This is a genomic window from Chitinophagales bacterium (assembly GCA_016787225.1).
Classification (GTDB): Bacteria; Bacteroidota; Bacteroidia; order Chitinophagales; family JADJOU01; genus CHPMRC01.
Genome location: JAEUUY010000023.1, coordinates 1 through 94,613 on the forward strand (window position 1 = coordinate 1; position 94,613 = coordinate 94,613).

Here is a 94,613-nt window from a genome sequence, read left to right on the forward strand (position 1 = left end):
CGAATTATCGAAGCCTTTTTGCATTTCAACCAAAATTTGGGAGGGGATTAAATCACCATTTTAAACATAGGCCTTGCTCACCGGAGCTATGTTAGCTCTGTTTTGTCAAAAGACGATTGTTTTCTTAAAATTTGGGTTAAATCAAGTCTGAAAATAGAATAAATTCTACCTCTAGCAGAGTATCTCAAATAGCAAACCTTCAAGGACACGGAGTCAGCTAGCACCGAGTATCATTATTACTTCTATCTATTGCTTGGCAATAAACTCCGAAAAAGAAAAAGGCAGTCCTTTCGAAAAAACTGCCTTTAGTTTAATCTAAAATGATATACTACTATTTCATCAACTGACCGAGAACAGAGCCTAGTACTTGGCTACCGAGGTCACCACCTTGCTGCTTATTGCCGCCGCCGAGTATGCCACCTAATAGTCCTCCTAGAAGACCGCCACCGCCGCCTTGGTTTCCGCCACCAGAAAGTGCACCTGATATTAATCCTCCTATGTCTATGCCATTCGACTGAGCAGCGCCTGCTTGCTTATTGAACATATTGAGTACAAAAGGTACAGCTACAGAAGCTATCGTTTGCGCTAGCTGCGGACTCAATCCACTTTTTTGAACGAGGGCATTTACCACATTGGTAGCTATACCAGAAACCAAAGGATTGTTTCCACTGGTTTGCTGTCCACTTAACATTTCAGTTATTCCTCCGAGATTTCCACCCGATATCTGACCTGCTATCGTTTCGAATATGGAAGAACCTGCTGTTTGAGCTACATTATTGACATCAAACTGGTCATTGGGTACATCTGGATTTTCTACAAATTGCTGACCCAACTGTTGCGTAGCCATTTGGATTAATTGATCTAACATAAGTTTTTATTTAAATTGTTAATGAGCAAATATACAAAATACCTATTCTTTAATGAACTTTAAAATTGATATCTGTTCTGACTTTTGATTATAAACCTCTACAAAATATATCCCCTTGTTCAGCATACTAATATCAAAATTAGAATTGTTTTTATACTGAGCTGTTAAAAGATTTTTACCACTTATATCTTTGATTTTTACCAGACAGTTGTCCGTTGAAACTCCTTCTATTTTCAAATAATCTTTAGCAGGATTGGGATAGATGAATAGTCCATTAATAGGCGAGTTTGAATGGATACTGGAATTATAGGATGTATTCACCTTGGTAAAGAATGTATAGAAACCATCAGGAGCAGAAATCGGCTTACGCATGGATTTACCATTATTGGAGGTCGCTTCGATATAGTATTCAATAGTATCTTTACCCTTGGCTGTCGGTAGGATATTACCGACAAAAAAATTCGTTAAGGTATCCTTCATAGTGGCTGATTTCCATGAGCTACTGCCTTTGGTACGATAATAGATTTTAGCTTCTTGGATGCCAGAATGATTTTTAATTTTGGCTAGTGCAGGATATCTCGATTTATAATCTTGCAGACCTGCATAAGGATAATGATTATAAATGGAGACCGGATTGTCTGCGGGAACCTCTTTGGTGACACAATGTATCGAACCACCAGAGCCATCAAGCACACGCATGTCAGCTGGTATGATTTTATACCCGGGGAAATGTTTTTGAACCTGTGCCAACGCTGAGTCATCCCATATCTTTTCACCATTATTTTCATTATGAAACATCGGTAGAACGATAACATTATTCACCACCAAACTATTGGAATAGGTTCTGGTATATTGATTATAGTCCTCTCCTGAGGTATACCAGCTACCATCGTCCTTTTTAGGAAGTGGTATCGATTTGATAAAATTCTTCTTACCTGCAGTAGGAGTATTCATCTGACTGAAATAATTGATGTTATCATTAGCTAATTGATAATCTAACCAAGTGGTATCTCCTCCATCCCTCGTAGGTATATTGGCCATTTCTACTGGCATTTTGGTATGCACTAAGGTATGGTCGTCTGCTCTCTGTAGATAAAGGTCTATGTGACCCGTGCCTCCTTCGTATTCGAAATAGGGTTTGATATGGATATCATCGGAATTAAACATATTTTTCAAGGTGTCCTCTACATTTTGCCTTGTCCATGTAGGAAAGTAATCTAGATTAGCATCTACCACCATTTCCGAGGTTAATAGTTGATTTTTTTCCGTACCATCCACTATGACATTTCCTCCTTCATAATATAACCTCGAATTATAAACAGGATAATTACCTAATTTCGTTGTCCAGAAAGCATTCATTCCGTCATCCAGTCCACGACCAGGATAGTATTTGTAATCGACCCATCCTTGTTTTTCATCATTGTCATAGTAAAATGGGATAGGACCATAATCACGCACCCAGAAGGCATTCCCTTTGCGAATCATAAATTGATAGTTGGTCAAGGGATAGCCTTTGTCTTCCATATATTTAAGAATAGCACTCGTATCTCTAGCAGCATATACATTGATATAAATAGTAGCGCCACCTTCTTGTACACCTCGTGCTATATTTTTCCAGATATCAGCACTTGGTTGCTTTCTCAAAGTATCTATCAGTGTACCTGCAGCATTGGTATATGGCCAGCTAATAATAATTCCTTTCATTTCGTCAAACTCTGCAGGAAAGCGTGCATCAGCAGGCAGAACAGTAGAGCCACGTGGCTTTAAATTTTCTTGTTTAAATGGTCGGATGGTTCTAGATTCATTTCTTTTCTTTACCTTGATTTCTGCTATTCTTTTAGCGACATCCTCTGGCACTCTCTGGTGCAATTTATTAAAATAAGCTTTATATTCTTCAAAACTCATTTGGTTTAATCGCTCATAGTGGGCTTTCGCTTCAGCTTCCTCACTATTATTTGTACCTGCTTGAGAAAATCCTGTTGTCCTCAATACAAGGAATAATAAAAGAATCGAGAATAATTTTAATTGGTTCATACTTTAAATTTGATAATTACCAAAAGTAGCTAAATTGAAGTTAATTTAGCTATATTAAATGTTAATGAGCCAAAAAATGGTATCTTTGGGCTTTTAAAAATTGATGATAAGAATATTTTTTAGCGTTTTAGCGTTTTCGTTCGTTTCGATAGTTAAAGGTCAAATGCCTACACAGCAGGTTACAGAAGCTAAGATTACCGATACATTTGCCTGGAAAGTGAACCTCTCCTTTAAAGTACCTACGACCAGTGACAGCGCTATTTTAATCATTTCTACCTCTCCTCTATCGAGTTTAACCTTAACTAATAAGTTCTATGGAGTTGGTTCACATATTACACCGGGAATCAAAGTACATCGTAAATTTTATAAAGGGTCAAACACCATTGAACACAGTATAAAAGGCTTGCTAGCTAATACTACTTATTATTTAGCATTCTATACATTCAATAATAATATGAATGGTATTTTTTACAATCAGACCAATCCTCCACGCCTAAGTTTTAAAACAAAAGGTCGCAATATAGCTAGTTACTATTCTAGTCTAGATACGAATAAAGCCACATTTTTATCTAAGTTGACTACCCTTCTGCGCAATCATAACTTTTCTTCTACTTGGTATACAGAATACACTAAAGTGGTAGATGAAGTGTATGTACAAGATACCTTCGTCAATGATTCCACAAAAAAATATATTACTTGTAGTTATTCGAATATAAAGGCAATTTATAATCCTAATACGGCCCCATCGGCTGTTTTTCCGGTGACAGGCTTCAATAGAGAGCATACCTTGCCTAAAAATTGGATGAATTTCAGAGGAATACCGAATAATGATTTAGTAGACTACGCAGAAGGAGCTGATTGGCATAATCTAACGCTTACGGACGGCAAAGTCAACGAACAACGAAGTGACTTCGTTTTTAAAATTCCATTATCGCCTTCTAGCATGGGTAATGCTCGTTTTTTTGAAAATAAATCGAAGTATAGCGATACCAATAACTGTTTCGAGCCACAGAATAGCTACAAAGGAGACGCTGCGCGCTGTATTTTTTATATGCAAACCTGTTATCACAAATTATTGGATAGTAGCTGGAGTCTCAAAAATGGTTTACGCTCTTTTGCTAAGAATCAAAGTGATGCCTTGCTAGTACAATGGGCAAAAAATGACCCACCTGATAATCAGGAAATAGCTCGACATGAATACATAGCTTCGGTTCAGGGCTCTCGTAACCCATTTATTGATTTCCCAGATTGGATAGAATGTATCAATTTCAAAGATTTATCTATCTTAAAAACCTGTCAAGGTCTAGAATTTAAGAATTCGATTAACTCACCATCCAATTCTTCATGGGATGTATGGTATTATAAGATTGTTGAAGGAAAATATGCCATAAAACTATATCACGATAAGATTTCTACTTTGAATATTTATATTTATGATTTGAACGGTAAACTCGTTAAACAAGAAAATACCTTAATTAATGAAGGTGAAAATGCCCTTCCATTAGAATTACATGGAATTTCAAAAGGACAATATATTTTAAACATAAAATCCACAGAACGAAACAAATCGTTTAGATTGTTGTTAGATTAAACAATTATTTAACCTAGAAATTCTAAAGATTAATTAATTTTGCAACTTATTAAAAATCAATAAACACAATTATTTTATGAAAAAATTAGTCATTATACTGAGTTTTATAATTTCTTTAGGTGAAATGGTGGCTCAAAACTGGAATTTTAAAAATGTACCAGCTACTGTTACTCGAAAAGAAGGTGGCTCTGAATTATTTTTCCAAGTGAGAAATTCCATGCCTATGAGTCATACTATGTGGGTACGATACACGTTAACTGGAAAAAATAGTGGAGCTGATAAGAATGTTGACTTGAATACATTTAATTTTGTAGATACTATCATATTTGGCAATAACGATACTGTAGTTACTTTAAGATTCAGACCTGTATTAGATGGTGTCACAGAAGGGAATGATACTTTTATATTGAAGCTAGTGCAAGCGTCCATGGGAACCATTGTATCTCCTGACTCTACGACAGTTATTATAACTGATAGCACAGCGGCTCCTATTACTGGTCGTCCTTTATACACTATTGGAGCTATTAGAGGAGCGAATAAAGATGGGATTCCAGATTCTATCAATAAGAGCTGCACTATTAGGGGTACGGTTTATGGTATCAATAGAAGAACTACTGGTTATCAAATGTTTATTTGTGATGGTACAGGCTGCCTAGGGATTTTTTCTAATAAAACATACGCTAACCTTCCTACAATACAAGAAGGAGACTCTTTTGAAATTTCTGGGATTATCGACCATTTCAGAGGATTAGGTCAGATAAGATTTAGCGCTACTGGAGATACCATCAGAAAGTTAGGATTTAAAACGATAAATGCGCCTATGACGGTTACCTCTCTTAATGAAAGTACCGAGTCTAAACTAGTTAAAATTGAAGGTTTATCATTGACAAGCGGAACTTGGTTAGCCGATTCTGCTTTTGACCTCACGATGAAGAATAATAGCGGTGGTACCTTTTCTGTAAGAATAGAGAACAAACCATCAACTAATTTCAGTGCAGTAGCTTCCATAAAAACAGGCGAAGTTTACACTATCACAGGTATGGGGTCCCAGTTTGATCAAGCCTCAAGCGCTCCGTATAATGTTGGCTATCAGTTGCTTCCAAGAAAATTGTCCGATATTGTAAAAACGGGTACAGGATCTATTGAGAACTTGCATTCTAATGAACTGAGCATCTTCCCCACTATAGCGAATAATACTATACATGCTTATTTTCAAGCACATAAAAATGAAACGGCTAGTATTAAAATTATTGATGTATTAGGTAAAATAGCTAAAGAGCAAACGATACAATTAAATTCTGGGGAAAACCTCATAACAATGAACGGTCTTGAAAATCTGCCTGTAGGAAATTATTTTCTAAGTTTACAGATAAATAATACACAGATTTCAAAACAGTTTTCAATAGTGCGATAGTAGATATTCACAGGTTTTAAACATAGACTTTTACTATGTGAATAAATATCGAATAAATAGACTTTTTACAGGTCATTAAATTATAGAGAAATCTAGTAATCAATTATTTGAATCACTAGATTTCTCTTTTTATTTGTTTATAATTCTAAGCATGTTTTTAACTAGATTGAAATAGTTTTGCCTAGAATAAATTAAAATTCAAATTAGGTAAAACGCGTGGGAAAGATAATAGCAATAGCCAACCAAAAAGGTGGCGTAGGTAAGACGACAACTTCTATCAATTTAGCAGCTAGTTTGGCTGCTATGGATAAGAAAACCCTTTTGATCGATGCCGATCCACAGGCCAATTCGACCTCTGGGTGTGGATTAGACCCGAAATCTATCACTAAGAGTCTTTATGAATGCATGATAGATACTGTAGATCCCAAAGAAGCTATTTTAAATACAGAGACTCCCAACCTTTTCATTCTGCCATCTCACCTAGACTTGGTGGGTGCAGAAATTGAACTTATTCAGCATGAGCATCGTGAGACTATTATGAAAGATACCCTAGCGAAAATAAAGGGAGATTATGATTATATTATTATTGACTGTTCGCCATCTCTTGGATTGATAACGGTCAATGCCTTGACAGCCTCTGATAGCGTGATTATACCCGTGCAGTGTGAGTATTTCGCCTTAGAAGGTCTAGGTAAGCTATTAAACACGATAAAAATCGTTCAAAAGCGTTTAAATCCCGAGTTAGGTATTGAAGGCTTATTACTCACTATGTATGATTCCAGATTGAGACTGAGCAATCAGGTAGTGGAAGAGGTCAAACAACACTTTGAATCCTTGGTTTTCAATACCATTATACATAGAAATTCAAAAATTAGCGAAGCTCCAAGTTTTGGCAAGCCTGTCATAGCATTTGATATAGAAAGTAAAGGATCAGTTAATTACCTGCATTTGGCTAAAGAATTGGTAGAAAATAATGAAAAGAAAACAGTAGAAAATAATTCATAATAATGGCGAAACTCAATCAAAAAAAAGAACTAGGTAAAGGTATACGAGCTTTATTAGGAGACATCAATCAGCAAATAAATGAAGATGAAGAATTGGTTTTAGATAAACCAAAAAACACCAATATTCAATTAATTAGCCTAGATAGAATAGAAGTCAATCCTTTTCAACCTCGGGTCAATTTCGACGAAGAAGCTTTAGAAGATTTGGCTAATTCTATACGTGTGCATGGCATTATTCAGCCATTAACTGTCAGAGAATTAACAGGAACTACAAAGTATCAATTAATCTCAGGTGAACGCAGGTGGAGAGCATCTCACATAGCTGGTTTGACGGAGGTTCCCGTTTATATCCGCACAGCCAATGACCAAGAGGCTCTGGAAATGGCTCTCATTGAGAATATACAGCGTGAAGAACTCAATGCCATAGAAATAGGAGTCAATTATCAACGCCTCATAGATGAATGTAAACTCAACCATGAGGAATTAGCTGATCGTGTAGGAAAAAAACGCGCCACTATTTCGAACTATATTCGCTTGCTGAAGTTACCACCAGATATCCAAGTAGCAGTGAGAGAGGATAAGATATCAATGGGGCATGCGAGAGCACTCGCTGGTGTAGAAGAAATAGATTTACAACTCGCCATATTTAAAGAGGTAATCGGTAAAAATCTTACTGTAAGACAAACCGAAAGCTTAGTAGCACAGCGAAGTAGTCAGCGCACACCGAGACCTTCTAAAGAAAAGAAAGGTCAGCCTGCCTTCGTCAAAAGATGGCAGGATGATTTATCTAGTCATTTGAGTACAAAAGTATCCATTCAACATAATGAAAAAGGCGGAGGTCAGTTGGTTCTTTCCTATGCTGATGAAAAAGATTTAGAAAGAATCATTGAGTTAATAAGCTAGACGTGCGCTTTTACTCTATTTTAATAGTCTTTTTATTTACCTATCTCTCTTTTTCTGCACAAGTAGATAGTCTGAAAGTAGTGCCAAATGATAGCTTTTTGACCAATTCTACCAAGAGGTTTAAATATAAAAAACATAGCCCCAAGGTTGCTGCTCTTTTATCTGCTGTAGCTCCAGGCGCAGGTCAGATATACAATAGAAGATATTGGAAGCTGCCTATCGTATGGGGTGGTCTTGCAGGGTTTGGATATTTATGGATTAATGAGAATAACCGCTATCAAGATGCCAAAACTTCTTTTCTCTCGCTAATAGATACCGATGTTAGTAATGATATTCCGCTTAATGGAACAACCAACTTAACAGTCGTTCAAAATACAAAGAATGTATACAGGAATCAAAGGGATATGTATTTATTGTTTGGAATCTTGTTTTATGGACTCAATATTATCGATGCTACCGTAGATGCTCATTTTATGAATTTTGACGTCAGCGATGATCTTTCTATGAGATTTAACCTAGATATGAAAAACTATGCATCGGCACCGCAAGGTGTTCCTTCTCTGACTTGTACTTTGAATTTTAAAAGATAATATAGAATGAAAATAGCCCTCATAGGATATGGGAAAATGGGAAAAGCCATAGAAGGTGTGGTAATCGAAGAAGGTCGTCATGAGATTTGTCTTAAGATAGATGATAGCAATAAAAAGGAGCTAACTATCGATCAACTAAAGCAAGTGGATGTAGCTATAGATTTTACCCAGCCTGACGCTGCCTTTGACAATGTCATGCTGTGTTTCGAAGCCAATATTCCTATCGTAGTAGGGACTACGGCATGGGCAGAAGGATTGGAAAAGGCAAAACAAATCTGCCATGAAAAAAATCAAACCTTATTCGCCTCACCGAATTTTAGTATCGGTGTCAATTTGTTTTTCCAGCTAAATAAATATTTTACCAAACTAATGCTTCCTTTTCAGGACTACAGTGTCAAAATGTCTGAAATTCACCATACGGAAAAGAAAGATGCACCAAGTGGTACTGCTGTGAAGCTGGCAAATGATATGATTGCAGTTAGCAACAATTGTTATAATTCTTGGGAATTAGACAAAGCTTCCAATTCTGGAGTCATACCTATCGAGGCTATTCGCGAAGAGCATGTTCCAGGCACACATCATGTCAGATTTGAATCTGAAATAGACTTTTTACAGATAACTCACGAGGCTAAAGGAAGAAAAGGATTTGCTGTAGGTGCGGTAAGAGCTGCAGAATTTATCTATGGTAAGAAAGGTTTTTTTACCATGGATGATATGCTACAGATTAAATAGGAGAAATCCCCCTAAGTATCTCCCCTATTTAATCGAGAAGTATAAATTTTAAGCTTGCTTCAGCATGGTATAAAGTTCATCTTTCAAATGAACTCTCTTAAGTCTTAACTGATTTAATGTTTCATCTGCAGTGGCTTCTGCTCCCGTTTCTATACGGTGTATCTCATTGTTGATCTCATGATATTCATCAAAGAGGCGACGAAAATGATTATCGCTAACTTTTAAATCATGAATTTGTTTGTCAAATTCTGGGAACTCGTGATGCAAATCGTGCTTATCCATGTTCTTCTAATTTTTAAATTGGGTTAAGAATATGAGCACAAATCTAGTTGATTCTATACAAGCAACGCGTGACCTTGGTCACAAAAAACACAATAATCTTACTTATTTTACCTCAGAATCAATTTCTCTACTTTAACTATGTCCCCTACTCTTAACTCAAGGAAATAGGTACCTCGAGGAAGGCTCTCGACTGGTATTTTCGTTTGATCGAAAAACTGTGCTATTTTTCTGCCATCGATACTCGTTATAGAAACTGAAAATTTAGAAAGGGAGTTATCAATATCAATATTTATATAATTGGAAGCTGGATTAGGGTAAAAATAATGCTCATTTTTATGGAAATCATAAATAGATACGGTAGGTTTGGTAATGTACCTGCTCAGTGTAGTATTTGTCCGGATATTTTGTGTAAAATCTAATACTATGACAGCCTGATTCGTTATAATATCATTGACAGCAAGACTTGATTTTGGTTTTAAACTAAAAATCACATAACCTCTGCTAGCACTATCATTAGACACGCTATCTGGCAGATTGATATCTTTAAATGTAAAGACCAATTCATTTCCTGCTCTAAATAAAATTTGTCCTGCATGGCTTTGTTTGATTAGTTTAAAAGAATTCATATCAAGCTTATTATCAATAATATCTGAAATGTAGACATGATTGGCTAGGCTAGTTCTATTGTTGATAAAATTAATCTGATAGATTAGCTCATCCGTTTTATTTAAAAAATCTTCATGGTTTATCTGAGATTTAATACTGACTTGCTTTTGGTTTAGTGCTAAATCCTTCTCCCCTTCTTTAAGGCAGAAATATTGACTATTATCGGTCGTATCAGTTTCTGTAATGACTTTATGCAGTCTCACAAAGAAACATAGGGTATCATTGCCTGCTAAAGAATCAAATTTTAAAGTTAAACTTGTTTTAGTTCCTGTATTTTGGATTATTTGAAGAATTGTCCCTGATTGAGTATAAGTAGCATTGGAGGAAATAGCGTCTACTTTGGTCATAGCAGGCAGGCGTACTTCATACTTTTTAATAGCTGTATCTGTAAAGTAATATCCTGCATAACTTAGATTTAAGCTTAGTTTTTTGTTATTGGCTATACTTCCAGATTTCTGAACTACCAGAATATAATTAACGGGCACAGGATCTAAGGGTAAATCCATTTTGAGTGTAGTATCTACTGAAAATGCAGGGATTGTCTTTGAGGTACTATTCGAATTACACATAATAGGTATGGCATTACTCAACGTATAGGCTTGATTTTTTTTGATAAAACTTTTATAACTACCATCCGAAAGGGTAAATAAGAAATCATAATCACCTGTTACATTATTTTTAAAATCTAATCGATGATCGGCTAATAGTTTATCGTTTGATTGATAGCTACAGTCTTTATTTCCATCGATAAATAATTTCCCGTAAACACAATTCGAAAACAGAATAGGTCTGAATATAAAGCTATCCTTTGGAGTATAGAAAAAATCAAGAAATACAATCTTAGCAGTATGCTGACCACCACTCACATATTTATGTAAAAATGAATGATATATGAATCCTGCATCAATCCCATAATTTTTTATGGTGTCTACTTGTCCATCGCCATAATGCATGATAGCTCGCATAAGCCCATAGTTTTTGAAAAAATACATTTCATAGGGAACAGATTCGCCAAAGCAATAATTTGTGTCAATCATGGCTGTAGTGAATTTTGAAATCACGACACTATCCAGCACAGGTATATCAACTTTCATATTCCCAAAGAGAGTCATTGTAAAGGCTCGGGATTTTTTATTATTAACACCACAGTTAAACAGCATTCCATCATTTTCTATGTGATAACTATTGAGGGATGGTGGGATAAAACTATAAGCGCCAGAGGAATCTGTGGTGACTATTGCATTATATACATTGGATACGCCTTTTACCTCGAAACTGGTGTTTGGAACTCTAAATTCCCATGGATCGCATATACAATTTTTATTTCTGTCAATACACATGACACCATAAACGGTATCACAGGTTTGTACTTTGATATAGACACTATCATTTAACTTGCAGCTTGCTGGCGTAGCTAGATTTGAAGCTTTATACCAGCGGCCTACTGTAGGGGCTACATCAATAATAGACGTATCTGAATTTATAGCTACTGCAGATATCAATGGACTCCATTTTGCACCTACACCTATAGTTGCATCTAGTCGAATACTTCCACTAGAACAATAATAAACGGTATCTTCGGCTAACTGCACAAAACCATTGCCAGGTAAGACAACGATCGGCATAATATGACTCACTTGAATGCCATTGGTATTCACATAATAGGCATCAAACAAGAAATTCAAACTGGGGACTTCTTTTTTCTTTCGATAGCTAAGAGTCACATAGGCTGTATCGACGTTATTTCCAGATTTAATAGTATAACTCATCTTATAGTTAGATACTATACTTGCTTCTATGACAGACAAGTCCTTGATTTTTAATGCACGATACGGCGCACCAATTGCTTTAAAGACTATCTTATTTTCTTGTGCACAGGTCCCAGCTGTATAATTATTAAATAAAGTATCTATCAAAGATAAGTTTTTAATAATTCCATCATAAACTACTGGATCTGCTGTACCATAAGCTCCTAATACGACATCTCGCATAGTATAACCGACCAATACCCTTGTATAAGAGGTACCTGCTGAATTAGGTATCGCTCTATACTCTCTCACCACATAAACCATATGGCCTAATTGATCCCTATCTGGATTAATATTTACCTGAGCTAAGGCATGATTGATGGTCATGGGTGGGGAAGTGTAAAAACATTGTGTAGCACTCAGTCCTGATTTATAACTTATGAAAGGGTTTTGCAAATTAGCGACAGATGTAGCATTAGCAGCCATCGAAGTAAAACTTGGAATGAGCTCATAAGCTAATGAATCTCTAATAACCATTTTCCCACCTATGAGGATATGCTTAGGATCATAGATATCTGTAGCCCGCATATTATATCGATTCTGCTTATTTTTATATAGCTGTATCATTTCTGGTCTAGAATGAATAGGTGAGCTATTGAGATGGTTGGTATTGACTGCTGCCTGCACAAACAATGAACTGCTAGGTTCAGAATGATTTGTAATAGCTATATCTCTACAGCAATCTACCCAGCCAAAAATAACCAATCCAATATTTTTACCTATAACGACAGTGCCCTCATAGGTGGCTTTATAATAACCTTTGACTTCTTCAGGTCCATTAGAATTGCAATAAGTTTTTTTTGATGATATAACATCAGGAGGCAAACCAATAGGCGATATTTCTTCTTTTTTGATATAAAAAACAGTCATCTTAGAAACAGAAGGAGATCCTACAATATTTATTTCTTGGGTACTTTCTATAATACCATGAGCACAAATCATATAATACTCTAGGGTTATCTTGTATCTACCTTGGTTTGTATCTATAAGCTGGTAGGTAATAGCTGCTCCTGAAAGACCAGTAGCATTCATTGTGAAATGAGTAAAACCAATAAGAAAAAGGTTTATTATGTATTTTAAATTTGTGTTTTTCATATTTTAGACATTTAGTTTAATATAGTTATTTATACAAAATTAAGCTATTTCTGACAACCTATATCAAATAGCTGCGCTATTTATATACGGTACAATTGTGAAATGTACTCATTCTTCATTCCAATAATCTATTACGATTCAATAAATAATTATTCCAACTTAGTCACATAAAAATCGAAAATCTTACCTCAGAATCAATTTCTCTACTTTAACTATGTCTCCTGCTCTTAACTCTAAGAAATAAGTGCCACGAGGAAGGCTCTCGACCGATATTTTCGTTTGATCAAAAAACTGTGCTAGTTTTCTGCCATCGATACTCGTTATAGAAACTGAAAATTTAGAAAGGGGCTGATTGGTCTCGATATTTACAAAATCAGTGGCTGGGTTTGGAGTTATGCTCATCTTAGAATTCACATCTAAGACCTGAGAAGTAGATTTTGTAAAATAGGCCGTTAGGTTTCTATTTTTATTGGATGTGAAGTAGTAGTTAGAATTAGGACCAACGATTACTCCATTATCTGTCCAGTACTTGAACTGATAGCCCTCTCTAGGTATGGCATCTACTTTTACAGGATCATCAAAGAGATATCGTCCTTGACCACGAGTAATACCCGCATTTTCAGGATGTGTGGTAATATTGACATTAAAAAAGTCATAGGAGCCAGTAGGTTTGACAAGGCGACTGATAGCGGTATTTGTTATCACAGCTTCATTCGCGTCGAAATAAATTTCTGCTGTATTTCTTATTTCCTCCCCAATTTGTAAGTCATCCTTTGGCTTGATGGTGAATATGACATAGCCTTTGCTGCCCTCTTCATCCACTGCTTTTTCAGGCAAAATAATATCTTTAAAATCAAAGCGAAGTAATCCATCATTCGTAAGACTAACAGACATAGGATGGCTGGCAGCTTTGACTTCTATCGATTCAATATTTAATCGCTTCGATAGCTGATCCAGAATATAAACATCTCTCGCTGGAGCTTTCCCTTCATTTTGGAAATTGATGGTATAAGTTATAGGATTTGTCTTATCGATGAAATCCTCCGTGTTAATACTACTGCGGATAGCAGGGATTTTATTATTGGGGTCATAGGCAACGAAAGCTCTTCTACAAACACGATAATGGTTGTCGATAGTATCTCTTTCTCCAGGGATACCTCGTAATCTAAGCGAAAAACAAAGATCATCCGTCGCGACTAAATTTCTAAATTCAACAGTGACCTTTAGTTTTATTTTTCTTGAACCTTCAAACAAATATTTGTTTCCCCCAAGCGCTGTCATAGTAATACCAGAATTCACAGACTTATATAAACATTTATCAGGCAAGGTCAATTCATAAATAAATGTATTACTTTCAAAATCATTTTGAACATTATTTATATCTGGAATAGCATCGAGATTAAGTAAATAGTCAGAAGTATTATTTACAACTGCGCGGCCCTCTGTAGAAAGTATAGCTGCATAATTATTTATAAACTGAACAGGGATTATAAAGTTATTTATCATATTACTATCAGCCAGGAAATCTATTGAATATAACGAATTGCAGATAGGAAATTTCAAACTTTCAATTCGATAGTTATCACCATATGTTAAATAAAACCTAAGTTTTCCTTGGTGATTGGTGGTCAGATAGGAAAACTTATTCGTAACAAGATTTGTTAATTTAAATCTAGTATATTTCATTCTCGGTTCGATTTCATCACTACAGTTTTTACTTATATCATTAAATGCGGCTTGATCTAAACAATAAATTTGAATAAAATCATTACTCGAAAATTCATAAATTTTATTTGAAAAATTAAAAAATTGTGCATTCACATTTCCGATTGTTTTATTTAGAAAAGTATGTGAATAATTATAGGTATATACCCCCTCTCCAAAAGGCAAAGCTTGCAAAAATTCTTTCCCATCGTTACAAATTAGTTTCATTGATAAATAGCCTAATGATTTTGTAACAGTTATCGCGAAACTTCTCGGCGAATTAATACAATGTTCAATTTTATTATTTAAAATTTGAATACTTGATTCTATAGTCGGAATAATTTTTTTTCTATCTAAAGGCACATTTAAATGATAGTTAGTATCTATATTTGGTAAATTGAAGGTGATATCTTGTTTATCTTGATTGCAACCTATAACATTCGCATTGGATAAATTATACTGAGCCCCATTTTTTACATAATAGGAGACAATTCCATCAGTATTGGTAGAGCTATTTTGCTTTTGATTGGTGGAAATATCTGTAAGAACTATACTAGACCCACTCATCGCCATGTCCCCAGTATCTAAATTGCAGTTGTCATTCATGTCTATGTAAAACTTCGCATGAAGACATGAGCCAATAGAAATCGTATTCATTGGAGTCTGATACAGAATTTTATCATCATAGCTTAAAATTTTTATTGATGCAGGAAAAACACCATTCGTATTATATGTTTTATTAAAAACGAGGTGGGTTTGCATGGGCTCTATCCCTAAAATTCGCTCTTCAAATTGTCCATTTCCATAGTCCATTTTAGCTTTGACATAACCCATGGATTTCACAAATGGTAGAACAAATTCTACATTAGCAGCTTCACCTACACAGTAATTTAAGGTCTGCGGTGTAGAAGGATATCCTACAAAACTCGGTGAATCCTTGACAGCTATACTTACTATAACAGGGCTATCTGCCAAACTCACATCGAATACATTGACTTTAGGATTGCAATTAACCACTACATTATTTACAGTTAAGGTATAGTTATTGAAAGCAGGAGGCGAAAAGCTGTAATTACCATTATTGTCTGGATAGATGGTTTGATTATAACCATTCGTTTTGCCCTTTAAATTTAGTGGTAGTTTAGCAGGGACATCTATATTGGCTTCATTCGCACAGTTATTATTTACGTCGTGATAGATATTACCTTTCACCTGATTGCAGGTTTCTAGTTTTACATAAATACTATCATTCACTCTGCATAACTCATCATGTTTTAAATTCGTAGCATATATCCAATGACTATTCAATGGCATAATATGCACCAAATTACTATCTGAACTGTTAGAGCTGACTATGGCATTATTTGATTTCCAACTCACTTTTTTTGCCAAAGGCAATGAAAGTGATGTAGTTCCAGAATTATTGCAATAAAGAAGGGTATCTTGCTCAAATCCAATGGTTGCATTGCTAAATTGCACACTGAGTGGAACATAATTTTCTACACTAATGCCTAGTGAATTGCAGTAATAAACCTTGACCTTAAACTCATATCCCAAGGTGGCGAAATTTCTATCGAATTTAAATTCTACAAAACCTGTAGTAACTCCATTCACTGTATTTACATATGATCGGAATTTATAATTTTCTATCTCTGCTTGATTGATAACGGATACATCTTTCAATTTTAAGCCGGTTGTATTGCTAGTTGAAAAGCGCATCATAATTTTATTTCCTTTTGCTCTGCAGGTTCTGACTAGGTTAGGATTCACGACATATTCTACATTTGAAGAATCAGAAATAACTCCATGACTTGTCAAACTAGTGCCATTTAACATGGTGCTAAAAACCTGATCTCTGCAAATATGCCCTACAAGCATTCTTGTATAGGACTTACCATTTGCAGTAGGAATCGCTCTATACTCTTTTATGACCATGGCCGCTGCATATTCTCCCTCAATAGTAGGATTAATTTTGGCAATTCCAGCGGTCTTATTCAAAAGAATAGCTGGATTTGAAGGCATAAATTGACTAGCAGACAATCCTGAGTTAAAGGTAACTGCAGGATTTTGTAGATTTGCCGCTTGATTTACATTCGTTGCTATAGAAGTATTTGGATTATAGAATTCATATGCAAAAGAATCTAAAACGACATAATTTCCGTTAATAAGGATATACTTTGGATCAAAACTATCTCTGACAGATAGGTCTAACCAATTCTCTTTACCTTTCCATAAATAATTGGTAGCTTCTGAGTTGAAAATGGGGGAAGAGTTGGCTACATTCGTATTGATAGCAGCTTGAACCCAAAATGTTTGAGCGCTCGGAGCTTGAATATTACTTATTACAGTTTGTCTACAACAAATATACCATCCAATAATAGCCCAACCTTTATTCTTGCCAAGGGTCACAAAACCTCTAAATATAGCTTTTTCAATACCTCTAATACCAGTAATAGGTCCATTAGGACAGTTGGAGACTGATCTAGTAGGCACATCTGGTACTTGACAAAATGGAGTCACTTCTTTCGCTGAAATTCTAGTTACAGGGATAGTGGTATTTAATGTGCTAGAAATTACAGTAAGATTATCTATACCAAAATCCACTCCACTACAGTCTCGAAATAAATGCGCTAGAATCTCATATCTGCCAATAGCCGTATCGATACAACGATAGGTTATATAGCCTCCAGCAGAATGCGTAGCCTGTGCCTGCTGAGTAAAAATATACATCGATAGTATAAAAAGAAATTTTCTAGATTGTACTAAAGCCTTCATATAGGATAATTTTATAGGTTATTCAAAATTGTTATTACAAAATTATATAAGATTTTATCAAAAAAAATTATCAAAAAAATTACTTTGTTAACAGCAATATTGGTGAAATAAACTAGGAATTGTCTATTTAGTGCTCATTAATTATATTTTTTGTTATTGCAATACAAATATTACATAACAATGAAAAATTTTGCAAGGATTGAATAAATCAATTTAAAAAAATTTTAATTTTAAAACTCTTAGTGATACATCAAACTACAACCCCTCAAATCTGCTTGATGTATTCGACCAATAATTTGAAAACGACCATCCGCTCTAAGTTCAATGAGGTCTTGGGTTTCGATAAAGGAACAAGAATCTATATTAGCTAGATCTAAAATTTTGGCTGAACCTCTTCCCTGCTCCATACAACTAAGTGGGTCATTGATATCACCTATCAATACCCTCATCCATGGTGGACAGCTAAACCATAAGTTTTCATCTGAAAATGCTTGAGAAAACAATTCACACATACCATACTCTGATATAATTTTTGAATCTGGAAAGCTAGATTTTAGTTGTTTTACTAAGTCCTGTTTGGGTAGCTCAGGACGAGAGCCTTTCATACCGCCAGTTTCGATAATGCTTAATTTTGAATTACTAATTTTGAATAAGTCGGCAAAGTCTAATAAAGCAAAAGAAATTCCGATAAGCAATACTTCATGCCCTTTTGTTAGAAGTTCGACTAATTTCTCATTAAGTTTTGACAAGTTATGCAGGTAGAAGTATTCTTCTTGTGTATTCATGGTCATCCAATGCCTAACCATTGCTACTAATGATGAATGCTGCCTTTCGAGATAATGCGGCAATAAACCTACAATAGTATATTTTTTACCACCAAAGAAATGTTTGAAGCATAGTTCAATACTTTGGTGATAGTTATCTAAGTTTTTATAATAATGTTTTGAGTTTAACTGGCCAGTGGTTCCGCTGCTTTCGAAAAAGTTTAAATCTTCGTTCGGTAAACAAGATACTTTGTGAGATTTAAAGAAACTAATAGGCAGAAAAGGAATATCCTTGATATGAGTCACTTCTTTTTTTAAAATTGCTTGGCAATATTCTGCATAGATAGGATTATTTTCACGCTGATATTCGAATATGGCTAAAGCTCTTTCTTCAAAATTATCGCGATTGATATCAGCCAATTTGACTTTCATTCTAGTACAACTTATGAAGTGTCAAATAATTATATCTACTGATTTGAGCTGGATTAGTCCCTTTCTTTCCTTCTGGAATTTTTTTCTTCTGTTTTTTATAATATTTGATAAACTCTGGGTGAAACTCTTTAGATTTATATTTCTTAAAGGTCATAGGGATTTCTTTGAAGACCTCCTCTTCCATATTAGCAAATTTGAAGGCTTCATAAAAGAGCTCAGAGCAGTAGTAAGCATCATTATTGGCGACAAAGGCGAAATCATAAGGCAGACCCAGTTTTAATTTCGCGTACTCTACAGCACGTGGTATCCAATGTAGGTAGTCTTCTTTCCATTTCCCTACAACTATTTTAGGTTTACCTTGTTTTGTTTTATACCGATATATAAAACTATCTAATGCGACAATTTTTACACCTTCAGTATTCGCCTCTATCACTTTGAGTTGGCCAGAATCTGATACTACCATAGCTATATGAGAAAAACGCTTCTTGTCATTCAACTGTGTCACGTCTTCAATAGCCTCACAAATAGCCCCACAGTCGCAGTCTTGAAAAAGTAAATCGCCTTCTTCGAAGTTAAATAGAATTTGAAATAAAATGAATAGTTTCAACTATGTGAGTTATTAATTTTGAGTTTTAAGTGTTAAGTTCACCTTTTTGTTGGTGTCAGGAAGTTCTGGGACCACCAACAAACTAAATTCTAGTCAATATCATTATATATTTCAATAGTAAGCGAAAATCAAAACTCTTATTTAATACCATACTCTCTTTTACCATAAAAGTAATTTAAAATTTATCACGAATAATTCAACCCTTAAAACTATTCTGAATCATAATATCAAAAGCTTCTTTCAAACTAAAGCCATAATGATTTAACTGTTGAGGGAAAATACTAGCTTCGGATAAGCCTGGTATCGTGTTGATTTCCATAAAATAGACTTCCTCTCCTTTTAGTAAATAATCGACACGCGCTAAGCCTCTACAGTTCATTACTCGGAAAATTTTTTCAGTCAAAGTTCTCATTTCATTTTCAACCTTGGGACTGAGATTTTCTGCTGGGGTCACCTCCTTGGATTTGCCTTCATATTTCGCAGCATAGTCAAAAAACTCCGTCTCTGGAATAATTTCAGTAATTGGCATGATGTGGAGTTTCTCACCTTCCTGCAATATGCCATGCGAAAATTCTCTACCTTCTATAAACTCTTCGATTAAAACCAAGTCATCGTGTTCTAGTGCATCCTGAATGGCTTTCTTTATTTGTGAACGTTCTTTAACTTTTGTCACACCAAAACTAGATCCAACGCTATTCGGCTTGATAAACATAGGAAAACCAAGATGTTCATATTTCGACTCATCTATAGTTTCACCTTTGGTATATATTTCAAAGGATGCCGTACGAATCCCATGGGTATTCTTTAGAATTTGCTTTGTCAGAATTTTATCCATAGTGATAGCCATAGTCCTTCCATCGCAGCCTGTATAAGGTATGCCTAACATTTCCAAATAACCTTGAATTTTGCCATCTTCTACTGGGGAACCATGTATAGCCATAAAACAAGCGTCGAAATTCACTTTTACTTCCGGAATGGTAATCGAAAAATCATTCCTATCGACCACTTCACCATCTTCACTATGCCAGATGGATTTATCGATATCGATAATAAATGCATTATACTTTTCTGGATCAAGGTTTTGCTTTACTACCTGAGCACTTTTGAGAGAAATAATACGCTCTGATTCGAAACCGCCAGCTAGAATAGCAATATTAAGCATAACCTATAAAATTAAAACTTGACATGAACTTTAACCTTTAAGGACTCTAATCCATCTCGAATCAGCCTTAATCGCTTGACTAAGTCATAGTTATTATTAATATTTACCATTGTTTGGTTTTCGATGCTATTTTCTTCAACTAAATCGCTGGAGTTTAATGTATCTTGATTCAAGTCTACTTTATTTATTCCCTGCTTTAATCGTTTTTTAGCACCTTCAATAGTATATCCTTCATCTTTTAGCATTCGCTGAATTAGTTGCAATTTTTCTAAATCATCTTTTTGGAATAGACGGTCTCCTTTTCTATTTTTTCTTACATTTAAGTGAAACTCTCCACTCCAATATCGAAGCTGAGAGGTGGAAGTTTGCATAATTTCAGCAACCTCGCCTATCGTGTAATAAAATTTACCTTCCATAAACTAATATATAATGTACAAAATTAGACACTGATTAATCATTCCATATTTAGATTGTAAACGAAACTTAAAGGTTGTATATTATATTAAACAATAACCTCAAAGCAATTGTGTCAAATCGCTGACCCCCAAATTTCTTTGTACATGAAATCCTTCTGCATACTGTACTCCAATACTTTTACCTAAAATCGCATCATGGTATCGTATGATATCTAAAAATGATTTATCAGAGATAAATGTTTCTACCTCTTTACTTTTCGGATCATAAAATTGAGAGCTGTAGGCACGTATAGCTTCAAACTTTTTATCTTCGAAATCTGAAGTATCTAAAACAAAGTCAGGTTTTTGAAACTGAAATTGAATATAATTATAGACCACAGAAGGCCTGAAATGTTCTTGCAACTTTCCTTCAAACTCAGTCTCTATTTTTATTAGACCGGATAAAAAAGCTGCTTTTTGCACAATATCTGCACCTTTCGCGTGGTCAGGATGTCGATCTTGTTTTGCATTACATATAATGATGCGCGGACGATACTTTCGAATGATCTGAATGATTTTCAAGCAATTTTCTTGATTGTCGAGCATCCATACATCAGGAAGTCCTAGATTTTCACGTACATCGATACCGAGTATGCTAGAAGCTTTCTCAGCCTCTTTTAGACGCAATTCGCCGCTCCCGCGAGAACCCATTTCTCCATGAGTCAAATCACAAATTCCAACTTTGTAACCTAATGCTTTATGCTTAAGAATAGTGCCACCTGCACTAATCTCAACATCATCAGGATGAATACCAAAAGCTAAAATATCTAAATACACTTCCTTCGTTATTGTATGCAACAAATTTAAAATATTTCAGACTATTAGAATAAAATAGATTTCATATCATAGTAAATCCACCCATACCTCAATCTTCTACATTCAGGATATGCAGCAGCCTGTGAATAAGAGGTGCGAAGAAGACTGCTGTTATACTAAGAAATGCAACACCACTGTAAAGTGCATAAAATGATGAAAACAATTTAGCATTATATGATTTCATTTCAACTACTGGCCCCATACCCGTCAATATCATACACGCCATATGAAAACTATCTAACCAAGATATGTTTGCAAAATAATGATATCCTAAGGTGCCAATCCATACAGAAATAAAAACCAATGCAAAGGCGAATAAGGCATAGCGTACGACTCGGACTAAAAACAATGACCAAGGAGCAATTTTCTCGCGATTATGTTCTAATTTCATATTATAATTTTATTATGAATTTCGATAAGCAATTTCATGATAAGTCTTACTATGAGGACCAAGAAATAACATAGAATACATTCGAATTACGGCTAATCCATCTATCACAAAAGAACTTGCAACCAATACGGCTAAAATTATTTGATTTTCATGAATATGAGAAAACATCAAATCTTCTCCTAAAAAAGTTGGAGATATCGGGAATCCGGTCAGACCAAGACAAGCCAGCAAAAAAACAATTGAAAGTATAGCGTGTTCGTAGGCATGACCATGAAATCGATCTAAGGTAATGTTCTCTCCTTTTTTTGATAAGAACATGAGGCAAAGTCCACCCACGGTAGAGGCAGCAATAACTCCGCTGATATAAATAATGATTTCATTCCATTCTAAATGCTCGTTAAAAAAAACAGCTAATGCTATCAAAATATGATTGGAGAATATTAGTAATAACGTATTAAAGGCAGTTTTCTTTTCTGAAAATGCTTTGAATGAAAATAATAAAGCTATCAATCCAAACAATTCTGGTGTGAAATGAAAATGGTAATGCAAATCTAACCAATGAGCTATGACAATGATAATAGCTAAAAAAGGAAGAATATACTTTGAATTTTTCCATGATAAAAAACTCAATTTCTTCCCAATCCATTTAATTGGTTGCCACCAATAATGATAAAGTATAGTATCTAAATTCCATTCTTTGAGACATAGAATATACATTGCATACTGCCACTTGACTGGAAAAAAACGCTCGATAGTTTTCTGATAAGGTGTGAACGTATAAAACTGCTCTCTGATTTTATAACTAACTACAGATGGACTAATAAGTAATTGATAAGTTCGTAAAATGGCGTTGCCAAAAAAATGTATTAAAGCGAGGTTATGCCAGCCCATTGCTACTTCGATAAACATTATTCCTATATGTGCAATTGAGGTGTAAGCAACTTGTGCTTTGATTGAACTTTGTACCCTAGAAATACCCGTAGCCATATAGAAGGAAAACAATCCTATTAAAACAAGAAATACTCTGATGGAAATCTGGAATTCGATCAATGGAAAGACTCGAAATAATAAATAGACACCCATATGTACTGAAAGTGAACCGTAAAATATAGCACTTGATGGAGTCGGACCTTCCATAGCTCTTGGCAACCAAAAAGAAAAAGGAAATTGAGCAGATTTGGCAGCCGCAGCTATAACTACCCCCAATGCTATAAATATACCTAAAATGGAATGCGAATGAATATGTTCACTTAGTATTTCTGCATTACTCATTTTTAGAAAAGTAACGTTTTCATGCCAAAAGTGATGACTAAGCCACATGGCTATTAAAAGTCCAACATCTCCCAAACGATATATAGTAAATACTTTTACCGCATTCTTTACAGGTAAATATCTATATCGATAAAAGGCAATTAATAAAAAAGACGATATGCCCAATACTTCCCAACCAATGAAAAGAGTTTCGAAATTACCCGCAAGAATGGTAAGATTGAATCCAAAGAAAAAAAGCAAAATGGTAAGAAAAAAACGCTTATAGCCTTCTTCCCTATGCATGTAATATTGACTAAAAATAGTTACCATCAAAGCTACAAAACTTCCAGCCATTAAAAACAAAATGGAAAATTTATCTATTAATAAATCGATGAAAAAATGATAGCTAGGGTTTTTGTAAATTGTAAGTTCCGATAAGTTTATTGTTTGGAAGTCTTGATATATCCACAGAACTAGCAGCCAAGCGGATAAGCCAAACTGCAATATAACTATTGATTTAGAAAGCAAGGCAATTCCTTTTTCACTACTTTTTGATAAGTAAATTCCAGCTAAATAACCTATTAACGGCAACAATATTATTGAAAGAACTAAGTTATGCAGCATAGTTGATATCATTTATAATTTTGACTGGAATGTTTTCATTATTAGTTTCAAATATTCTTATTAAGTCTTGACTAGAAATGCTAGGAGTTGTCATTAATTCTAAATCTAAAATAGTGAATTCCCCTTTCTGAAATCGCAGCATTTTTTTATGAGTAGGATGAAAGCAAATGAGATGGATCCATTCATTAGCAAACCACTCGTAGGTCGCTGGATTAGCTTGAATAGCGTTTAATATAATCTCAGGAAATTGTTCTACGATTATCATAAGACGTATTGGGTCATGAATTTCAATCATCTGTGCGGGCAATCCTGGTCTCAGGTCACCATCTATACCGTTGGCTACTCCGAATAGACCTATGATATTATGCGGTAGTTTACTACCTGCTCCTAATTTTTGATTGTCTGTTCTGGAAAAATAGTATTCTAAATTAATCCCTCCACAAACGGGTGCAGCAGCATTTAAAATTCCTTGAAGATAACTACCATCGCTATCTTTTCGATAATCATAGCTATTGAGAAATGCACGTCGATCCAAGAATAAACCTCTAGTCATATCCCTTCTACCCACTATACATAGAGCATTAGTAGCGTGATTATACTCTGGTCTCGGCTCAAAAAACGATACAGATCTGCGTTTAATTTTATTGTGTATTTTATCTATACTTTCAATTGTCGCTATATTTTCAAATCTACGTGAACGCTCCTTAGCATTAAGTTTCAATGCTTCTCGCATATCTTTTTTATTTGCATTATGAGAACTTCTATATGTAAAGGATAGAGAAATATCTTTATCGAAAAATTGAACTACATCTTGTGTCGTATCATGTAGTCCTCCCAAAAAAATAGTTCCCAGAGGTATATCAATACCCTTTTCCCTTAATAACTCTCTTACTTTAGGGTCATTGACCATCATCGAGAATACTCGAGCATTTACTGAGCCAGCTCTGCCACTGCAAGCTCCACATTCATAACCGGCATAGTAAGGATTATTAGTACTAGAAGAACCATGACCAATGACATAGACAATAGGTGCAAAATTCTCAGTAAGACCAATACTTTTGAGCATATTGTATACCCGAGTTGCCATTTCCTCCTTCGTAAAGCCAATATTTAATCCATTTTCTTGACTATGGTCATGGTTCTCAATAGCCAAAGGAAAATTTTTCTCCATGTGCATAAATGGATTGGAAGTAGCTGCGCTTCGCTTAGGAAATAAAACGGCAGAAACTAATTTTAATGCTGAAAAAAAGCCGATAAACTGAGATACAAACCAGCCTAAAAGGCTGTTGTGGCTATGCTCTGAAAAATGTATATCAGGTTCATGATGATGTATCGATGATTGATTTAACTTTTCAGTGACTTTTTTCTTCAGTTGACTAAGTTTTTGGTCCTTTGCTACTTCTTTAACCAAGTATTTGGGAGTCATAGGGGCTGGACATATCTTGGTATAAAATTTCCCACCTTCAGGCTGAAAAAACATATCCAAACCAAAAAAACCTGGCGTTCCATAAGTTTCACAGTCTGGTACAATGTATTCTATATGCCTTCTCCATGAACATATTCTGTCATCTATACACATGATGGTTTGAAATCGCAGATTCTTTTCATAGTGAGTCTGAGGCTTATCAATTATTCCATTTAAAACAGAGTTATAATATGTCCATTCAAAGGCTTCCTGCCATAGCCTACCAATCGTAAATACATGCGTTTGTTTTACTGATTCAAAAATCATTTTAGGAGTATAATCGATATAACCTTCCAATGGGTACCAATTTCCTTCACCAAATTTATAATCCAACGCATCAATTTCCAATAAACATTCCAAATAAATTAACTCTTTAGTGCTAATCTTTCTCTGATCAAAAAGCATGGCTGGCATTTTTTCTACTTCGGACACAAAACCGCTCCATCCCTGATGTTCAAACTGCTGATCAAAGAGATAGTTTTCATAGAAATTATAATTTTTACCAACAAGAATTTCAAGCAAATCATGAATACTAAGACTTCGACTTTTAAAAATTTCACGTGCTCTTTTTCGTCTAAAAATACTGACAAGACCATTATTTTCTATCACTGATAGAGCCTCAAGAAAAGTTTTATCTTTTATGGGGAATTTCCAGATGGCAATACCTTGATCTAAATAATTGCTCAATAATCTGAATAAGGTGGGATAAACCATAGCATCCATATCTACTCCAAGTTTAGTTCTCCAATTTTCTCTCAAATTCCCTATTCTGGAGTCAAAGTCATGTACCAGGTTAATCTCCATCATATCTTCAAATAGTGCTTTTCGTTGATTTTCGTCACTGGTAAATTCCTTTAAAACCTTATGAACAGCGTTTTCAGAAATTTCTCCATTTCTATATTTTTTTTGATATTCATCAATAGTTAAGGTAATTTTATAGCCAAAGATTTCATATGCTTGATTCAATCCCTCAAAAAATGGTAAATGCTGAAAAGCATGTAAAGAATTATGATGAATAAAATCTTTTAATGCCCACTGCGAAGGCAGATAATGCTTGATATGTTTAATGACTCTTTCTAAGTCAAAATTATTATTAACTAATATCTCTGTGTTCATTACTTTTATTTCTTATATTTAATTAAATCTAGTGTAGAATTTAGGCCAACTTGAAAGGTGTGATTGTATTCTACCTGTAAACCATTTGGACGAAACATAATCTGATTCATATACCCCATTTCTAATCTACCTATTTTTGGAATTTTGTATCCCAGTGCTAAATATGCTCTATTCTGGTCAAAAAGATTCATACCGACATGTTCACCAAAGCTAATCATAATTTCATCATAGGCTGAAACATAGAAGGATTTGTCCTCTATTTTTTTTCCATTTAAAGGGATAGAAAATCGATTGAGTAGCCTGAAACGATTGGTAAACATGGCGTCTCCGGGCTCAAAAATTACTCCAGTATTGACGGGCAATTGAGAGAAACGCTGTTCTAATCGAAAGCGACTAATCCATTCAAAAGAAGATAATTGTGTTTTAATTTGGATCTGTTCCCACAGTCTATGCTCAGGGAAAGTAGATTTTACAGCAAATTCTCCATAAGGATAGGTTTCTACAAAACAATACCCAACTGTAGCGAATACATTTGAATTTAAATGATAATTTAAACCCGTTCTTAAAAGTAATTGCTGACCTTTGGTGATGACTTCATTTCGTCTAAACTGAGCTTCGATATGTACGCCCCATTTCTCTGCAAATTTATGATCTCCAAAATACATAAACCACCCATTAAAGTTGTCGGTGGATTGACGTTGTGAGTAGGAGTATATAGAAACTAGGCCTGTTACTAATAAAATAATATACCTCATAATTTTAAGTTTTTGGTAAATAAGTGAATTCAAAAACTAAGCCATAACTATTTTTTTGTGTATTATTGGGTATTTGGATACCAAGAGATAAAGGTATTTGAGGATGCACAAAGTATTGTCCACCTAGAACACCTAATCCTATATAATTATTCCCTGAAATCCAATCTCCTACTAGGTGAATTTTATTTGATAGCTTAAAATCACAACCTGTCATCACACCGAGTCCATTATCAGCCCCTTGATAGGCTTTGTTTGCATAATATATTCCAGCTATCAAATGCAACCTTTCATTTAAAAATGAATTATTTGAATTGAAATAGATGAAATTAGTAAAAAACATATTTTTACTGTGCCTAACGAAAAAATTGCTGCCTATTTCAGCTCCAATGCCCAAATGAGTGTTTTTTGAAACTTTAAACAATTTTTGAATTGTAAACATAGAACTTGGAGAGATAGGCCCTTCGCCTAGTGTTTCATTGGTTAAAATCGACTGGTAGTTATATACAAGTCCTATAAGATTAACACCAATTTCAAATTCATGCTCAAGTCCATAACATATATTGGTGTTTGACTGCAATACGTTTCCTACATTAAATTGTTGCTGAAAAAAAAACTTATTTTTTAAGGTAATCTCACTCGAAGGCACATTAAATAAATTCTGTTGAGAAAAGCTATGCAACGAAGTCAAGCAAAAAACAGCAAATAGGCTGCTTAGTTTTAATTTCATTTGTTAATTTTCTTGATAGTTGAAAGCTCATGATTAGAAAGTTGTTTCAAATTATCTAGGCCTACAATTTCAAATTGACCGCCATTTTCCTTGTACTTTTTCTCAAAAATTTTAATATTAGATAAAGCACTATGATCAATCATTTGCACCGAAGAAACGTCCAAAGTAATTTTATTCGCTGGAGGTATAGCATCCAATTTATCCTTTAATCTTATGAAATTGGTAAACACTGCGGCTCCCTCTAATTTCAAGATATAATGTCCATCATGGAAGGATACAGATACAGGAGTAGAAAAGAAATGTTTAAATGCTACACCATGTGCGAGATGCAAAGTCATTTCTAGTGCCATTCCAGCTAAAATACCAACCAATAAATCTTCATACAAGGTAAAGAAAATAGTTGTTAAAAATATAGCTAATTGTTCCTTACCTATTTCAAGCATATGAGCAAATTCTTTAGGGTGAGCTAATTTAATACCCACAGAGATGAGCATAGCAGCCAAAGCACAATTTGGTATTAATTCTAAAAACTGAGATGCAAAAAGCACAAAAAGTAAAATGCAAAGTCCATGGAAAATATTTGCCCATCGCGTTCGCGCGCCAGCATTAACATTGGCAGTGCTTCGAGCTACTTCGGATATCATAGGAAGGCCACCTAGAAGTCCAGCAAATGTATTCCCTACACCAATAGCTACAAGTTCTTTATTGGTGTCCGATTTACGTTGATATGGATCCATCATATCTATCGCTTTAACAGTAAGAAGTGCTTCTAACGAACCTACTAATGCAAACATAATTACGTATCTGATAAAAGTTCCTGATTGCTGTAATCCAGAAAAATCTGCATTATACTTTATTGAATTGAGAAAATTACCAATGTGTAGCAAAGTAAATTCAGGTTCAGTATGACTAAAATCCATGATAAGCTCAGCAGGAATGGCAAAAATTAATACTATAAGCGGCGCAGGCAATTTGGATACAAAAGGTATATTAAAGGTATTCCAAAAAAGCATTATGATAAGACTAATAACACCTATGATAGTGGCTCGTAAATCAAATCCAGATAGAAACTGGGGAATATGGGCTATGAGATCAAAAGGTGTCATCCCCTTCATGACTTGAGGATTCTCACCTAATAATATTGGAACTTGTTTTAATATAATAATAATTCCAATAGCCGCTAACATACCATGCACTGCTGACAGAGGAAAAATTTCTGTATATTTACCTAATTTGAAAACCCCAAATAAAATTTGAATGAGACTGGCTACAACAATTGCGCCACAAGCCATGTGCCAACCAGTCTGTCCTCCCCCGAAATCTGTAACAGCACCAACCAATATGACAATGAGACCCGCTGCTGGTCCTTTTATAGTAAGATAACTGCCGCCTAATAAGCCACCAATAATGCCGCCTATAATTGCAGTTGTTAAGCCCATAATTGCTGGAAACTCTGAAGCCTTGGCTATACCTAAACTGAGAGGTAGGGCTAATAAGAATACGCTAAATCCAGCATTGAAATCTTGAAAAAAATTTTGTTTTAAACCTTGTATTCCATCGAATGGAACTGAGACATTTTTGTTCATTTTAAAAACTTTAGAGATAGAAAATTATAAAAAAATAGAAGTCAAGCTTCAAGTTTCATTTATAATTTTTTAAATTCTAAAATTCTGAATCCAAATGATTAAGGAAGTATTGTTTATAAATAAAGTGCGAGTCCTGATAATAGTATCAATACTATTGTTGAACTCGGATAGGGATTTTATAATCCAAACAGAGTTGAAGTTGCAATTAAATGGCAACCATTTTGTTTTGTTATCTTCTTCTTCTTCCCATTCCTCCAAGATATCCAAGTTAATGGGTGTTTTTTTCTCATGGGAATATTCAGATCTACAATTTTCTAGATTTAACGCCACGCCAACTGGAACAGCAAGGCTCTGTAAAATGAAAATAATGAGAAATAAAGACTGTTTTAACAAAACAATTATTTGTTTTACAAAGTTAATTCAATTTGTAGTCTATTAATTGCTAAAATTTCTAAAACTCAATTATAACGATTAATCCAGGAGAATTTTTCATTAATTATCTGAACCTTTTTTTGCTCAATGTAATCCATATAGGCTTTTGCCACCGAAGAATGTTTTTTATCTTTTAACCAAATTAGATACCACGTCGATTTGATCGGAAAACTCTTGACTGGAATCACTTTTAATAGATTATTTTCTAACTCGTTTTTTATTCCTATTAGTGGCATAATCGAATAACCCAATCCTGCTAATACAGCTTGCTTTACCGCTTCATTGCTCGTTAACTCCATTTTTTTCATAATATTAATTTCATTTTTTATCATGTAGCGTTCCATTACTTGTCGGGTACCTGAACCTTTCTCTCGATATATCATTGGTATCTGTGTGAAAATCTTTTTGTCAAATTCTTTTTTATTATTTTCAAGGTCTTCTGAGCCTACTAAAAATAATTTATTCTCCATAAGTTCTATTTTATTTAATCTCATGTTTTCTGGCAAAACACTTACTAAAGAAAAGTCCACTTCATTATTTTCTAGACTCTCTATTACTTTTGCTTTATTTGTTACATCAAGTTCCAATTGCACAGCTGTGTGAAGCTTTAGGAAATCCGTTAGAAAATACGGTGCTATATATTTACCAGTAGATACAACAGAAATTTTTAAGCGTCCTGTCAGTTTACCTTTATAATTCATTAATAAAGTGTCAATAGATTCTACATCCGCAATCACTTGATTGGCCAGTCTAGCTATTTCCATTCCAAATTCTGTAATATATATCTTTTTAAGAACGATTTCGTAGAGCGGTGTTTCTATGAGATCTTGAAAATTTTTTAACTGAATAGATACCGCTGGCTGCGTAAGATGTAACTCCTCTGCTGCCTTGGTAATGCTCAATGTCTGCGCTACTTTTAGAAAAATTCTCAACTGCTGTAAAGTATAGTTCATAAATATTATTTATATTGTAAATAGCAAAGATATATATTTATTTATGATTATTCGCTTCATATTTGCAGCAAAATTTTAATAAACAACGTATGACAAGAATAACCATAGCTAAGGGCGACGGCATAGGGCCAGAAATTATGAATGCTACCTTATCCATTCTAAAAGCCGCAGGAGCAGCCATAGAAACAGATGAAATAGAACTGGGAGAGAAACTATATCTGCAGGGTAATACCTCTGGCATTGACAATAAATCTTGGGATATTATTCGCAAGAATAAAATTTTGCTCAAGGCTCCTATTACCACTCCACAAGGAGGTGGATATAAGAGTTTGAATGTGACGATGCGAAAATTTCTAGGACTTTATGCGAATATTAGGCCTTGCTTTTCATTACACCCATTTGTAGCAACCAAACACCCAAAGCTAGATCTGGTTATCGTACGTGAAAATGAAGAGGATTTATATGCTGGTATCGAACACCAGCAGACGGATGAAGTGATACAATGCTTGAAGCTAGTCAGTCGACCAGGTTGCGAAAAAATAATTCGCTATGCCTTTGAATATGCAAAACTTTATGGACGCAAGAAGGTGACCTGCTTCTCCAAAGATAATATCATGAAGCAGACAGATGGTCTCTTTCACAAAGTATTCGACGAAATAGCAGTGGAGTATCCTAATATCGAAGCTGACCACTGGATTATCGATATAGGAGCTGCTTTATTAGCAGATTCTCCTGAAAAATTCGATGTCATCGTTACGCTAAATCTTTATGGGGATATTATCAGCGATATTGCTGCTCAGGTGGCTGGTTCCGTAGGGCTAGCTGGCTCTGCCAATATCGGCGAAGAGTGCGCATTATTTGAAGCTATTCACGGATCAGCCCCTACAATAGCAGGTCAAAATATCGCCAATCCATCGGGACTACTTCAGGCTGCTGTACAAATGCTGGCTCATATAGGTCAAGGTGAGATAGGCGAAACCATCCAAAATGCTTGGTTAAGAACGATAGAAGAGGGCTATCATACTGCGGATATTTATGAAGAAGGATTGAGCAAGGAAAAGGTTGGCACTCTTGAATTTGCCAATGCTATAATACGCCACCTCGGACAGAAGCCAAGCCAATTAACTGCCGTAAACTATGGTAAGGCATTACAACTTCAATTACCAAAATATACGCGTAAAAAGCCAAAAACTAAAACACTTGAAGGTGTTGATTTATTTATCCATTGGCCGGGAACCAATCCGAATGAATTAGCAAAAAAAATACATGAAATAGAATCAGAGCAAGTGGGTCTATCAATGATTACCAATAGAGGTATCAAAGTGTATCCAGATGGATTCCCTGAAACTTTTTGCACGGATCATTGGCGGTGTCGATTTAAACCAAAATCGAGTAATTCGTTAGACCCAAAGACCATTATCGAACTAATGAATAAAGCCCTCGAATTAAATATCGACATTATCAAGACTGAGAATCTCTATGCATTCGATGGGATCTCCTCATATTCTCTAGGTCAAGGACAATAAATTATAAAAAATGAATAGAAAAATATCTATTATCGTGCTTTATATCCTTTCAATTTGCTTTATTGTATTTTCGTTTTACTCATCTGAATGTATAAGCGGTAGTTATTGGCTCATATTATCAATAACAACTTCTCTTGTTATTTTAAAAATACTTTCAAAGAATCAAGATAATCCTCAAGCTCTTGAATAATAATGATAGGACCCAACACTTTCTTCGTCAATAGAACTGTTGTAATAGCCACGATGCATGGCAAAGAGACTGTTATAGCTCCCCTCCTAGAAAAAAGGTTGGGCGTAAAACTACGTCTGGTTGACAATATGGATACGGATATATTAGGCACATTTACAGGCGAAGTCGAGCGAAAAGATAGCCCAATAGATACCTTACGAAAAAAATGTCAAATGGCTCTAGAAATTACAGGTCTTGATTTAGCAGTTGCTAGTGAAGGTTCTTTCGGGGCTCATCCTAGTGCTTTCTTTGCTCATGCCAATGATGAACTAGTCATGCTACTCGATACAAAAAATAATCTTGAAATAGTAGCTAGAGAATTAACTACAGACACCAATTTTAATGGGGCTATAATAGAAAGTGAAAATCAATTGGTAGATTTTGCAACTAAGGCGCTTTTCCCAAGTCATAAGTTGATACTCAGAAATGGTGAAAATAAAAAAGATAAAATCATAAAGGGAATCGGTGACTGGGAAGAGTTAAAGGCTCAATATCATAAACTTCTAGAAGAATATGATAAGGTATATGCTGAGACCGATATGCGAGCTATGCATAATCCCACGCGTATGCGAGTGATAGCCAAGGCTACTAGTAACTTAATTGATAAACTTAATTCTCTGTGTCCGCAATGCCAAACACCAGGATATACCGTGACTAAAGTAATACAAGGTTTGCCCTGCGGGCTTTGTGAGCAACCCACGGCATCTACCTTGTCGCACATTCTATCATGTAGTCTTTGTAGACATAATGAAACGATTCTATATCCTAATAATAAAAAAACTGAAGATCCCATGTATTGTGACTTCTGCAATCCTTAAACATAATAAATTAAAATGAACTTAGATTTTCAAGTACTTCATAGCAATCTTACCAATCCTACATTTCTTTTTTTCCTTTTAGGTGTAGTTGCGGTGCGCATCAAGAGTGACCTAGAAATACCAGCACAGAGCATAAAATTTATTTCTCTTTACTTACTTTTTGCTATTGGATTCAAAGGGGGGCAAGAATTGTCGCATAGCACAATAAATGCTGAGGTTATATACTCGGCTCTATTTGGTGTATTCATAGCTTTGATGATACCTCTCTATACTTTTTTTATATTGAAGAAAAAACTAAGTGTAAGTGATGCAGCTGCTATTGCAGCTTCCTATGGTTCCGTGAGTGCGGTCACTTTTGTGGCAGCCGTGTCATTTCTAGAAATGCAAAAAATAACTTTCGGCGGACATATGGTAGCTATCATGGCTTTGATGGAATCGCCAGCTATTATTATTGCAGTGATACTGTTGATGAAATATGATCGTTCTAGCTCTAGAGAAGATATAAGTCTCCGAAAGCTTCTTCATCATTCTTTGACCAATGGTAGTGTTTTGTTGATATTAGGTAGTTTAGTGATAGGCACGATTGCTGATACTAAACAGGCAGAAGGTATTAAACCATTCACCACCGATATATTCAAGGGATTTTTAGTAATTTTCTTGTTAGAAATGGGGATGGTAACAGCCAAACGCTTTGGTTCATTTATGAAATATGGTTGGTTTGTAACCTTCTTCGCCATTATTATTCCAGCCTTAAATGGTTGTGCAGTGGCATGGCTGAGTCAGTATATATCGCATGATATTGGGAATCGTTTCATTTTTGCCATTCTAGCTGCCAGTGCTTCCTATATCGCTGTACCTGCTGCTATGCGACTGGCAGCGCCGAAATCTGACCCTGGTCTTTATATTCCTATGGCATTAGGACTTACCTTTCCCTTTAATATTACGATAGGTATTCCTCTCTATTATTTGATTATTTCTAACACTAATTTTTAACTAATTAACGAACACGGAATAGCCGAACACCGTTTTACAAAGTAGGCAAAATTAAACTTTTAAACAATGAAAAAGAACATCATTACAACAACATGCATGCTTTTCGGACTACTGTCTTGTGACCAAGTAAACAATGCAGCAAAAGAAGAAGTGAAATCTACCATTCAACAAACTAGTCAGGAAGTACAAAAAGTTATAGACGAACTTGGGCTAGTTTATGTAGAGGAAGGAGCGCAAGATATTATAACCTATGATGAGGTAAATGCAGCACAGCAAGCATGGTGTGATGCATTAGTCAAAATTGGTCAGATCAAAGAAGAAGGTGGAGATTATAAAGCCTTCGCTGAGCAAGTCCTTTCGGAGGCATACAATTATGATTATGGAAAAGTATTTTTCAAACCTACATTAGCTTATGGCGACCAGACCTTCAGAAATGATAAGAAAGGTGCTTTGGCCTATTTTATTGGAGGTGATCCAGCCTATCCTAATGATAAAGGTTTTGCATTAACTCCATGGGTAAAAGCCCGCTATGATAACGCTGGAGAAAAAAACGAAGGTATTCAAATCTATGGTTCCGTAGCTATTACAATGGGTAATGTATGGGTTACAGGTAAAGATGGTAAGGAGGTCATGGTGGACAAAACCTGGGTCTTCAAAAAAGGAAAAGATGGAAAACTCAGAATTATAGTTCATAAATCAGCTTTACCATTCTCGCCTTCTAAATAACTCTGACTATATTGATATAAAAGGCTATATTTTCATTTGCCACAAACAAATTAGTTTAAATAGTTATTAAAAGAATTATAATTAACTAAATTTCTTTGTGGCTTTCAATGAGATTTCTATTTTTTCTATAAGATTTCATCAATTAATTCTAAACCAAAATTTTACTATGAGCTTTCCATTTTTTTTCAATTGTCGATTTCTTTTAATAGTATTCTTAGGTATTCAATCTATGTATTTATTGTCGCAGAAAACTGATTCATCAAATTTACAAAAGGAATATAATAATTTAGAAGAAGCATTAAAAAATCCTGCAAGAGTAATTAGGCTCAACCTAAGCAATCAAAAAATAAAATTTATAGCCGACAGCACATGGGCAAAATTTAGCAATCTAGAGTATTTAAGCCTGAAAAATGATCATTTAAAGGAAGTCCCTAGTGGAATTGGAAATCTGAAAAAGCTGAAAATATTGGATTTGGGTGGTAATGATTTTAAATTTCTTCCTCCATCGTTCTCAAATCTCAAAAATCTCAACGAGATCTATCTCGACAACGATAAAAATTTAGATTTTAATCAAAGTTTTTCGATTCTCAAAGACCTACCTCAATTGAAAATTCTGCATTTAGAAAACCATAGACTTAATCGGCTTCCTCAATGTATATTATTTATGAACAATATTGAATACCTTTACCTCAATAAAAATGAGTTCAAAGAATTCCCTTCAGAATTAAAACAATTGAAGAATTTAAAACATCTAGATTTACATGATAACAAATTTCGTATCAGGCATCCAGACAATCCACAAACGGAAAGTTTTAAAATTGTTTTTTAAATTGAAAGTTTTACTACAGTTCTATTTTCAAAAAAAATATTCTTTTCTTAGTAAAAGAATTACTACAACTGTGGCTTACTTTTTTATATTCAGCAATCTTTTCAGCCAAAGTAATAGGCTGAATACTTCAGGCGAAATAGGATGGTATAATTTGTTTTCTACATTTAAGATTCATAATAAATGGAGTATTCATAGTGAGTACCAGTTTCGAAGGGATCATGTTATCACCGATTGGCAGCAAAGTTTATTGCGTATGGGTATCAATTATCATTTGAATTCAAGAGTACTTTTCAGGCTTGGTTATGCATGGATAGAAACATTTCCTTACGGAGAGATTCCTATAAATGGCATGGGTAGAGATTTTACTGAGCATCGACTTTTTCAAATGATGCAATTGACCAACAAAGAGGGACCATTTCAATTATCTCATCGATTCATGCTCGAACAAAGATGGGTAGGACGATATAGCAGCTTAGGTTTTGAACACGAAGATGAGTTTCCCTTAATGCATCGCATGCGATATATGTTCAGAGCCCAGCTTCCTCTGAAAGGCAAAGAGATGAAAAACAATACACCATATCTCGCAATGTATGATGAGATATTTATTGGATTTGGAGAAAATGTTAATGCCAATGTTTTCGATCAAAACAGACTGGGTATTTTAGCAGGCTATCAATGGAATGATAAACTGAGATTAGAAGCAGGCTACCTCAATCAAATTATTCAATTTGGTCGGCAAATCAATAACCAGTCTGTATATCAATACAATCATGGACTGATCGTAAATTTAAACCTTAATTTAGATTTAACTAACGCGTTTAAATGAAAAAAAAATTCTTACAAATCATCAAACTCATACAATGGATCTAAATGATCCTTGTAGGTCATCGTGCAGATAGGTTTGATTAGCCCATCTTCAAGGCTATATACCCAGCCATGAATATCTGGGGCTTTTCTTCCCTTCCAAGCCTTTTGAACTATACTTGTCTTGGCTAGATTCATCACTTGCTCTTCGACATTAAGTTCAATTAGCTTATCGAGTCTCTGCTCAGGTTTTGTTTGATAATCGATAGCTTCTCTATGCATTCGATAGACATCTTTTATATTTCGAATCCACTTATTAATAAGGTCAAAATTGTGTCTAGACATAGCTGCCTTGACCCCGCCACAGCCATAATGTCCGCATACGATGATGTGCTTTACTTGGAGATGATCTACCGCATATTCTAGAACAGATAGCAAATTGAGGTCGGTATGAATAACCATATTGGCTATATTTCTGTGTACAAAGATTTCTCCTGGTTGAGTTCCAGTGATTCTATCGGCTGGTACACGACTGTCGCTACAGCCTATCCAAAGAAATTCAGGCTTTTGTACATTTGATAATCTGGAAAAAAACTCTGGGTCTTCCTTGACTACAGAGCTAGCCCAGTTGGCATTGTTATCTAAGAGTTTTGAGATGCTATTCTTCTTCATTGTTTATATGGGTTTACTTTTAAATTGATATTATGAAACATGATGACTATCTTCCATGTTATAGTCCTCTCTGAAATTAAGTAATTCTACTTGAATGTTTTTGTCTTTAGAACCTATTTTGACGAAATCTTTAATAAGTTCTATAACATCAAAATCGACATAGACAGTTTCTTTAGCATCGATGGTAACTTTACTATTGATAGGTAAATGAGCGAGGGTTTGTTTAATTGCTGCCTTATTCAGAAAAGAAACCTCCTGAGCTAGATCGATTCGGATAGTTTCCCCTTCTTTATGCTTTTCACTATTGAAAAAATAGGCTAGTCTCATATTTCCTCTGAGAATAAAAAGAATACTGATAGCTAATCCTATTCCTACGCCTTTTAATAAATCTATACCTACTACTCCGATTACGGTTACTATAAATGGTATAAACTGAGACCAACCTGCCTGCCACATATGTTTGAATACCTTCGGGCTAGCCAATTTCAATCCTATCATAATCAAAATAGCTGCCAAGCACGCCATTGGGATTTTATTCAATAATGAAGGAATTAATAGTGCAGCTATAAGCAAAAATAAACCGTGAATAATAGCCGAAAGTTTGGTTCGAGCTCCGGCATTGATATTGGCGGTTGTGCGCACGATAACAGAAGTCATAGGTAAACCACCAAGCAGTCCCGATAAAATATTCCCCATTCCTTGTGCTTTCAATTCTGTATTGGCATTGGAGTAGCGCTTTAGTGGATCCATTTTATCACCAGCTTCTAGGCATAATAGTGTCTCTATACTCGCCACGGCTGCTATAGTGGCTGCCGTTACCCATACCGCTGGCTGAACAATGCTAGCAAAATTAGGCAAATGAAATTGAGACATAAACTCTGTCAAAGATGAGGAAATAGGAAGATTGACGAGATGATTTCCATCAAACAAATATGACGATCCTTGAAGTCTGAAAATTTCATTAATTACAATGCCTACAATAACAACGACCAACGCTCCAGGAATGGCCTTTATTTTTTTGAGCACAGCTATATTTTGAAATGCAACTAATATGGCAATAGAAATGACGGTGATAAGAATAATACCTGTATGAGCCATATTAAAGGAGTGAATCAACTCTCCCCAAAAACCTTGATCTGCTTTGTCCATAATATGATAGGAGAAGAAATCCCCTTCGTGCTCCGTATCATATCCTATAGCATGAGGAAGTTCTTTTTTAATAATGATAATACCGATACCCGTCAGCATGCCTTCTATGACTCCAGAAGGTATATAATTGGAGAGCATACCCGCCTTGGCATAGCCTAGAATCAACTGAAAACAGCCGGCTAGAATAATGGACAAAAGGAAGGCTTCATACCCTAGATTATTTATTGCAGCTAAGACAATGGCTATTAATCCCGCCGCAGGTCCTGAGACACTTACATTCGAATTGCTCAGAAAACCTACGACGACACCACCAATGACGCCAGTAATAATTCCTGCAAAAGGTGGTGCTCCTGATGCTACGGCTATACCTAAGCAAAGTGGCAATGCTACTAGGAATACGACTAATCCCGAGAGCGCATCAGTCTTAACTGTTGACTTAAATGATTGAATAGAGTTCATTGAAATTTTTGAATCTTAATTTTTAAAGTGACTAACTACAGTAAAGCGAAGTTGATTTATCAATCACTTGTTTCCGCTAGAAAAGATGTTTTAAGTAACATCAAACCTTCAATCTAAGATTCTGGTGGTGGACTGAATGCAAGTAAATACGGGGGTGGAAATAATCTAGTGTCGCATCGGAGTATATCATTTCGATAAATACGAGATAGAGTAATATGCGAATAATTTATTACCCGAGAAATTTTATATTCATTTTCTTCTGAAAGTTCCTTCGTTTTTTCAGATTCTTCTGCATCCGTTTCTTCAGCTATATCTATACAATACCCTGACTTAGTCTCATCCACAAATACATTTAAATTCATATTGACCATATAAAAAGCCAAATAAACCAAAATGATTCGAGTATAAAACAAGTTTATGTTTAACATAAGACAAATTTATAATATTTCCCTTATAGTGTTTAGTTTAAAATTTACTTTAATAGATTTGAGCATATCATATAATAAATTTATGCCCTCTAGCAAACCGTTAAGCTATAGAAGTATATATTTGCTGCAATGTATATATCCTATTTTTACTAATGTGTCATAAAAACCACAGCGCTGCTTTCTGCACTAGAAGGGGAAATGGGAGAAATTCAATCCAATATAGGAATTGGGAAGAAGCTACCACAAGTCGAGTTAAATAAAATAGAATAAAAAACTAAACAATGGAAGCCGAACACTAAAATATTTAAAATAAAAAGTTAAAGCTACAATTATTGGATTATTTTCAATCTTAAACAATCGCCACAAAACTAAACCTGGAGAGATCATCAATCCAGTAACAAGGGTCTATGCCATGAGCTAATTAAACCCCTCTAGTCATCAATAAGATAATTCCAGTTATAGTATTAAATGCACCTAGCGCTTTGTAACCAAAATAAGGAAAACTCCTATATCCCAAACTTCAAATTAGTACCACGGAAATAAGCAGTTTCACCAAGCTCCTCCTCTATCCTTAATAGTTGATTATACTTAGCCATTCTATCTGAGCGGGACGCAGAACCCGTCTTTATTTGACCGCAATTCAATGCTACAGCTAGGTCGGCAATAGTAGCATCTTCTGTCTCTCCGCTTCGGTGACTCATTACAGAATTGAATCGAGCATTCTGAGCCATGCGTACCGCAGCTATAGTTTCACTTAAAGTTCCTATTTGGTTTACTTTTACTAATATAGCGTTGGCAGTATTGGTGTCTATTCCTTGCTTGAGTCGCTTGACATTCGTTACGAATAAATCATCACCTACGAGCTGAATTTTTTTTCCTACCTTATCAGTCAGTGCTTTCCATCCTTTCCAGTCGTCTTCAGCCATGCCATCTTCAATACTCACTATTGGATACTTAGCACACCAGTCTGCCCAGTATGCCGCCATTTCATCGCTAGATAATTTTCGATTGTCAGATTTGTGAAACACATAAGCTTGCTCTTTTTCTTTCCACATCTCACTGCTAGCCGCATCCATCGCTATAAAAATATCTTCACCAGGTTTATATCCTGCCTTTTCTATCGATTTTAGGACGATTTCAATTGCTTCTTCATTCGATTTGATATTCGGAGCAAATCCTCCTTCATCACCTACATTAGTGCTATAGCCAGCATCTTTCAACACTTTCTTCAAAGCGTGAAAAACTTCAACTCCCATACGCAAAGAATGACTGAAGGTCTCAGCCTTAGTAGGCATAACCATAAATTCTTGAAAGTCGATAGAATTATCTGCATGAGCTCCACCATTCAAGATATTCAACATAGGAACTGGTAGTGTTCGAGCATTGACTCCACCTATATAACGATATAGTGGAAGATTAGAACTCGCTGCTGCTACTTTCGCTACTGCCATAGAAACGGCAAGCATGGCATTCGCTCCTAGTTTGGATTTATTATCAGTTCCATCGAGTTCGAGCATTATTTTATCTATCAATTCCTGCTCACGCACATCATAGCCTACCAATTCGTTGAAAATGGTTTCATTGACATTCTGAACGGCCTTGAGTACACCTTTGCCAAGATAAATACCTTTATCATCATCTCTGAGTTCTACGGCTTCATGAATGCCAGTACTAGCGCCACTCGGCACTGCTGCTCTCCCCTTGTGTCCACCTTCGGTTTCTACATCTACCTCTACGGTAGGATTTCCTCTTGAATCTAGAATTTGTCTTGCATGAATATTGACTATACTATACATGTTTGAAATTTATAAATTAAAAATTATAATTACAATGACATATCCTCTTCGTCATCGCTATATTCTTTCACATCGTCATTGGAGAAATTGAGTTTATTCTCTGACATGGTCTTAATATTGTCTGTACGAAAATCGTAGTCTTTGTTGGGTCTAGAACCATTGGCTGGTTTACTTTCATTGATAGAAAACATCACACCTTCATCCTGAAAATCAGCTCTGTTATATCCTTCACGTTTGGTAAATTTCTCACCTAAATGAATTTTAATGAAATTGATTCTATCGAGACGAAATGTGCGCCAATCTTCACGCAACTTACACCACCCAGCAAGGTTCTTTTTCCCATTGCGAATTACAATATCCATAGGCTCTATATCGCGCTCTGTGATACCTTTTTCATTGGAATAGTAATGTATAGTTATTAAATTTCTACTTCTAGCAGCATTGATAATAGTGCTAACAAGATTTTGTGAATAACTCTCCTTTACTATAACGTATTTTGACTGTGAATCGTTTTTTCTGTTATTACTCATATTGTTCGTTGTTTTAATTGTTTTTTTCGCTGTAAAGACAAGGCAGGCCTTGTCTCAAATTGTGCGCCGTCGCACAATAGACAACGCATGCGTTGTCTCTACTGCATCATTTGTTCTAATTGTTTTAATTTTTCTTGTCCATCTGCTAATTTTTTTCTCTCCATTTCCAAAACCTTTTCAGGCGCCTTGGCTACAAATCCTTGATTGCTCAATTTTGCTTCAATAGATTTAATAAATCCTTTTGTATATTCAATATCCTCCTTTACTTTTTGTAATGCATCCGCATTATCTATTTTTTTATCTGAAACTACGACTAGTTTTTTACCTCCTACGATAGCTGTATTTGTCGATTGTATATCTGTATTGGTATCAATCTGCTCGGCCCAAACTAGTTTTTTAATCTTTGGGATAAACACTTCTACTTGCTGTAACAATTCACTAGTTATACCTAGACCAATAGTTTCTCTATTTTTCAGTTTTAAATTCGCTCTGATTTCTCTTGTCTTGACAATGAGCTCCGCAAACAGCTTTTGTTTATTGATTATTTGCTCATCGAAACTAGACTTGGCTGGTAGTTGATGTTCAGAACATAAATCTCCCGATTTTCGTTCTCTAATATATCCCCACATTTCTTCTGTAATAAAGGGCATTATTGGGTTTAAGAGTGAAACCACTGTTTCAAAATACCCAATTGTTTTCTCGTATGTATAGACATCAATAGGCTTCTCAAAATCGGGTTTAATCATTTCGAGATACCAAGAACACATATCATCCCAGACAAAAGAATAAAGTTCTTTTAGCGCTTCAGATATACGAAGATTGTCCACATTGTCAAGAAAACTATTGATATTCTTTTGAAGTAATGCATCAAACCATTCTATTACAGCACTATTATCTTCATTTTTTCCTTCAGCAATGTCCCAGCTTTTAATGAGTCGGAATGCATTCCAAATTTTATTTGTGAAATTTCTACCTATTTCAAGTGATTTTTCATCAAACAAGATATCATTTCCTGCAGGGCTGATACTCATCATGCCATAGCGTATGCCATCCATTCCATATTTATCAATAAGTTCATAAACATCGGGAGAATTTCCCAATGATTTTGACATTTTACGTCCTAACTTATCCCTAACTATACCAGTATAAAAGACTTTTTCAAATGGCTTTCTATCTGTATATTCATAATTAGCAATAATCATACGCGTGACCCAGAGAAACATTATTTCTGGCGCCGTCACTAGTATTTGAGAAGGAACATAATAGTCTAACTCCTCTGATTTATTAAGCTCTATTTTACCTGTCTCTTTATTATAATTTTCAAAACCATGAAAAACCTCCAAGGGCCATAACCATGAGGATGCCCAGGTATCGAGAACATCTTCATCTTGTTTTAAATCTTCCATTTTAAGGGAAGGATTTTTCTTTAAAGCTTCTTGATACGCTTCCTCAATGGTTTCACCTACATAGAAATTACCTTCTACATCATACCATGCAGGTATTCTATGCCCCCACCATAGCTGACGTGATATACACCAGTCACGTATATTCGTCATCCAATGATGAAAGGTATTTTTGTGATAAGCAGGGAAAAATTGAACTTCGTCGTTCATAACCACTTCGTAGGCTTTTTTCGATATATTTTTCATATCGACATACCATTGCATGGAGAGCTTTGGCTCGACAACGGAATTCGTTCGCTCGCTTCTTCCTACTTTATTGACAATGTCTTCCACTTTTTCGAGACAGCCTTCTTCTTCTAATTTTGATTTAATAGCCTTGCGAACTACAAATCGATCCTTACCGATAAACTCAGGATAGCCACAGAGTTCATTGAGCGTACCATCATCGTTGAGAATATCGATGACCTCTAAATTATGTCTCAATCCTATCTCATAGTCATTAATATCGTGTGCAGGAGTCACTTTAAGGCATCCTGTACCAAACTCTTTATCGACATAGCTATCTGCGATGATTTTTATTGGTTTATTGATAAGTGGAATTGAGACCTCCTTACCCAGCAAAGATTTATAACGTTCGTCATCTGGGTTTACGGCCACCGCCATATCGGCAAATATAGTCTCAGGTCTAGTGGTAGCAACTGTCAAGTGACCACTATCATCGACATATTTATATTTTAGATGAAATAAATGACCTTTCTCACCTTCGTCTTTATATAAAACTTCTTCATTAGACAAAGCTGTTTTAGCTTCACAATCCCAGTTGATGATGCGCTTGCCTTTATAGATATATCCTTTCTTATATAAATCTACAAATACTCGAATAACTGCCTTGTAATAATGGTCATCTAAAGTAAAGGTGACTCTATCCCAGTCACAACCTGCACCGATTGTTTTGAGTTGGTCAATAATGATACCGCCATATTTCTCTTTCCATTCCCAGCAATACTCCAGAAATTGCTCACGAGTTAAGTCGCTTTTCTTGATACCTTTTTCACGCAAATAACCTACGACCTTTGCTTCTGTAGCAATAGCGGCATGGTCTATACCTGGCACCCAGTTGACATTATAGCCTTGTTTGCGAGCTTTGCGAATAAAAAAATCCTGTAATGAATTGTTCAATACATGACCGAAATGTAAGACTCCAGTTACATTGGGCGGTGGTATTAAAACGGTATAAGAAGGTCGGGTTTTGTCTATTTCCGACTTGAATGTTTTATGGTCTAACCAATATTGACTCCACTTTTTCTCTACCTCTTTTGCATTAAAATTCTTTTCCATTTCTAGTTCTTATCTCCTCATTGGATAGCACAAATATATAAAAACTTTACATTTACTTAATGATAGATTGAAAATTTTAGCATTTTTAGAGAGTTTTGCGATTTAGGTTGATTTCTTCGCTAATTAGAAACAAACCTAATATTTTTGTTCGTGTAATAAGCGTTTTGAAGAAAATAATTCATTCTTTTATCAATTTATATCCTGAAGAGACTGAACAAGAAACCTACGAGGAAATTGTAGAGGGGGTTAGGCTCAGAGGCTATAATTTCTGGATTCTAGGTTTTGCTATGATAATAGCCTGCATAGGACTCAATACCGATAGCGTGAGTGCTGTAATCGGTGCTATGCTCATATCGCCTCTTATGGGGCCTATTTTAGGTTTTGCCTTTGGACTAGCAATACAAGATCATCGCATTAAGCGAATAGCAATATTGAACTGGTTATATATGACCATAATATGTCTTGCTGCAAGTACTTGCTTTTTCATAGTTACACCCTTTGATTTCAATACCTTACAATTAAGTGCTTTCAAACAAGCTACAATATTTGATATTTTGCTCGCATTTTTCGGTGGCTTGGCAGGATTTATAGGAGTAGTCAAGCGCGATGGAACAAAGGTCATATCTGGAGTAGCCGTAGCCACAGCATGCATGCCTCCATTATGCACTGCTGGGTATGGCATAGCACATTTAGACTGGGCTTGGTTTCTAGGAGGGCTTTATTTTTACCTTATCAATTGCCTCTTTATTGGTTGGGCTACATTTTTACTAGCACGATTTACACGTTTACATCTTCGTATGAATCGTTTGAATTCTGAGCTTAGCCATGGTCAAAATAGGATTTGGATAATTTTGATAGTTTTAATGACTATACCAGGCATATATCTTGGATACAAAAAATGGCAAGACGAATCTCAAAAAGTAAAATTCAAAAGTGATAAGGAGCGAATAATGGAATTGGAAGCGAAAGTGGCTCGATTAGATTCAGTTGTTTACTCTAGACCTAATCAAAAACCCTAAACTTCTATTAACTTTAGAAATGTACTCTATATCCAGCATTGGTTATAAAACCATTTGAATAGATATTCGAATTTGGAAGCTTATCTGCTTTGGCACCCGTTCCGCCACCACCAATTTCTATGAAATAAGATGATTTTGAATTTTTCATAAGGAATTCAAAACCAAATAGACCATAACCTCCAAAATGAATAGTTTGAGTTGAAAATTTTTCAGATGGAGCTACCATAAGCAATCCGCCTTCGCCATATAATCTGATTCTATCATCTATTAGCATTTGAGAGCCTATTATACCAAAATTATAACTCATATATGGATTCCAAGTGCTACTTCCATTTTCAATATGATCTAACCAGTAAACATTGGCTCTCGCTCTAAATGCAATGGATTCATTGGCAAAGTATGGAGTAGCAGCTTGAATGCCAATTCCAAAATCATTTTGTAAACGACTTACTTGCATTCCTATTTCTATAGACTTAGTTTTTTTAGGTGCTGACTGAGAGAATACAAGATTCGAAAGTGCAATACTTGTAATTATTAAGATATTTTTCATGTGTTTATTGTTTAATGGGTAAATGCCTTTCTAGACAAGGCGGTCAATTCGCATAGAAAATAATATTCAAGAATTTTGTGCATTCAATGAATGTCATTTTTAAATATCAGTTTTTTTTAGAATTAAGACATAGAATGCAAGCCAATTTTATTTCCTTCAGAATCCATAAATAAGGCTATAAATCCAAACTGACCAATGGAAGTTTTTGGCAGAACAACCATCCCTCCAGCTAGAGAAACTCTATCAGTTTCTATTTCGACATTTTCTGAATGGAAGTAAATATAAACCCCTTCCTTAGAGGGAACATTATCAGGGGATAGCACCAAAGAACCACTGCAACCATAAGATTCATAGTCCGTTTTAAACATGTACATTTTAGCGTCGGGCATTTCAACAAACTCAAATTCAGCATTAAAAACTTTTGAGTAAAAGGTTTTGGCTCTTTCTAAATCATTACAAGCGATTTCGAACCAAGAGATTGGATTTGACATAAATATTAGATTTTAAATGAAATGCAAATTTAGCTTATTCATTTAATCTAAAAATTGATCTAGGGCAAAAAAATAAACTAAGAAGTTATTTCACTTCTAATTCTGGATAATGTAGAATTTGTAATGCCTAAGTATGAAGCTATTTGTTTTAAAGGAGCATTTTGAATAATCTCTGGAAATTGGTTTGCCAAGGCAGTATATCTTTCTAATGCTGGTGTTGATATTAAGTCAATGCTTCTGGCTTTATATTCGATAAGTGATTCTGTCATCCATAGTCTTCCCCATTCTCTAAATTTTGGTACCGTGTGAAACAAATTTTGAAAACTATCTAAACTTATTATGTAAACCTTGCAATCTGTAATAGCTTGTATAGATTCTTTTGCTCTCTCTTGTTTAAATAATGATGCTACGTCAATAGCTATTTGATTCCTAGTAAAAAAATTTGTAGTGACTTCATTTCCTTTCAAGTCATTAACGAATGAACGCATTATTCCTGATTCAATACAATAATACTCATTAGAAATTTGCCCCCTTTTTATGAAATATGCATTCCGCTTTATCTCAAAAGGAGTATGACTGTTTAGGATTAATTGAACTTCTTCATAAGTATAACGATTCAGGTTATAAACTTTATTTAAAGCACTAGGTATTATGTTCATCCTATTTTATATTGTCTCTGTTTTTCGGTGCTTTGGGTGATACTGCGAAGTAAATTTTCCTATATATTTCGCTCCACTATAAATCAAGCTTGGCATTTTTAAATTATCAATATCGGTTTGATTTACTCTCCGATGGATAGGATGCAATGTTCCTCCTTTCTCACCTGGTTTTACATGCGGGTCATATTGAAATTCTGGATCGACCAAAGTACCTCTCGGATACATAATGCCTGGTCTTCCCTGCCCTATGATAACTAAATTCTCTGGGTGGTCAAGTCCCAAAGTATGTCCGTACTCATGTGCACCTGTAGTAGAACCTGCATAGAGGTTTTCGATAAACATATATCCTGTATTGGAGCCCACACCATCGACCCACGAGATATTCAGTGGTGAGAAATCCTCTACTCTGAAGTAATTGTTTCGTGGATTGGTATTGGATAGAACCTCTTCTACTGATAGGTTTGGAACATAGAATCCATTCATCTTAAAAACCACTTGATATCGCTCACCTTCCAATTCAATCATCCCCTCTGGCTCATTCCACAATTCCTCTATTTCTCGATAAAATTGACTGGTTACTTCCTCTGATGCTAAATCACCGTATAAATAGAAATCAGAACTAATTTGGACAATTCTTTCAGATTTTAAAATTTCGATTTCTCCCATGTTATAATTTTTCTAGTTCCCTTACAGCTTCGATCATGGTCGTATCAAAGTTTCTAGCATTTTGAAAGGCGTTTTTAGCCAATGGTTTATTTCCTAAGGCTAATTGGGCTTTACCGATCATATAATAGGCCAAGGCGTGTTTAGGATCCATTTGAACACAGATTTGCATTTTCTTGAGCGCTTTTTCAAATTGCTTTTGTTCATAGGCTATGACGCCGAGGTTATAGATAGCATCTGCGTTTTGAGGAGATTCTAATACTAGGTCTTCATATATTTTTTCTGCATCTTTTAGTTTACCTTGTGATTTGAGATAATAGGCTTTCTGTAGAATGGCAGAAGAATTATTTTTATTAGCTTTTACTGCATTGTCGTAAAATTTAAGACAAAGATCATCTTTTTTGTCAGCATAAATATCGCCTAGTATTTCAAAGGGCGCATCCCATGTCGGGTCTTGCTCTGTGGCAGTGGTTAAATTTGAGATTGCTTTATCTATTTGATTGGATTCTTTGTAGACAAGACCTTTGAAGAAGTATGCCTCTGGATAGTATACGTCTCGCTTCAAGGCATTGTTTAAATGATTGATGGCATCTTGATATTTTTTTAGTATTAAACTATATTTACCTTGCAAAACATGATAACGGGCATTCTCAGGATCTAGACGAATGGCAAAATCCAAGGCATCGATGCCCCTTTGAACATTCGCATTTTGAACGAAAAACTCAGCTAGTGTCTCATAATAGATTGGCTTAGTTGAATCATAGCTGACCATTTTATAAAAATCATTGAGTGCTTTTTCATTTTCGAAGTTCTGCCATAATAAATTTCCCCTTTGATAATAAAGAAAAGCATTTTTGGGCGAATCAATAATCTTCTCAGAAAGAATCGCAATCTCCTTTTCTATAGGTGAATTCGTAGGTAGGTTTTGATTAGGTTTTTCTTTTTTGTCGAATAACTGACAAGCGGATAAAAAACATAATATGATAACAACAACCTTTAAATACTTCATGGATATAGAATTATAAGTTAAGCCCTGATAAAAAATTCACCAAGATGACACAAAAATAAGTAAAGAAAAGGGAAATTAGAATCTTAGTTTCTCTTATGATGAGGAATATCCTCTAAAAGTAAGTTACTACTAATCGTATCAGAGCTGTGTAAATTTGGATCGTTCGTGGAACGAATAGTTGTTGAATTTATAGAAGGATTTTCTTCAATACTATTTGTGGAGGTATTTTCACTAGGCGCTGTGTTTTGATTTTTTGATATTACCTGTACGGTCTTATTGGATTCAGTATCCGTAGGTGTATGTATTTGGTTATCGTCGGTCATAGACTTATTGATATCCTTTATCAAAGGAAAAAGAACCGTAGAGGATATAACAATAGCCCCAACCGCAGAAGCTACAGCAATTTTAATTGAATTACTTAATGGCATTTTCTATTATTAAAAGCTTTTTTTTGTAGGTAGCTCATCTTGAAGCATTTCAGATTTCAATGGATTTTTATAGTTTTCGTCACTAGAAATCAGATTTAAACTATCTTCGCTAACCTTGACACTTGGATTTTCCAAATATGAAGCTGTGGACTCATCCTTGATTTCTATTTGAGATTCAACTTTATTTAAATCATAACTTTTTTCAGTACTAATTGTATTTTTCTCAGCAGTATTATTAAATAAGGCATTAATATTACTAATAACAGGGAAAAAATATGTAACACTCCCTGTCAAAACAAGAAAAGCCGATATAATACCATATAATGCCGCCTTTGACATTGTGCAAAAATTTAGTTTAAATGAATTTAAAAATTTAGTTTTATTTGGGGTCTAAAACTATAACTAGTGCAAATGTAGTAAAAAAAATACAAAATTCTAAAGAAATGTAGTTTATTATAGAATTAACTAGATATTTATTTGATTAATAAATTTTTATGAAATTGTTAATTTTTATCATTAGTTCTGATTAATACCGAATTATGTTTTAAAATCTTAGGTCGTCTGCTTATTTTAGTTAACTAGATAATATAATTGATCTTCACAGCAAAAGTATACAAAAAGAATATTTGAAGTTAACCAAACTAATGACCATAATTCTAAATTTTTACAATTAATCTTAATAATAAATTAAATAATTCTGCCTTACTGAATATTTTGTTAGACAATTAATTCTTAGGTTTCAATTCTTGGTTAGAAAAAATATAAAAAAACTCCCTAATCTCAAAGGATAAGACTTGTGTTGTGATTCATGGGTTCATCTAACTGCAGTAAACAGGACCTCGTCCGATCTAAAATGAAGAAGTTGTTCATTCTTTTTCATTCCTCGTTTGACATCGAAGCTAACGGATAAAGTAAAAATCTAACCAAGACTTTGAATTCATTGTGATTGAACCCTCTCTGCAGGTGAACCTCTACATTATGCCATTAGCTTAAACATTAAAACCAACCTCCTCAAGTAAACAATTCATATTAAATGAAATCATTGAACCGCTAATCTAACTTTCCTTAACTTTGTATTTCATTTATTTAGCTAATTGAAAGCAGGTTTATTATTTTGGTTTCTTTTATTGTTTTACAACTATACCTATTGTCAGAATATTGGTATTAGAGACACTATTTATATCACACAATGTGATACGAGTCATAGAGGCATTATGTCTTTTGATATAGAAAAAATTAAAAACGATGTTCATTCCAATTCTGGCAAAGCCGTAAGTCCTACTGTTTATATTTCTACAGCCAATGGTGGTATTATCAAGGTCATCAATGTCACTACCAATCCCACCATAGTCAATGTATGCAATCTAAGCTATTCATGGACTGATATCGCTATCAATAAAGATAAGGATATTTATATGACCACAACCAGTGCTATTGTCAAAGTAAAGGAATCAAACTGTACCGCACAGACTTTCTTCAACAATCCTGAATATTATATGGTTGCTCTTTCATTTGACACGAAGAATAATCTATATATATCAAACGGTACCGAAGTTCTTCGATTCAATAACTCTTCGGGAAGTCCTACCCTATGGAAAGATTTTGGGTCAGGTACTGCTAGTGGTGACTTCGTAATGAAAAATGACAAAATGTACATTTCATGGGATAATGGAGGTGTAGATTTATACGAAGTGACGGTCGATGCCAATATCAACTATATTTCTCATAAGAATAAATGTAGAATCAAATCAAAGACATATGGATTAGCCAGCGAACTAGGTCAGTTGTACGGAATAACACCAACCGAACTTTATAAGATAGACGAAGAAAAATGTCAATACACAACTGTTTTATCAAATAATTCTGGCGTATCATGGTATGGTGCTGCTGGATATCACGAAGCACAGAGCTCTGTCACGGCCCATCTCACCTACACCGATGCAGTTAAACTATCTAACACTATAGGCGGTATTTGGAAGAACACAGTTCCTTATAATCAAATTATCTACGTAGCTATCAATGATAAAATTCGCGATAGTATATTGATTTATCCAGTGAAGATAAGTATCATACCTAGTATAAAAACTAATGAGTCAAAAACGATTTGTCGAGGTACTAGCTACAAAGGATATTCACAGGAAGGAAGCTACATTCAAAAATTAAAGTCGAAAGATGGCTGTGATAGTACACACAATATTGAATTAAAAATCCAAGATACTATTTTCCATTCAATCAATGTTGCCATTTGTGAAGGAGAATCATATAAGAATTATAACACGAGTGGCACCTATAAAGACACCCATAAAACCAACAATAGTTGCGATAGTATAGTAACAATACGATTAATAGTAAACCCTAAGCCTATTGTAACAAAACATAAAACGATATGTCAAGGTAAGATATATGCTGGAAGGACAACTTCTGGCAGTTATCGTGATACTTTTAAAACCAAGGCAGGCTGTGATAGTATTCGCATTCTCCACCTTACAGTCATCACTATCCCTAAACCCATAGTCGATAAAGATGCTTGTATAGTTTCCAATCAAAGATTTAAATTCTATAGTCAAATTATAACTGCCCCAGGTATCTATATTGACTCCACTAATCATATCGAAGAATGTGACAGTATTTTTAGGCTACATGTCCACCTAGAGATTCCCAAGTCCGATACTATGGCTTATACCAAGTGTCAGGGTTATATCTTTAAAGATATTCAATTAATGAGCGACACCTCCCTTTTTGATACCCTTCGCAGTTGGCTAGGCTGCGATAGTATCTACCGTCTGCATCGAATCAATATTCAAAAGCTCCTCCCTTCTTCTGCTATTACCAGATTTTACTGTGATACCTTTCAATATAGAAACAATGTATACGATTATAATAGTACTGTACGAGATACTCTTCGATACAGTTTCTATCCTTATTGCGATAGCTTACATAGAGTGTTTCAATATAGAAAAGCACCAAAACCAACCATCAGCATATATACTACCTCTGGAAATTATCTAGTAAAAGGAGAAGCTATGACGATAGCAGCTAAAGGTGCAGATAGCTATCTCTGGTCCACCAACGAGACCACGGCTGCCATTCGCATTCAGCCTGCACAAAATTCCAAATACTGGGCGATAGGTAGCAATGAATATAGATGCCTAGATACTACATTTATTGATATTGAGGTCGAAGATTTCATTCACTTTGATTTACCAGCTGCCTTCACTCCCAATGGCGATGGCAATAACGATGAATGGACTCCAAATAGCAGTGGTGAATACCGTATAGTCCATTTGGATATATTTAATCGATGGGGAGAAAAAGTATTTTCTGGCGATAATAAAACAAGAAGCTGGAATGGAACCTATAAAGGTCAAATGCAGAATGCAGGTTTATTCACCTATTATATACTTGTAGAGAAAAATCGAAGATTGTTTGAACGAAAAGGAAGTTTTACTTTAATGAGGTAATAATTTGTGTTATTAAATTATCAAAGAAATTTCACTGCAATTATTACTACTCCTATAAATTTGCTTTTCATTAAAAAAACCTAACAATGAATGTATCCGTAATAGGAGCTGGCACCATGGGCAATGGGATAGCTCACGTCTTTGCACAATCAGGGCATAAAGTTAATCTCATTGATGTATCTCAACCTGCACTCGACAAGGCACTGTCGACTATTGCTGCCAATCTAGACAGACAAGTATCCAAAGGAACCATAGATGAAGCGACCAAAAATTCAACTCTCGGTAATTTAACGACACTTACCGATATACCAAGAGGAGTCCAGTCGGCTGAAATTATTGTGGAAGCAGCCACCGAGAATCAAGATTTAAAGCTCAAAATATTCTCTCAAATAGATGAACATGCTCCAGCTAATGCTATTTTAGCGAGCAATACTTCATCGATTTCTATCACCAAAATAGCTGCTGCTACTAAAAGACCAAACAAAGTAATAGGTATGCACTTTATGAATCCAGTGCCTATCATGAAGCTAGTGGAGATTATAAATGGCTATGCTACCGATAAAGAAGTAACTAAAACGATTATGGATTTATCTATACAACTTGGAAAAATTCCAGTTGAGGTCAATGATTATCCAGGATTTGTAGCCAATAGAATTTTGATGCCTATGATCAATGAATCGATATGTACCCTCTTCGAAGGTGTAGCTGGTGTGGCTGAGATTGATACTGTGATGAAACTAGGAATGGCTCATCCTATGGGACCTCTACAATTAGCTGATTTTATAGGTCTTGATGTGTGTCTAGCTATACTTCGTGTCATGCATGAAGGTTTCGGCAATCCCAAATATGCACCTTGTCCATTACTCGTCAATATGGTTACAGCGGGGTATCTTGGAAAGAAATCAGGTGAAGGCTTCTACGACTATTCAAATAAAGAAAGTAAAGAGCTTGTGGTGAGTAAAATGTTTAATTCATAAATGAAAAAAGCATTATCTTGTATTCAATTATTAAACTTTAAACTACAACTATTATGATGTATTCATGGATTCCTTTATTAGTATTTGGATTGATTATCCTATTCAGTGGTCTGGTAACGGTGCAGCAAGGCACGGTTGCGGTGATTACTATGTTTGGCAAGTACCGTCGTGTACTACAACCTGGATTAAATTTCAAAATTCCTTTGATAGAGCAAATATTCAAAAGAATATCTATACAGAATAGATCAGCAGAGTTAGAATTTACAGCCATAACGATAGATCAAGCGAATGTCAATTTCAAAGCTATGCTTCTGTATTCTGTAATTGATGCGGCTGATGATACGATTAAAAATGTTGCATTCAAATTCGTAGATGACCGAAACTTTATGCAAGCGCTTGTGAGAAGTATAGAGGGTTCTATAAGGGCGTTTGTAGCTACCAAAAAGCAAAGTGAGGTTCTAGGCTTGCGCAAAGAAATAACACATGAAGTAAAAGACCATTTGGATTCTACGCTGGCTGAGTGGGGTTTTCACCTACTAGATTTACAACTTAATGATATTACCTTCGATGAGGCTATTATGCGTTCGATGGCACAGGTTGTGGCTTCTAATAATTTAAAGGCAGCAGCTGAAAATGAAGGTCAAGCACTATTGATAACCAAAACCAAGGCAGCAGAAGCTGATGGAAATGCCATAAAAATCCAGGCTCAAGCAGAAAAAGAAGCAGCACAACTGCGAGGTCAAGGTCTAGCGCTGTTCAGAGAAGAGGTAGCAAAGGGTATGGCGCAAGCAGCGAAAGAAATGCAAGATGCTAATTTGGACGCTTCTTTGGTTATGTTTTCTATCTGGACGGAATCTATCAAACATTTCGCAGAGCAAGGCAAAGGAAATGTTCTATTCTTGGATGGCTCTACGGAAGGATTTGAAAAAACCTTGAAACAAATGCAGGGCATGCAATTATTGAAGGAGGTTAAATAAGCTAATGTTTCATTAGAAAATTTTAGCTCAAACTACCTGATTAATTTGACTCTGAACTTACAACTATAAACTCGAAGTTTGCGAAAAAGAGATTTACATAGTTTACCCAATTTGTTTACGGCAGCTAATTTGATTTCTGGTGCTAGTTGTGTTTTTGCATTGGTAACTAGATATGACAACCTCGTACCTTATTGTATAATTTTTAGTCTCATCTGCGACTTTCTAGATGGCTTTGTAGCGCGTAAAATGAATATTCAATCAAATATTGGTAAGGAATTGGATTCCTTGGCAGATGTTATTAGTTTCGGATTAGTGCCAGGCTTTATGCTCTTGAGAATGTTTAATCCTGAATTGCAATTTCAATTTGACCTAAGTGGAATATTGTTATTCATTTTACCACTAACGATTCCTATATATTCAGCTTTCCGACTAGCTAAGTTTAATCTGGAAACTCGTGATTCGGAGTATTTCTATGGCCTCAATACACCATCGAATACCCTCATGATACTCGGAATTTACCTTTCCTGGCTCAGCAATGATTTTAATCTCATTAATTTATTTGATAAAAATATATTTCTACTTATTGGCATTGTTGTATTGATAAACTATTTATTAATCAGCAATACTCCCATGTTTTCGAATAAATCAATAAAGAAACAGTTTCGAGGAAACTTGCCTTTTATCCTAGTGGGCATTATTGGTGTTACGGGAATACTTATATTTAAATATCTGGGTATTTCTATAGCGATATTATCATATGTATTACTATCACTTCTGGTTTTGAGATGGAAGGTGGTGAAGTTATAGTTTTTTTAATCTATCTTCTAATTCTGATTTCGTAAGAATTTTATAACTTAATTGTAGATTCCTTTCTTTTTCTGGAGAGAATGGAGCCTCAGCATAATTGATTCTTTTTTCAGCATCCATAAAATAGGATACAATTAATCCGCTAAGATTATCTGGAAGTTTAACATATGAATTGTGCATATAAACACTAGAATTTATTTTAGGAATTATTGCATAAAACAATGGTGCGCTATCTTCATTTAGTGGAGCATTTATCACTTTGTATTCTGCTAACTTATTTTGTTGCACATTGTAATACCTATCACAGTTAAACCATGTAAAAGAAGACAAATTCGCCCTAAAAAAATCCTCTCGTAAGACTCTAACGTTCCTAGATGCTATAACATCTTTTTTGACATAATCACCTGAAACTCGATCCAAATAGACTATAGCAGAATCAATTGATTTATCTTTTAGTGCATTCAAAACACTATAAAATCTGCGGTTAGTTTCAGCAATATCCTCGCTACAACCCTTAAATTGCCTTACTCTAATTGCTTTTGGATTACGAACTTCATAGAATTCTTTCAAGCTATTATTTAGTAGTTTGACTAATGATTTATAATAGTCATTAGGTTTAAACTTAATTACTGCGCTCTTGGAGGCTATTAAATCATCAAAATTATGTTGAAAAAAACTATCCTTCGAAGCTAATGCTTTTGCTCTATCCTTATTTTCACTTAACTGTCTGATATATTCTCTTTCCAACCAAGCGAGTTTGTAATTAATTATATCCTTGTATAATGAGTCTAAATCATCATTAAATTTACGTACAGCTTGATTATATTCTCTTGTAGCCTCATTATATCTTTCTACCAAAGGCTTTTTTTTATCATATCGCTTCTCGAACCTAGCCAGTTTTTTTAAATAATCATTATAAGCAGGGCTATACTTTCTCTCTCGAATACTATCTTCCCTCGAGGTGTTGAATATAATTTTTTGAAACAAATTTGGACTATATCGTGGTTCATTAATATGTGGCTTTTTTGGCTCACAAGGATATTTAGCTACAATAGGTGTTTCAGGAATTTTAATGTTATAATCTCGTTCTATTAAAAAATGGCTCAATTTAGGTCGCGAGTACCAACTATCTATAGAAATAGTATTTAATTTTACTTTAGGAGATTCTTTTGTTATAACGCTTACATTGTCAAATCTCCTTTCTTCCTTTTCCCATTTAATAACATCGTATTCAGATTTTTTTCCTTTAAAAACAAACATATTATCTGTTTTAAATTTATTCGGCAAACTAGCCTTATATTCCTTGCCCGGGGCTAATTTTAGCTCTTTTTCATTCGATGTTAAGGATACATTGAACATGCCGCCGCTTTCTAAGATTTTCCCATCGTGTGTTTCGGTAGATATATTGGCTTGCAGCTGATCCATAAAAGATTGAATTTCATTTAATTTCACTTTAATTTCATCGTTCTCGCCTAGAGGACTTCCATCTTCATATACTAAATCTTGACGAAGTATTTCTAGTTTCGTTCCTTTTTTACCCTTCACTTCTAGTTTTATTTTCTCCGGAGAGAATTGAAAAATTTGATTGAAATCTGGTTGAATGACATTCACTATATCTTGGATATTTCTTGCATGAATGAATTGAAAATTCAATTCTACTCTGCGATTCTGAGACTTTTCAATCTCATTTCGCTCTCTGTTTAAGAGTTTATTTTCTCCGAAATAGCTAGATGAAAAAATATCTGAAACCACAGAATATTCTTGAAGTAGTTTCTTTATATGTATTGTGCGCCTATTGGAAAGAGCAATATTGTAAGCCGAACTACCATCTCCGTCTGTGTGACCAGACATATTTATGGAAACGATATATTGTTCCTTATTACTTTTTATGAATTGACCTAGTTTGAGTTTTTCCTTTTCATTTAATGTGTCTATATCTTTTGCAAAAAGAAGTACTAGGTTTTTATAACTTTGAGTTTGGCTAAATAGAGTCGTGATGGATAGAATGCACAATCCTTTAAAAATAATTCTACTCATAATTATAAAAATTTTGGGTGAGGTAGAATTCTTTCTTACATAAATTTTACGGATTTATTTAGATAACGAGAACATATTTATTTTAGTATGCAAAAAAAGCCACCAAAAAAATTGGTGGCTAATATTAAATATACCTAACAAACAATTTATTTAGCCTAAGTTTCAGACTTATCATCATCTGATAACGTATCCTTGGCAATTTCTATTATTTCTCCACCTTTCTCCACAACTATATCTTTAGCATGTGAAAGAGTTTCTGCTGACTTATCGATAAACTCCTTGCCACTTTCCGCAATTTCATTAGCCGCATTGGTGACTGCATTTTTTATATCATCTATAGATCCTGATGAGTTTTCTACAACAGTTTTTGCTTTTTCAGCTGTTTCTTCTATTTTATGTGAGGCTGATGAAAATAAGTTTTTTACTGAATCTAATAATCCCATGTTTATTTGATTTAATTGGTAATGAACTATATAGTAGTTGTTTCTACTTTAACCTTGTTAGATATTTTTTCTGAAGAGCTCACTTTGCGTGTTGCATAAGTTTTGGACTCTTCTTCCTTATAATCAACAATGAAAATTTCATTGGCTAAGATTTCCCCATTAAGTATTTCTTCTGCCAAGACATCTTCAATATGTTTTTGAATAGATCGCTGCAGAGGTCTAGCCCCAAACTGCACATCATATCCTTTCTCGCAAATAAAGTCAATAGCTTTTTCAGAAACCTCAAATGGATATCCTAGTTCAAGCATACGTTTTTTTAGACTTGAAAGCAGTATACCTACTATTTGACGTATATGCTGAGGTTCTAGAGAATTGAAAAGTACCACATCATCGAGTCTATTTAGAAATTCGGGAGCGAATGTTTTTTTCAATGCCTTATCTAAAACTGTTTTGACATATTCATCCTTATTATCCTGCTTTGCTTGTGTCGCAAAACCTACACCTTGACCAAAATCTTTTAAATCACGAACTCCCACGTTAGATGTCATAATAATGAGTGTATTTTTAAAATCCACTTTGCGACCAAGTCCATCCGTCAATTGACCGTCATCAAAAACCTGCAATAGAAGATTAAAAATATCAGGATGTGCCTTCTCTATTTCATCTAATAATACTACAGAATAAGGTTTACGTCTTACCTTTTCCGTCAATTGACCTCCCTCTTCATAACCCACATAACCCGGAGGCGCTCCTACCAATCGAGATAACGTAAATTTCTCCATATACTCACTCATATCTATGCGAATAAGTGATTCTTCGGATTCAAACAAAGTCTTAGCTATAGATTTAGCCAATTCTGTTTTACCGACTCCTGTAGGACCCAGAAAAACGAAAGTTCCTATAGGTTTGTTTGGATTTTTTAATCCGATTCTATTGCGCTGAATAGCCTTAGTTATTTTTTCTATAGCAGCATCTTGACCTATAACAGATTTTCGGAGTTCAATCTGCATACTTTTCAGCTTGGCTGATTCATCAAATGCAACCTTTGATACTGGTATGCCAGTCATCATAGCTATCACTTCCGCTATATGATCCTCGGTAATAGGAAATTTAGAGCCTTTGACATCGTTTTCCCATTTCAATTTCAAATTTTCATACTCTGCTTTCAATTCATTCTCCTTATCCCTATATTCAGCAGCCTTCTGAAAATCTTGTACTCGAATTGCATTTTCTTTTTTAACCTTGCATTCTTCCAATTTTTCTTCAAATTGAATCACATTATCGGGGACTTTTATATTTTTTATATGAACTCTAGCACCTACTTCATCTATGACATCGATAGCCTTGTCAGGCAAAAACCTATCCGTAATGTAGCGTTGACTCATTTTGACAGCAGCTTCTATAGCCTTGTCATCAAAAAGAACATTATGATAATCTTCGTACTTTGATTTTAAGTTTCTAATAATTGTTATGGTTTGTTCTACAGAAGGTGGGTCTATTTGTACCTTTTGAAATCTGCGTGCTAAAGCACCATCTTTTTCAATATACATTCGATATTCATCCAAAGTAGATGCTCCTATGACTTGCAATTCACCTCTAGCCAGTGCTGGTTTAAAAAGGTTAGAAGCATCGAGAGAGCCCGAGGAGCCGCCTGCTCCTACAATTGTGTGCAACTCATCAATAAACAATATGACATCTTTGTTTTTCTCCAACTCTGCCATTATGGCTTTTATCCGTTCTTCGAATTGTCCACGATACTTAGTTCCAGCTACAATTGCTGCCATATCCAGCATAACGACTCTTTTGTCAAACAAAATACGGGATACTTTTTTCTGAACAATTCGCAAGGCTAAACCTTCTACAATAGCAGTCTTTCCTACTCCAGGTTCGCCTATTAGGATAGGATTATTCTTCTTTCTTCTACTTAATATTTGAGATACACGCTCAATTTCTTCATCCCTTCCTACGATAGGATCAAGGGCGTCCTCTTCTGCTAACTTAGTAACATCGCGTGAAAAACTATCTAAAACAGGGGTTTTAGACTTAGAGTTCGAACGAGTTCTCGAACTAGATACTTTTTTTGGATTTAAATTGTCTTCAAAGCCATCCTCATCATCATTCTCATACATTGCTTTTGGTGCAAAATTTAAAGTAGTTTCATAATGATCACGAAAAATTTTATCATCGATATCATAATCCCTGAAAACTTGGCTGACGATATTATCCCTAGAGCGCAATATAGCCAACATCACATGTTCGGTATGAATTAATGGACTCTTATATTTCTTTGCTTCTAGAATCGCTACCTTGAGTATATTATTGGTTTGTTTAGTAAGGGGAATATCGCTATTTTTTGTAAGAATTGAACCTGTATTTGATGACACCGCTTTTTCAAGCTGCTTTTTAAAAGAAGCTAGGTCTACATTCAGGTTTATCAACGTTTGACACACAAAATCTTCTTTCTCCCGAATGAGGCTAAGAACAATATGTTCTGCTCCAATACTATCATGTTGCAGACGAATCGCTTCATCTCTGCTAAATCGCAGTATTTCTTTGACCTTGTCACTAAAACTAGCTTCCATTATTCTATTGTTATTATGCTACAAATGTAATAATCAAAAGTCAGACCAGAAAAAACATTAAGACGTAAATTCACAATTCTTCTTAAAATGTATAAAAATTACTTCAATACCTAGATAAGACCAAGACAAAATGTCAATGAATCGAAATAATTCACTAATGCTTTTGAATTTTTATGGTTTTATTACCTAATTCTTCATTCACTATATTTAACCAATAAATCCCATGATTTAGGGTAGAAATATCTATAAACTCTAGATTCAAACTATTATCATGCTGCTGTATCAATTTACCTTCTATAGTGTAAACATAGAGGCTATATCTCTTCGAAGCATCTAATCCACTAAAATAAATCTTATCAGAACTTGGATTTGGATATATAGTAAAATCAAGAGGATGCTTTACAGAGGAAATAGAAACCGGCGGTGGCGGTGGATCTTTGACTCCAGTAAGGCTATCAATAGAAAACATTTGAACTCCTCCAGCATAGTTACCAAAAATTATTTCTGCTTTCCCATCATCAGTCACGTCTTTAATAGCTATAGTTGGGCTATGATTGATTGAAAAATTGGGATAGAGACTTTTGTGTTCGTTTTTCAATATTAGCGAGCGATTATTATTTAATTTTTGAGTGTCTATAAGCGCTTTTCCCACTTTGCCTCCGTATAAATTATAGGCAAAAATGAGGTAATCTTTACTATCATTAGGATCAGTCCAAACAGCTGGGTGGTATATGAATTGAAATGGCAGATTTATAGGATCTAATAAGTTTTCGGGATTAATCACAGAATCACAACTCGGCTTTGAAAACTTGACTATAGAATCTTTGCTAATATTTTTGTAATATTTCAAATGAAAGAGATCTCCCATAAACATATCAACTTTCCCATCTTTATCTACATCATGAAAACAGATATTCGAACGACCATATTTATCCTCATACTCCAAGGATAGATTCTGAGTGGTATACAGAAATCCTCCAGATCCACCTTTATGGAAATACATTTCTCCTATAATGGGTAAGCTTCCATTACTGGCAAATGGTCCACTGAGATTTCTATCGAAGGATGTGATTAAAATATCATCGATCTTATCACCATTTAAATCCCCAACCGCAATTTTAATATTCGCCCTGTTTTTTGATTTATAGCTAAACAAATCATTGGATTCTAATTTATAAAGAGGCTGTTTCTTATTACCTATGTTTCTGTAATAAGTAATATATCCGATCTCCCAAGAATCGCGTTTCATAATATTAGGTATCAAAAGATCAATCAAACTATCTTTATCATAATTATAAAAAACAGGTGCAGAACCAGTTCCTACATCAATGGTTTCGTCTGCTAAGAAATCGTCATTTATAAATGCGAAGCTATCGTGATAGGTGTTTGTCGTAAGATCTAACTTCTTTCGTTTCCCTAGGTTTCTATATTGATGAATGGTTTTTACGTCATCATTAAAAAGTTTCTGAGATAACTGAACTCCTGAAAAATCTCGCTCTATGAGAAAAGAAACCAAGATGTCTTTTGCTTTATCATTATTGACATCGTACCAAAAACCAATAGGCATCATGAGATCTATGGGCCTAGAAGAATAGCTTGGGAAACGAAAATCATCTCCTTGTTTCAAATAGGCTGAATCTTTGGTACCAATATTCAGACCTAATGGAGAGTTCTTTTGATTTTCACTATAAGCAAAGGCATCATAAAGTTTATTGCCATCAATATCAATGTTCCATATCATTTGAAACTCGTCATGTCGAGGTGTTAATATTGGGTCTTTTTTTGGAGGAGGTAAGAATTTTTCCATATTGGGATGGCAGCCCGACTTGAATTTAAGTGGATTGAAATCTGCAAAACATGCTTGTCCATAAAATTTATTGTCTCCCTTCCAGAAGTTTTCCTTCGAAGGTAATGTCATTTCTTTTTTATAGTTTTTATAATATCTTAGGTGATTAAATGATCGAGAAACATATACAAAATCTACATCACCATCCCCATCTAAATCTTCAAACATGGGTAAATATTTATTAAGGGCTATTAACTGCGTTCTTCCATACAGCGGATCATAACTCGTATATTCTATTGAATCATAAAAGTCAAATTGAAATGTAGAATCATTGGTTCGTTTACAATAGTGAATAAAAAAATAGCTTTGTGTTTGAATTATAAGGTCTTCTGTAGAGTCTTCATCGAGGTCATGTAATAAAAATACATAGGAGCCTTCTTTAGGGAAAAATGCTTCATAACGAGGTGCATAAACATAACTTCCATTCGGTTTTTGTATAAAAGGCTGAATTCTACCCGCACTTACACCTACCTGATGCACCACCACTAGGTCCTTGATACCATCTTTATTCAAATCCATTTGATTTATTATGCAACTATTCATGCCACCTGTAAATGGATTTAATATTTGTTTTGAACCATGATAAACTGGAACATTATTCATTCGAAACAATTCCTGCCCATGCAGATTCTTTTCAAATACCAACAAAATAGCTGCAACAAACAATATTGTTCCTTTCATATCTTTTGAATTTATACAAATATACGTATAAAAACATAGAAAATCAATATCAAAATTCACGATATGTTAAGAGTATTTTATATAATAAAACACTAAAATTAAATCAAGTTTAAGGATCAAAACACCAACAGGATAGTATTCAACAAAGAATTATTAATTGAAATTATTCTTATATTGTTAATAGTTATTGAGTTCCTTTATTTTAAATTATGTTTTTCCATAATATAGCTCTCAAAGTATCCGAAATCAAGTGGCTTGCCTGTTGCTTTGATGCATAATTCCTCTGAAGTAAAGAGAGAACCATATTTATGAATATTTTCGCTGTGCCAATTATTAATTTCTTTAAACTTATTTTGCTTGATTTGCTCAATCAACTGATTATTTTTATTCATTTCCAAATACCATTGCGCGGCGAAAAATGAGCCTAAAGAGTAGGTTGGAAAATAACCCATACCTCCAAAACTCCAATGAACATCTTGTAAACAACCATTGGCATCGTCTGGCACATCTAATTTTAAATATTCCTTATACATGGCATTCCAATAATCCCTCACCTCGCTCACTTTCAGTTCACCACTAATCAATTTCTTTTCAATTTCATAGCGTATCATAATATGATAATGATAAGTCAACTCATCTGATTCTGTACGTATCAAACTAGGCTCTATAAAATTGATTTCTAAGAACAAATCATGAGGCGACAATCCTGCCATTTGTTGTGGAAATATATCTTGAATCAATGGGAAAATAGCCTCAATAAATACCTTACTTCGTCCAATATTATTCTCCCAAAAACGTGATTGACTCTCATGAATGCCCAAAGAAACGGAATTTGAAGAAGGCAATCCGATTATACCTCGATTTAATCCCATTTCATAAAGACCATGACCGCTTTCATGAATAGCCGACCATATCGAAGACATCAAATCATTCTCATTGTATCTTGTGGTCATTCGAATATCTGAACTATGGAAATTCGTACAAAAAGGATGAGAAGAAATATCCATGCGAAAAAGGTCTTTATTGACTTGCAGGAATTCCAATATATCCTTTACTAATAATTGTTGCTTTGCTAATTCAAATTTCTGAGATAGAAAACCGGTCTTTGATCCTTGTTTTGATAGCACTTTGTTTATTAAACTACCAAGCCGAATTTTAACTTCTTCAAATAATGGATCTAGCTTAGCTACCGTCATTCCTTCTTCAAAATTATCCATTAAGGCATTATATGGGTGATCTTCATAACCTAGTAAATCACATTTCTCCTTTAACATATCTACAATGGATGCAAGCGATGGTAAGAAAAGTTTAAAATCTGAATTCAATTTTGCCTTTTCCCATACTGAATAGGCTTCACTCGTTAGTTTGCTCATACGCTCCACAAATTCTGTATTGAGTTTCTTCGATTTCTGAATATCTTTTTTTATTATAGAGACTTCTTTCCTGTCTTGATCTAGGAGTTTTTGATCTTCTAGCAAAGAATCTACCAGCTTTTCTAAATTAGGATCCGTCAATCGTTCATGCGTAAGTCCATTTATTAAGGAGGATTGATCTGCACGGAAACCCCTGTCGGAACCATGAGGCATCATGACTTCCATATCCCAGCTAAGCAGTGCTCCTATGGATTCTAACTGTTTTATTTCATACATTTTTTTCTTTAGAAGTTCGTAAGACATTAGAGAAGTTTTTTAAATTTACATATGTGATTTAAATAGTAACATTTACAAAGGATGTAATGTTAATTAATAAGTAGTTAGTATAGATACAAATTATTTTTTAGTTGTTTTCCTTGTAGATTCTGATTTTGGAAATATGATATATTTATACCATAAAGAGAAGGGAGGACAAGCTACATTCTTCAGTTTTTATCTTCTGAAAAAATATAAATAACTTCGTTTGGCTTTTTGAGAAGGTAGGTTTCACGGACAAATTTTTCAAAATATTCATCGCTATGTTTCAGTGCTTTTTCTTCTATTTTTGTTTGCACTAATTCTTTCTTATAGTAAGCAATTTCTTTATTCAGTTTGACAATCTGATACTTTCTCTGTGCCTGTCGAATGAGACTATTATTGTCAAAAAAAGAAATCCAGACAATAAAGAGAATTAATGCTGTCCAATATTTATTGCGGAAATACTTCTTTATAAGATTTGATAAATTATTATAAGCTTTTATCAGCTTGGATTCCAAAACTGTCATAATGCAAATTTAACTACCTGAAATTTTAAGATTATAAATTCTATCCACAATACTATGTATAAATTAATATTCCATTAGACATCCACAGAAATATCTATACTAAAGTTTTTATTGTTTAGAGTCATGAGTTCAAAGGCAATTACATCTTGTATTTTTTGCTTTTCTGCGGCAAGGTCTTTATTACGTGGCAGTTTTACCAATATTTCCCGAATAAACTGATTCCTAATTTTTGAAATTGGAGGAAGATTAGGTCCCAATACTATTCCTTTAATAGTAGCAGATAATTTATTATATAGTTTATCTGCATATATTTTAACTAAGTCTTCTTTAAGATGCTTTATTGAAATTTTAATCAATTTACAATATGGTGGATATATAAATTTCTCTCTTAACTTCAATTCTTGTTCTACGAAACCTTTCCAATCATGATTCAGTACATATTGAATGACTTTATTTTCTGGATCACTTGTTTGGATAAGCACTTTACCAGGAAGTTGACCGCGTCCAACTCTGCCTGTTACCTGGTGAAGGGTTTGAAATGCACGCTCATCTGTTTTATACTCGATAAATGAGAAGAAAATATCTGCCTGCACAACTCCTACTAAAGTTAAATTATCAAAATCCAAGCCCTTCGAAACCATTTGCGTGCCGATAAGTACATCGAACTCTTTATTTTTAAATTGATTTAAGATAAGGTCGATTTTAGAAACACTGCTAGCTGTATCCAAATCTAGTCTACCTAGTCTTATATTAGGAAGAAATAGATGAATTTCCTCTTCTACCTTTTGAGTTCCCAACCCTTTAGTTTTCAATTCTGAACTACCACATTCTAAACAGGTTGGCTTTACACTATACTTTTTATTGCAATAATGGCAAACGAGGAGTTTGTAATAGGAGTGGTAGGTGAGCCTCACGTCACAATGGTCGCATTTTTGGACATATCCACAGGTATTGCATTGAATATAAGGTGAATAGCCTCGTCTATTTTGAAAAAGTATAGCTTGTTGTCCTTGGCTTATGGTTTTTGAAACCTCTGTCAACAGCCTTTCGGAATAAAAGCTTTTCATACCTTGAACTACCAGAGGGTCTCTTAGATTGATTAATTCAACTTCAGGCACCTTGGCCTCTCCGAATCGACTCAATAACTCCACGAAACCATATTTGCCGCGATGAACATTAAAATAGGTCTCCACGCTTGGGGTCGCAGATCCTAACAAAATTTTAGTGCCTAGAAACTGTGAATAGTGAATCATAGCATCTCTACAATGAAATTTAGGTTGGGTATCTGATTGTTTCAAAGAGCCATCATGTTCTTCGTCAATAATGACTAAATCAAGCTTTTGATATGGTAAGAATAAAGTAGAGCGTGTACCGACGATAAACTTTATCTCCCCTGTTTCTACCTTTTTCCATATCTCATAGCGTTTATTTTGACTTATCAAGGAATGATAAATTAAAAAACTAGAGCCAAAATAGCGATTTAATCTGCTCACAATTTGTTGTGTAAGCGCTATTTCAGGTAAAATAAGAAGGCATGTTTTATTGTCAACGAGATAGTCTTGAATTAATTTAATGTAGACTTCTGTTTTACCGCTGCCTGTGATACCCCGCAATACTACAACGCTTTTTTCGGTAAATTGTTTCGTTATGGATGCATAGGTTTCCTGCTGCGCTATACTTAGCTCTGCCTTTTGAATCTCCTTATTTTTTTGGATAGAAAAGCGATCTACTTGCTGTAGATACTCAACCAAGATACCTTTGTCAATAATGGATTTCAGAATGGTAGCACTCGCATCAGCTTTATGCAATAATTCTGACTTTAAGACTCCATCATGATTTCTAGTTAAGGAGAAATATGTCAGTAGAATTTTGTATTGTTGAGGACTTTTGGATTGTAATAAATTAAATGCTTCGTTGATTTTAAAAGTATCGGTATAATCATAATGCAGTCGAATGAATTTTTCATACCGAGCTTTATACTTATCCTTAACGATATCTACTGGTTCCACAAGCCCGCAGTCTATCAATTTATTGAGACTAATCAATCCTTTTTTATTGCCAAAATTTTCTTTGATTTCTTTAAATGAAATCTGTCCCATACTTCTAATGGATTCCAATAAAATTTCCTCATCGCCGTCATGATTAAGCATAGTCAAGGTCGATGGATTCTCTATAGCTTCATCATGGATTTTAAAAAAGCGCTCACTCGACAGTTTGAAATAATTAGGTAGGGCTGTATCCATAACCTCGCCAATGGTGCACATATAATAATCAGCTAACCATTTCCAGAATTGTAGATTTTTTTCGTAAATAATTGGCTTATCATCGAGGACTTGTTCAATCAATTTTACTGTTTCTATATTAGGTTTATCGTGGTGTAACCTCGCTATGATTCCAGCATAATATTTACTACGACCAAAAGAAACTAAGACACGCTTTCCCACCTGAACCTCATCTAGAAGTTCCTTAGGAACCATATAGGTATAATAGGAAGCAAGTTTTAGGGGTAAAATGACGTTTGCAAACACAGTTGAAAGCTCATTATTTAATAGTAAAAGTTAGTATGCAATAGACATTCATTTTGACCTAACATTAATTATTCGTTATTAATTGTACTTCATACCCTGCATGACTGCGAATATTTAGAACGGTTTTCTCGTCGAATATCATGTACTGACCTTTAATACCTGTCAAAATGCCATCTATTTTTGATTGTTTATCTAGTTTGATAGATTGAATGGATGATGTTAAGACAGTAGTTGGATAATTCAATTGATATATGGTATCATCCTCAGATAGGAAGTGTTCAAATTCTTCTTGACTTTGTACCAACCATTGACTATATTTCCTTTTTTCAGCTAATAAATCTATAGAAGTGTCTTTAATATTTTTCAACATAGCCCTCCAATTCGTTTTATCACTGAGTACATTTTTTAAGGTTACTTCTATATGACCTGCTAATTGTCGGTAAGGCGTTAACGCGAGTATAACTGCTTCGTCGGCACCTTGATCTATCCAGCGACTAGGAATTTGATCTACACGTGTGACCCCTACTTTCAGGCCTCCGGAGTTAGCCAGATATACGATGTGTGGCTTATTGTGGTGTTTTTCTTCCCATTCTGGAACCTTGCCTTTTCCCAAATGAGCCTCGCATAATTCTGGATTAATAATACAAGGTGAATTTAGAGCAGAACTCATCATACAGACATAACACAAACCAGGCGCGTAAAACTTTTTAACCAATTTGCGACAATCAATACATTCTAGGTGCCCTGTAAATTCAATTGATATTTTTTTGCCTATATGATAGTTCAAACAATTGAAATCAGCCTCTGTATGATCTAAATAATATATCACCTGGTCGTTTTCCAGTTTCGCAGGCATTTTTTCCAGAAATAGGGAAATAGCTAAACTCAATTGGAGAAGTATCTATACACGAAATAAATACCCACGAGAATGACGGATAACAAAACTCCTTTCATGGCATAAACCTTATCAAAATAATTCAAGACAAGGAAGGTAAATAATCCTCCAAGCAATGATAGTTTTAGGATATCATCCTTTATTCCTTCACCATAATTTCCAAGTGCTTCTATATTATAGTAAGCAATTTGTAGATTATAAGCAAGCCCGATAGCCAGGCAGCCTAGAATAAAGCCAGTAATCATGTTATCTAGTTTTTCATACCCAATAATTCGTTTATAATTCATTTTTAAAAATATATTTGTTTGTATGGTTTGTATAGTTTATTTAGTTGTTCATTGGTAGCTATTCATTTTTAATTTAACTCCCAGTTATTGTGTATATAATTAATATTGTGATAGTTGGTGAGATCAAACTGGATAGGAACTATGGAAACATAATCATTAGCTAGTGCCCATTCATCCGTATCATGGCCTTCATCAAAGTTAACAAACCTACCCGTAAGCCAATAATAGTGTCCACCTCGTGGATCTTTGCGTTCTTCAAACTCCTCTACCCATTTTGCCTGCGCTTGTCTGCACACCCGATAACCCTTTAAGTTTTCAGCTTTTACTTTGGGTATGTTTACATTCAGCAGACTAGGCTTCGTCATTGGATGTTCTAGCATTTGTATAGTCAATTTGCGAGCTACAGACTTCGCTACTTCAAAATCAGCATCTAAATCATGATCACATAAGGAAAAACCTATAGAAGGAATCTCCTCAATAGCCGCCTCTACTGCTGCACTCATGGTTCCTGAATAAATAATATTGATAGAAGAATTAGAACCATGATTGATACCAGAAAGACAAATATCAGGTTTGCGATCTAAAATAACATCACGAGCAATTTTTACAGAATCTACCGGTGTACCGCTGCAGGCAAAACTACCCAAAATACCATCAAATCGCTGAATAGGTGTGAGGCGTATAGGTTCTTTGAGCGTCACAGCATGTCCCATACCACTCTGCGGCAGACTAGGAGCCACCACCACAACTTGGCCAAGGTCTTTCACTGCATCTATTAGACTTCGTATACCTTTTGAATAAATACTATCATCATTGGTGATTAGTATTAAAGGTCTATTCGGATCAGAAATTATTTTATGAATCATAATTGTAAAAATAAATAGAAATAGCATACTTAGCTGTTAATTGTTTTATCCCAAATTCCGCATTAGAAAATGAAGAATCGATTAAGAAATTGTATTTCAATCCCGTACGTAAGGGATTGAAACAAAATCTAAATCGTCCGAAGAACCCTCGGGACAACTAAATCATATAGTTCGCCACGTTGTGGCTTCTAATGATTAATTCGGGTTTAAAGTATTTTTTCTCTCTCAGCCAGAGCATTTATACTGGCACATACTAACTATGGTGCATTTAAACACTCTAATACCGTAAGCGTATTAGTATTAGTCCAATGTCGCATGGCTCATTGCACTAAACAAATACAGCTACGGGATTTACCATAGCAAGGTTTTAAAATGGGTTGGACCATTTTAAAACCGCTATTGGTATAACTTAAAATCGCATTTTTCAATGTATATCTGCATTATATTATCATTTTATGAACTATTTATGATTAAATAGCTAGATGAAAAATGGTGGAATTTTAATGCTTACATTCTGCACTCAAGCTTTTAATTCCTTAATAATCTCTACATTTTTTTGTTTTTCAAACTACCTATGAGTCGAACATCAGTGTAGTAAGTAGGAATAGATAGAGTTTAAAAGCAAACCAAAGTTAGGTTGTCTAGCATGATTAAAGTAGATTTTAGCGAAAAAAACTCTAAATATTCAGCGAATTATCTATCTTAGTCATCAAATTCTAATTCTATGCAAAAATTATTATTGTGCATGTTATTCATTGGCATTTATTCCTTAAAAATGAGTGCACAATCATCTCCTATCGGTATCTGGGTTACCATTGATGACGAAACGGGCAAGGAAAAGTCACATGTAGAAATCTATGAAAGAGATGGGAAGTTATTTGGAAAAATTATAAAACTGCTGCTCAAGCCTAATAACAGTGTATGCGAAGTCTGCGATGGTGACCGTAAGAACAAGCCACTGGTAGGAATGGTAATCATTTATAATATGAAAAAGCACGGAGACAAATGGGATGGCGGTAAGATATACAAAGCAGATTCGGGCAAAGAATACAATGGTTTTCTCAAAATGAATGGTCCTGATAAACTGATAGTGACTGGAAAGGTCTTATTTATCACCAAATCTCAAACATGGAGAAGGTTAAAATAATATGCCATCCAAACTTTTTATTGACTCTATCTTCCGTCTATTGTCCAAAATTAAAATTCAATATTAAAAATCATAATTTAGACAATAACCTCTCATTTTTTTAGGGATTAAATTCTAAATTTATTTTTCAAAAAATCACCCTTTAGAACTATTACTCAAATGATTTTAGACCACATAGGAATAGCGGTAAAAGATATAGAACAAGCCAAAATCATGTATGAAAAAATTCTACAGAGCAGCGCATATCATGAAGAAATTTTAGAAAATCAAAAAGTAAGAGTAGCATTTTTTAAAACAGGTCAAGACTCTAAAATAGAACTACTCGAAGGTATAGGAGAAGATTCCCCTATATCGAAATTTATTATGAAAAAAGGGGAAGGAATACATCACATGGCTTTCTTAGTTCCAGATATTTATAAGGAAATAGAACGTATGAAAAAGGAAGGCTTCGAACCACTGCAAGAAGCTCCCAAAATTGGAGCAGCAAATAAGTTAGTTTTCTTTTTTCATCCAAAGACTACAGGTGGTAGTCTCGTGGAACTTTGTCAAAAACAAAATTAGACATTGAAAGCATTCGTTTTCACTCTTAGTTCTCTATTTGTATTTAGTATACTCCATAGTCAATCTCGAAGTAAAGATTTATTACCTGTAAATCAATTTAAATCAGGTGAATATTTCAAATATAGGGTCATATATAAATTCAGTGAGGTTTGGGTTACAGCAGGCAATGTTATCTTCGAATTAAGCGAACGAGCGGTAAATGATAAACATCATACGGTATTAATAGCCAGAGGTAGCACTGCCCCAGCTTTTGATTTATTTTACAAGGTTAGAGATGAATATGCTACTGTCACGGAGACAAATACATGCCTACCAAAGTTTTTCCTGAGAAGGGTAAATGAAGGTGGACTAAAAATACATAATGACTTCAATTTTTTTCACGAGAAGCAAGAAGTAATCGCAGAAATGCAAGATTTTAAAAAATCTCATATCATTGATACGATGACCATACCGGAGAATACTCAAGACGTGGTATCAGCAATACTTTATGCTAGAACACTGGACTATAAAAAATTAGATAGTGGCGGACAATTTAGCTTTCCTTTATTTATAGACAATGAAGTTTTTACCATAGGAGTTAAATATCATGGTAGTCAAGAAATTTCAACAGAATATGGTAGCTTTCAATGCCTAGTCTTACAACCTATTCTCATCAAAGGAAATGTATTCTCAGAAGTTGATAAAATGAGAATTTATATGACGGATGACGACCTCAGACTTCCTGTTTTCATTGAATCTCCGATTAAGGTTGGCAAAATAGCCGCTGTATTGACTAAGTATAAGGCCAAATAGCTTTCAAAACATCTAAAATAAAAAAAATGAAAGTTATTTTTAAGTTTAATAGCATCAAACTATAGCAGTGAATAAAAAAGTTATAGAAAATTTCCATGTGCTTCTATGGTTAGTTAAAGATTTATGCTGGGCTATGGATTTTAAAATTTTAGGAACTATCATGGTATTACCTACCATAGCAGCCGCTTTTTGGATTTTAATGATTACAAAAAAACAGATTGATTTCTGGGTTAATCTATCCGTATTATTTTGGATACTTGCTAATTCTACCTGGATGACGCTGGAGTTTTTTAATAAAGGAGAGGTATATTTCAGTCTACCCTTTTTCATTGCAGGTATTCTTTCGTTTTTACTTTATATTTATAAGCTTTATAGGAATAGTTATGAACGAGGTTGAGTTTAAAAAATATCTCGAAAAACTGGAGCATTATTGCGCATATCAAGAGCGCTGTATTTCGGAAGTTAAATTAAAAATGACCAAAATAAAAGTCCCTAGCGAGTTTACTGATAATTTAATAAATTCTCTTCTAGAGAATAAATTTATCGACGAGGAGCGATATGTCAGAGCCTATGTCCACTCAAAAGTCACCTATAAGCGTGATGGGGTAGAAAAAATTCGTTATGGATTAAAACATAAAGGTATTCGAGATAATCTCATTAATGAGGTTTGCGCTGAGTTAGATAAAATATGTTACCAAGCAAATTTGGAAGCATTAATAAATAAAAAGAAGGAGACTCTCATAGCTAAATATGATAAACAAGAAACTAAAACTAAGCTGGTAAGATACTTATTATCAAAAGGCTATAGGTATGATGAGTTCAGAAACTTCATAAGTCAATGAACTAGCAGTTATTTTGATAAATTTATTAACTTTGCCCTATATTTAAAATTATGCGAAACATTTGGAAATTAGCTACCATTTTACTGTTATTTATATGCTTATTTTTAGTTTATATTTTAGTGGATAAACAGGAAAATAGTTCAACTGAAAACGGCTTAGTTTCTTTAAATGAAAAGGTCAAAGCAGAAGCTGAGTATAATAAACTTCAAAATCCAATTTTTGGAGCTGATAATAATGACTATTTCTATCAAAACCCAACAACCATAGAGTTTTTAATGAATGAATACGATTTTGATACGATACCAAAGAATAAGGTCATAACTAGAGAAATAAAATTTATCAATTCTGGTAAAAATCCATATTTCATAACAGATATAAAGGTCTCCTGTGGCTGTACAATACCGAGCTACGACACTAAACCAATTCAAGCTGGAGACACTGGGACTGTCAAAATAGAGTATAATAGTGCCAAAAAAAGTGGATTTAATATGAATAAGCTCTCCATTTTTGGTAATACAGAACCTAAAGAGAAGCCTGTTTATTTCAAGATTTATGTAAAATCAAATTAATTTTGAGAATCATAGGGATTGATTATGGTAAAAAACGTTGCGGATTATCTGTCACAGATAACTTGCAGATCATTGCTACACACTTAGTATCAGTTGCTTCGAATGACTTATTATCTTATTTAAAGGGCTATTGCGAAAAAGAAGTTGTCGAGGGTTTCGTTATAGGAAAACCTTTAAAACTCAATAATCAACTAAACGAAATAGCCAAGGATATAGTCGAATTGAAAATAAAACTAAATCAATGTTTCCCTGATAAATACATCGAAGAAATAGATGAAAGATTCACCTCTAAAATAGCATTTCAATCCATTCTAGATAGTGGTGTAGGAAAGGAGAAGCGAAAAAATAAGGCTAATATTGATGTGGTTGCAGCAGTTATTATACTTCAAAATTATTTAGATTTAAAATCCAATTTAAACAAATGATACTCCCTATTTATGCCTTTGGACAACCAGTTCTAAAGAAAAAAGCGAATCCTGTAGAACTCGATGGGTCCAAGCTCAAACCCATTATTTCAGATATGTTTGAGACTATGTATCACTGTAAAGGTGTAGGATTGGCAGCTCCTCAAGTAGGATTATCCATTAGACTATTTATAATAGATAGCAGCAAAGTCAATGATGATGATGAGCGGAAAGACAAATCTGAAGAAGGCTTAAGGGAAGTGTTCATAAATGCTGAAATGATTGAAGAAAATGGCGGACTGCATTCATTAGAAGAGGGTTGCCTCAGTATCCCCAATATTTATGGACATGTAGAACGAGAAAAAGCGATAAAAATTAGATACTATGACGCCCAGCTAGAACTAAATGAGAAGGTATTTACAGGTTTTACAGCCAGAGTTATTCAGCACGAATATGACCATATCGAAGGTATACTTTTCATTGAGAAATTAAAACCGCTTAAAAAGCAGATGATAAAAAGAAAATTAGAAGATATTAAAAAAGGCGATATCAATTGTAGATATAAAATGAAATTTGCATAGAAAATTGAAGCTGATATTTAAAATAACTATTCTACTATTTTGGGGTTTATCTGCTTTAGCGCAGACCGAAACATTTGTTCAAAGCTCCTCTCTTCAGTTTCCTTTTAAGTTAAGTATAAAGAAATTAGAAGAAACGACGAATCAGGCTATCAAGGGAATCATTTACAAAGATAGTCTCTACACAGATGAAAATAATGATCAACTAAAATGTACCGTATGGAAGGATGGGGATATACGTTTAAGTTCCGTGAAAAATAATGTACTCAAAGTAGACGTTCCACTCAAAGTGTGGATTGAGAAAGGAGTTGGTGCACTAGGTATATATACTTATAAGAATACTGAATTTAGACTTATTATGTCCTTTCACCTCGTATATAATATTTCTAAGGATTGGCAATTGACTACTAAAACTCTGAAAAATGGTTATATCTGGACGCAAAAGCCAAGTCTGAATTTTGTATCACTTCAAGTTCCTATCACTCCAATTGCAGAAAAGATTTTAGATAGTAAACAAGGAGAATACGCTGGTATTATCGATTCTCAGATAGCCAAAAATATAAATTTAAAAACTCAGATAATCGATGTATGGAATCTAATGAAGGAACCGCAAAAAGTATCTGATGACTATAATACCTGGCTCGCGATCATTCCTCAAAATATTGAAGCTCTGCCATTTACACAAGACGAAAATTATATTATATCTGCTTTCAAGGTCAATATCAAAGTCATATCATCCATAGGATATGATTCTATGTTAAGCACCCCGAAGGTTCAGGATATACCGCCTTTGAATTATAAATTGTTTAATTACGACAGTTTTAGCTTATATACTTTGGTGACTATACCTTATTTAGAAGCTAGTAACATAGCGAGGAAAAAATTTTTAAATCAGGAGTTTAGTTTTCAAGAGCGCAAATATAAGATCACTGTAAACGATATCTCATTATACGCAAACAACAATAAGTTGATGATAGAAAGTGACCTAACGGGCTCATTCAATGGAAAAGTTTTTATACAAGGAAATTTATACTATGACGAATTAAACAGGACGGTGAAAATGCGAAACTTGGAATTTGATTTCAAAACTAAAAACATTCTACACAAGATAGCCAATTGGCTATTTAATGGCAAAATTGAAAGAAATTTAGAGGAAAATTTTTCCATGCCAGTAAATGAGCTACTGGATTACTGTTTATTATCAACCAACCAAGCGCTCAATAGGACTCAGAATGGGTTCAAGATGACAGGTAAGGTATGGCAACTGATGCCGAGTTCTCTTGTTTGTAATGAAACAAACATATTACTTACTCTTATAGCGAAAGGCAGCCTTGAAGTAGAAAAATAAAAAAGGGTTGACCATTCTGATAGTCAACCCTTTACAATTCATATATACCTTTATATGATTAATGTGCAGCTGGATCAGCAGCAGAATCAGTAGCTGGTGCTACTACATTTGCAGAATCTAATGCTTGTGTCATTTGCTCTACAGCTTGATCCATAGTTACTTCTTCAGTTTTCTTCTCTTCATTATTACAACTAAGGATAGTAAGTGAAGATGCAGTCAATGCGATAAGTGCTAATTTTTTCATTAATTGATTTTTTAAAATTCAATGCAAAGTTAGAAAACACCCTTGACTATATTGTCGCAAGTATCAACAATTTCAAACTAATGTAAAAAAAAATAGACTGCCTAAAGGCAGTCTATCTTATAGAACGTTCTAAATAATTATCTTAATAGACCAATTATTCTTACTTCGTTGCAGGAGCAACAGCAGCAGCAGCAGAATCAACTACAGCAGTAGCAGCAGCAGTATCTACAACTGCAGCAGCAGCGTCTGTAGCTACCTCAGCAGTAGCCTCTACAGCCTCTTCAGCTGGCTTAGTCTCGTTACAAGAAGTGATTGCGAAAGTTGCAACTGTCAATAAAAGTGCTAATTTTTTCATTTTTCTAAAATTTATATGTTTTTTAAAATTCGCTGCAAAGATATAGCTAATTTGGTATTTGCAACCATTATTTTGTTAAAAATAATTAATTACTTTTCTTTAAAAATTAGGTTTATGTTGATTCCCTTAAAATCAAAATTTTCTCTCAGTTTATTTTTTAAGAAGTTCTTATAGTGCTCTGGCACATATTTCGGGTGATTGCAGAAAAAAGCAAAGGTTGGCGTATGAGCGTGCAATTGGGTTATATATTTTATTTTAATAAAATTACCTCTATGCGATGGTGGTGGTGTAGCTTCGATAATTTTAAGCATGACATCATTCAATTGGCTAGTAGGTATTCTTCTTCGCTGTGCCTTCGATACAGACTCTATAAATTCTAATAACTTAAATATCCTTTGTTTTTCTGTTACAGAAGTGAATAGAATAGGAATATCATTAAAAGGAGCTAATTTCGCTCTTAATTTTGCTTCATATTCTTTCATAGTATTCGTCTCCTTTTCCAACAAATCCCATTTATTGACTATGATAACTATGGCTTTTCTTCTCCGTTGCACTATTTTAAATAGAGACATATCCTGAGCCTCAATTCCTGTTTGCGCATTAATCATAAGCAATACGACATCTGCTTCTTCTATCGATCGTATCGCACGAATAACAGAATAAAATTCTAAATTTTCATGGACCTTGGTTTTGCGTCTAATACCAGCAGTGTCAATAAAAACTAGGTGTTTATCAAATTTCTTGTATTCGGAGTATATCGAATCGCGTGTAGTTCCTGCGATATCTGTTACGATATTGCGTTCCTCTCCCATGAGTGCATTTACGAGAGAACTTTTACCCACGTTGGGTTGTCCAATAATTGCCACTTTGGGTATTTCCATAGCTTCAATTTCCTCTTTAGTCAATTCATCTTCAGTAGTTTCCTTAGGCAATTTCTCTACTATAGCATCTAAGATTTCTCCCGTACCTGAACCAGAAATAGAGGATAATGGATACATTTCAGCAAAACCCAATCCATAAAACTCAGCACTTTCATGCAATCGTTTAGTATTATCTACCTTATTGACGACTAGTAAGACATCCTTATTAGATTTTCGCAGCATATCCGCTACATCATCGTCCAAGGAGGTAATTCCAGTGGTGACATCTACAACAAACAATATGATTCGAGCCTCGTCTAAGGCAATTTTTACCTGCTCTTTAATCGCCTTTTCAAACACATCTTGACTGCTATCGACATAGCCTCCTGTATCTATTAAATCAAAAATAACACCATTCCATTCTACTTCTCCGTAGATTCTATCACGCGTTACTCCGCTAATATCATCTACTATAGCTTTGCGTTCACCTACCAATCGATTAAAAAGTGTGGATTTACCTACATTCGGCCTACCGACTATTGCTACTGTCTTGTTCATTTCTTATCTATCTTCTTCGGATTGAAGTATCCAAACTTTTCGAGTATCTTGTCTTTACTCCTCCAGTCTTCCAATACTTTGACAAAAATAAACAAATGAATCTTAGTGCCCGTATAAGATTCTATTTCATGACGAGCTTCAGCCGATATTTTCTTGATTTTTTCAGCCTGATGACCTATCAAAATTCGTTTTTGTGATTCACGCTCCACATAGACAATAGCCTCTATAATAGACTCTCCACTGTCTTTTTCCTGATACTTACTTATAACTACTTCTGTACTATAGGGAATCTCCTTCTGATAGCTTGAAAATATTTTTTCTCGAATAATTTCAGAAGCGAAAAACCGCATATTCCTGTCCGTCCAGTCCTGATGATCATAATACGGTGGATGAATCGGTATATGCTTTACTAATAAATCTAAAAATCCTTGTTTGCCAAGATGAAGTTCAGCGGAAATGCATACAATTTCATCAAACTTTAAAATTGATTCATAATAGGAAATTAACTTTTTGACCTCTTCTGGTGAACATTGATCCACTTTATTAATAACCAGAAATATCTTCTTTTTTACTCTCTTAATTTCCGAAATCAGCGGATGGTCATCTTTTAATAAATTATATTTATCGACTACTAAAACGATGATGTCCGCTTCTTCTAAGGCCAACTCAATGTATGAATTCATATTGATTTGCAGCTGATAAGCAGGCTCGTCAATAAAGCCCGGTGTATCCACTAAAATCAATTGATAGCCCTCTGCGTGTATAAAACCTTTGATGTTTTGACGAGTGGTCTGGGATTTACTATTCACTATCGAAAGCTTTTCTTCTAAAAGCATATTGATAAGCGAAGATTTACCTACATTAGGCAATCCAACTATATTGATAAAACCAGATTTAAAATTTGATGACGTCATGAAGAAACCAAGGCAAAATTAAACTAATTGTATTACTGTTTGGGATTTTTAAAAGAAAAGCTAGTTGTTAGTATACTTAGCCAACAATTTAAACCTTAGTTAAAATTTTATATCCAAGTTAGGAACAAAAAAATAAAAGAAATTTCGATTCGTTTATATTTACAAGTAATTTCCTAAAACATGAAACTGAATAAAATCATTATATCCCTCGCTATATTTTCTATCCATTCTGTTCAAATTACTGCACAATCCACGCCTGTCCAAGATGAAGTCAAGCCTGCTGAGACTATAGAAATAGACCGAACTATCAATCCTCATGTGGACACGGTATTAAAAAAATCATTGCCCCAGGTAGATATAACAGAAAAGGGCAATGTGAGAACTCCCGAAGAAGAAGAAGCCTATCAGAAGTTAAAGCGTCGAGTCATCAAACTCTACCCTTATGCACTAATGGCTAAACAAATTTATGAGACTTCTTCTCAGGCTACGAGCAATATGTCAAATAAAGAAAAAAGAACTTATCTCAAAACAAAAGAAAAAGAACTTAGAGATCGGTTTGAAAATGAAATTAAAGCCCTTTATACTACTGATGGACCAGTTCTAGTAAAATTAATTCACAGAGAAACTGGTAAGACTACCTATCAGCTTCTGCGAGAATCAAAAAGCTGGATTAATTGCATTTTCTATCAATTTGCTGCAAAAAATCATGGGTACTCTCTAAAAGACACTTTTGATCCAGCAATAGATAAGGATATAGAAAATATGGTTCAACTATTGAAGTCAGAAGGTCAGCTGCCTGTATATTCAGGCATTTAGTTGCTAGTGGTTTGTCACTAGTAACTAGTATTTATACAAACAAAATAAACGAATTTCTTCTTTTTGAGTTAATTTCGTTCTTGAATGATTTTGAACTATAATCTTGCTGATATAGAGTCGATAGTTAAGGAGCTAGTCAAGCACTTTGAAGATTATCGAATTTTCTGTTTTGAAGGTCCATTAGGTGCAGGCAAGACCACTTTAATAGAAGAAATTTGCCGCTGTTTAGGAAGTACTGACTCTCTTTCTAGCCCTACATTCTCGATTGTCAACGAGTATAATTCAACTCTAGGGGTATTATATCATATGGATTGGTATCGATTGAAAAATGAAGACGAAGCAATACATATAGGGATAGAAGATTACCTCTTTAGTGGGAGTTATTGCTTTATTGAATGGCATCAGCATGCAGAAAAACTGATTCCTAAACCTTATGTCTTAGTAAATATTTCTCATCAAGGAGAAAATCACAGACATATTATAGCTAAGGTTATTGAATAACATATGACTAGACTAGAACAAACCAAAGACCTCTCCCCTACACTCTTTAGTGAGACCTTTCAACAAACCTATCACTCTATACATGGCGCTATATCTGAGAGCAATCATGTATTTATTGAACATGGCTTATCAGAAATTTTAAAAACTAAAAGCAAGATATCCATCTTTGAAATGGGCTATGGAACTGGTCTCAACGCTGTATTGACATGGCAGTATGCCATCAAAAATAAGCTAGATATTCAATACTATTCCATCGAAAAATTTCCTGTTGAGAAAAATGTATATCATGAATTTAAAACACAAGATGATCAACTTAATCTTTTATTAAGCCAATTGAATCAATCAGAATGGGGTGAAGTACATAAATTCAATAAATTCCAATTTCAAAAATCAATTGATGACTTGATTAGTATCAAATTCAATCAAGTTTTCGATTTAATCTATTTCGATGCATTTTCACCCAATGCGCAACCTGAACTTTGGACAGAGTCAATATTTAAAAAAATCTACGAAAGCATGCATTCAGATGGCATACTAGTTACTTATTGTGCTAAAGGTCAGGTTAAGCGCAATCTCAAAACGGCAGGCTTTCTCGTAGAATCACCTGCAGGTCCAGTTGGGAAACGAGAAATGACAAGAGCACGAAAAACAATAACAAATCACTAATATTTCAAAACAATACATGCGCTTATTTCCCAATCAAATTAAAGCTTTAGAAGAAGTCTTGGACCTTGTAGGACAAGGTGCTGTATTAGACAATGAACTCAAAAAGAAAGTTGATTTTCACAAAAAATGGGGAGCTAAAGATCGACGAAACTTTTATCAGGCAGCTTATGATATCGTGCGTCGCTTTGAATTGTTAGAATACATTGGAAAATATGAAAACAAAGGTGTTATAGGAGCTTACCTCAGCAATATGACAGAACATGCTACAGATTATGAAACTCTTAAATCAAATATAGATTTAGAAGAACACATTCGTCTTTCATTGCCTAAATCCTTACGGGATATTTATCAAAAAGAAGATCCGAATAGTTCAGACAATTTAAAGGCCATGCAGCAGCCTGGTAATATTTACCTAAGAGTCAATACCAGTTTATTAAGCTTAAATAAATTTGCCCAAAAGCTTCAGGAGCAAGAAATACCACATGAAATAATAACTAAAGTCAAAATCGAAGGGCGTACATTTAACTTGAATTGTATACGCCTATTGAACCGGACTCAGACGCACCGCCAATTTTTTCATGAGAATCAGAGTTTTTTCGAGATACAAGATATCGGCTCACAAATAATAGGAGAGTTTGTCGATTTTTCAAATGCCAATACCATAATAGAATCCTGCGCAGGAAATGGCGGCAAAACGACTCATATCATTGATAAAACGAGAAACTATAATCCTCTTCATTTAGCATGTGATAATGAACGTAAAAAACTAGAACATCTGAGACTACGTATTAATAAATGGAAAGACCATAAAGTAGTGACGGATATGGCTAAAGATAAAGTGCTGGAAAAATACCAAGGTATGGCGGATATCCTCTGTATGGACGTACCTTGCACTGGTAGTGGAACGCTGAAAAGGCAGCCTGACATCAAATACAGAATCTCTCAAAAAACACTCGAAGAAAAATTAACAAAACAGCGCGAACTTTTCCATTTATTTGATAAAACTTTAAAATCTGGTGGGCAGCTGCTATATTCTACTTGTAGCCTATTTGAATCTGAAAATCAAAAGCAAATAGAATATATCACTCGCAATGGATATAAAATGGAAGACCAGCTAGTATTAGAGCCAAGAAACTATGCAGGCGATGGATTTTATATGGCGAAATTGAGGAAGAATTAGATTCACTTCTCGGAAGTCTCTGATTTCCGAGAAGTGAATCTAATAAGCACAATGCCTGCACCCACTCCCGCAGCAGAATCCTCGCTTGATATGAAAATATTCTGTCATTACTTTGTAAGGACCTTCGTAGTAATAATCCAAGCCTTCTATCATAACAGAATTCGACACTGATTCTTGACTTATCTCTTTAAGTATTTGATTGAACTCCTTTAAGCAGTTATTGCAAAGGCAATTATACTTGGTCTTGGCCAAGTAAGTTTTTGTTTCAGAAGAAAGTTGGATAGAACTACAAGCGCAGTGAGCTATATCATTGGTGAGGCAAGTAAAGTCAGAACTGCAGCGTTGACAGATTTTTTGCACAATGATTATGCGTACTTCAAATACGGAAGTCTAATTGATGCGAAGCGATTCTGCAATACAAAATATCCTCCAAAAAGAAGACAAGAATATATCAAATCACTGAGCAACGTATTTTTTATAAATGGAATACCAGCTGCATAGGAAGCCATTAAACCAGAAATATCTTTAGTATAAAATGGAAGAGAAATCCAAGCACCAAAATTAGAAATTAGAAAAAATACTAGTGTTGTAGCTAAACTGCCGCCAACTACTTTAAATTTATTAATACTAGTAAAAATTTTAGAACCTAAAAATGCTATAGCTGCATAGGCCAAATATTGCCAAATAAAACCATCATAGAAAATAGTAAATCCATTATTCATAGAAGAATAAATGGTATTATTGAGAATAAGATCACTAAAAAAAGTTGCGAATAAGGTCACTGCAATAGCCTTCCATAATTTATCAAAATGGGCTGCACAAAATAATGCAATGGCTGCCATAGGAGAAAAATTTGGCATAGCAGGAATCAAGCGAGCTAAAGCTATTAGTATAATAATTCCAACTAAAGCACTTAATTTCAAATCTATTTTATTATTCATAATTATATAGTAGTTATTGATTCTAATGCAAAAATATAAGATTCATTTCAAACAAAAAGAAAATTTGATAAAGAAAAAGCTAAGTCTATATATTTGCAGCGTTGGGAGATAAGGTCTGCATAAGATACTATCTTTAAAAACGGGAATGCGGTGCGAATCCGCAGCAGTGCCAGCTACTGTAAGTTCCAATTGTTTTTCGCCAAGCAAATCCACTGTGAACCTCTGGTTTATGGGAAGGAAGGAGAAAAGGAATAAGTCAGGAAACCTACCCAATAAAGCAATACATTCTCTCACTGTGCATGGGTGGATATTATTAAATTTATTAACCAAACAACAATGAAAAAAATGACGTACGCATTCCGTGCAACATTATGCTTATGCGTAATGACCTCTCTAACTCTTCTAGCGCAGGATAAGGACACGAGTTATCTGCTAAAAGGAGTAGAAATCAAATCGCTGAAAAAATCAAACGTAAGAGCCGATTATATGCCAGAGATTTTCCCAGCAAATAATTTACAAAACCAGTTCGGAGATATTTATATTCGAAATACAGGCTTTGGACAATCTTCTACGATATCTCTTAGAGGTATGGGAGCGCAAAACATTACATTACTATGGAATGAACTCCCTATAAACTCTCCTAGTCAGGGGCTTTATGACCTCAATCAAATTCCTAGTTTTTTGACTCAATCACTTCAATTTGATATTAATAATAATAGACTAACCACGGCGGGAAGCTTTTCACTTTCTCATCCCAATAGAAATGAAAACTACCTAGCACTCTCATCTACAGCCTATCTTTCAAGTTTGTATTCGCATAAAATAGAAGCGAATGCTCGAATAGGTAAGGGTAATATTTCTATCAATCAGCAATATATCCATGGCGTCAATAATTTTGAATTCTATAATACAAAAGGTGAGCGAAAGAGAATGGACAACAATGGTCAAGCGCAATCCAACACTCAAGTTTCCTTTTCTTATCCACTAGGCAAAAATTGGGAAATAGAATCAGGGCTATGGTATTTACATACCAATAGAGATAATCCAGGTTCACTAAGTTTCCCTTCCAAGGCTAATTTAAGAGATAATAATTTGAGAACCTTTCTAGGGGTAAAAAACAATAACCTCACTGTTAAACTCGCTTACTACAATGAAAAGAGAGACTATTTTCCAAATGATGGGTTCTCTGTAAACTCAAAGTTTGAAACGCAATCATTCAGAGGTTTTGTGCATTATCATACCTCTTTTACTGATAAATTTAAGCTCGACTATAAACTCTACCCAAGTAGATTTGTAATGAATTCTACGAATTATAAACAGGAGGAGGTCATAAATGAAGCTAGCCAGCAAGTCAATCTAGCCTATACTCCTATGGCGAATTGGACCTTTGAAGGAGGAATAAAATCTGTTACTCATTCCTATTTTTCAAATTTATTTCTACCTTTTCTATCTGCGACTTACAAAGCTAGCGATAGGCTCTCGGTGCAGTTGATAGGAGATATCAATCAGAGAAATCCCAATGGCGATGAGCTTTTCTATAATTTAGTCGATCCTTTCTTTACCTATACAGGAAATAGAAATCTAGAGCCGGAAACGAACTATCAACTTAGAAATGTATGGAGATATGAGCACAAAGGTACAACGGATAAAATTCGACTCAATGTAGAGCCCTATATGCTTATCAGTAATGACAATATTCGTGATACCTTTAGTGCTGACTTTAGTTTCGGACAACCTATCAATATAAGCAAAGTAAGAAATTATGGTATCCAGACCCACCTTGAATGGTTGCGTTCTTTAAAAGCCAATCAATTTTTCAGAACAATTGTATCTATGAACTATATTGATGCGAAAGATGGAGATGGGAAATATTTAACCTATGTTCCAAGCTTTAAAAATATTGTGACGCTGGAATATATCAACCCTAAGTATGAAATCCAAATGTCGAATAATTATACCTCACATCGTTTTATAAACGGAAATAATACTATGCGCCTGAATCCCTATTTCTTAACAAATATCAAAGGGACATTTAAGCAAAATCTCAAAAGAAATCAAATTAACTGGAGTATAGGTATAGATAATTTATGGAATGAAGATTATCAGGAGATCAATAGCTTTGCTATGCCGCTGAGAAATTATTATATGAGTGTGACGGCTATCATTAATTAACATCTTAGCCACGAATTCACGAATTTAACAAATTAGAATTAGTGAATTCGTGGCTATTTAAATCTGATTCCCATTAAAAAAACTCTTGATATCCATAGGCTTCTTGCCTTCTGCCTGTATATCTGTAATCCAGTAATAACCATTATTGCAGGCGATTTTTAAATAGGATAAATTGTCTGTGACGATATCCCCAGGTTCTTCATTTATTGCTTCTAAACTAAATCTTCCATTTTTAACAATATACTTTTTATCTTTATAGGTAAAGAATGGCTTGTACACAGGTATGAGCCCTCTTACCAAATTATGTATTGCCTCCGAAGATTGGAAATCCTTAATCTCTAGTATATCTTTATCTATTTTAGGTGCTGCTTTATCGCTTGGCTTAAATTCTTGTTTAGAACTTTGGTAATTCCCTTCTTCTATTCTCACTAGTGTTTCGTGCAATAAATCCGCCCCTATCTCTTTCAACTTGGTATAAAGGGTTCCAAAATTATCGGAGTCTTCTATTTTACAAGTTTTTTGAAACAACAAATCACCTTTATCTATTTCATGATTGATAAAAAAAGTCGTGACTCCTGTTTCCTTTTCCCCATTGATAATAGCCCAGTTAATAGGTGCTGCACCGCGATAATTCGGTAATAATGAGCCATGCAAATTAATTGTACCAATTCTAGGTGCCGCCCATATAACCTCTGGCATCATGCGAAAAGCTACTACTACTGCTAAATCTATATTTAAGCTTTTATATAATTCGACAAAATCTGGAGACTTTAACTTCTCAGGTTGATAAATATTTAAATGCTGATCTAATGCATATTTCTTAACTTCTGATACACTTAATTGCTGTCCTCTACCACTTGGTTTATCTGGGGCAGTAATGACAGCAACCACATTCCAGCCCATCTCTAATATTTTTTTCAAACTGGCTACCGCGAAATCGGGAGTACCAAAAAAAGCTATTCTTAATTTCCTTCTCATCATGTGTAAAAATAAGGCTTATTCTGCTAGTTGTTTTATATTTGTAGATAATGAAATCTACTTTAATCACCATAGGTGACGAATTACTCATAGGTCAGGTTATAGATACAAATTCTGCATTTATAGCGCAGCGGCTCAATGAAATAGGGATAGCGGTTCATAAACGTATAGCCATAAGTGATGATCTCAAGGAGATTCAAACTACCATTACTGAGGCATGGAAAACTGCTCCTATTATTATAACTACGGGTGGATTGGGCCCTACGAAAGACGATATTACTAAAAAAGCAATTGCGGATCTATTTGGTGTAGGATTCAAACGCGATGAACAAACATTCAAGCATGTTAAAGCGTTTTTCGAATCTAGAAATGTACCATTCTTGCCTGTAAATGAAGCTCAATCTGATGTGCCTGAAAATGCCTACGTACTATTCAATGCGCGAGGTACGGCGCCTGGTATGTGGTTTGAGCATGAAGGCAAAATTCTAATCTGTCTACCTGGTGTTCCTTATGAAATGGAATACTTAATTCAGACGTACCTCCTTGAACGACTTCAAAAAAAATATAATCTACCTTCCCTCTATTATGCCTACATCCAAACATCAGGACTTGGGGAGAGTTTTCTTGCAAAAAAGATCGAGCATATCGAGTCTAGTATTGGAGAGGGCATAAGTCTTGCCTATCTTCCTTCGCCTATGGCAGTGAATTTAAGGCTAAGCGGCAACTTTGACCAAAAAACAGAAATAGATAATTATGCGAATCAGATACGTGAAGTTCTCAAAGAATATATCTATGGTGATTCAAAATCTCCTATTGAGGAACTCGTTTTTCAAACTTTAAAAGATCAAAATAAAACTATCACCTTGGTGGAGAGCTGCACAGGAGGCTATATTTCGAATCTAGTAACCAATAATAGTGGTTCTTCTGCTGTGTACAAAGGCGGATGGAATGTATATACCGACGAATTTAAAACTTCACAACTTCTAATTGAACATGAGTTATTAAATACGTATTCAGCCGTCAGTGAAGAATGTGCTAAAAGCTTATTATCTCTAGCCTTGACAAAGACACAAGCAGATTATGGTATAGCAGTAGTAGGATATCTAGAAAAGTTCGGAGAATATAAACCTCATGCATATATTGCTTATGGACAAAGTGATAAAATAAGAATAAAAAGAATAGACCTATTTTATCCCAGAACAAAGAATAAGGAAGCTATAGCTAGAGTTGCTTTAGTAAGTTTATATAAAGAATTTTTAATTTAAACCCCCCTTTAATTATGCAAAAAAGATTATTTCTAGGTTTGATTTTATTTATACTTGGTCTCAGTGGAGTATTCAGTTTGCTTTTTGTTGATCTGCCGATGGGTTCCATTCCTCCTGAAGTGTTAGATAAAGTGAGTCCAAAAACTCTAAAGTGGTTAATGCTCATTAATCCAGCTATTATGTTATTCGTTTCAATTTTTCTAGGGATATTCACCTTCAATAAGGTGGGACTTCGATCTCCAATTCTAGGGAAACTCAGCGGATTATATGAACAAGACTTTAATTGGAAAGAAATACTAATCTATGGAATAGCCCTAGGGACACTAGCAGGTGCACTCATTGTATTGGTCAGTCATTTTTATAAACAATCATTTCCAGCTGAATTTGCACTCCTGAATAAAGATGTCAATTTACATATTGCTGCGAGAATTTTATATGGCGGCATTACTGAAGAAATCTTGACTAGATTTGGTCTCATGAGTTTATTCGTTTATTTATTTTCATTCGTAGTCAAATCTCCACCAGAACTAAAGTTTTGGCTAGGGATAATCGTCAGTAGTTTGCTATTTGCTGCAGGTCATTTACCAGTAGTGTTTCAAGCTGTATCTCAACCAGGAGTATCAACCATTGCATATATAATTATTGGGAATAGTATAGCCGGTTTATTGTTTGGCTGGCTATATTGGAAAAAAGGTTTGGAAAGCGCTATGATAGGGCATATGGTAGCGCATTTGTGTATGATTATGCTGGGAAATATTTTCCAGATATCGTAACTAATTTTAAGTTGACGATTTAGTTTTTTTGGAAACTAGATAGTGGTTTCAATATTTATATAATTGGAAAAATATTATCTTTTTTATTTCTTAGCCTTTGTAGCCGAAGTTATAGGAACTCTAAGCGGATTCGGTTCTTCCATACTATTTGTGCCGTTAGCTTCATATTTTTTTGATGTAAAAGAAGTATTAGGCATTACAGGCATGTTTCACGTTTTTAGTAATCTGGCAAAGATTTTTTTATTTCATAAACATTTAGATAAAAACATTTTACTTAAATTAGGGATTCCAGCTATTGTGTTTGTAATTATTGGTGCATTATTAAGCAAGTATATACCAACGCATTATCTAGAAATTTTTGTTTGCTTTACATTGTGCTTTATTGCAATATTGCTCTTAATATACTCTGACAAAGGGATTGAAATTAATAATAGAAATCTAGTTAGCAGTGGAATTTTTTCAGGATTTTTTGCTGGAATAATTGGCAGTGGTGGAGCTATCAGAGGATTAGCATTAACAAGCCTTCAACTAGAAAAGTCTATTTTAATATCAACTTCAGCATTCATCGATTTAGGTGTAGATATAAGTAGAACTATAGTTTACTTGTTCAATGGGTACATGAATAAAGAATCTTATCTGATATTGCCTGGACTAATTGTTATTGCCATTATTGGCAGCTATATTGGAAAAAGACTACTCGTTTACCTCAGTCAATCAAATTTTAGAAAACTTGTTTTGATAATTATACTATCGACAACGATATTACAACTCTATAAATTATTATTTGAAGCGAAGTAAAACTTAAAGAAAAACTTCAAGACTAATTCCATCAAAGCTTGCAAAGACCATAGTTGGAAAAGAATCCCGATGCACGATATTACCAAATTTATCGATACAAATAGCACCAGCAAAGCCATCAAAGGGTTTGATTTCATCAAAGGTCTTTTCTACAGCCTTTTCTAAACTCATACCATCTGTCACTCGCGTAACAATTTTTGCCGCCATAGCCCCACTGACTATGTCTTCGCCTACACCTGTAAGACTCACTCCACAGAAATCGTTGGCATAGTTTCCTGCTACCGTAGCTGAATCAGAAACACGGCCCACTAGTTCAAAGCCCTTACCTCCTGTCGAAGTAGCTGCTGCTAGATAGCCGTTTTTATCTAAAACTACACAACCCACCGTACCTGTACCTAGTGATTTTAACTTAGCTTCGTATTCTTCTCGTCGTTTTGGTATTTCTGTAGAGAATTGTTCAAATCCATGTCTTCTTGCGTAATCAGTAGCACCCTCCCCTGCTAGGATTCTATCTTGTTCTTTTTGTAAAACGTGAGCTACTTGAATAGGATTTTTAGTTTGTTCTAAATTAATAACACCACTCATTTTTTTGGATACCCCATCCATGAGCGAAGCACTCATGCGTATTTTCCCATCACTTTGAATCATAGAGCCTATGCCAGCATTGAAAAGTTCATCATCTTCAAGCAAACTCACAGCATAGACAACTGTCTCCAAGGCAGTGTGAGATTTTAAATATTCGTAACTATCCTGAACAATTCTAGCTAGTGCATCTTGCTTAGCCTTTTTAGTTTCCAGGCTTTGTGATGATTCGGAGAAAAAACCCCCGTGAATAATGATTTTCATTGAGATAGAGAATTAAGGAACTAGAACGAAACTAGATGACTTGATAGTCATTTTATAAGTATCGAGGTCAAAGGTATCATATTGACTCATCACGTGAGTGACCAGATGATTGATAGATATCGGCTGACCCATTTCTACAGCGGTTAAGTTGGTGTCCTTTACCTCTCTACCATCTACCAAAATAACAAGCCCAGAGCCTATTGCCTCCATGTGGGTATTATTTTGTGTAATGAGTAGCCCAGTATCTTCGCCAAGACCTATCCCTAGCACTTTTGGATTTCCTACCACAGCTTGAAACAAGCGACCAATTCTGCCTCGCTGCACGAAATGTGTATCGATAATCACATCATTGATAAGTCCTAAACCACTCGTGATTTTTACCTCGCCTTTGAGCAAGGCCTCTTGACTGGAACCTTGGTAAATCATATTATTGGAAGCCGCTGCCGCACCTGCTGATGTACCAGCATATACGAAATCTTCATTCTGGTATTTATCAAGTAATATATCATGAAACTTCGTACCACCAAGGATAGATGTTAATCGAAGTTGGTCTCCCCCGGTAAACATAACAATATTCGCATTCTGCAATCTTTCTAGGGTTTCCTCTTGATTAGCTATTTCTCTATTTTCAATATGTAAAACATCAACATGGTTACACCCGAGAAATTCAAAAGCCTTTTTATATTCAGGTCCAACCGTTTTAGGTATTTTAGAGGCTGTCGTGATTATTTCTATTCGTGAATCCTCTTTTAACAATGATTCATCGATTATTCGACGTAAAATACCTTTTTCAAAGAAATTTAAATTCTTTTCTACATTGGCGTCAAATTCCTTCTCAGTAAAGCTGCCTTTATCGACTGCACCTCCTATGACGACTAATTTTCCTTTTATCATAGATGCAAATTTAAGGGTGTCATAATATTCCCTTAACAAATACTTTTCCCCATAGTGTGAAATTCTAATAAGAATATACCTTCAAATTCATCCAAAAAACAAAAAAAAACTCAATTATTTGAATAATATTCTATTTTTAGCCAAACTAAAAATGTCATCATCAACTTTTAACTATAAATTATAGGTATGAAGATTCTAAAAATACAGGCTTTACGTGGTCCAAATATCTGGAGTATCAATCGAAAGAAATTGATTCAAATGCGTCTAGATCTTGAAGAAATGGAGCTATTGCCTACCAATAAGATCAAAGGATTCCGTGAAAGACTAGAAGCTCTTATGCCTACTCTGGTAGAACACCGTTGTTCGGAAGGCTGCAGAGGTGGGTTTTTTCAGCGCGTAGATAAAGGAACTTGGATGGGTCATGTGATTGAGCATATTGCTCTTGAAATTCAGACCATGGCAGGCATGGACACCGGCTTTGGTCGTACCAGAGAAACAAAAACTCCTGGGGTATATAATGTCGTATTTAGCTATCTGGAGGAAAATGTAGGTTTATTTGCTGCAGAGGCATCTGTAGCTATTGCTCAGGCACTGGCAGATGATAAACCTTATGATCTAGAGGCCGATATTCAAAAAATGAGAGAAATTAGAGAGCGTGTACGTCTTGGTCCTTCTACAGGCAGTATTGTCGATGAGGCTGTGGCTAGAGATATACCTTGGATTCGGTTAGGCACAAACTCTTTAGTGCAGCTTGGTTATGGGGTCAATCAAATGCGATTTCAGGCTACCATTACCTGTAAAACCAGCTCTATCGCGGTAGACCTAGCTTGTGACAAAGAAGCGACCAAACGCATGCTGGATATGGCGTCTATACCTGTGGCGAAAGGTGATATCTGTGTAGATGAAGAAGATTTAGAGAATACCATCAAGAAAATAGGTTATCCTATCGTAGTCAAACCTCTCGATGGCAACCATGGACGGGGTATTTCTATCAATGTCAAAACCTGGGAAGAGGCTGTGGAAGGCCTCGCCGTAGCTAAAAAAATTAGCCGCAAAGTCATAGTAGAGAAGTTCGTCACAGGATTTGATTTTCGTGTATTAGTTATAGATAATAAACTCGTCGCAGCTGCTAAGAGAGAACCTGCGCATGTTGTAGGCGATGGCACACTAACTATTCAAGAACTCATCGAAGAAACCAATAAAGACCCGCGAAGAGGCTATGGACATGAAAACGTTTTGACTGAAATCAATGTAGATAGAGATACCGAGGATTTATTGAGTAAAAAAGGATATACCCTAGAAACTATTCCTAAGAAAAAGGAGATTGTCTATCTTAAATCTACGGCTAATTTAAGTACGGGCGGAACTTCTACCGATGTCACAGATCTCATGCATCCTGAGAACATCTTTCTTTGTGAGCGTATATCTCGCATTATAGGCTTGGATATATGCGGTATCGATATTATGGCTCCCAATCTCACCGAGCCTTTAAAAGAAAATGGAGGCTGCATTCTAGAAGTCAATGCTGCACCGGGATTTAGAATGCACTTAGCCCCAGCAGAAGGTCTGCCTAGAAACGTAGCCGCTCCAGTTATGGATATGCTCTACCCACTAGGCAAACCTAGTAGAATACCAATTATTGCTATTACTGGAACGAATGGGAAAACCACTACTACTCGTCTGATAGCCCATATAGTAAAAAATAATGGTTATAAGGTAGGTTTCACGACCTCAGATGGCATCTATATTCAAAACCATATGATGGAAAAGGGAGATACCACTGGTCCTCTTTCTGCTGAATATATTTTGAAAGACCCTAGTGTAGAGTTCGCTGTACTGGAAACTGCTCGTGGTGGTATCTTGCGTTCTGGGCTTGGATTTCACCGCTGCGATATTGGCATCATTACCAATCTGCAAGGGGATCACCTCGGTATTAGTGATATCGATACCATAGAAGACCTCGCTCGAGTAAAATCTGTAGTAGTTCGAAGTGTAAAAAAAGATGGCTGGGCTATCATAAATGCCGACGACGAAAACTGCATGAAAATGGCTAAGGAACTAGAATGTCAAGTTGCCTATTTCTCAATGGACGAAAACTCACCTGAAGCTAGAAAGCTCTCCAAACAAAATAAAATACTGGCGGTATATGAAAATGGCTATATCACCATAAAGCGTGGAGAGTGGAAAATACGAATAGAAAAAGCAGCACATGTTCCTCTCACCTTTGGTGGCAAAGCCAAATACATGATAGCAAATGTACTTGCCGCCTCTCTAGCCAGCTATCTCTATGGATTCAAAACCGATGATATCAGTCTATCACTCAAAACCTTCCTGCCAGGTGCAGCACAAACTCCAGGACGAATGAACATCTTTGAATTTAAGAAATTTAAAGTCATGATAGACTTCGCTCACAATCCAATGGGCTATAAGGGTATCGAAGAGTTTTTGTCTACGATAGAAGCCAAAAAGAAAATAGGAATCATCGCAGGTGTAGGTGACCGAAGAGATGAGGATATAAGAGATTGTGCAGAGATAGCTGGTCGTATGTTTGACCATATCATCATCCGTCAGGAAAAGCACCTCCGTGGACGTACAGAAGAAAATATCAATGGCCTGCTCCTAGAAGGTTTAAAAGCTTCTGGTAAAAATGTCACCTACGAAACTATACCTAAGGAAGTAGAGGCGCTTAAACACGCTATGAATATGGCAGAAGAAGGTTATTTTATCACCGCCCTCAGTGATGTTATAACGAACGCTATCGATGTGGTACAAGAGTATCTGGATAAGGAGAATGAAGAAGGGTAGTTTTTAATCTTTAAAATAAAATGAAAGATTAAAGTTACAAGTTGAATGGCTTAATTCTCTCATTTTCTATATTATTATATGTAAGATTGGTCTTATTTGGTAACAAAATTCTTCGGCTAATTAATAGATATTATTTAAACAACTTATAAATATGTTTACTGCTAATTTCATAGATATAAGTAGACCAGTAAGACTTAAAATATTGCTTTTAGAGGCTTTATTAATGACCACCATAATGCTTATTTGTCAAGCACAAACCTTTTATAATATATTTACTTCAAATCAATCGATGCCCATAACACCCAGTTATATTGCTGCCTTTGTAGGATATCTTCTCGTCATTGCATTTTATACGATTAGCATAAGTCAATTTGGGACAACTCCTATAAAAAGTATTTTTAATGTTAAAGTTATTAATGCTTCTAATGAAGATAAGCCTAAATTTTATCAAGTTTTACTACGACTTTTTTTTTCTATGCCCATACTATTTTATAATTCAGTATTAGTCATTTTATTTCACTATCGTTTGTTAGCAAATGAATGGATATTGAATAATTTAAAGGTAGTATTCACTAAAGTGTGTAAATTGATTTTTGGTTGAGAGTTATAAAATCAATTTATTTCTTTTGAAGAAGAATCATTCTTAGAGAGAATGACTCCTCTTCTCAAGATTTTTGGGTTTTGCAAAATTAATCATTCGA

85 protein-coding genes and 1 riboswitch are annotated in these 94,613 nt (G+C 34.8%); of the genes, 36 read left to right on the forward strand and 49 right to left on the reverse strand.

Annotated features, from left to right (window positions below):
* Positions 1 to 331: 331 nt before the first annotated feature.
* Complete coding sequence (locus JNL75_08880) at positions 332 to 868, reverse strand: hypothetical protein (protein MBL7789923.1); 537 nt, start codon at positions 866 to 868, stop codon at positions 332 to 334.
* 42 nt (positions 869 to 910) lie between these two features.
* Complete coding sequence (locus JNL75_08885) at positions 911 to 2,902, reverse strand: agmatine deiminase family protein (GenBank protein ID MBL7789924.1); 1,992 nt, start codon at positions 2,900 to 2,902, stop codon at positions 911 to 913.
* Between the two features lie 103 nt (positions 2,903 to 3,005).
* On the opposite strand from JNL75_08885, the gene JNL75_08890 reads away from it, so the two are divergent.
* The 6 genes from JNL75_08890 (at position 3,006) to dapB (ending at position 9,136) form a co-directional block, all read left to right on the forward strand.
* Positions 3,006 to 4,493 carry an endonuclease gene (locus JNL75_08890; GenBank protein MBL7789925.1) on the forward strand — a complete coding sequence of 496 codons (1,488 nt, stop codon included), beginning with the start codon at positions 3,006 to 3,008 and terminating at the stop codon, positions 4,491 to 4,493.
* 76 nt (positions 4,494 to 4,569) lie between these two features.
* On the forward strand, positions 4,570 to 5,907 hold the full coding sequence (locus JNL75_08895) for a T9SS type A sorting domain-containing protein (protein MBL7789926.1): 1,338 nt from the start codon (positions 4,570 to 4,572) through the stop codon (positions 5,905 to 5,907).
* Positions 5,908 to 6,123: 216 nt separating this feature from the next.
* Positions 6,124 to 6,912, forward strand: a complete 789-nt coding sequence (locus JNL75_08900) for a ParA family protein (GenBank protein ID MBL7789927.1) — start codon at positions 6,124 to 6,126, stop codon at positions 6,910 to 6,912.
* Between the two features lie 2 nt (positions 6,913 to 6,914).
* On the forward strand, positions 6,915 to 7,814 hold the full coding sequence (locus JNL75_08905; protein MBL7789928.1) for a ParB/RepB/Spo0J family partition protein: 900 nt from the start codon (positions 6,915 to 6,917) through the stop codon (positions 7,812 to 7,814).
* Positions 7,815 to 7,816: 2 nt separating this feature from the next.
* A complete protein-coding gene (locus tag JNL75_08910) occupies positions 7,817 to 8,404 on the forward strand; it encodes a hypothetical protein (protein MBL7789929.1) in 588 nt (195 codons plus the stop codon).
* Between the two features lie 6 nt (positions 8,405 to 8,410).
* The gene (dapB, locus tag JNL75_08915; protein MBL7789930.1) at positions 8,411 to 9,136 is read left to right on the forward strand and encodes a 4-hydroxy-tetrahydrodipicolinate reductase; all 726 of its coding nucleotides are present in this window, start codon (positions 8,411 to 8,413) and stop codon (positions 9,134 to 9,136) included.
* A gap of 48 nt (positions 9,137 to 9,184) precedes the next feature.
* Here dapB and JNL75_08920 read toward each other — a convergent pair whose 3' ends face one another.
* The 15 genes from JNL75_08920 to JNL75_08990 form a co-directional block, all read right to left on the reverse strand.
* On the reverse strand, positions 9,185 to 9,418 hold the full coding sequence (locus tag JNL75_08920; GenBank protein ID MBL7789931.1) for a DUF465 domain-containing protein: 234 nt from the start codon (positions 9,416 to 9,418) through the stop codon (positions 9,185 to 9,187).
* A 107-nt stretch (positions 9,419 to 9,525) separates the two neighbouring features.
* On the reverse strand, positions 9,526 to 12,987 hold the full coding sequence (locus JNL75_08925) for a T9SS type A sorting domain-containing protein (GenBank protein MBL7789932.1): 3,462 nt from the start codon (positions 12,985 to 12,987) through the stop codon (positions 9,526 to 9,528).
* A gap of 183 nt (positions 12,988 to 13,170) precedes the next feature.
* Positions 13,171 to 17,466: a T9SS type A sorting domain-containing protein gene (locus JNL75_08930; protein MBL7789933.1), complete on the reverse strand. Its 4,296-nt coding sequence runs from the start codon at positions 17,464 to 17,466 to the stop codon at positions 13,171 to 13,173.
* Positions 17,467 to 17,705: 239 nt separating this feature from the next.
* Positions 17,706 to 18,662 (reverse strand): acyl transferase, encoded by a 957-nt coding sequence (locus tag JNL75_08935; GenBank protein ID MBL7789934.1) that lies wholly within the window; start codon positions 18,660 to 18,662, stop codon positions 17,706 to 17,708.
* Between the two features lies 1 nt (position 18,663).
* Positions 18,664 to 19,269, reverse strand: coding sequence for a hypothetical protein (locus tag JNL75_08940; GenBank protein MBL7789935.1), 606 nt, complete (start codon positions 19,267 to 19,269; stop codon positions 18,664 to 18,666).
* 196 nt (positions 19,270 to 19,465) lie between these two features.
* Positions 19,466 to 20,431, reverse strand: coding sequence for a D-alanine--D-alanine ligase (locus JNL75_08945; GenBank protein MBL7789936.1), 966 nt, complete (start codon positions 20,429 to 20,431; stop codon positions 19,466 to 19,468).
* A gap of 11 nt (positions 20,432 to 20,442) precedes the next feature.
* Positions 20,443 to 20,847: a MerR family transcriptional regulator gene (locus tag JNL75_08950; GenBank protein MBL7789937.1), complete on the reverse strand. Its 405-nt coding sequence runs from the start codon at positions 20,845 to 20,847 to the stop codon at positions 20,443 to 20,445.
* A 99-nt stretch (positions 20,848 to 20,946) separates the two neighbouring features.
* The gene (bshB1, locus tag JNL75_08955; protein MBL7789938.1) at positions 20,947 to 21,687 is read right to left on the reverse strand and encodes a bacillithiol biosynthesis deacetylase BshB1; all 741 of its coding nucleotides are present in this window, start codon (positions 21,685 to 21,687) and stop codon (positions 20,947 to 20,949) included.
* A 64-nt stretch (positions 21,688 to 21,751) separates the two neighbouring features.
* Entirely contained in the window at positions 21,752 to 22,093 is a 342-nt protein-coding gene (locus tag JNL75_08960; GenBank protein MBL7789939.1) for a hypothetical protein, read from the reverse strand.
* 12 nt (positions 22,094 to 22,105) lie between these two features.
* A complete protein-coding gene (locus JNL75_08965; GenBank protein MBL7789940.1) occupies positions 22,106 to 23,968 on the reverse strand; it encodes a hypothetical protein in 1,863 nt (620 codons plus the stop codon).
* Positions 23,958 to 26,549 carry a DUF2309 domain-containing protein gene (locus JNL75_08970; protein ID MBL7789941.1) on the reverse strand — a complete coding sequence of 864 codons (2,592 nt, stop codon included), beginning with the start codon at positions 26,547 to 26,549 and terminating at the stop codon, positions 23,958 to 23,960. The genes JNL75_08965 and JNL75_08970 overlap by 11 nt, the downstream gene beginning before the upstream one ends.
* Before the next feature lie 5 nt (positions 26,550 to 26,554).
* A complete protein-coding gene (locus tag JNL75_08975) occupies positions 26,555 to 27,304 on the reverse strand; it encodes a DUF2490 domain-containing protein (protein ID MBL7789942.1) in 750 nt (249 codons plus the stop codon).
* A gap of 4 nt (positions 27,305 to 27,308) precedes the next feature.
* A complete protein-coding gene (locus tag JNL75_08980) occupies positions 27,309 to 28,031 on the reverse strand; it encodes a hypothetical protein (protein ID MBL7789943.1) in 723 nt (240 codons plus the stop codon).
* Positions 28,028 to 29,617 (reverse strand): SulP family inorganic anion transporter, encoded by a 1,590-nt coding sequence (locus JNL75_08985; protein MBL7789944.1) that lies wholly within the window; start codon positions 29,615 to 29,617, stop codon positions 28,028 to 28,030. The genes JNL75_08980 and JNL75_08985 overlap by 4 nt, the downstream gene beginning before the upstream one ends.
* A 458-nt stretch (positions 29,618 to 30,075) precedes the next feature.
* Positions 30,076 to 31,002, reverse strand: a complete 927-nt coding sequence (locus tag JNL75_08990; GenBank protein MBL7789945.1) for a LysR family transcriptional regulator — start codon at positions 31,000 to 31,002, stop codon at positions 30,076 to 30,078.
* 89 nt (positions 31,003 to 31,091) lie between these two features.
* Here JNL75_08990 and JNL75_08995 point away from each other — a divergent pair, with 89 nt between their 5' ends.
* The 6 genes from JNL75_08995 (at position 31,092) to JNL75_09020 (ending at position 36,949) form a co-directional block, all read left to right on the forward strand.
* Positions 31,092 to 32,528, forward strand: a complete 1,437-nt coding sequence (locus JNL75_08995; GenBank protein MBL7789946.1) for an NADP-dependent isocitrate dehydrogenase — start codon at positions 31,092 to 31,094, stop codon at positions 32,526 to 32,528.
* Between the two features lie 192 nt (positions 32,529 to 32,720).
* Entirely contained in the window at positions 32,721 to 33,575 is an 855-nt protein-coding gene (locus JNL75_09000; protein MBL7789947.1) for a hypothetical protein, read from the forward strand.
* Between the two features lie 15 nt (positions 33,576 to 33,590).
* The gene (locus tag JNL75_09005) at positions 33,591 to 34,568 is read left to right on the forward strand and encodes a sodium-dependent bicarbonate transport family permease (GenBank protein ID MBL7789948.1); all 978 of its coding nucleotides are present in this window, start codon (positions 33,591 to 33,593) and stop codon (positions 34,566 to 34,568) included.
* Positions 34,569 to 34,634: 66 nt separating this feature from the next.
* Positions 34,635 to 35,294 carry a hypothetical protein gene (locus tag JNL75_09010; protein ID MBL7789949.1) on the forward strand — a complete coding sequence of 220 codons (660 nt, stop codon included), beginning with the start codon at positions 34,635 to 34,637 and terminating at the stop codon, positions 35,292 to 35,294.
* A 166-nt stretch (positions 35,295 to 35,460) separates the two neighbouring features.
* A complete protein-coding gene (locus JNL75_09015; protein MBL7789950.1) occupies positions 35,461 to 36,123 on the forward strand; it encodes a leucine-rich repeat domain-containing protein in 663 nt (220 codons plus the stop codon).
* 70 nt (positions 36,124 to 36,193) lie between these two features.
* A complete protein-coding gene (locus JNL75_09020; protein MBL7789951.1) occupies positions 36,194 to 36,949 on the forward strand; it encodes a DUF2490 domain-containing protein in 756 nt (251 codons plus the stop codon).
* An 11-nt stretch (positions 36,950 to 36,960) separates the two neighbouring features.
* On the opposite strand, the gene can is transcribed toward JNL75_09020, so the two are convergent.
* From can to JNL75_09050, 6 genes are all read right to left on the reverse strand, one after another.
* Positions 36,961 to 37,599: a carbonate dehydratase gene (gene can, locus JNL75_09025; GenBank protein MBL7789952.1), complete on the reverse strand. Its 639-nt coding sequence runs from the start codon at positions 37,597 to 37,599 to the stop codon at positions 36,961 to 36,963.
* A gap of 30 nt (positions 37,600 to 37,629) precedes the next feature.
* Positions 37,630 to 39,207, reverse strand: a complete 1,578-nt coding sequence (locus tag JNL75_09030) for a SulP family inorganic anion transporter (GenBank protein ID MBL7789953.1) — start codon at positions 39,205 to 39,207, stop codon at positions 37,630 to 37,632.
* 113 nt (positions 39,208 to 39,320) lie between these two features.
* Positions 39,321 to 39,635, reverse strand: a complete 315-nt coding sequence (locus JNL75_09035; GenBank protein MBL7789954.1) for a hypothetical protein — start codon at positions 39,633 to 39,635, stop codon at positions 39,321 to 39,323.
* A 506-nt stretch (positions 39,636 to 40,141) separates the two neighbouring features.
* Entirely contained in the window at positions 40,142 to 41,431 is a 1,290-nt protein-coding gene (gene eno, locus JNL75_09040) for a phosphopyruvate hydratase (protein ID MBL7789955.1), read from the reverse strand.
* A gap of 29 nt (positions 41,432 to 41,460) precedes the next feature.
* Positions 41,461 to 41,961 carry a WYL domain-containing protein gene (locus tag JNL75_09045; GenBank protein ID MBL7789956.1) on the reverse strand — a complete coding sequence of 167 codons (501 nt, stop codon included), beginning with the start codon at positions 41,959 to 41,961 and terminating at the stop codon, positions 41,461 to 41,463.
* 98 nt (positions 41,962 to 42,059) lie between these two features.
* Positions 42,060 to 44,702: a valine--tRNA ligase gene (locus JNL75_09050; GenBank protein ID MBL7789957.1), complete on the reverse strand. Its 2,643-nt coding sequence runs from the start codon at positions 44,700 to 44,702 to the stop codon at positions 42,060 to 42,062.
* A gap of 164 nt (positions 44,703 to 44,866) precedes the next feature.
* On the opposite strand from JNL75_09050, the gene JNL75_09055 reads away from it, so the two are divergent.
* Entirely contained in the window at positions 44,867 to 45,721 is an 855-nt protein-coding gene (locus JNL75_09055) for a DUF389 domain-containing protein (protein MBL7789958.1), read from the forward strand.
* A gap of 13 nt (positions 45,722 to 45,734) precedes the next feature.
* On the opposite strand, the gene JNL75_09060 is transcribed toward JNL75_09055, so the two are convergent.
* The 7 genes from JNL75_09060 to JNL75_09090 form a co-directional block, all read right to left on the reverse strand.
* Positions 45,735 to 46,271, reverse strand: coding sequence for a hypothetical protein (locus JNL75_09060; protein ID MBL7789959.1), 537 nt, complete (start codon positions 46,269 to 46,271; stop codon positions 45,735 to 45,737).
* Positions 46,272 to 46,393: 122 nt separating this feature from the next.
* Positions 46,394 to 46,762 carry a VOC family protein gene (locus JNL75_09065; protein MBL7789960.1) on the reverse strand — a complete coding sequence of 123 codons (369 nt, stop codon included), beginning with the start codon at positions 46,760 to 46,762 and terminating at the stop codon, positions 46,394 to 46,396.
* Positions 46,763 to 46,839: 77 nt separating this feature from the next.
* Positions 46,840 to 47,421, reverse strand: coding sequence for a Crp/Fnr family transcriptional regulator (locus tag JNL75_09070; protein ID MBL7789961.1), 582 nt, complete (start codon positions 47,419 to 47,421; stop codon positions 46,840 to 46,842).
* 6 nt (positions 47,422 to 47,427) lie between these two features.
* Positions 47,428 to 48,087, reverse strand: coding sequence for a peptidase M10 (locus JNL75_09075; GenBank protein ID MBL7789962.1), 660 nt, complete (start codon positions 48,085 to 48,087; stop codon positions 47,428 to 47,430).
* A gap of 1 nt (position 48,088) precedes the next feature.
* The gene (locus tag JNL75_09080; protein ID MBL7789963.1) at positions 48,089 to 49,093 is read right to left on the reverse strand and encodes a tetratricopeptide repeat protein; all 1,005 of its coding nucleotides are present in this window, start codon (positions 49,091 to 49,093) and stop codon (positions 48,089 to 48,091) included.
* An 83-nt stretch (positions 49,094 to 49,176) separates the two neighbouring features.
* Complete coding sequence (locus JNL75_09085; protein MBL7789964.1) at positions 49,177 to 49,521, reverse strand: hypothetical protein; 345 nt, start codon at positions 49,519 to 49,521, stop codon at positions 49,177 to 49,179.
* A gap of 9 nt (positions 49,522 to 49,530) precedes the next feature.
* Entirely contained in the window at positions 49,531 to 49,860 is a 330-nt protein-coding gene (locus JNL75_09090; GenBank protein ID MBL7789965.1) for a hypothetical protein, read from the reverse strand.
* 755 nt (positions 49,861 to 50,615) lie between these two features.
* Between JNL75_09090 and JNL75_09095 the strand changes: the two genes are divergently transcribed.
* From JNL75_09095 to JNL75_09110, 4 genes are all read left to right on the forward strand, one after another.
* Positions 50,616 to 52,982 carry a gliding motility-associated C-terminal domain-containing protein gene (locus JNL75_09095; protein ID MBL7789966.1) on the forward strand — a complete coding sequence of 789 codons (2,367 nt, stop codon included), beginning with the start codon at positions 50,616 to 50,618 and terminating at the stop codon, positions 52,980 to 52,982.
* Positions 52,983 to 53,068: 86 nt separating this feature from the next.
* Positions 53,069 to 53,959 carry a 3-hydroxybutyryl-CoA dehydrogenase gene (locus JNL75_09100; protein MBL7789967.1) on the forward strand — a complete coding sequence of 297 codons (891 nt, stop codon included), beginning with the start codon at positions 53,069 to 53,071 and terminating at the stop codon, positions 53,957 to 53,959.
* Positions 53,960 to 54,012: 53 nt separating this feature from the next.
* Complete coding sequence (locus tag JNL75_09105; protein MBL7789968.1) at positions 54,013 to 54,936, forward strand: SPFH domain-containing protein; 924 nt, start codon at positions 54,013 to 54,015, stop codon at positions 54,934 to 54,936.
* A 78-nt stretch (positions 54,937 to 55,014) separates the two neighbouring features.
* Positions 55,015 to 55,743, forward strand: a complete 729-nt coding sequence (locus tag JNL75_09110; GenBank protein ID MBL7789969.1) for a CDP-alcohol phosphatidyltransferase family protein — start codon at positions 55,015 to 55,017, stop codon at positions 55,741 to 55,743.
* Here the strand turns inward: JNL75_09110 and JNL75_09115 are convergent.
* The 10 genes from JNL75_09115 to surE form a co-directional block, all read right to left on the reverse strand.
* A complete protein-coding gene (locus JNL75_09115) occupies positions 55,738 to 57,780 on the reverse strand; it encodes an OmpA family protein (GenBank protein ID MBL7789970.1) in 2,043 nt (680 codons plus the stop codon). The genes JNL75_09110 and JNL75_09115 overlap by 6 nt on opposite strands.
* A 155-nt stretch (positions 57,781 to 57,935) precedes the next feature.
* Complete coding sequence (locus JNL75_09120; GenBank protein MBL7789971.1) at positions 57,936 to 58,223, reverse strand: hypothetical protein; 288 nt, start codon at positions 58,221 to 58,223, stop codon at positions 57,936 to 57,938.
* 26 nt (positions 58,224 to 58,249) lie between these two features.
* Positions 58,250 to 60,808 (reverse strand): ATP-dependent Clp protease ATP-binding subunit, encoded by a 2,559-nt coding sequence (locus tag JNL75_09125; GenBank protein MBL7789972.1) that lies wholly within the window; start codon positions 60,806 to 60,808, stop codon positions 58,250 to 58,252.
* 151 nt (positions 60,809 to 60,959) lie between these two features.
* On the reverse strand, positions 60,960 to 63,332 hold the full coding sequence (locus JNL75_09130; GenBank protein ID MBL7789973.1) for a T9SS type A sorting domain-containing protein: 2,373 nt from the start codon (positions 63,330 to 63,332) through the stop codon (positions 60,960 to 60,962).
* Positions 63,333 to 63,529: 197 nt separating this feature from the next.
* Complete coding sequence (locus tag JNL75_09135; GenBank protein ID MBL7789974.1) at positions 63,530 to 65,008, reverse strand: carboxypeptidase M32; 1,479 nt, start codon at positions 65,006 to 65,008, stop codon at positions 63,530 to 63,532.
* A 182-nt stretch (positions 65,009 to 65,190) separates the two neighbouring features.
* Positions 65,191 to 65,529 carry a septum formation initiator family protein gene (locus JNL75_09140; GenBank protein MBL7789975.1) on the reverse strand — a complete coding sequence of 113 codons (339 nt, stop codon included), beginning with the start codon at positions 65,527 to 65,529 and terminating at the stop codon, positions 65,191 to 65,193.
* A 74-nt stretch (positions 65,530 to 65,603) separates the two neighbouring features.
* Positions 65,604 to 68,057 (reverse strand): primosomal protein N', encoded by a 2,454-nt coding sequence (gene priA, locus JNL75_09145; protein MBL7789976.1) that lies wholly within the window; start codon positions 68,055 to 68,057, stop codon positions 65,604 to 65,606.
* Positions 68,058 to 68,121: 64 nt separating this feature from the next.
* Complete coding sequence (locus tag JNL75_09150) at positions 68,122 to 68,946, reverse strand: DUF2797 domain-containing protein (protein MBL7789977.1); 825 nt, start codon at positions 68,944 to 68,946, stop codon at positions 68,122 to 68,124.
* Entirely contained in the window at positions 68,943 to 69,239 is a 297-nt protein-coding gene (locus JNL75_09155; protein MBL7789978.1) for a hypothetical protein, read from the reverse strand. The genes JNL75_09150 and JNL75_09155 overlap by 4 nt, the downstream gene beginning before the upstream one ends.
* Positions 69,240 to 69,307: 68 nt before the next feature.
* A complete protein-coding gene (surE, locus tag JNL75_09160) occupies positions 69,308 to 70,105 on the reverse strand; it encodes a 5'/3'-nucleotidase SurE (protein MBL7789979.1) in 798 nt (265 codons plus the stop codon).
* A 775-nt stretch (positions 70,106 to 70,880) separates the two neighbouring features.
* Here surE and JNL75_09165 point away from each other — a divergent pair.
* From JNL75_09165 to JNL75_09205, 9 genes are all read left to right on the forward strand, one after another.
* Entirely contained in the window at positions 70,881 to 71,252 is a 372-nt protein-coding gene (locus JNL75_09165) for a DUF2147 domain-containing protein (protein MBL7789980.1), read from the forward strand.
* Positions 71,253 to 71,411: 159 nt separating this feature from the next.
* Entirely contained in the window at positions 71,412 to 71,813 is a 402-nt protein-coding gene (gene mce, locus JNL75_09170; protein ID MBL7789981.1) for a methylmalonyl-CoA epimerase, read from the forward strand.
* A 3-nt stretch (positions 71,814 to 71,816) separates the two neighbouring features.
* A complete protein-coding gene (locus JNL75_09175; GenBank protein MBL7789982.1) occupies positions 71,817 to 72,605 on the forward strand; it encodes a DUF3108 domain-containing protein in 789 nt (262 codons plus the stop codon).
* Positions 72,606 to 72,672: 67 nt separating this feature from the next.
* A complete protein-coding gene (locus JNL75_09180) occupies positions 72,673 to 73,002 on the forward strand; it encodes a hypothetical protein (protein ID MBL7789983.1) in 330 nt (109 codons plus the stop codon).
* Entirely contained in the window at positions 72,989 to 73,447 is a 459-nt protein-coding gene (locus JNL75_09185; protein ID MBL7789984.1) for a RecX family transcriptional regulator, read from the forward strand. Before JNL75_09180 ends, JNL75_09185 begins: the two co-directional genes overlap by 14 nt.
* Before the next feature lie 50 nt (positions 73,448 to 73,497).
* On the forward strand, positions 73,498 to 74,016 hold the full coding sequence (locus JNL75_09190) for a DUF1573 domain-containing protein (GenBank protein ID MBL7789985.1): 519 nt from the start codon (positions 73,498 to 73,500) through the stop codon (positions 74,014 to 74,016).
* 2 nt (positions 74,017 to 74,018) lie between these two features.
* Positions 74,019 to 74,441, forward strand: coding sequence for a Holliday junction resolvase RuvX (ruvX, locus tag JNL75_09195; protein ID MBL7789986.1), 423 nt, complete (start codon positions 74,019 to 74,021; stop codon positions 74,439 to 74,441).
* On the forward strand, positions 74,438 to 75,001 hold the full coding sequence (gene def, locus JNL75_09200) for a peptide deformylase (GenBank protein MBL7789987.1): 564 nt from the start codon (positions 74,438 to 74,440) through the stop codon (positions 74,999 to 75,001). The genes ruvX and def overlap by 4 nt, the downstream gene beginning before the upstream one ends.
* A gap of 4 nt (positions 75,002 to 75,005) precedes the next feature.
* Complete coding sequence (locus JNL75_09205; protein ID MBL7789988.1) at positions 75,006 to 76,346, forward strand: DUF4403 family protein; 1,341 nt, start codon at positions 75,006 to 75,008, stop codon at positions 76,344 to 76,346.
* A gap of 58 nt (positions 76,347 to 76,404) precedes the next feature.
* Here the strand turns inward: JNL75_09205 and JNL75_09210 are convergent, their stop codons facing one another.
* From JNL75_09210 to era, 4 genes are all read right to left on the reverse strand, one after another.
* On the reverse strand, positions 76,405 to 76,590 hold the full coding sequence (locus JNL75_09210; GenBank protein MBL7789989.1) for a hypothetical protein: 186 nt from the start codon (positions 76,588 to 76,590) through the stop codon (positions 76,405 to 76,407).
* A 160-nt stretch (positions 76,591 to 76,750) separates the two neighbouring features.
* Positions 76,751 to 76,945, reverse strand: a complete 195-nt coding sequence (locus tag JNL75_09215; protein MBL7789990.1) for a hypothetical protein — start codon at positions 76,943 to 76,945, stop codon at positions 76,751 to 76,753.
* A gap of 89 nt (positions 76,946 to 77,034) precedes the next feature.
* A complete protein-coding gene (gene der / locus JNL75_09220; GenBank protein MBL7789991.1) occupies positions 77,035 to 78,363 on the reverse strand; it encodes a ribosome biogenesis GTPase Der in 1,329 nt (442 codons plus the stop codon).
* Positions 78,360 to 79,277, reverse strand: coding sequence for a GTPase Era (era, locus tag JNL75_09225; protein MBL7789992.1), 918 nt, complete (start codon positions 79,275 to 79,277; stop codon positions 78,360 to 78,362). The genes der and era overlap by 4 nt, the downstream gene beginning before the upstream one ends.
* A gap of 180 nt (positions 79,278 to 79,457) precedes the next feature.
* Here era and JNL75_09230 point away from each other — a divergent pair, with 180 nt between their 5' ends.
* The 4 genes from JNL75_09230 to JNL75_09245 all read left to right on the forward strand — a co-directional run bounded on the left by JNL75_09230 (position 79,458) and on the right by JNL75_09245 (position 82,440).
* On the forward strand, positions 79,458 to 80,093 hold the full coding sequence (locus JNL75_09230; protein ID MBL7789993.1) for a DUF4294 domain-containing protein: 636 nt from the start codon (positions 79,458 to 79,460) through the stop codon (positions 80,091 to 80,093).
* Between the two features lie 84 nt (positions 80,094 to 80,177).
* Positions 80,178 to 80,594, forward strand: a complete 417-nt coding sequence (tsaE, locus tag JNL75_09235; protein MBL7789994.1) for a tRNA (adenosine(37)-N6)-threonylcarbamoyltransferase complex ATPase subunit type 1 TsaE — start codon at positions 80,178 to 80,180, stop codon at positions 80,592 to 80,594.
* Between the two features lie 3 nt (positions 80,595 to 80,597).
* Entirely contained in the window at positions 80,598 to 81,260 is a 663-nt protein-coding gene (gene mnmD, locus JNL75_09240; protein MBL7789995.1) for a tRNA (5-methylaminomethyl-2-thiouridine)(34)-methyltransferase MnmD, read from the forward strand.
* A 16-nt stretch (positions 81,261 to 81,276) separates the two neighbouring features.
* Positions 81,277 to 82,440, forward strand: a complete 1,164-nt coding sequence (locus tag JNL75_09245; protein ID MBL7789996.1) for a hypothetical protein — start codon at positions 81,277 to 81,279, stop codon at positions 82,438 to 82,440.
* Between the two features lie 39 nt (positions 82,441 to 82,479).
* Here JNL75_09245 and JNL75_09250 read toward each other — a convergent pair whose 3' ends face one another.
* Positions 82,480 to 82,800 carry a cysteine-rich CWC family protein gene (locus JNL75_09250; protein MBL7789997.1) on the reverse strand — a complete coding sequence of 107 codons (321 nt, stop codon included), beginning with the start codon at positions 82,798 to 82,800 and terminating at the stop codon, positions 82,480 to 82,482.
* 5 nt (positions 82,801 to 82,805) lie between these two features.
* Positions 82,806 to 83,381 (reverse strand): hypothetical protein, encoded by a 576-nt coding sequence (locus tag JNL75_09255; GenBank protein MBL7789998.1) that lies wholly within the window; start codon positions 83,379 to 83,381, stop codon positions 82,806 to 82,808.
* Positions 83,382 to 83,467: 86 nt separating this feature from the next.
* Positions 83,468 to 83,669, forward strand: a riboswitch (cobalamin riboswitch).
* A 96-nt stretch (positions 83,670 to 83,765) separates the two neighbouring features.
* Between JNL75_09255 and JNL75_09260 the strand changes: the two genes are divergently transcribed.
* Complete coding sequence (locus JNL75_09260; protein MBL7789999.1) at positions 83,766 to 85,553, forward strand: TonB-dependent receptor plug domain-containing protein; 1,788 nt, start codon at positions 83,766 to 83,768, stop codon at positions 85,551 to 85,553.
* 57 nt (positions 85,554 to 85,610) lie between these two features.
* On the opposite strand, the gene JNL75_09265 is transcribed toward JNL75_09260, so the two are convergent.
* Complete coding sequence (locus JNL75_09265) at positions 85,611 to 86,534, reverse strand: methionyl-tRNA formyltransferase (GenBank protein MBL7790000.1); 924 nt, start codon at positions 86,532 to 86,534, stop codon at positions 85,611 to 85,613.
* A 47-nt stretch (positions 86,535 to 86,581) separates the two neighbouring features.
* Here JNL75_09265 and JNL75_09270 point away from each other — a divergent pair, with 47 nt between their 5' ends.
* The 3 genes from JNL75_09270 (at position 86,582) to JNL75_09280 (ending at position 89,367) form a co-directional block, all read left to right on the forward strand.
* Positions 86,582 to 87,796 carry a CinA family nicotinamide mononucleotide deamidase-related protein gene (locus JNL75_09270; protein ID MBL7790001.1) on the forward strand — a complete coding sequence of 405 codons (1,215 nt, stop codon included), beginning with the start codon at positions 86,582 to 86,584 and terminating at the stop codon, positions 87,794 to 87,796.
* Positions 87,797 to 87,810: 14 nt separating this feature from the next.
* Positions 87,811 to 88,569, forward strand: coding sequence for a CPBP family intramembrane metalloprotease (locus tag JNL75_09275; protein ID MBL7790002.1), 759 nt, complete (start codon positions 87,811 to 87,813; stop codon positions 88,567 to 88,569).
* A 63-nt stretch (positions 88,570 to 88,632) separates the two neighbouring features.
* The gene (locus JNL75_09280) at positions 88,633 to 89,367 is read left to right on the forward strand and encodes a sulfite exporter TauE/SafE family protein (GenBank protein MBL7790003.1); all 735 of its coding nucleotides are present in this window, start codon (positions 88,633 to 88,635) and stop codon (positions 89,365 to 89,367) included.
* A gap of 3 nt (positions 89,368 to 89,370) precedes the next feature.
* Here the strand turns inward: JNL75_09280 and JNL75_09285 are convergent, their stop codons facing one another.
* A complete protein-coding gene (locus JNL75_09285; GenBank protein ID MBL7790004.1) occupies positions 89,371 to 90,213 on the reverse strand; it encodes an isoaspartyl peptidase/L-asparaginase in 843 nt (280 codons plus the stop codon).
* Positions 90,214 to 90,225: 12 nt separating this feature from the next.
* Positions 90,226 to 91,107, reverse strand: coding sequence for a cyanophycinase (locus tag JNL75_09290; GenBank protein ID MBL7790005.1), 882 nt, complete (start codon positions 91,105 to 91,107; stop codon positions 90,226 to 90,228).
* A gap of 186 nt (positions 91,108 to 91,293) precedes the next feature.
* On the opposite strand from JNL75_09290, the gene cphA reads away from it, so the two are divergent.
* The gene (gene cphA / locus JNL75_09295; protein ID MBL7790006.1) at positions 91,294 to 93,912 is read left to right on the forward strand and encodes a cyanophycin synthetase; all 2,619 of its coding nucleotides are present in this window, start codon (positions 91,294 to 91,296) and stop codon (positions 93,910 to 93,912) included.
* Between the two features lie 151 nt (positions 93,913 to 94,063).
* The gene (locus tag JNL75_09300; GenBank protein ID MBL7790007.1) at positions 94,064 to 94,513 is read left to right on the forward strand and encodes an RDD family protein; all 450 of its coding nucleotides are present in this window, start codon (positions 94,064 to 94,066) and stop codon (positions 94,511 to 94,513) included.
* Positions 94,514 to 94,613 lie beyond the last annotated feature (100 nt).

Bases quoted from the DNA above. Each gene is read 5' to 3' on its own strand.
- JNL75_09270 (MBL7790001.1), top strand. From the start codon at position 86,582: ATGAAATCTACTTTAATCACCATAGGTGACGAATTACTCATAGGTCAG.
- JNL75_09075 (MBL7789962.1), bottom strand. From the start codon at position 48,087: ATGGGAGAAATCGAAATTTTAAAATCTGAAAGAATTGTCCAAATTAGT.
- JNL75_09005 (MBL7789948.1), top strand. From the start codon at position 33,591: ATGAACTTAGATTTTCAAGTACTTCATAGCAATCTTACCAATCCTACA.
- mnmD (MBL7789995.1), top strand. From the start codon at position 80,598: ATGACTAGACTAGAACAAACCAAAGACCTCTCCCCTACACTCTTTAGT.
- JNL75_09165 (MBL7789980.1), top strand. From the start codon at position 70,881: ATGAGTGCACAATCATCTCCTATCGGTATCTGGGTTACCATTGATGAC.
- JNL75_09015 (MBL7789950.1), top strand. From the start codon at position 35,461: ATGAGCTTTCCATTTTTTTTCAATTGTCGATTTCTTTTAATAGTATTC.
- tsaE (MBL7789994.1), top strand. From the start codon at position 80,178: ATGATTTTGAACTATAATCTTGCTGATATAGAGTCGATAGTTAAGGAG.
- JNL75_08975 (MBL7789942.1), bottom strand. From the start codon at position 27,304: ATGAGGTATATTATTTTATTAGTAACAGGCCTAGTTTCTATATACTCC.
- JNL75_09285 (MBL7790004.1), bottom strand. From the start codon at position 90,213: ATGAAAATCATTATTCACGGGGGTTTTTTCTCCGAATCATCACAAAGC.
- JNL75_08980 (MBL7789943.1), bottom strand. From the start codon at position 28,031: ATGAAATTAAAACTAAGCAGCCTATTTGCTGTTTTTTGCTTGACTTCG.
- JNL75_09115 (MBL7789970.1), bottom strand. From the start codon at position 57,780: ATGAGTAGAATTATTTTTAAAGGATTGTGCATTCTATCCATCACGACT.
- JNL75_09260 (MBL7789999.1), top strand. From the start codon at position 83,766: ATGACCTCTCTAACTCTTCTAGCGCAGGATAAGGACACGAGTTATCTG.
- JNL75_08890 (MBL7789925.1), top strand. From the start codon at position 3,006: ATGATAAGAATATTTTTTAGCGTTTTAGCGTTTTCGTTCGTTTCGATA.
- JNL75_08925 (MBL7789932.1), bottom strand. From the start codon at position 12,987: ATGAAAAACACAAATTTAAAATACATAATAAACCTTTTTCTTATTGGT.
- JNL75_09010 (MBL7789949.1), top strand. From the start codon at position 34,635: ATGAAAAAGAACATCATTACAACAACATGCATGCTTTTCGGACTACTG.
- JNL75_09050 (MBL7789957.1), bottom strand. From the start codon at position 44,702: ATGGAAAAGAATTTTAATGCAAAAGAGGTAGAGAAAAAGTGGAGTCAA.
- JNL75_09100 (MBL7789967.1), top strand. From the start codon at position 53,069: ATGAATGTATCCGTAATAGGAGCTGGCACCATGGGCAATGGGATAGCT.
- JNL75_09070 (MBL7789961.1), bottom strand. From the start codon at position 47,421: ATGAACATAATACCTAGTGCTTTAAATAAAGTTTATAACCTGAATCGT.
- JNL75_09080 (MBL7789963.1), bottom strand. From the start codon at position 49,093: ATGAAGTATTTAAAGGTTGTTGTTATCATATTATGTTTTTTATCCGCT.
- JNL75_09030 (MBL7789953.1), bottom strand. From the start codon at position 39,207: ATGAACTCTATTCAATCATTTAAGTCAACAGTTAAGACTGATGCGCTC.
- JNL75_08985 (MBL7789944.1), bottom strand. From the start codon at position 29,617: ATGAACAAAAATGTCTCAGTTCCATTCGATGGAATACAAGGTTTAAAA.
- JNL75_08920 (MBL7789931.1), bottom strand. From the start codon at position 9,418: ATGGATAAGCACGATTTGCATCACGAGTTCCCAGAATTTGACAAACAA.
- der (MBL7789991.1), bottom strand. From the start codon at position 78,363: ATGAACAAGACAGTAGCAATAGTCGGTAGGCCGAATGTAGGTAAATCC.
- eno (MBL7789955.1), bottom strand. From the start codon at position 41,431: ATGTATAGTATAGTCAATATTCATGCAAGACAAATTCTAGATTCAAGA.
- JNL75_09135 (MBL7789974.1), bottom strand. From the start codon at position 65,008: ATGTCTTACGAACTTCTAAAGAAAAAAATGTATGAAATAAAACAGTTA.
- JNL75_09190 (MBL7789985.1), top strand. From the start codon at position 73,498: ATGCGAAACATTTGGAAATTAGCTACCATTTTACTGTTATTTATATGC.
- JNL75_08930 (MBL7789933.1), bottom strand. From the start codon at position 17,466: ATGAAGGCTTTAGTACAATCTAGAAAATTTCTTTTTATACTATCGATG.
- JNL75_09105 (MBL7789968.1), top strand. From the start codon at position 54,013: ATGATGTATTCATGGATTCCTTTATTAGTATTTGGATTGATTATCCTA.
- JNL75_09290 (MBL7790005.1), bottom strand. From the start codon at position 91,107: ATGATAAAAGGAAAATTAGTCGTCATAGGAGGTGCAGTCGATAAAGGC.
- def (MBL7789987.1), top strand. From the start codon at position 74,438: ATGATACTCCCTATTTATGCCTTTGGACAACCAGTTCTAAAGAAAAAA.
- JNL75_09045 (MBL7789956.1), bottom strand. From the start codon at position 41,961: ATGAGTAATAACAGAAAAAACGATTCACAGTCAAAATACGTTATAGTA.
- JNL75_09085 (MBL7789964.1), bottom strand. From the start codon at position 49,521: ATGCCATTAAGTAATTCAATTAAAATTGCTGTAGCTTCTGCGGTTGGG.
- JNL75_08995 (MBL7789946.1), top strand. From the start codon at position 31,092: ATGACAAGAATAACCATAGCTAAGGGCGACGGCATAGGGCCAGAAATT.
- JNL75_09140 (MBL7789975.1), bottom strand. From the start codon at position 65,529: ATGACAGTTTTGGAATCCAAGCTGATAAAAGCTTATAATAATTTATCA.
- JNL75_08970 (MBL7789941.1), bottom strand. From the start codon at position 26,549: ATGAACACAGAGATATTAGTTAATAATAATTTTGACTTAGAAAGAGTC.
- JNL75_08950 (MBL7789937.1), bottom strand. From the start codon at position 20,847: ATGGAAGGTAAATTTTATTACACGATAGGCGAGGTTGCTGAAATTATG.
- JNL75_08965 (MBL7789940.1), bottom strand. From the start codon at position 23,968: ATGCTGCATAACTTAGTTCTTTCAATAATATTGTTGCCGTTAATAGGT.
- JNL75_09215 (MBL7789990.1), bottom strand. From the start codon at position 76,945: ATGAAAAAATTAGCACTTTTATTGACAGTTGCAACTTTCGCAATCACT.
- JNL75_09090 (MBL7789965.1), bottom strand. From the start codon at position 49,860: ATGTCAAAGGCGGCATTATATGGTATTATATCGGCTTTTCTTGTTTTG.
- JNL75_09060 (MBL7789959.1), bottom strand. From the start codon at position 46,271: ATGAAAAATATCTTAATAATTACAAGTATTGCACTTTCGAATCTTGTA.
- JNL75_09210 (MBL7789989.1), bottom strand. From the start codon at position 76,590: ATGAAAAAATTAGCACTTATCGCATTGACTGCATCTTCACTTACTATC.
- JNL75_09185 (MBL7789984.1), top strand. From the start codon at position 72,989: ATGAACGAGGTTGAGTTTAAAAAATATCTCGAAAAACTGGAGCATTAT.
- JNL75_09000 (MBL7789947.1), top strand. From the start codon at position 32,721: ATGATAGGACCCAACACTTTCTTCGTCAATAGAACTGTTGTAATAGCC.
- JNL75_09230 (MBL7789993.1), top strand. From the start codon at position 79,458: ATGAAACTGAATAAAATCATTATATCCCTCGCTATATTTTCTATCCAT.
- JNL75_09275 (MBL7790002.1), top strand. From the start codon at position 87,811: ATGCAAAAAAGATTATTTCTAGGTTTGATTTTATTTATACTTGGTCTC.
- JNL75_09120 (MBL7789971.1), bottom strand. From the start codon at position 58,223: ATGGGATTATTAGATTCAGTAAAAAACTTATTTTCATCAGCCTCACAT.
- era (MBL7789992.1), bottom strand. From the start codon at position 79,277: ATGACGTCATCAAATTTTAAATCTGGTTTTATCAATATAGTTGGATTG.
- JNL75_09265 (MBL7790000.1), bottom strand. From the start codon at position 86,534: ATGATGAGAAGGAAATTAAGAATAGCTTTTTTTGGTACTCCCGATTTC.
- JNL75_08935 (MBL7789934.1), bottom strand. From the start codon at position 18,662: ATGAAAGTCAAATTGGCTGATATCAATCGCGATAATTTTGAAGAAAGA.
- dapB (MBL7789930.1), top strand. From the start codon at position 8,411: ATGAAAATAGCCCTCATAGGATATGGGAAAATGGGAAAAGCCATAGAA.
- JNL75_08885 (MBL7789924.1), bottom strand. From the start codon at position 2,902: ATGAACCAATTAAAATTATTCTCGATTCTTTTATTATTCCTTGTATTG.
- JNL75_09155 (MBL7789978.1), bottom strand. From the start codon at position 69,239: ATGAATTATAAACGAATTATTGGGTATGAAAAACTAGATAACATGATT.
- JNL75_09035 (MBL7789954.1), bottom strand. From the start codon at position 39,635: ATGTTAAACATAAACTTGTTTTATACTCGAATCATTTTGGTTTATTTG.
- JNL75_08905 (MBL7789928.1), top strand. From the start codon at position 6,915: ATGGCGAAACTCAATCAAAAAAAAGAACTAGGTAAAGGTATACGAGCT.
- JNL75_08945 (MBL7789936.1), bottom strand. From the start codon at position 20,431: ATGCTTAATATTGCTATTCTAGCTGGCGGTTTCGAATCAGAGCGTATT.
- JNL75_08990 (MBL7789945.1), bottom strand. From the start codon at position 31,002: ATGAACTATACTTTACAGCAGTTGAGAATTTTTCTAAAAGTAGCGCAG.
- JNL75_08895 (MBL7789926.1), top strand. From the start codon at position 4,570: ATGAAAAAATTAGTCATTATACTGAGTTTTATAATTTCTTTAGGTGAA.
- surE (MBL7789979.1), bottom strand. From the start codon at position 70,105: ATGATTCATAAAATAATTTCTGATCCGAATAGACCTTTAATACTAATC.
- JNL75_09245 (MBL7789996.1), top strand. From the start codon at position 81,277: ATGCGCTTATTTCCCAATCAAATTAAAGCTTTAGAAGAAGTCTTGGAC.
- JNL75_08880 (MBL7789923.1), bottom strand. From the start codon at position 868: ATGTTAGATCAATTAATCCAAATGGCTACGCAACAGTTGGGTCAGCAA.
- JNL75_09300 (MBL7790007.1), top strand. From the start codon at position 94,064: ATGTTTACTGCTAATTTCATAGATATAAGTAGACCAGTAAGACTTAAA.
- can (MBL7789952.1), bottom strand. From the start codon at position 37,599: ATGAAGAAGAATAGCATCTCAAAACTCTTAGATAACAATGCCAACTGG.
- cphA (MBL7790006.1), top strand. From the start codon at position 91,294: ATGAAGATTCTAAAAATACAGGCTTTACGTGGTCCAAATATCTGGAGT.
- JNL75_08960 (MBL7789939.1), bottom strand. From the start codon at position 22,093: ATGAAATTAGAACATAATCGCGAGAAAATTGCTCCTTGGTCATTGTTT.
- mce (MBL7789981.1), top strand. From the start codon at position 71,412: ATGATTTTAGACCACATAGGAATAGCGGTAAAAGATATAGAACAAGCC.
- JNL75_09255 (MBL7789998.1), bottom strand. From the start codon at position 83,381: ATGAATAATAAAATAGATTTGAAATTAAGTGCTTTAGTTGGAATTATT.
- JNL75_09065 (MBL7789960.1), bottom strand. From the start codon at position 46,762: ATGTCAAATCCAATCTCTTGGTTCGAAATCGCTTGTAATGATTTAGAA.
- JNL75_09130 (MBL7789973.1), bottom strand. From the start codon at position 63,332: ATGAAAGGAACAATATTGTTTGTTGCAGCTATTTTGTTGGTATTTGAA.